The 88,553-nt window shown below is 59.2% G+C and carries 75 protein-coding genes and 2 pseudogenes; 33 read left to right on the top strand and 44 right to left on the bottom strand.

Annotated features, from left to right (window positions below):
• Window positions 1-212, bottom strand: a pseudogene (locus tag H1D44_RS08870) (type VI secretion system tip protein VgrG); the annotation flags it as partial.
• A gap of 204 nt (window positions 213-416) precedes the next feature.
• Here H1D44_RS08870 and H1D44_RS08865 point away from each other — a divergent pair.
• Both H1D44_RS08865 and H1D44_RS08860 read left to right on the top strand, forming a co-directional pair.
• A pseudogene (locus tag H1D44_RS08865) lies at window positions 417-674 on the top strand (PD-(D/E)XK nuclease domain-containing protein); the annotation flags it as partial.
• A 135-nt stretch (window positions 675-809) separates the two neighbouring features.
• The gene (locus H1D44_RS08860) at window positions 810-1,022 is read left to right on the top strand and encodes a hypothetical protein (RefSeq protein WP_181514485.1); all 213 of its coding nucleotides are present in this window, start codon (window positions 810-812) and stop codon (window positions 1,020-1,022) included.
• 386 nt (window positions 1,023-1,408) lie between these two features.
• Here H1D44_RS08860 and H1D44_RS08855 read toward each other — a convergent pair whose 3' ends face one another.
• Window positions 1,409-2,038: a glycosyltransferase family 32 protein gene (locus H1D44_RS08855; RefSeq protein ID WP_238984529.1), complete on the bottom strand. Its 630-nt coding sequence runs from the start codon at window positions 2,036-2,038 to the stop codon at window positions 1,409-1,411.
• 290 nt (window positions 2,039-2,328) lie between these two features.
• Between H1D44_RS08855 and H1D44_RS08850 the strand changes: the two genes are divergently transcribed.
• The 3 genes from H1D44_RS08850 to H1D44_RS08840 all read left to right on the top strand — a co-directional run bounded on the left by H1D44_RS08850 (window position 2,329) and on the right by H1D44_RS08840 (window position 8,215).
• A complete protein-coding gene (locus H1D44_RS08850; RefSeq protein ID WP_181514484.1) occupies window positions 2,329-3,339 on the top strand; it encodes a hypothetical protein in 1,011 nt (336 codons plus the stop codon).
• A 126-nt stretch (window positions 3,340-3,465) separates the two neighbouring features.
• A complete protein-coding gene (locus H1D44_RS08845) occupies window positions 3,466-5,388 on the top strand; it encodes an autotransporter outer membrane beta-barrel domain-containing protein (RefSeq protein ID WP_181514483.1) in 1,923 nt (640 codons plus the stop codon).
• Window positions 5,389-5,587: 199 nt separating this feature from the next.
• A complete protein-coding gene (locus tag H1D44_RS08840) occupies window positions 5,588-8,215 on the top strand; it encodes an autotransporter family protein (RefSeq protein ID WP_181514482.1) in 2,628 nt (875 codons plus the stop codon).
• A gap of 93 nt (window positions 8,216-8,308) precedes the next feature.
• Here H1D44_RS08840 and H1D44_RS08835 read toward each other — a convergent pair whose 3' ends face one another.
• On the bottom strand, window positions 8,309-9,148 hold the full coding sequence (locus H1D44_RS08835) for a dienelactone hydrolase family protein (protein WP_181514481.1): 840 nt from the start codon (window positions 9,146-9,148) through the stop codon (window positions 8,309-8,311).
• A 128-nt stretch (window positions 9,149-9,276) separates the two neighbouring features.
• On the opposite strand from H1D44_RS08835, the gene H1D44_RS08830 reads away from it, so the two are divergent.
• From H1D44_RS08830 to H1D44_RS08820, 3 genes are all read left to right on the top strand, one after another.
• Complete coding sequence (locus tag H1D44_RS08830; RefSeq protein WP_181514480.1) at window positions 9,277-10,608, top strand: RNA polymerase sigma factor; 1,332 nt, start codon at window positions 9,277-9,279, stop codon at window positions 10,606-10,608.
• A gap of 53 nt (window positions 10,609-10,661) precedes the next feature.
• Window positions 10,662-11,729 carry a glycosyltransferase gene (locus H1D44_RS08825; protein WP_181514479.1) on the top strand — a complete coding sequence of 356 codons (1,068 nt, stop codon included), beginning with the start codon at window positions 10,662-10,664 and terminating at the stop codon, window positions 11,727-11,729.
• Between the two features lie 69 nt (window positions 11,730-11,798).
• The gene (locus tag H1D44_RS08820; protein ID WP_275299099.1) at window positions 11,799-12,893 is read left to right on the top strand and encodes a glycosyltransferase; all 1,095 of its coding nucleotides are present in this window, start codon (window positions 11,799-11,801) and stop codon (window positions 12,891-12,893) included.
• Here the strand turns inward: H1D44_RS08820 and H1D44_RS08815 are convergent.
• The 23 genes from H1D44_RS08815 to H1D44_RS08705 all read right to left on the bottom strand — a co-directional run bounded on the left by H1D44_RS08815 (window position 12,872) and on the right by H1D44_RS08705 (window position 42,605).
• Entirely contained in the window at window positions 12,872-14,110 is a 1,239-nt protein-coding gene (locus H1D44_RS08815) for an O-antigen ligase family protein (RefSeq protein ID WP_238984528.1), read from the bottom strand. The two genes, H1D44_RS08820 and H1D44_RS08815, sit on opposite strands and share 22 nt — an antisense overlap.
• Window positions 14,111-14,264: 154 nt before the next feature.
• Entirely contained in the window at window positions 14,265-15,278 is a 1,014-nt protein-coding gene (gene galE, locus H1D44_RS08810; RefSeq protein WP_181514477.1) for a UDP-glucose 4-epimerase GalE, read from the bottom strand.
• 27 nt (window positions 15,279-15,305) lie between these two features.
• A complete protein-coding gene (locus H1D44_RS08805) occupies window positions 15,306-16,631 on the bottom strand; it encodes an undecaprenyl-phosphate glucose phosphotransferase (RefSeq protein ID WP_238984527.1) in 1,326 nt (441 codons plus the stop codon).
• Window positions 16,632-16,732: 101 nt separating this feature from the next.
• The gene (locus tag H1D44_RS08800; RefSeq protein WP_181514476.1) at window positions 16,733-17,926 is read right to left on the bottom strand and encodes a glycosyltransferase; all 1,194 of its coding nucleotides are present in this window, start codon (window positions 17,924-17,926) and stop codon (window positions 16,733-16,735) included.
• Window positions 17,927-17,938: 12 nt separating this feature from the next.
• The gene (locus H1D44_RS08795; RefSeq protein ID WP_181514475.1) at window positions 17,939-19,093 is read right to left on the bottom strand and encodes a glycosyltransferase family 4 protein; all 1,155 of its coding nucleotides are present in this window, start codon (window positions 19,091-19,093) and stop codon (window positions 17,939-17,941) included.
• Window positions 19,094-19,128: 35 nt separating this feature from the next.
• Window positions 19,129-20,028 (bottom strand): GDP-mannose 4,6-dehydratase, encoded by a 900-nt coding sequence (locus tag H1D44_RS08790; RefSeq protein ID WP_181514474.1) that lies wholly within the window; start codon window positions 20,026-20,028, stop codon window positions 19,129-19,131.
• Window positions 20,029-20,053: 25 nt separating this feature from the next.
• A complete protein-coding gene (gene gmd / locus H1D44_RS08785; RefSeq protein WP_181514473.1) occupies window positions 20,054-21,085 on the bottom strand; it encodes a GDP-mannose 4,6-dehydratase in 1,032 nt (343 codons plus the stop codon).
• A 65-nt stretch (window positions 21,086-21,150) separates the two neighbouring features.
• Entirely contained in the window at window positions 21,151-23,352 is a 2,202-nt protein-coding gene (locus tag H1D44_RS08780; protein ID WP_181514472.1) for a hypothetical protein, read from the bottom strand.
• Window positions 23,353-23,360: 8 nt separating this feature from the next.
• Window positions 23,361-24,275 (bottom strand): lysylphosphatidylglycerol synthase domain-containing protein, encoded by a 915-nt coding sequence (locus H1D44_RS08775; protein ID WP_181514471.1) that lies wholly within the window; start codon window positions 24,273-24,275, stop codon window positions 23,361-23,363.
• Window positions 24,272-25,540 carry a polysaccharide pyruvyl transferase family protein gene (locus H1D44_RS08770; protein WP_181514470.1) on the bottom strand — a complete coding sequence of 423 codons (1,269 nt, stop codon included), beginning with the start codon at window positions 25,538-25,540 and terminating at the stop codon, window positions 24,272-24,274. Before H1D44_RS08770 ends, H1D44_RS08775 begins: the two co-directional genes overlap by 4 nt.
• Window positions 25,537-26,646, bottom strand: a complete 1,110-nt coding sequence (locus H1D44_RS08765) for a Coenzyme F420 hydrogenase/dehydrogenase, beta subunit C-terminal domain (RefSeq protein ID WP_181514469.1) — start codon at window positions 26,644-26,646, stop codon at window positions 25,537-25,539. Before H1D44_RS08765 ends, H1D44_RS08770 begins: the two co-directional genes overlap by 4 nt.
• Window positions 26,647-26,670: 24 nt before the next feature.
• Complete coding sequence (locus H1D44_RS08760; RefSeq protein WP_181514468.1) at window positions 26,671-27,600, bottom strand: glycosyltransferase family 2 protein; 930 nt, start codon at window positions 27,598-27,600, stop codon at window positions 26,671-26,673.
• A gap of 52 nt (window positions 27,601-27,652) precedes the next feature.
• Window positions 27,653-31,129, bottom strand: a complete 3,477-nt coding sequence (locus H1D44_RS08755) for an FkbM family methyltransferase (RefSeq protein ID WP_181514467.1) — start codon at window positions 31,127-31,129, stop codon at window positions 27,653-27,655.
• Window positions 31,126-32,346 carry an ABC transporter ATP-binding protein gene (locus H1D44_RS08750; RefSeq protein ID WP_181514466.1) on the bottom strand — a complete coding sequence of 407 codons (1,221 nt, stop codon included), beginning with the start codon at window positions 32,344-32,346 and terminating at the stop codon, window positions 31,126-31,128. The genes H1D44_RS08755 and H1D44_RS08750 overlap by 4 nt, the downstream gene beginning before the upstream one ends.
• Window positions 32,343-33,137: an ABC transporter permease gene (locus H1D44_RS08745; RefSeq protein ID WP_181514465.1), complete on the bottom strand. Its 795-nt coding sequence runs from the start codon at window positions 33,135-33,137 to the stop codon at window positions 32,343-32,345. The genes H1D44_RS08750 and H1D44_RS08745 overlap by 4 nt, the downstream gene beginning before the upstream one ends.
• Window positions 33,122-34,498: a phosphohexomutase domain-containing protein gene (locus H1D44_RS08740; protein WP_181514464.1), complete on the bottom strand. Its 1,377-nt coding sequence runs from the start codon at window positions 34,496-34,498 to the stop codon at window positions 33,122-33,124. The genes H1D44_RS08745 and H1D44_RS08740 overlap by 16 nt, the downstream gene beginning before the upstream one ends.
• Before the next feature lie 16 nt (window positions 34,499-34,514).
• Complete coding sequence (locus H1D44_RS08735; RefSeq protein ID WP_181514463.1) at window positions 34,515-35,960, bottom strand: mannose-1-phosphate guanylyltransferase/mannose-6-phosphate isomerase; 1,446 nt, start codon at window positions 35,958-35,960, stop codon at window positions 34,515-34,517.
• A 55-nt stretch (window positions 35,961-36,015) separates the two neighbouring features.
• Window positions 36,016-37,338: a UDP-glucose dehydrogenase family protein gene (locus H1D44_RS08730; protein WP_181514462.1), complete on the bottom strand. Its 1,323-nt coding sequence runs from the start codon at window positions 37,336-37,338 to the stop codon at window positions 36,016-36,018.
• 187 nt (window positions 37,339-37,525) lie between these two features.
• Window positions 37,526-38,824 carry a hypothetical protein gene (locus H1D44_RS08725; protein WP_181514461.1) on the bottom strand — a complete coding sequence of 433 codons (1,299 nt, stop codon included), beginning with the start codon at window positions 38,822-38,824 and terminating at the stop codon, window positions 37,526-37,528.
• A gap of 27 nt (window positions 38,825-38,851) precedes the next feature.
• On the bottom strand, window positions 38,852-40,321 hold the full coding sequence (locus H1D44_RS08720) for an MBL fold metallo-hydrolase RNA specificity domain-containing protein (RefSeq protein WP_238984526.1): 1,470 nt from the start codon (window positions 40,319-40,321) through the stop codon (window positions 38,852-38,854).
• Between the two features lie 12 nt (window positions 40,322-40,333).
• Window positions 40,334-41,341, bottom strand: a complete 1,008-nt coding sequence (locus tag H1D44_RS08715) for an NAD-dependent epimerase/dehydratase family protein (RefSeq protein WP_181514460.1) — start codon at window positions 41,339-41,341, stop codon at window positions 40,334-40,336.
• A 457-nt stretch (window positions 41,342-41,798) separates the two neighbouring features.
• Entirely contained in the window at window positions 41,799-42,284 is a 486-nt protein-coding gene (locus H1D44_RS08710; RefSeq protein ID WP_181514459.1) for a hypothetical protein, read from the bottom strand.
• Between the two features lie 24 nt (window positions 42,285-42,308).
• A complete protein-coding gene (locus H1D44_RS08705) occupies window positions 42,309-42,605 on the bottom strand; it encodes a hypothetical protein (protein WP_238984525.1) in 297 nt (98 codons plus the stop codon).
• Window positions 42,606-43,046: 441 nt separating this feature from the next.
• Between H1D44_RS08705 and H1D44_RS08700 the strand changes: the two genes are divergently transcribed.
• Window positions 43,047-43,874, top strand: a complete 828-nt coding sequence (locus H1D44_RS08700) for a helix-turn-helix transcriptional regulator (RefSeq protein ID WP_181514458.1) — start codon at window positions 43,047-43,049, stop codon at window positions 43,872-43,874.
• Window positions 43,875-44,157: 283 nt separating this feature from the next.
• Here H1D44_RS08700 and H1D44_RS08695 read toward each other — a convergent pair whose 3' ends face one another.
• Entirely contained in the window at window positions 44,158-44,538 is a 381-nt protein-coding gene (locus tag H1D44_RS08695; RefSeq protein WP_181514457.1) for a histone-like nucleoid-structuring protein, MvaT/MvaU family, read from the bottom strand.
• Between the two features lie 415 nt (window positions 44,539-44,953).
• On the opposite strand from H1D44_RS08695, the gene H1D44_RS08690 reads away from it, so the two are divergent.
• The 4 genes from H1D44_RS08690 (at window position 44,954) to H1D44_RS08675 (ending at window position 49,025) form a co-directional block, all read left to right on the top strand.
• Window positions 44,954-45,649, top strand: coding sequence for a Crp/Fnr family transcriptional regulator (locus H1D44_RS08690; protein ID WP_181514456.1), 696 nt, complete (start codon window positions 44,954-44,956; stop codon window positions 45,647-45,649).
• 346 nt (window positions 45,650-45,995) lie between these two features.
• Window positions 45,996-47,207 carry a quaternary amine ABC transporter ATP-binding protein gene (locus H1D44_RS08685; RefSeq protein WP_181514455.1) on the top strand — a complete coding sequence of 404 codons (1,212 nt, stop codon included), beginning with the start codon at window positions 45,996-45,998 and terminating at the stop codon, window positions 47,205-47,207.
• The gene (locus H1D44_RS08680; protein ID WP_181514454.1) at window positions 47,207-48,052 is read left to right on the top strand and encodes an ABC transporter permease; all 846 of its coding nucleotides are present in this window, start codon (window positions 47,207-47,209) and stop codon (window positions 48,050-48,052) included. The genes H1D44_RS08685 and H1D44_RS08680 overlap by 1 nt, the downstream gene beginning before the upstream one ends.
• 109 nt (window positions 48,053-48,161) lie before the next feature.
• A complete protein-coding gene (locus H1D44_RS08675; protein ID WP_181514453.1) occupies window positions 48,162-49,025 on the top strand; it encodes a glycine betaine ABC transporter substrate-binding protein in 864 nt (287 codons plus the stop codon).
• An 86-nt stretch (window positions 49,026-49,111) separates the two neighbouring features.
• Here H1D44_RS08675 and H1D44_RS08670 read toward each other — a convergent pair whose 3' ends face one another.
• The 3 genes from H1D44_RS08670 to H1D44_RS08660 form a co-directional block, all read right to left on the bottom strand.
• Window positions 49,112-49,393 carry an addiction module antidote protein gene (locus H1D44_RS08670; RefSeq protein ID WP_181514452.1) on the bottom strand — a complete coding sequence of 94 codons (282 nt, stop codon included), beginning with the start codon at window positions 49,391-49,393 and terminating at the stop codon, window positions 49,112-49,114.
• Window positions 49,390-49,692 carry a type II toxin-antitoxin system RelE/ParE family toxin gene (locus H1D44_RS08665; RefSeq protein WP_181514451.1) on the bottom strand — a complete coding sequence of 101 codons (303 nt, stop codon included), beginning with the start codon at window positions 49,690-49,692 and terminating at the stop codon, window positions 49,390-49,392. The genes H1D44_RS08670 and H1D44_RS08665 overlap by 4 nt, the downstream gene beginning before the upstream one ends.
• 95 nt (window positions 49,693-49,787) lie before the next feature.
• A complete protein-coding gene (locus H1D44_RS08660; RefSeq protein WP_181514450.1) occupies window positions 49,788-50,315 on the bottom strand; it encodes an anti-virulence regulator CigR family protein in 528 nt (175 codons plus the stop codon).
• 295 nt (window positions 50,316-50,610) lie between these two features.
• Here H1D44_RS08660 and H1D44_RS08655 point away from each other — a divergent pair, with 295 nt between their 5' ends.
• The 4 genes from H1D44_RS08655 (at window position 50,611) to H1D44_RS08640 (ending at window position 53,156) form a co-directional block, all read left to right on the top strand.
• Window positions 50,611-51,861: a hypothetical protein gene (locus H1D44_RS08655; protein ID WP_181514449.1), complete on the top strand. Its 1,251-nt coding sequence runs from the start codon at window positions 50,611-50,613 to the stop codon at window positions 51,859-51,861.
• A complete protein-coding gene (locus tag H1D44_RS08650) occupies window positions 51,851-52,237 on the top strand; it encodes a hypothetical protein (protein ID WP_181514448.1) in 387 nt (128 codons plus the stop codon). The genes H1D44_RS08655 and H1D44_RS08650 overlap by 11 nt, the downstream gene beginning before the upstream one ends.
• Before the next feature lie 10 nt (window positions 52,238-52,247).
• Window positions 52,248-52,640, top strand: a complete 393-nt coding sequence (locus H1D44_RS08645) for a hypothetical protein (protein WP_181514447.1) — start codon at window positions 52,248-52,250, stop codon at window positions 52,638-52,640.
• Window positions 52,641-52,763: 123 nt separating this feature from the next.
• Window positions 52,764-53,156, top strand: a complete 393-nt coding sequence (locus H1D44_RS08640; RefSeq protein ID WP_181514446.1) for a hypothetical protein — start codon at window positions 52,764-52,766, stop codon at window positions 53,154-53,156.
• Between the two features lie 492 nt (window positions 53,157-53,648).
• Here H1D44_RS08640 and H1D44_RS21175 read toward each other — a convergent pair whose 3' ends face one another.
• Window positions 53,649-54,038, bottom strand: a complete 390-nt coding sequence (locus H1D44_RS21175; RefSeq protein WP_275299098.1) for a pilin — start codon at window positions 54,036-54,038, stop codon at window positions 53,649-53,651.
• A gap of 402 nt (window positions 54,039-54,440) precedes the next feature.
• On the opposite strand from H1D44_RS21175, the gene pilB reads away from it, so the two are divergent.
• The 10 genes from pilB (at window position 54,441) to H1D44_RS08585 (ending at window position 64,248) form a co-directional block, all read left to right on the top strand.
• The gene (pilB, locus tag H1D44_RS08630) at window positions 54,441-56,231 is read left to right on the top strand and encodes a type IV-A pilus assembly ATPase PilB (RefSeq protein ID WP_181514445.1); all 1,791 of its coding nucleotides are present in this window, start codon (window positions 54,441-54,443) and stop codon (window positions 56,229-56,231) included.
• 78 nt (window positions 56,232-56,309) lie between these two features.
• Complete coding sequence (locus H1D44_RS08625) at window positions 56,310-57,542, top strand: type II secretion system F family protein (RefSeq protein ID WP_181514444.1); 1,233 nt, start codon at window positions 56,310-56,312, stop codon at window positions 57,540-57,542.
• Between the two features lie 2 nt (window positions 57,543-57,544).
• Complete coding sequence (locus H1D44_RS08620) at window positions 57,545-57,940, top strand: nucleotidyltransferase domain-containing protein (protein ID WP_181514443.1); 396 nt, start codon at window positions 57,545-57,547, stop codon at window positions 57,938-57,940.
• Window positions 57,933-58,358 (top strand): type VII toxin-antitoxin system HepT family RNase toxin, encoded by a 426-nt coding sequence (hepT, locus tag H1D44_RS08615; protein WP_181514442.1) that lies wholly within the window; start codon window positions 57,933-57,935, stop codon window positions 58,356-58,358. The genes H1D44_RS08620 and hepT overlap by 8 nt, the downstream gene beginning before the upstream one ends.
• An 18-nt stretch (window positions 58,359-58,376) precedes the next feature.
• Window positions 58,377-59,225: a prepilin peptidase gene (locus H1D44_RS08610; RefSeq protein ID WP_275299097.1), complete on the top strand. Its 849-nt coding sequence runs from the start codon at window positions 58,377-58,379 to the stop codon at window positions 59,223-59,225.
• A gap of 17 nt (window positions 59,226-59,242) precedes the next feature.
• Window positions 59,243-59,845: a dephospho-CoA kinase gene (coaE, locus tag H1D44_RS08605; RefSeq protein WP_181514441.1), complete on the top strand. Its 603-nt coding sequence runs from the start codon at window positions 59,243-59,245 to the stop codon at window positions 59,843-59,845.
• Window positions 59,842-60,069 (top strand): DNA gyrase inhibitor YacG, encoded by a 228-nt coding sequence (yacG, locus tag H1D44_RS08600; RefSeq protein WP_181514440.1) that lies wholly within the window; start codon window positions 59,842-59,844, stop codon window positions 60,067-60,069. Before coaE ends, yacG begins: the two co-directional genes overlap by 4 nt.
• Window positions 60,070-60,071: 2 nt before the next feature.
• Complete coding sequence (locus H1D44_RS08595; RefSeq protein WP_181514487.1) at window positions 60,072-60,935, top strand: DNA replication terminus site-binding protein; 864 nt, start codon at window positions 60,072-60,074, stop codon at window positions 60,933-60,935.
• 111 nt (window positions 60,936-61,046) lie between these two features.
• A complete protein-coding gene (locus H1D44_RS08590) occupies window positions 61,047-63,476 on the top strand; it encodes a Lon protease family protein (RefSeq protein WP_238984524.1) in 2,430 nt (809 codons plus the stop codon).
• The gene (locus tag H1D44_RS08585) at window positions 63,466-64,248 is read left to right on the top strand and encodes a universal stress protein (RefSeq protein WP_181514438.1); all 783 of its coding nucleotides are present in this window, start codon (window positions 63,466-63,468) and stop codon (window positions 64,246-64,248) included. The genes H1D44_RS08590 and H1D44_RS08585 overlap by 11 nt, the downstream gene beginning before the upstream one ends.
• 1 nt (window position 64,249) lies before the next feature.
• Here the strand turns inward: H1D44_RS08585 and H1D44_RS08580 are convergent, their stop codons facing one another.
• The 3 genes from H1D44_RS08580 to H1D44_RS08570 form a co-directional block, all read right to left on the bottom strand.
• Complete coding sequence (locus tag H1D44_RS08580) at window positions 64,250-64,924, bottom strand: TVP38/TMEM64 family protein (RefSeq protein ID WP_181514437.1); 675 nt, start codon at window positions 64,922-64,924, stop codon at window positions 64,250-64,252.
• Window positions 64,925-65,009: 85 nt separating this feature from the next.
• Window positions 65,010-65,195: a hypothetical protein gene (locus H1D44_RS08575; protein ID WP_181514436.1), complete on the bottom strand. Its 186-nt coding sequence runs from the start codon at window positions 65,193-65,195 to the stop codon at window positions 65,010-65,012.
• A gap of 137 nt (window positions 65,196-65,332) precedes the next feature.
• Entirely contained in the window at window positions 65,333-65,743 is a 411-nt protein-coding gene (locus H1D44_RS08570; RefSeq protein ID WP_181514435.1) for an SRPBCC family protein, read from the bottom strand.
• Window positions 65,744-66,055: 312 nt separating this feature from the next.
• Here H1D44_RS08570 and rimO point away from each other — a divergent pair, with 312 nt between their 5' ends.
• The gene (gene rimO / locus H1D44_RS08565; protein ID WP_181514434.1) at window positions 66,056-67,417 is read left to right on the top strand and encodes a 30S ribosomal protein S12 methylthiotransferase RimO; all 1,362 of its coding nucleotides are present in this window, start codon (window positions 66,056-66,058) and stop codon (window positions 67,415-67,417) included.
• A gap of 273 nt (window positions 67,418-67,690) precedes the next feature.
• Here rimO and rpsA read toward each other — a convergent pair whose 3' ends face one another.
• From rpsA to H1D44_RS08530, 7 genes are all read right to left on the bottom strand, one after another.
• Window positions 67,691-69,367 (bottom strand): 30S ribosomal protein S1, encoded by a 1,677-nt coding sequence (gene rpsA, locus H1D44_RS08560; protein WP_181514433.1) that lies wholly within the window; start codon window positions 69,365-69,367, stop codon window positions 67,691-67,693.
• A 178-nt stretch (window positions 69,368-69,545) separates the two neighbouring features.
• The gene (gene cmk, locus H1D44_RS08555; protein ID WP_181514432.1) at window positions 69,546-70,235 is read right to left on the bottom strand and encodes a (d)CMP kinase; all 690 of its coding nucleotides are present in this window, start codon (window positions 70,233-70,235) and stop codon (window positions 69,546-69,548) included.
• On the bottom strand, window positions 70,232-72,598 hold the full coding sequence (locus tag H1D44_RS08550) for a bifunctional prephenate dehydrogenase/3-phosphoshikimate 1-carboxyvinyltransferase (RefSeq protein ID WP_238984523.1): 2,367 nt from the start codon (window positions 72,596-72,598) through the stop codon (window positions 70,232-70,234). The genes cmk and H1D44_RS08550 overlap by 4 nt, the downstream gene beginning before the upstream one ends.
• A 2-nt stretch (window positions 72,599-72,600) precedes the next feature.
• Entirely contained in the window at window positions 72,601-73,692 is a 1,092-nt protein-coding gene (gene pheA / locus H1D44_RS08545) for a prephenate dehydratase (RefSeq protein WP_181514431.1), read from the bottom strand.
• 2 nt (window positions 73,693-73,694) lie between these two features.
• Window positions 73,695-74,780 (bottom strand): 3-phosphoserine/phosphohydroxythreonine transaminase, encoded by a 1,086-nt coding sequence (serC, locus tag H1D44_RS08540; RefSeq protein ID WP_181514430.1) that lies wholly within the window; start codon window positions 74,778-74,780, stop codon window positions 73,695-73,697.
• Between the two features lie 175 nt (window positions 74,781-74,955).
• Window positions 74,956-77,679: a DNA gyrase subunit A gene (gene gyrA / locus H1D44_RS08535; RefSeq protein ID WP_181514429.1), complete on the bottom strand. Its 2,724-nt coding sequence runs from the start codon at window positions 77,677-77,679 to the stop codon at window positions 74,956-74,958.
• A gap of 198 nt (window positions 77,680-77,877) precedes the next feature.
• Window positions 77,878-78,306, bottom strand: coding sequence for an acyl-CoA thioesterase (locus H1D44_RS08530; RefSeq protein WP_181514428.1), 429 nt, complete (start codon window positions 78,304-78,306; stop codon window positions 77,878-77,880).
• Window positions 78,307-78,484: 178 nt separating this feature from the next.
• Here H1D44_RS08530 and H1D44_RS08525 point away from each other — a divergent pair, with 178 nt between their 5' ends.
• The 5 genes from H1D44_RS08525 to H1D44_RS08505 all read left to right on the top strand — a co-directional run bounded on the left by H1D44_RS08525 (window position 78,485) and on the right by H1D44_RS08505 (window position 84,698).
• Window positions 78,485-79,414: a recombination-associated protein RdgC gene (locus H1D44_RS08525; protein WP_181514427.1), complete on the top strand. Its 930-nt coding sequence runs from the start codon at window positions 78,485-78,487 to the stop codon at window positions 79,412-79,414.
• Window positions 79,415-79,440: 26 nt separating this feature from the next.
• Window positions 79,441-80,625 (top strand): 1-acyl-sn-glycerol-3-phosphate acyltransferase, encoded by a 1,185-nt coding sequence (locus tag H1D44_RS08520; protein ID WP_181514426.1) that lies wholly within the window; start codon window positions 79,441-79,443, stop codon window positions 80,623-80,625.
• Between the two features lie 2 nt (window positions 80,626-80,627).
• A complete protein-coding gene (locus tag H1D44_RS08515) occupies window positions 80,628-81,803 on the top strand; it encodes a cation diffusion facilitator family transporter (protein WP_181514425.1) in 1,176 nt (391 codons plus the stop codon).
• 198 nt (window positions 81,804-82,001) lie between these two features.
• Window positions 82,002-82,712, top strand: a complete 711-nt coding sequence (locus H1D44_RS08510; RefSeq protein WP_181514424.1) for a transglutaminase-like cysteine peptidase — start codon at window positions 82,002-82,004, stop codon at window positions 82,710-82,712.
• Between the two features lie 72 nt (window positions 82,713-82,784).
• Entirely contained in the window at window positions 82,785-84,698 is a 1,914-nt protein-coding gene (locus H1D44_RS08505) for an EAL domain-containing protein (RefSeq protein WP_181514423.1), read from the top strand.
• A 54-nt stretch (window positions 84,699-84,752) separates the two neighbouring features.
• On the opposite strand, the gene H1D44_RS08500 is transcribed toward H1D44_RS08505, so the two are convergent.
• From H1D44_RS08500 to H1D44_RS21170, 3 genes are all read right to left on the bottom strand, one after another.
• On the bottom strand, window positions 84,753-85,082 hold the full coding sequence (locus H1D44_RS08500; protein WP_181514422.1) for a tryptophan synthase subunit beta like protein: 330 nt from the start codon (window positions 85,080-85,082) through the stop codon (window positions 84,753-84,755).
• Between the two features lie 265 nt (window positions 85,083-85,347).
• Window positions 85,348-85,827, bottom strand: a complete 480-nt coding sequence (locus tag H1D44_RS08495) for a hypothetical protein (protein ID WP_181514421.1) — start codon at window positions 85,825-85,827, stop codon at window positions 85,348-85,350.
• Between the two features lie 59 nt (window positions 85,828-85,886).
• A partial coding sequence (locus tag H1D44_RS21170; RefSeq protein ID WP_181514420.1) for a type I secretion C-terminal target domain-containing protein occupies window positions 85,887-88,553 on the bottom strand: 2,667 nt, incomplete at its 5' end.

Here is an 88,553-nt window from a genome sequence, read left to right as displayed (position 1 = left end):
ACCTGGCGCAGCATCTCGTCGTCCTGCCAGATGGTCAGGGTAGCCTCGCGGTCGAGAATATCGCGGGCAGAGAGGCTACCGTTACGGCTGGCGAAGCGCACCGAGAGCTCGAAGGGGGCGGAGAGCCGTTCACGATGGGTGAACTCGATGACGGCCAAGTCCTCTGCGCCGGACAAGGATAGAGTGAAGTGCAATCCGGTGGCCTTGGCCATGTCGCCTCCCTGCGGCTGGAAGTACTCAATGTTATTGGTCGTCTGCGTACACGCTTTTTCGCGCAGGAAAGCATAACAATCGCAGGGTTACGTATCTGTGGCGCTTCGCGGATAGACACGTAAGAAAAGACTTACAAAAGAGACGCAACGACCGACGCCAGCCTCAGGAAGCAGACCGCCACCTGCAGTTCTGCCTGCTTCGCCGCGCTGGGCGTGAGCGTCACGGTGGAAGACGCCAGCAACACCGGCAAGGTGGACATGACCGTCGATTTCGACGGCCACCTCTACCTGTTCGAATTCAAGGTGGTCGAGCAGGTGCCCGAGGGCAAGGCGCTGCAGCAGCTTCAGGAGAAGGGCTACGCCGACAAGTACCGCGGCCAGGGCAAGCCCATCCACCTGATCGGCGTCGAGTTCTCCCGCGAGCGGCGCCAGATCGTCGCCTTCGATGTCGCGGCGGTTTGAGGCCTGCCCGGCATAGGCTAGAGCGTCACACGTCCCTCACGCAGCCGTGGCATTCACGCTTTGACTCGACCAGTGCTGCCGATTACCCTTTACCCTAGGTAATTGTGCAAGAAAGCCTTGGCGAGCGACTGAATTATGGAAACGGCTCTGATCAATCGATACGAGTACCCAGAGCTCGATCTGATCCTTTGGGACCGGGCTGAGACATTCATTGCGCCCGACGTCGCCTTTCGCCTATATGAAGAGCGCTGGCGCTTCGTTGATCAAGTGCGCCTGACGGATGAGGAGCGGGAGTTGATTCTCGAACTCAAAAAGGTCTATGGCCACGGGCATATTCTGACAGCATGAAATACCGCCGACCGCATCATCGTGCTGTAGGCCAATTGCTTGCGCAATTCGATGGGGACTATCTCTCAGCCAATAATATCCTCTTTGGGGGCGGCACCAGAATCGCTCTAAGCAAGCGCCGGAGTGGCTGGCCAAACTCGGCTTGCGCTAGGCCGCGACCAAGGCACGCCCATCCACCTGATCGGCGTCGAGTTCTCCCGCGAGCGACGCCAGATCGTCGCCTTCGATATCGCAGCGGCTTGAATGGCAGCCGCAGCAACACACCATTGGCCTGCTGAGCGAAGCCTACGAGCAGCTTGGCCAGATTCCTTGCTCACTCCCCGCGCGAATTGGCAGGCCCTGAAACCAAACCGGGCGCCCTTGGGCGCCCTTGGGCGCCCGGTCGGTCATTGTTCGGTTTCGGCAGGCTCTCGCTTTCGCACCACATCGACCTTGTACTGCTCCCTGGTCCACTTGCCCTGGGGCTTGTCGATGTACTGGAAGTACTCGTTGGTGAAGTTGCCCTGGTTGCAGGTGTAGCGGTAGGAAGCCGTGCGAATCTCATCGCGTGGCAACACCTCGTTGTATACGGTGGGGCCGGTGAGGTGGAAGATGCCCTTATCCTCGTCGCTTTCGATGTTGGCGTGGATCGCCTCGATCACCTTCTGCAGGTGCGGGTTGTTCGGCTTGCTGGCAATGAAATAGTTGCTGATTTCACCCCGCCTGGTGGTGACGAACAGCTCCTCCATCTCCGGCTTGACGATCCGCGCCAGCGGCCACACCGCATGACCGTCGATATCCATGTAGACGCCGCCGTGCTTCTGCAGCACCAGCACGCGCCAGAAATCGGCCTGGGCCGCGCCTACCTGCAAGCGCGAGAAAGCCTCGAAGATCTCGCCCGGGTAGTTCTCCTCGATGAACCTGGCCCTGGCCTCGGTGATCATGAAGCGATATTCGAAGCTCGGCGCCATCAGGGGGTTGAACAGATAGTTCAGGTAGACCGGCAGCGTCGCCTTGTCGGTGAGCTGCGCATTCATCGGATGCGCAAGACACCACGACACAAGCGCTCTTCGCCGCCTGGCGGAACGGCAACAGCGCAGAGTACCTGCGCCTGGCCAGCGCCTGCCTTCCCCGCCTGCTCGGCCTGACGGCCCGCTTTCTCGAACGGCCTGGCCACCGGGAAGCGGTATGCCGTGACACCCTGCTGCTCGCCTGGCGCAACCTGCCTGAGGAAGGCAGCCACCCAAGGCCGGACCCATGGCTCTACGGCATCCTGGGCAGCCGGCTCTACAGCCAGCTGTTGGCGCTGCACGGCACGCAGCGTGCCATGCAGCGCCAGGTCGAAGCGCTCGCGGCAGACAATGGAATGGAGACGATATCCCCCACCGGGCCACGGCCAGCGCTGCTGAGTGGCGAAGCGCTGGCAGGCATGGCGGCACAGGTCTCGCCCGAGCCTCCCACGCAACGGCTGCTGGACGAACTCGACGCGCTAATCGAGGCCGAAGTCGCCCAGCGTCAGGCGCCCCTGCCCCCCACCGGAGAACGGGTATATCCCCCGCTCTTCGATCCCTCGCTGCGCCTGCGCATGTTCCGCTCGCGGGCCGGGTTTCGCATCAAGGAAGCCTTCAAGCGCAGCATGGGCCGCCCACTCGAAGACAAGTTGTTCCAGCGCTGGCTCGAAGACAAGCCGGGTAGCGCCTGGCTCGAGGAGCAGGGCCTGCCACGTCGCAGCGTCGAAGCCTATGCCGGAAACAGGCTCGACCTCGAGCTCGACCCCACGCTCCTGACCCGCGGCCTCGATTTTCCCGCCTCGTTCCCCAACCGTACCCAGCGGCGCAAGATCTCCAACTTCTTCCTCTGGCCCGGACCGTGGGACCGGCCGACGCACACCCTGGCCGAAACCCACCGCCACCGGTTCATTCGCGATATCTGGGCGCACCGGCTCGACCTGACCGCCAGCGCAAGCTATGCCCAGCTGGTGGGAGAGCTGGCCGAAGGCAAACCGATCCGCTGGCACCACCATGGCATCCTGCTCGACTCGGAAGCGCGTGTTCATGCCTACCTGGAGCGCTACCGGCTCTTTATGGAAGACATGCTCTGTTTCGGCTTCAAGCCAGGCCTGGGCTACGACCCGCTGGGCATCGCCATCGACAGCCAGGGCGGCATCATCAAGAGCAACAAGGGCCTGCACCGCCTGGCCATGGCGCAAACCATTGGCCTGGAGCGCGTGACCGTTCGAGTGAGAGCCCTTCACCGGCAGTGGTGGGAGCGTCACAAGGGCAGCGCCAGGGGAAAAGAAGCGATGGACAACGTGCTGGCCGCCCTGCCGGCTCACTGAAGGGGCGCACTGCGTCGTTGGGCAACCCCGGAGAAGGTCAAGGCACTCAAGCCCACCCACTTGCTGCCGATACTCCCTCTATACGGCGGCATTGCCTGCCTTCACTGCCCCCCAGACGCAGACCCCATGAAAACGACCAACAAGACTTCCCCGCTTCGCCCGACCCTGCTTGCCGCCGCAACCGCACTGGCCACCGCGACGCTGGCCGCCACGGCTCAGGCCGGCAGCCTGACCGAGTTCACCCTGACAGAAGGGCACCCCAATGTCGGCACCATGTCGATCGACTGGGGAAACATGGGCACCACTAACATGCGCGACCACCCGCTCACGTCAGGTTCCACCTCCTTTCGTTACGTTGGCCAGGAATTCATCGTCAATACCGCTGGCGAATACCTGCTTGGCCAAACCGCAGCGCCCGTAGATACCGTCATGCTGATCTTCGAGGGCGCCTTCGACCCCGCTCGACCAGGCAACGGCTGGCTGACGGGCAACGATGACTGGATAAACCAGTTGGACGACTCCGACCTGTCCAGCGAACTGGCGGCTGCCGGCATCACGCTGATCTCCTGCTCTTCGGATGCGCAGCAACGCCCCCATCGCTGCCCCGCGCTCAAGCTGTCGCTCTCGGGCGATACGCGTTACACCGTGGTGATCAGCACCTTCAGCGCCAACATGGAGATTGGCTTTCCACAATCGTTCTTCGTCTACGGGCCCGACTTCGTCGTGCTGGTTGGCCGCGGCGGACTGTTCGAAGCGCCGGTGGAGGGTCAGCGCAGCCAGCCGGGGGGTGCCTACCTGGATCGCGTCGTCAGCGAACTCGGCCTGCATGACCCCAACAGCCCTCTGCTGCAAGCGCTGACCGTGCTTTCCGCCATGGACGACGCCCAACGCGCCCAGTTCGTGGAAAGCATGAGCTCGAACGTTTCCCGCAGCGGCGTACGCGATGCCACCACGAACGCAGGGCGCACCATGCTCAACACCGTGGGCAAGCGCTTCGCCAGTACCGGGCTGGGCGGCCAGATGAGCGCCGGTCAGCTGGCCCCCGCCACCTTCGCCGGAATGGCTGTCGAGCGACAGCAGCATCGCGCTGTCATGCCGGGCATGGCACCCGACAACGACCCGCGCAGCAGCATCCTGCAGTACGGCGACCATGACTCGGTGGATGGCTTGCTCGGCCTGGCCTCGCAGCTTTCCCATCAAGGCGCCTCTCATATCGGCCAGGGCAGCAGTTGGGCCGAAGGTTTCGTCAGTCGCGGTAGCGGGGACGACTATGACTACCGCACCCACGGCGCCCTGTTCGGCATGGACCGGCGAATCGACGAACACTGGCTGGGTGGGCTGTTCATCGGCGTCGGCCAGGGGCGTGTGCAGGGCGACGATGCCGCCAGTGCCCGCACCGAGATCGACAGCGTGACCACCGGCGTGTACACCGCGCGCCGTCAGGGCAACGTCATCCTGGACGCCACCCTGCTTGCCGGCTTCAGCGACAACGAGCATCGTCGTGAAGTGGCCGGACTGACGCCTGAGATCGTCGAAGGCAGCAACCGCGGTGAAGAGGTGACCCTGGGGCTGGGCGCCAGCTATGTGATCGAACGAGGCCATGGCCTGGAGCTGGTACCCCATGCCCGCCTGATGCACAGCTGGCTGCACCAGAGCGCCTATGAGGAAAGTGGCGATTCGGCGCTCACCATGGCCTACGATTCACAGCGCCAGCAAGTGTGGCGCACCAGCCTGGGCCTGGATGCCGGTCACGAACTTCACCAAACCGACCAAGCCACCATTCTGTGGACTGGCGGCCTGGCCTGGGGCATGCGGGTACAGTCCGGTGGCGGTACCCAAGCCACGCTCAGCGCCGACACCACAGGCGACAGCTTCGTCATCTCTCCCGACAACCGCACCGTACACTCTGCCGATATCAACAGCGGTCTGCGTTGGGAACGGGAGCTGAACGGCCACAGCAGCATAGCTTTCAGCGGCAGCTACGAAGGCTCGCTGTCCAGCCGCGAGACCGAGCACGGCGCACGCCTGACCATGGCTTATCACTGGTAGTTACCTGTGGCCCGCCCATTCAGAGAAGCTGGGCGACAGCGCACAGAAATGGTTCCAGCTCAAGCTCATTAGCACGTTACTTAAGTTCAATGAGAAATCGCTAAAGTTTTCTTTGTCCTTGCCGATCCTATGCCTCGTATCCAACAGGGGTACCTAATGCTTCTCAAGGGAAGCAAGAAAAAAGAGCAAGGAGAAAAGGATGATCATACGCAGGACGCCGTTGGCATTGGCTATCTCATTGGCTGCAGCTGCTGGCACCGTACAGGCCGGAGATAACGGCGGAGGGAGCTCCTACGACCACGTGCCCTACTATCAGTACATCTATTTCACCGAAGAGGAATTTGCAGAATTCGAAGGCGGTCATCATGATTCGCTCGGCGAGTACACCAACGGCAAGTACCTGACGGTCAACAAAAACCTGGAAGGGCTCGACGATCCGCTGTTCCTGATAGTTAGCGCACAGCTGGATGAGGCCTACGACAGGCAGAACCCAACTAGCATCAACGCCGTGAATCGCGAAGCAATTGAAGTGGACGGCGGCACCTGGCAGCAAGCGCTGATTGCCAACACTTCTACCCTCACCACCAGCGGAGTGGTGGACTCGCCGTGGGAGCTCGATGAGCAAGACCTGGAGTCGCCCGTATACGGGCTAGTGAAGTATGTCGAAAATGACCAAGGCGAGCCCATCGGCTGGCGCCCTCATGCCATCTTGATCAAAGGCGCCGAGATAGTCGGCATCACGGCCCAAGATAGCGATGCGGCAAAGCTCGCCGAGCTAGACATGTTCGAAAGCGGCGAATCCCGCATCGTCATTTTCAACAGCGGCGAGCTTGAAAGCGAAGGCCATGCCATTTTTGCCCTCGGCGACGATATTGACCCGAACTGGCGCCCACACCTGGTGGGCAGCATCGTCAACCAAACCGGCCAGGACAGCTCCGGTGGCCTGATCTCCTCTGAGTACGGCCATGTGCTGCTGATGGCCGAAGCCGATATGACCGGCAATATCCTCAACGACCAAGGCGCGAGGATGAGCGGCCAGAACGGTGTCGTAGGTATCTTGGTGAACTCGAATTTCCAGGGCAATATCATCAATCACGGCACCGTGGAAACCAAGGCCGGCAGCGCCATTCACATTGCTGACAGCCGCTTCCAGGGTGCCATCGTCAATACAGGCACCATCGACACCAAGGGCTCAGAAGCCACCATCGACATCCGCAATACCGCAGGCAACATCTACATCGATCAGCGCGGCACGCTCACCGGTCAGCAAGCCATGCATCTCGATGGCCAGAACATTCGCGTGCGCCTGAGCGATGGCTCGGTGCAAGGCGACACCCTCATGCAGGGCGCAACCGTCACCTATGCCGGCGGCACCTATACCGGTAACGTCACCAACCAGGGCGGCCTGTTCGTGGTGGAAGGCCTGCAAACTATCGATGGCACCTATCAGCAGGATGCTGCCGCCACCCTCTCCCTGAGCAGCCGGCAGGTTAGCCGCCTCACTGCCAATAGCATCAATCTGGCCGAAGGCTCCAAGCTGGTGATCGGCAATGGCGATGCCTACCGTGACTTTGTCGATGGCGGCCAGATCGTCGTTCTCGAAGCCGCCCAGCTCGAGCAAGAGCTCGATCTCAGCGCGATTGAACTGCTCTCCGGCTCCGGACTGCTGAGGGTACACGGCCACCGCTTCAGTAACGATGGCACCCAACTGCTGGTGAGCTACTCCGCTCTCAACGGCGAGCAGATCGCCGAGGAAGCGATTCAACGCAGCAATGCCACTGGCGCCAAAGCCAGGCAGCTGCAAGGTCTGGGCCGCGCTCTCGACAATGTGCTGCTGCGCAACGACCAGGCCGCTCGTGTCATTGGAGACAACATCGACCGGCTGGAAGAGCTGCTTCCCGACACCAGCGGCTCGGTATCCAGCGGCACCACCTCTGCCAGCCAGGCCGGTAGCGGCGCCGTGGCCGTACGCAGCCGTGGAGTGGCTGCCGGCGACGCGCTTGCCAATCAGGGCGTATGGCTGCAAGGCCTCTATGGAAAAATCGATCAGCGCGAACGCGACGGTATAGCGGGCTTCGACAGCGACACCCGCGGCTTCGTGCTGGGTGGCGATATCGAGCTGCATAACGGCACAGTGCTGGGCCTGGCCTGGTCGCGCACCAGCACCGACGTGGACGGCAAGAACGGTCTGACCCGCAGCGAGATCGATTTCGACCAGATCACCGCCTACACCGGCCGGGCTTACCAGAACTGGCTGTTCGACGCTCAGCTCTCCTACGGCTGGGGGAGCAACGACACCTCTCGTCGCGTGCTCGGCGATAATGCACGCGCCGACTTCGATAGCGAACAGGTCAGCGTCATGGCAGCGGCCGCTTACGAGCATCAGCTGGATAACGCCACTCGCCTCACACCACGGCTTTCCGCCACCTACGCCAATCTGGAACTGGATGCTTTCGAAGAGCGTGGCGACGGCCTGTTCAATCTGCGCCAGGACGACCAGCGCATCGAGCGCTTCGAGGTCGGGCTGGAGGCGGAACTCTCGCACTTGAGCGCAATCGGCAACGTCATGGCCGAGCCACGCTTGACCCTCGGGGTGCATCACGACTTCCAGGGCAAGGCACGCAGCAACGTGAACGCCTTCGCCTTCGCGCCTGAGGAAACCTTCATCGTCGAGGGGCCGGAGCCCGACAACACCCGTTACACGGCCGGCATCGGCGTCGACCTGTACAGTGAAGGCGGCTTCACCACCTCACTGGACTACGGTTACGGCTGGTCGAGCAGCATGAAGTCGCATGGCGGCAGCCTGCAGCTCCGCTACGACTTCTAATCGACCGAGAAGGATCGAGAAGGACCGAGAAGGACCGAGAACGAAAGCGGGCGCCCATGGGCGCCCGCTTTCTATGGCATACGGATCATTGAGTCAGCGCGACGATTCAGTGGCGGCGTATTGACAACCGGCCAAAAACGCCTCGATTTCCGGCCAGTCGATTCGCCATGGGCCGTCGTGCCCCGCCCCTGCCACCACCTGATGGAACTGACAGGCTCCCCCGCGTGCCTGCAACATCCGCTCCGTCAACCTCGGCGGAACGATTCGATCGCCCTCTCCGCTATAGCTCCATAGCGGTAAATCGTCCCCTTTCGGCGGCACATGGCGAGGCTTGGGCAAAGCATGATGCTTGGCGAACTCTGCATCATCCAGATTTCCCGCCACCGACACCACGCCGACGACATTGTCCAAACCTGGCGCCAGCTGCAGTGCCAGATGCGCGCCGCCGGAAAAGCCCACGATTCGCAAGGGCTCTTCACCTGCCACCGCCTCGAACGCCTGCAGCAGCCATTGCTGGACCTGAACGCCATAACGTTCATCGGTCCACAGCGGTGGTCGGCATGCTCGAGGCAACACGTCATGAAACTGGCAAGGGCGGGCGACATAGGCCACCCGGGGGGAGGCATCAGCCACCGCCAGCTCGAGCGCCACGGGTACCTGCGGGGTGGGGTTGAGCGTTGGCACGCCGCCGCGGCGCCAGGCAGCCCCATCGCCCTCCAGATACAGGTGCCACGGCGCACCGTTGCCGGCGGCCGGCTCTTCTCGTGCCCAAACCCGCACCGGGATGTCCGGCCCCAGTTCAAGCGGCTCGAAGTTTTCTACAAGCAGTTGAGTTTCAGCGCCATGCACGCGTTCGCCCACCGAGGTAGAGCAACCCAGCAAAAGCACTGCCAAAGCAGGCCAAGCGCAACGACGAATGATGCTCCAGCGCACGTTATACCTCCGAAATTCTGGGCAGCATTGGCATTCCCCATCAGCCACACGGCGGGTAACACTATCCGGATAATGCAGCAAAATAATGCTAGAATTCTGCCCCTCAAATGGAAGGGGCAGAGCCTGTCATGGGAACCACAACAACGGCCAGCATGGGCGTGGAAACAGAAGGGCTGTTAGCTGCCTGGCACGAAGGGGACGAAGCCACCATTCAGCGCTGGGTTCAGCCCTGCTTGCCCCTTCTGCTTGGCGTAACGGCACGCCTGTTGAAACAGCAAGATCACCGAGAGCTGGTTTGCCGCGACACCCTTCTGCTTGCCTGGCGCAACCTACCCGAGCTGGAAAACCACCCCAGACCTGGGCAGTGGCTCTACGGCATACTTGGCAGCCGGCTTTATAGTCAGCTGCTGGCGCTGCACGGCTCTCAGACTGGCGTACAACATCACGTTGAAGTACTTACGGAAACCAAAGGGACGGTGGCGAATACACCTACCGGGCCACGGCCCGTCGCTCTCGCTGGCGAAGCACTGGCCGCCATGGCGAACCGAATCCCCCCAGAGCCTCCTTCACAACGGCTGCTGGGCAAACTGCAAGCACTCATCCAGGCCGAAATCGACCAGCGCCAGGCCCCCTTCACGCCTACAGGCGAACGAGTCTACCCGCCGCTGTTCGACTCTTCGCTGCGGCTACGCATGTGGCGCTCCCGGGCAGCATTTCAGCTCAAGGAGAGCTTCAAGCGCCGCCTTGGCCGCCCCATTGAGGATGCCCTCTTCGAACGCTGGCTCGACGACAGGTCCGGCAGCGCTTGGCTGGAGCACCAAGGCCTGCCCCGACGCAGCGTGGAAGCCTATTTCGGTGACAAGCTCAACCTCGAGATCGATCCTGCCAGCCTGACGCGGGGGCTGGACTTCCCGGCCTCATTTCCCGATCGTCGCCTTCGCCGCAAGGTCTCGAATATCTTCCTCTGGACCGGCGACTGGGACCTGGCAACCCCCCACCTGGCCGAGACACAGCGTCAGCGGTTCATTCGCGATATCTGGGCTCACCGGCTCGATCTCACTGCCAGCGAAGGCTATGCCCAACTGACGAAAGCCCTGGCTCAGGGCGCACCGCTACGCTCGCACCATCAAGGCGTGCTGCTGAACTCGGAAGACCGCATTCTTACCTTCCTGGAGCAGTACCGGCTCTACATGGAGGACATGCACTGCTTCGGCTTCAAGCCAGCCCTGGGCAAGGACTCGCTCGGGGTCGTCATCGACCGGCACGGCGACATGATAAAGAGCAACAAGGGTCTTCATAGAATCGCCATGGCCCAAGCGATCGGTCTCCGACGCATCAGCGTCAGGGTAAGGGCCGTTCATCAAACCTGGTGGGAACAGCACAAGGTCAACGCTCGCGGTAGGCAGGCCATCGAGGGCATGCTGACGGCCCTGCCTGCACAGGCAACCCGCATGGACTGAGCCCGGCCGATTATTGTTACCATACGCTCACAGAAACCCGCTGGGAGGCGCCCTTGAACTGCAAACGCTTCGCCTTTGTCATTTCCGATTTCTACGGCGGTGGCGCACAAAAGGTATTCCTCAATACCGCTGAAGAACTAAGGCTGCGCGGCCATACGGTCAAGATCCTTACCCTGCGCGAACGGATCGAGCACGAGATTCCGCCAAAACTCGAGATCGTGAACCTTGCGGTAATCAATCGGGCAACGAAGGCGCTCACCAATGTCCTGGTCGAAAAGGCCCAGGCACACGTCATCGGCAAGGCGCTGCGCTCTTTCCAGCCGGATGTCGTGATCTCCTGCTCCTGCGACAGAATTACCCGGCACCTGCAGGGCTTCAACCTCTATTTCTGGGTGCATGCCAATAGCATCGATGCCGCAACAGATGCCAAGCAGCGGCAGAAACTCATCGCCAAGAACCGAAACATCTACCTCGAGCGGCGGCTGATCGTGGTGTCGGAGGGCATCAAGCAGGCCCTGGTGAATCACGTCGGGCTGAAGGCGGAAAACATTCAGGTCATCTACAACCCCTTCGACCAGGCCCTCATAGCAGAGAAGGCCAAGGAGCCCATTGCAGCGCCTCATGCCGACTATTTCATTCACGTCGGCTCGTTTGAATACCGCAAACGGCATGACCGCTTGCTGAAGGCCTACCACGCAAGCGGCAGCCAATCGCCTTTGGTGCTGATGGGAAAAGGCAAACCGGCGGATGAGGCTCGCCTTCTCGGGCTGATCGATGAGCTTGGCCTGGCCGAGCGGGTCACGATCCTGCCCTTCCAGACCAACCCCTACCCCTTCATTGCCCAAGCCAAGGCACTGCTGCTTACCTCTGACCAGGAGGGCCTGCCCACCGTGCTGATCGAAGCCCTACTGCTGCACACCCCGGTGATCAGCGTCGATTGCCCCAGCGGCCCCAGCGAAATCCTCACGGATGAGCTCGCGCCCTATCTCACCGACATGAATGATGCAGAAGCCCTGGCCTCCGCCATTCGCCAGATGGACGATGCGCCGCTCGGCATCGAGACGAAACACTACAAAAGGTTCCTGTCTACAACCGTCATCCCCCAGTTCGAACGGCTGTGAAGGCGCAACGCGCCATACAACCCCCATCGCAGGCGACACGACGGCAGGATTGGCTATAAACTGTTTACCATGATCAAGGCGTTATTCATCATCGATCATCTGTCTGACGGTGGAGCCCCACGCTCGGTGCTTAAACTGACCCGTGCGCTACTGGCCAAGCAGGTGGAGGTCACGCTCGTTTCTCTCAGCAACAACGTCACGCTACCCATACCGGATGGGGCGCGGCTTATCGTTGCGCCCTTCTCACCCAAGGGAAGGTGGCAAAAACTGCACCGCTACCGCCTGCAGGCCAAGGTCTTGAACGAGGCCATCAGCGAACCAAGCCACCACTTCGATCTCGTGGTGGCCAACCTGCACCATGCGCACCAGGTCGTGACCCGCTCGCGCTTTGCCGATCAGGCCTGGCTCTGTATTCGTACCGACCCCTGGCAGGAGCTCATTGCCAGCCAGCAAGGCTGGCGAAAAGCGATAAAACGGCTGAAGGTCAAGGCGCTGTACAGCGGCAGAAAACTGATCGTGCTGACGGAAGGCAACATCGCCTCGCTCGCACGGGCCGGCGTGCATGCCAAGGAAACCAAGGTGATACCCAATCCCCTGGAGCTCGAGCGTATCCATCAACTGATGGACAAGCCGTTGCCCGAACCCGAGCTGGAAGAGACCCCCTTCTGCGTGTATGTGGGGCGCCTGGACATGCGCCAGAAACGACTCGACAGGCTTCTTGAAGGGTATAAGAAAAGCAAGGTCACGCTGCCGCTGGTGATCATAGGCGATGGCGAGCGGCAAGACCTGCAAGAGCTGAAATACCATGCTGCCGAGCTTGGCTTGCAACCGCGCATCCGACTGCTGGGGCACCGCGCCAACCCCTACCCCTACATGCGCCATGCCAGCGCCCTACTGCTCTCATCCGATTACGAGGGGCTGCCCAACGTGGTGATAGAGGCTCTGGCCTGCGGCACGCCTGTGGTTAGTACCGATTGCCCGACCGGGCCCCGCGACCTGCTGCAAGGCGATTTGGCAAAAGGGCTCGTACCACGGGAGGATACCGAGCGATTCGCCGAGGCGGTGCGAGACATCCTCGGCGACCCGCCCGACATTACGGAAGAAACACTGGCCGAGTTCGCTCCCGAGCACATCGCCAGCCGCTACTTGGCACTGGCGGGATGAGGCTCGCCATTGGCCTGCTTGTTCATGCGAGAGGTAACTCCCCACAGCACCGCCAGCCAGAACGCGTACATCATGACCCCACTGTTGTGGGCCAGGAACACCTGAGACAAGCCGAAATCGATGTACGCCACCGAGAGCAGCATGCCGGCCACGGCCACGGAGCGCTTTGACAGATCCCGGCTGGCGATATTCTTCGAGAAGAGCCGTAGCGGCACCAGGTAAAGGGCAAGCAGAACCGCTAGTCCAAACACACCGCGTTTTGCAAACGCATCGATGAACTCGTTGTGTGCATGCCCGTATCTAGTCACACCGGGATGGATGACACCTTCTTCCCCCAGCTCCTGCATGCGCTGACGATACCCGTTGTCACCCCAACCGGTAAGCGGCCGCTCGGCAATTAAATGGGCCGCCCCTTTCCACATCTCGAAGCGAGCACCCACCGAAGTGGTTTGACTCTCACCGGAGAAGTAACGCATCACATCCGAAACGGCCTCGTGCACTCGGGGTTGCACCCCCGTTTGCGGCAGCGAATAGGCCAAGGTGGCCCCCAACAGAACGAAAGCGGCCATCCCGACCTTCCACACAGCGGGAAGCTGCCGACCATACCCACGATAAAGCACCAAGAGCACCAGGGGAAAACCGATCCACCCCCCGCGGCTTCCGGAAAACAGCGAGCCGAGAATACCGGCGATAGCCCCCAAGACGAGCAGGCCTACCCAGAGGGAGCGACGGGGCTGCACCACCGCCCAGCCCAAGCCCGCCAAGCACAGCACGCCCATCAGCATGTTCAAATTTCCGAACTGAATCACGTACGTATGTCCATCGGCTCGCCAAACGCCCTGTACGAGCTTCTGCCAACCTGCCCAGCTCCCCGAGGCAATGGCGCCTACGGCCAGCCCACCCCACAGGAAGGCAAGGCGCGGGGGAAACGCCATGATCAAGAACAGCGCAGGAATCGCGAGCAGGAAGCGGATTGGTTTATCCATGCCTCGAGATCCTTGGCCATCCCACCAGACCTCCAACAGACCCACCAGGGTGTAGAGCACCAAGGTTGCGATAACCCAGGCATCCTGACGGTTGAGCGCCAATACAGGGCGTGAAACCAGCAGCCAGGCGCTGCCCAACAGTAGCAACACGGCTCCTATCGAATAGCCGCTCGGTACCACGAGAGCAAAGGCGCCGAGAAGGAAAACGGCTAGGCTGGTGTAATGCTGCATCCATACGCCTTCCCTGCAGGGAAGAGAAAAAGTCATAGTCGTCATGTTCTACCTGAAAGCGAGGGACCGCAGGCACAAAAAAAGAATGGCCGGCTCGAGCGCCGACCATTCTATCACGCGCGGGTTGCTAACTTTACCTAGCCAAGGGTAAAGGCTATGAGTGATAGCCTGCCGGGTTGGCGGACTGCCACCGCCAGGTATCGGCCATCATTTCCCCCAGGCCACGCTCGGCGCGCCATCCCAGCTCCCGCTCCGCCATGTCGGCGTCGGCCCAGAAGGCAGCCAGGTCGCCAGTGCGGCGCGGCGCAAAGCGGTACGGCACCTCGACCCCAGTGGCTCGGATAAATGCCCTGACCATCTCAAGCACCGAAACACCTTTACCGGTGCCCAGGTTGTAGCGACTCACCCCCGGCGTACTCAACGCCTGCATTGCCTTGAGGTGGCCAAGGGCGAGATCGACCACATGCAGATAATCTCGCTCGCAGGTGCCATCTGCCGTGGGGTAATCGTTACCGTAAATCGAAAGCTCCGGCAGCCGACCTATAGCGACCTGGCTGATGTAAGGCATGAGATTGTTGGGAATGCCCTGCGGGTCTTCCCCTATCAGCCCCGATGGGTGGGCGCCGATAGGGTTGAAATAGCGAAGCAATACCACAGACCAACGCGGGTCCGCCTGGCATTGGTCCTCAAGCACTTTCTCAACCATGGCCTTAGAAGTGCCATAGGGGCTCGAGGTGGTACCGCGCGGCATCGATTCCACGTACGGCACCGACGCTTCTTCCCCATATACCGTGGCCGAAGAGCTGAACACGAGGCGATACACCCCGGCGGCGGCCATAGCTTGGCAGAGTACCAAGGTACCGTAAACGTTGTTCTCGTAGTACCTCAGTGGCTGGCCTACACTCTCTCCCACCGCCTTCAAGCCGGCAAAATGGATGACCGCCTCGATAGCGTGCGTGGCAAACAGCGTATCCAGCATGGCACGGTCGCGAATATCGCCATGGATGAACACTACCTGCCTGCTGGTAATTTTCTCAACGCGGCGCAAGGCCTCTTCCGAGCCGTTGCAGAGGCTATCAACCACCACCACTTCATGGCCAGCCTGAAGCAGTTCTACCACGGTATGCGAACCGATATAACCCGCGCCACCCGTTACCAGTATTGCCACGAATGCTCCTTTCTCAAACCAGGCTTCTCAATAGGCATTCTTGTTGATGAAGCCCTTGAAGATCGTCAGGAAAATGATGCGTAGATCGAGCCAAAGCGACCAATTGTTGATGTACCATAGGTCATGCTCGACGCGCCTCTCCATCTTCTCCAATGTATCCGTTTCTCCCCGAAAGCCGTTGACTTGAGCCCAGCCCGTCATTCCCGGCTTGACCTTGTGGCGCTTCATATATGATTCTACCAATTCCTTGTATTGCTCGTTGTGCGCCAATGCATGCGGTCTCGGACCGACAATCGACATGCGTCCCTGCAGCACATTGTAAAATTGTGGCAGTTCATCCAATGAAGTGCGTCGAAGAAAGGCACCAAACTTGGTCACACGGGGATCGCCTCGACGTGCCTGGGTAACTTGTCCGCTCCCCTCCTCATGAACTTCCATGGATCGAAACTTATAAACCTTGAACTGCTTTCCATTAATTCCCATTCGATATTGTTTGAATAGTACAGGCCCAGGAGATTGGATCTTGAGAGTGAGTGCAATCAGCAGGCACACTGGTAGCGATAACAAAAAAAATAACAACCCCAGAAATATGTCTTCGGCTCGCTTGATGAAACGCGCTGTCTCTACCATAGGCGTTACGCTCAGATCGATAGCGAAACGACCCGCCACCTCACTTATTTGATGATTGAGCAGCTGAATTTCACCGAACTCGGGTATGAATCGGACCTCCACCGTTTGATGGCGCAAGGCATGCACGATTTGACGCACCGTACTACCCATGTCTAACGGCAAACATAACCAAACTTCACGTGCTCCTGAAGCCTCTACACGACGAGACAAGCAATCAAGAAATGCTTGGCTCGGTTTATCATTCAAGCGCTGCACACCTGAAATCGCAAAGCCTTCACCAGGAGTGTTGCGCATACTATTTCCTACATTAAGTAAATTCTGGCCTGGTCCTACCAGAAACACCCCACGCAAGTTCATTCCCTTGGCACGCGCAGACTTCAAGGCCAGCATCACGGCAACGCGAAAGCCCCCCGCCAGCACTAGCGAAAAGGCCATCGTCATGCCCAGCCACAGGCGTGAATAGCGCACCGAAGCCTCTGCCAAGTAGATAATTGATGTAGCGATCAGCGTGACTATCAACCAAACGCCAACCAAACGAAACAGGATGGTGGAGAGGCGAGTGGTACGCCAGCGCACATAAGCGTCGTCGATAAAATTGGCCATGACCACGAACACCGAGATCAATATCATCCCGGTCATAAAGCGTTCATGGACGTCGAATGTACCAAACCGTATATAGTGCGCAAAATAACCGCCTACGAAGACGGCGAGCGAATCAATCATTGGTACGAAAACCTGAGCGGGGTAGCGCTCGGTAATCGGGCTTCTATTTCCAGCCTGCCTCATATAGGAAACCACTCCATCAGCATCATCAGAGAGATTATTCACCCAACACAGGTTACCTGACTGTTGCTTCCCAATAGTCTCGACACTAGATGCTGAAAATGCTCGGCCACCACAGGCTCGGAAAACTGCTTGAGAAAGCGTTCACGGGCGGCATCGCCCAGTAAACGGCGGTACTCGGGGTCTGAATCGAGCTTTTGAATGGCGGCGACCAGCGCCTCCACATCATGCGGAACCACGGTTATGGCACACTCCTTGTCGGGAGCCACCCAATTAACACCGCTATTCAACCAGCAGTTGATGATCGGCTTGGCACAGGCCATGGCCTCCAGCTGGGCGATGCCGAAGGCTTCGGAAGGATATACCGAGGGGAAAAGAACCGCAGCCGAACGTGCAATCAATTGGTACTTGCAGTGCTCACTGACGAACTCGGGAATCACCGTCACCTGCTCTGGAAACTCTGTGGCCAGCCGGTCGAAGGCCCCCTGTTCCGGACCACGGCCAAACACCACGAAGCGAATCCCTGGGGCTTCCACCGCCAGCCGCCGCATGGCCGCCGCCATGGGGCGCGTTCCCTTGTATTCCACCAAGCGCCCGAAGAAGACGAAGTAGCCGGGTGCCGGCAGCTCCTGTTCCGCCTCGCGGGCAGGCGCCGTCGGGGCCAGTGCCGCCTCGACGCACCCGCCCTCCAGGACATAAGGCAGAATGGCGATATCGCGCTCGATGGCCGAGAGCATCTCGGAGTGTTCACGCAGCTTGGGGCTGCCGGTGATCACCTGATCGGCACGTGTCAGCAGATAGCGATCGAAGGGATAGGTCAAACGCTTCAGACACTTCTGCCGGTGCACATCCATGTGATAGCTCACCAGCCATCGGCACGACCGCGTTCGACCGAACAGCCAGTAGCCCATACTGGCCCAAGGAAACTGCAGATTCACATGCACCAGATCGGCGGTGCGCGTTTCCCGCCAGTAATGCCAGAAGAAGGCCGGCGACAAGGGGACCGACTTCAAGTGGCCCCACGAGCCACAGCGAATGACCCGTACACCATCAATACGCTCATGGCGCGTCGCGCTACCCGAAGTCGCACAACACAGCACAGTCACTTCGTGGCCCATGGCCTGATACCACTGCACGTACTGCTTGACGGCGGTTTCGATACCGCCTGTGTCGGGTGCATAGTGCTTGTAGACCAGCAACACCTTCTTGACCGAGCTTGTCGCGCTAGCCGCCATGACACCCCTTGCTCATGCCCCGTCCACCATGCGATATACCTCCAGCGTCTGTGCGGCGCAGCGTTGCCAGGAAAATTCTCCCGCTCGCTGCAATCCAAGGGCACGGAGTTTATCACGTCGGCTATCGTCACGGAGCAGTAGCGTCAGTCCCTGTTCGATCGCCTCGATCTCGTGTGGCAATACCGTCATGGCCGCCCCGGACGCGATTTCCCCCAGGGAGGTATTGTCGGATGTCAGCACCGGGGTGCCACTGGCCATGGCCTCCAGCACCGGTAAACCGAATCCTTCATAGAGCGATGGATAGGCAAACACGGCAGCGGATGCCATCAATGCCTGCACCTCGGGCCGTTGCAGGTAGCCTGTAACAATCACCCGATGCGGCGGTTTCACCTCGGCGATCAGACGCTTCAACCCCGCTCCCTTCCAGCCACCGCCCCCGGCCAGTACCAAGGGATACTCGCGGGCAAGCTCGGGAGGAAGGGCCTGGTAGGCCCGCAGCAACCCCTCAAAGTTCTTGCGTGGCTCCAGGGTCGCAACCGCCAGCACGAAGCCGCGCCAACGCAACCCCAGCCGCTGCAAATATAGCTGAGTGGATGATTCATCACGGGGATGAAAGCCCGCTTCACAGCCGAGATGCGTCACATGGATGCGCGCTGGGTCCGTCTCCAACCCCAACTCGAGCAACTCGCGCTTGACGAAGTGGCTATCCGTGATGATTGCTGACGCTCGCTGGACTGCCCTTGGAAGGTGCCGATTGAGGTACCCCACCCGCGAAGGCGGATGGGCTTCCGGAAACCGGCTATGCGACAGGTCATGTACGGTTATCACCGTTTTCCCGCGAAACGGATAGCCGACGAAATTGGGCTCGTGATAGATCGTGCGGCTATCCAGACTCCCCAGCAATTGCCCGCACTTGCGGCTTCGCCACCATTTGGCGGCATGGTAGGCCGCCGGCACATCGCGGGCGGCCACCCGCAGGCGGTGCCATCCACTAGACGAAGTGCCTTGACGTGCCTGAGCCGGTACCGGCTGGCTGAGTTGTGTCAGCGATTGTTCGATCTGCTCGCGGGACCAAAGCCCTTGATAGGAAATACCGCTCAGCTCGATATCGGGGTAATCTCGAAACGCTTCCAGCAGGTTCAGGGTGTAGTAGCCGATGCCTGTCAAGGGTGGTGTCAGTGCATCAAGGCCTATCGTCAACTTCAAGCCAACATTCCTTGTTCATGTGCCAGCATATCCTCCAACGTGTCGCGCAGGTCGTAGCACGGCTTCCATCCGGTGAGTGAATGCAAGCGGGTGCTATCGCCACGCAAACGCGGGATTTCGTTGGGGCGGACGAAATCGGGGTTCACCCTGACCTCGATCTCGTAGCCAGCCAGTTCGTTCATGGTCTCGAGCAACGTGCGCAGCGCCGTGGCTTTGTTGGAGGCGATATTCACTCGTAGCCCTCGGGCATCGGTGCCCAGCAATGCCAGATAGGCGCCGACCAGGTCCCGCACATCGGTGAAGTCGCGGCTGACATCGATATTGCCCAACTCGATGACGCGCTCGCCCCGCGCGAAGTGCTTGACTATCTTGGGGATCAGAAAGCGGTCGTCCTGCCCCGGGCCGGTGTAGTTGAACGGGCGGGTGATCACGATCGGTAAACGCTCGAAATAGTTGGCGACCATGTGTTCCATCGCCAGCTTGCTGCAGGCGTAGTGGTTGACCGGTGCCGGGCACACCGCCTCATCGATGACCTCGAGCCCCGGTGTGCCATATACATTGGCGCTGCTGGCCACCAAAATCCGTGTGGGCGGTGTGTCAAGCTCCGCGAGCACCCCCAACAAGTTCAGTGTGCCGAACACATTGGTGCGATAGAACGCTTCCTGATCGGCGTGGCCCACATACGACAGTGCCGCCAGGTGTACCACCCAATCGGGCTTCGCATGCGAAACGGCGGCCTGAACGGCCGCCGCATCGGTGAGATCGCTTGCCAGACTCTCGTCGGCCCCGGTGGGGCCCGTGCCCCACCCGACCACTCGAAAGCCTTTTTCCTGTAGCGCCTTGACCATGTAGCGCCCGGTAAAGCCGGACGCCCCTGTTACCAGGGCAGTTGGCATAAAGCCTCCTGAAGAAACGTGTGGCTTAGAACGAAAACCCTTGTTCGTTGCGGCGCAGGTCGGCCTCGACCATCATCCGGCACAACTCCTCCAGCGAGGTCTTTGGTTCCCAGCCCAGCTCATCCCTGGCCTTCCGCGGATCGCCGATCAGCAGCTCGACCTCGGCGGGACGATAAAACTTCGGGTTGACCTTGACCAGCACCTTGCCGCTCTTGGCATCCAACCCCTGCTCCTGTTCGCCCTGCCCTTCCCAGCGCAGCTCGATGTCCACCGCCTTGAAGGCCAGGGTGACGAAATCGCGTACGGTCTCGGTACGGTTGGTGGCCAACACATAGGTATCCGGCTTGTCGGCCTGCAACATGCGCCACATGCCTTCCACGTATTCCTTGGCGAAGCCCCAGTCCCGCTTGGCGTCCATGTTGCCCAGTTCGAGCACGTCCAGCTTGCCCAGCTTGATCTTGGCCACGCTGTCGGTAATCTTGCGGGTGACGAACTCGCGCCCCCGCAGCGGCGACTCATGGTTGAACAGGATACCGCTGGTGCCGAAGATGCCGTAGGACTCGCGATAGTTAATCGTCATCCAGTGGGCGTACAGCTTGGCGACCCCGTAGGGGCTACGCGGGTAGAACGGCGTGGCTTCGGTCTGGGGAATCTGCTGCACCTTGCCGAACATCTCGGAGGTCGACGCCTGGTAGAAGCGGATATCGGGGTTGACGATGCGAATCGCCTCCAGCAGGTTTACCGGCCCCAGGCCGGTGATCTCCGCCGTGGTCAGCGGTTGATCGAACGACACCCCGACAAAGCTCTGCGCCGCCAGGTTGTACACCTCGGTCGCTTCTGTCTCCTGTAACAAACGAATGCTCGACGACAGGTCGGTCAGGTCATACTCCACCAGGTGCAGGTTGGGATGATCCTGAATCCCCAACTCCTCGATGCGCCAGAAATTGACGGAGCTCGTGCGGCGGAAGGTGCCATAGACCGTGTAGCCCTTTTCCAACATCAGCTCGGCCAGATAAGCGCCGTCTTGTCCGGTAATTCCAGTAATAATCGCCTTCATAAAAACTCCACTATGTCAGAAAAATAACTCCAAAATGGCAACCCGCCTAACTGCAATATTAAGAGCTATTCATCTAAAATAATTTCTGCAACAGGAAAAACCTCATAGCCCTGCAAGATAATGTGATCTTCCTCTGACACGAAAACACGAACTTCAAAATCAATCACGTCTTTTTTTATTTCAAACTCCGCTTGAGAAAGCACACCAGCCCCACTGGAGCCACTCAAGGATGCCTCGAAATGTTTAATGCCCCCCTTTTCAGAAACAACATCTATCCATGCTGACTCAGAAGAGTATGACTCCCCCTTGACAACAAGGCCATACCTTCCAGCAGGAAGATACTTGTAAGGCCCGAAATGAAGAAAGCCTTCTGCCGCGGTGGAAACCAAATTTTCGTCTCGCAATTCACCCACTTGCGAATGATAATTGCTATAAGAAAAGTTCCCTACGGAAAAACCATTCCCATTCATCTGATAATTTTCCGGAAGATCATCACTAGGCTGTATTATAACAAAGTACTCATGCTTAACAACGTCCACCCAACCAGTTTCTTGAAGGTCAGAAACTATAGGCTTGAAATCCTCCTCATACACTGGGGGACTTGGCCACGAATGGATTCCTTTTATACTGTCAATATAAAGCAAAACAACAGCATCTGCCTTATTTTGTGAGAGGATATGGTAAATTCTTTCTTTAATATCACTATCAATCCAGCCATGCCTAGAAGCTTTCATCACTAATGGCCAATTTGGCTTAGCCATAATTAAGTTTTTATCTCCGCCAACATTATAGGTTGTAAAATCCAGCATTGATGAGAGATAGTTAACTAATATATCGTTTCGGTATGGTAGAAACGCCACCACATCTCGCTTTGAGATACTTTCCCCTAGAGGCAACAACAACTCTTCTTCCAACTGAAAAGCAGATAAACGGTTATCCCACTTCTTAGAAAAGTTAGCTACAGGATTAGGAAATATAGTTACCAATAAGACCAATGGAATACCGAAAGCAGCAATGCGGTTATTGTTTACCTCACATCGGGCTGCCAATATAATAACCAAGCCCCACATTGAAAATACAAAAAGCGCATGCCACCGGTAAGTTGCTCGCATGCTCTTAAAACCTGGAACATTTCCATAAATAACTGAATTCCCAGTTGACATCAAGTCCATGGTTTCTGGTATCGATGCTCCATAGTACTCACCGCCATCGGGCAGACTACTCTTGACAGCATTCACCTTGAGAGAAGGACCGAGTGACATATAAAACGCAAATATTGCAATACAGGAAAACAGGGTTGCAAGGTAAATCTTTTTTCTCTCTTTCCACCAAGAAAAAAAACCAACTAAAATAATAGGAATAGAGAACGTAGTAATCCACACTGAAGCATCACCAAAGAAGTCTTTACTAGACCTATTAATGCTTAAGCCAAGAAGATCCCATACCCAATGTACACCCTGTGTGGGTATAAACAGAAATGTCAAATCAAGCCCCCAACCTCGAAAAAAACTCATCGAAGATGGATGAAAGCTTGTCTGGCCTATGTACAATACATATAAAACATAAGAAAGAGAAAACCCAACAAACATAATAGGCGTCGAAAATAAAAGCATATGCGAGCGGCTTTTCTTTTCTTTACAGAATGTGAACAGCCATATAAATGACGCTGCCACAGCAAACATCATATAAGTGTAACCGTCCATAAATACGGAGACCACGCATACAAAAACAAAAAGGCAGGAGATTCTAATCTTATCACACAAACTGAAGAGCGGCGTACATAGAAGAAAAATAACGTAAATATATAACGGAAGAAGCGAAATACCTAATGAAAGCATTGAGTATCCCGAATGATTCCATACAACAGGCTGGGATAACCAGAGTAAAGATAGCACAGATGCAAGTTTATTAGATGCGCCTAAGAATACAGAAAAACGATATGCCCCCCAAAAAGCTAGCACTAAAAAAAGAACTGTCATACTTGTGTAAGCATCAGCTGGGCTAAGGCCCACCCAGAGAAAAAATTCTGTCACCAAAACCCCTGAAAGACCAAAGGAGCGCGGCATAGGGGTTGGGTAGCCAAAGTTTTTCGCATAAAGTGAAAAGCCACCCTCATTAAGGAGAGACTGTGCAAAGCCGACAGTAGTACCTAGCGCTTGACCTAAAGTCGGAAGAGCTAAAAAAGGAATTGCTCCATATATAACAAGAGAAAGCGACAACGCTATGAAAAACCAACCACTATCGGATCTAAATACTTTATCGGCCATGACCCCTATTACCCTATTTTATTAATCTTAAAACCTTTGGCGCGAAAACAAAATACAACGGCAACTATCTCTACAGAAAAGTATAAAATCCGATTTATCGCCGCTAATAAAACCGCGATATCTACATTTATGAATGGCATTAAGAAAAGAGCAAAAACAGTCTCACGCACACCTAGGCCAGCTGGCGCAAAGGGAACTAAAAAGCCTGCCACGTAGGCAAGACAATAAATACCAATAACAAAAGCCAACGGTGGAGAAGGTTCTGCAAAAGGGGCCATCGTAACCCACAGTGAAGCGCCCAGGAATAACCAAGTGAATAAAAGGGCTGGCATAGCCAAGACAGGAGGGCGAAGCTTAAGAAACCAGCGCAACAGGTGACTTCTCAAGAAGAAGACTGCTATTGCTGAAGCAATCACCAAGGCCGACCCAACCAGCACCCACTGTAGTCGAATATTGAAATCAAAGTTATCGAACCAAAGGTGCAACAAGTCAGGCTGGCTGGCAGCAATGAGTACAACACCCATCACCGCAGCAGAAGCCATTACCCACAAGTGCTCTGCTAATAGTGAATCACGGATATTTTGAGCCGCAACTCCACGTTCACGAAGAATGGCAATGCGTCCGACAAACTGCCAGATGGAACCCGGTATATATTTTGCTAACTGAGTGAGATTGTAGATTCGGTAGCAATCGATCCAGCCAAAATTGATGGAGAAATGACTTGCTGCCAACCACATATTGGCAACTAGACAGAGCTTGGCTAAGAATATCAGAAAAAAAACGCCAAGCAATATCTCCCATGACAACAAAGAAAGCGCCTGAAGAATTAGGTCACTTTTATTGACCGCATAATAGATAGAAAAAATCACAATTGCGCAAAGCCAAACCCACTTGGCAACATTTTTCAGAAGGGTCCAGTTCATGCGCTGCACTTCAGTAATTTCGCGATATAATCGATCTGTACATTTGAAAGCTTTTGAACTGCAGGCAATGCATTGGATATTTGCTGAGCACGTTCGGTTCTTTCTGCGACCAAGCGATCGACACAGTCAATGACTGGCTCTACGCTGCCCTTCTTATAATCAAGCACCATGTCTTGCTGGCCAAAACGCTCCATGACTTCCAGGTACTTATGGCTCCAACCAATAACCATAACAGGGATACATGAGGCCAATGAAGCCACCATGGCATGAAAACGTGAAACAGCCTGGACATCACAGCTATTAATGATCTGATGAACCTGAGCCGCATTGAGCGACCCAGAAAAGCTGACAACATGCTTACTAATATTTGAAGATAATTTCTTTTCGATCTCTGCCAAGAGAGGCAAATCATTATTATGGGTCTTGTCCATATCCTCACCCCGAGTAGCATTGGGATATAAAGCAACTGCATAGCCCTTCTCTACCAGGCCGCTAATCAGCTCCTGCATGCGCTGCTGGTAATCCCAACCGGCAGTTTCGGCTCGTTTGGCGATCACGACGCTTGGGCAAACACCCACAATAGTCTTGCCGGATTGACGAAGAATTTTTAGTTCCGATAACTTATCTTCTAAACCCGCGGCTTGCTGGCTTAGGCAATCCTCGCTCTTGAAGAGAAAAGCAGCATCGTCAGCGCGTTGGTAACGGTCTGACGTGCTGAACAGATCGCGCAGATAGGCATGTGTCGTCTCACCGCGCGTAAAGACTTGCCGGCAACGGCCTAGAAAGATTCGTGCTGCCATCCTATTTATATATGACTTGAATGGTCCCATCGCCTGTGAAAATTTTACGACGGGGACTCCCAGCACCATGGCAGGCAAGATTGTGGCGATATTAAATGGTATAAACTTGGTCCGGCCCTCGACGAATGAAACGCCCGCCAAGCATATTAAAACTTCTGATCTTGCCAGAGACAAGATGGATTGTGGAAAGAAGCGGTGAAAAAAACTCAACCGTAAAACACCAAACAACCGGTACAGCATCGCGACTGGAAAGAGTACCATTACCAAATAAGCAGGGGTAGAGGAGTATATTGAAATCCTGGGATCGTTTACCAGATCACAATCGCTCTTGGGGTAATAGGTAAAGACATTGAAGTTCAAATCACCGGGACAAGCTTCACGAAGCCTTCCCATCGAGGTACTAAGCATGGCCTCGGCACCACGATTCCCATAAAAGGTTGCACCGACTATTGATATTTCCTTCATCGCAATGTTTCCAAACCTTTCTTGAAATATAGGTAAAATTTCAACACCGGCCTAGGGATTTTGAATATAAGTTTTCGCCCCCACCCCTTCTCACTTAACCGCATATTTGCCAGTGTAATATAGGCATTTAGATATGAGTGCCAGGAAACCTTTTCCCCCACCGTATCCTTCAGTTTTATTTTGAAGAAACGGCTGGCTTTTGAACGTGCAGTGGTATTGTAGTGAGAGGGACCAATTCGCGACTGCCCATCCATTATATCTCTTACATCCAGCTTATCGCTTGCAATTATGTCATCTCTCAAGGCCTTCTCATAAGCGACTTGGCCTTTATCGTTTCTTGTGATGATGCCTGTATGTTTTATCGGGTTATTTTTAAGTCGGAATAACCAAACATCCCCCACTGTGATGTCAGCATCATAGCCATAGTGGTCATGGCAGGCCATGCATTTTCTTTCACTAAAGAAAAAGAGGTTCTGGTAATCTTTGAAATATTTTGCCGGCTTGGAAACAACTGAGCCGTCCTCGAACTCGGCCTCCAGCCGTCCTCGCCAATGGCCGACACTAAAGCGATAATCAGCTAGCTTCTTACCCGCTTCGCGTTCTAGCCGCTTTGTCGTTTTATCAATGAGCGCGTGCCGGGAATTATGCCCACATACCAGCGCGACGGTTAATGCTACTTTATTCCCAATTTCAGGGTCTTTAGCGGCTCTTCGTTTCAAGCCTGAAAGATCACATGGCAAACCGACAACGGCGACTCGCCCCTGAAACCCTCGAATTAAAGGTAACACTTCACGTAAGAAAGGTGTTTCTACGTACTTGCTTCCACGCGCTGTAAGAATCTCTTCAGAGGTTGTCGCAATAGTAAACTTTGGCCTTACTTTTCCATCAACTATTACCGTTTTGCAGACAACCACACCTTCATAGTCGCCATTTTCGAGACCACTGATCAGCAATGCACTTGTAGTGCCGCCAGAGGCGGCTACTGACCGTGTCTCAGGGTTGTTGGCATACGTAAGATATGAGGATTTATAGTCTCCGACATATTTTTTTACTTCGTCATCCGTCCATTCCTTTTTTACTAGTCGATCTACAATATTACCAAGCATCAACCATCCCCCTGCTTCCGCATTTCAGTCTTCACGAATACGGAAGCGTATATCTTCCAGCATCTTGCGATTTGCTGCCAATAGGTCCGCAAGAAATGCCACTAAAATCGTCTGAAAACCTGCCCCCAGCATTACGCCAGCAAGGATCAAGGATTGAATATGGCCTTCGCCTTCACCATTGAGGTAATACCATAGAAAGCGTAAACCAATCAGAAAGCCAATACTAAACAGGGTTGCACCAATAATGCCGAAAAAACGAAATGGCCGATAAACGACAAATATTCTGATAATGGTAACGACAGAACGTCGAATGTAAGAAGGAATGCTCTTGAACAACCTTGACGGCCGAAGATCTTCATTAACTCGAACCGGCACGGAGGTTATCGCCATATTCTTCTGGCCAGCTTGAATGATGGTTTCCAATGTATAGGTGTACTCGTTGAACACCATCATCCGCTGAGCGGCTTTCCGAGACATGGCACGGAAGCCGCTGGGGGCATCGGGAATATCGGTTCGACTAGCAACACGCACTACCCAACTACCCAGTTTCTGTAACAGCTTTTTGACAGGAGAAAAATGCTCGATCGTTGCGATTGGCCTCGCCCCAACCACCATATCCGCTTCGCCGTCAGTGATCGGTCTGGTCAGGTCAGGAATATCCTCTGCATTATACTGATTGTCGGCATCAGTATTCACTATAACATCGGCTCCCAGGCGAAGACAGGCATCCAAGCCGTTCATGAACCCTTTTGCCAGACCCTCATTGCGAGTATGCCGAACGATATGGTCGACACCATTCTCTTGCGCAACTCTAATGGTCTCATCTTCGCTGCCATCATCGATAATGAGCCATTCAACCGTATCGAAGCCTGGAACCTCTCTTGGCAGCGCACCAAGTGCAATCGCAAGAGTTTCTTCTTCATTATAACAGGGTATTTGAATAATAAGCTTCAAAACAAGTCACCACAATTGAGAATAGGAGCTAGCGAAGAAAAACATTAAATATCTAGCATGTCACCTCAGAAAATTTTGCATCCATTGCAGCTGACCTAAATATTTTTGAATAGGTTTTAGCGACCTTACTCCATTGCCGATCTAGAATCCATTTTTCTCGATTTTCATGCACTTTACTTTTTGTACTTACATCAAACCCATCAATGGCTTCTTCCAATATTTTTTTAATGTCCTTACTTTCAAACCCATCAATGCTGAAAGTTATTCCCCGGACTTCTTCGAATATCGGAGCTGGCGTTGTGGCAACATTTTTACAGCATGCAATGGCAGTACGCACTGCGGCGCTGCTTGACTCTTGAGTAAACTGATAAGGTAGAACCAAAAGATCGCACCCCCCTAGCAATATTTCAACTTCATCAATAGGAAGATAGTCTGTATGCCACTCTATATGTTCCTCACGATTGAGACTTGCTACAAGTCTAGTGCAACGCTCAAACTCTTTAATGGATTGATTATCACCGCGAACTGAAGTCACGAGACGCAATCGATACAGCTCAGCGTTTTTTTGGTTTTTTAAGAAGTCATCAAAGGCTGTGATTAACTGATATACACCTTTATGCTCCAAGAGGAATCCAAAGCACCCAACGATAAACACCTCCTCATTGCTCCTCTCGTTCTTCTTTTCTTGCAGCAAAAATTTAGATTCTTGCACACCCTGTGGCATCAAGGTGACGTTATCAACGACACCAATTCGTTTTAGATTATTCAAATCGTCAACAGTGTGTACAAAAACCCGGTCAAACAGCGATAAGCAATTGGAGGTTATCTCTTGCGCCTCTCTAGTAAATCCCAACATCACTCTTGTGGTATGAAGAGTGATGTAAACCAATTTATCTCTACTACGCAATGCTACTAAATTTCTGTAGAGATTTTCATCCAAACCATAAAATGCGAAATGATGTTGTAGCCAAACAATATCCACCAAATCAATGCGGCTTAAATCTGGCGAATAACCCATGTCCCAAGCCTCATGCCATGGAGTATCATCGGAACCTTGAATATTCTCCAGGTCCACTCTTCCTTTCGGTGCCAAAACTTGGATATTGCAATCGGAATTGCTCAAATTCTCTACTAGCTGCCTAGTGTATTCTGCAACCCCACAAGCTTCGGCCCATGTTGTCACAATCCCAATAGACAATTTATCGGTATTCTTATGATTGACACTGTTAAATCTTTGAAGTCTGGCAAGAGCAGTTAGAAATGAATAATTTGAGGTATCTGAAAAGAACTGTCCATTGATTTTTTCTTTCAATCGCTTTGTCTTCTCATAAACTTCATCATTATCGTTCAAAAGCTTCTGACACAACTCCTTGAGTCTGGCTGCAAGAGAGTGAGCGCTAGGGTCCACCCAAACAGAAAGCGAATTAGAAAAATGCGATTGTGCTTGAGAAAATCTATATGGAATCCACCAGGAATTGTCATCTTGTGCGAAATCTGTATGCGCTCCATAGCCAGTTACTACCACAGGGCGGCAAAATTCAGCCGCTTCGATAGCTGGCATATTCAGCCCTTCACCGCGCGTAGGCAACACCACAATATCTGAGTCTTTATAGAGTCGTGTCATCATCCCAGTATCGTAATCCTCGAAGATGATTTTGAGGCGTGACCTATTTTCCTCGATCACCAACTCGTCGACCCAATCATTAATTCTATTATGAGGGTTAGGAAATGTTTTAATGGTTAGGCTGACCTGGCTTATCTCCGAAGCAAGAATATTGAATGCTTCGAGTAGAACATCGACACCCTTCCTTGGAAAGCACGACGAAACGTGGAGCAACCTCAATTCCTTTTTTCGTTGCGCCCTTTCTAGAAAGTTTCGATCGGATCTAGAAGAGAGAGTGTTATCTATCAGGGGAAGTGAAACCACCTGCACAGGTAGTATACAGCCACTATCCATCAAAACCTTCTTGACAAACCATGCAGTAACAATGACTCCCCTGTAATTAGAATTTAACGTTTCTATAATGTCCTCTGGAACACGAGATTCTTCCCAAAAGAACAGGGCTACAGGCAAACCATTGGCAGGGTCAACATCCTCGACGATAGGGTAGTGATGGTAAAGACATATTTTATTACTATAGCCGTCGCTGCTTATTCCACTATTTACAATGAGTTTAGACAAAAAGTTTGACTCTTCACCACCTCCTGGTGTATCACGAATCCAATTAACTTTTTCGCCTTCTCGTGGAGAAATTGAAATTTCAATGTTAATGCTATTATTGTTTTTTAAGCGCTTTACAATATTCCTATTTACCGATGCCAGACTATAGCTCCCGCTAAAATGACCATCAATAGATAACAAGGATAGACTAGATGCAATCTCCTCCCTAGAAAAATGTTCATCTCTAAGTCTAAGGCTTTTAATTTTTACTTCAGCTGCCTTTGGCTTTAAAAAATCTTGAAAGTCTTCATCCCTAGCATAACCACGAATAGGTAAGTTACTTGCTACTGTAGACTGAGCCATTAACCTTTGGAGTCGTCGCTTGAGAGATGGCGACCTATCAACCAACAACAAAATCAACTTCTTTAAATGTTTTATTCGTGACAGGTAACGCATCCCCCCGCCTGTCATATATATTAACTTATTTCTAATGTTTTTTTTTACGTTTCGTGCTAAATTAAAGAAATGGCGCAACGGCGCGGTAATACGCCACGACTTACTTTCATAAATACTCTTTAATTCAATATTAAGTCTTGTTGTTTCAGATTTTAATTTAGTATGATCAGCCTCCAATAGCGCGTATTTTTGTTCAACTTGCTCAGCTCTATAGACAGCTTGTGCATGATGATGCAATACAAAATCATCAAATACGTTTGGTGGGTAGTCGAAAGAGTCTAGCAAGGCACTATGTTCTTTTGCAATGTAGAATCGATTCAAACCATCTGCATAAGCAAATAAGTAATTTGATTTTAATAATAGAGGTTCCCAATGGCTGTAAGCTTCAACCTGGCTCATTGGTCTGGTAGCTTCAACCAGCAATATCCATGGCCGATTTTTATGCCAATCATTACCGATTAGTACCTTTTCTTCCAATCCCTCTACATCAACCTTGAGAAAGTGAACTGCTCGGTCTCTCACATACTCTTCAAAAATTTTATTTAACGTTACAACTTTCACTTTTTCACTTTTTACATCCCAACCATCTTTTATATGGGACTTCGCTACATTTTCACTTAAAGAAGACAGCCCAGGGTTGGATACAATGAAAAAATCAGCCTCGTCTTCACTGTCGCTTATGGCCAAATTTAGGTTTATATCTCTATCTCTTTTAGAGCAATACTCTAAGTAAAAATCTCGGTTCGGCTCGATATTAATTCCGTGCCAGCCTTTTTCATAAAAAGCGCGAGTGACAGAATCGATATCCGGCGACCACGCCCCGATATCAATATAAAACCCGTTATTTATTTCTTTTAGCGCTCGCCATAGCATTACGTCTTCGAAATTCTGAGCGTACGAAACAAAACTCATGCTTTTTCTACCCTAATACTTGGCTCAATCCAGCAGGAACCATCAAAATATGTTTGATTACTATTAACAACATCAAAAACCAAGGCCAAATCTTGCCATTCGTAATTTGAGGTCAGGTGTGTTTGGCTATCAACTAATGCAGTTTGCACTGAATAAGTTCCTGGACCAAGATTAGCAGGGAAAGAAACTAAAAAGGTATACTCGTCTCCTTTCCTTGGATTTTTTACAATCTGTTTCGTATGCCAAGTATTAGTTCCATACATTATTTGACCGTGCTTATCTTTGATGCTATAGCCAAACACTAATGTTCCTATATTTGCATTTATAACAACATTAGCTTTAATAAAAACAGATTCTCCAACCTCAACAAAATCAGCTTTTTCTCTTTTTTCATTAAATAAATTTATATCTTTAATTTTCGCCTCGCCTGTCCCCGAAATAGTTCTTACCCGACCAGATTCTAATTTTTTTATTTCTATGGTACTTTTTTCTTTCTCAGCAATGAGGGCATTATAAAAATCAAAGATTTCTTCAGGGCTGCCATCCTTGAGAATTCGGCCCTGCTCAAGCAGGATCGCGCGATCGCACAGGCTTTGGATAGCGCTGCGGTCGTGCGATACGATCATAAGTGTCGTACCCTGCTCCTGAAACTCACGGATGCGGTTGAAGCTCTTGTGCTGGAAGTAGCTATCGCCCACCGAGAGGGCTTCATCGACGATCAGGATTTCCGGCCTGTACGCCGTGGCCACGGCGAAGGCTACGCGCATCTGCATACCACTCGAGTAGGTACGTACCGGCTGGTCGAAGTACTCGCCGATTTCGGCGAAGGCTTCGACGTCCGGCATGGCCTTTTGTATCTGCCGGGTCGAGAAGCCCATCAGGCCGGCGGCATGGAAGACGTTTTCCCGACCCGAGAGTTCCGGATTGAAGCCCATGCCCAGCTCGAGGATGGCAGCGATGCGACCATTGACTTGAATCGACCCTTCGGTGGGCTGCAAGGTGCCGGTAATCATCTTGAGCAGGGTGCTCTTGCCTGCCCCGTTTTGGCCCACGATGCCGATGGCCTCTCCGGGTTGAATCTCGAAATTCAGGTGCCGCAGTACCCAATGCTCTTCATTGGGCTGACACGGAATTCCCAGCCAACGTCCGAAACGGTGCCATTCTGTCTTGTAGGTGCGGTAGGCCTTGCCCAGGTTGTCGACGATCATCAGGCTCATAGGGCATCCACCAATTCGGCACTCGCGCGGCGGAACAGGAACAGGCCGAAGGCCAGGATCAGGAAGCCGACGGTCATGATGAGGATCACCTGCCCGAGGTGCGGCGCCTGGCCGAACACCAACACGTCGTGGTAGCCGCGGATGATCGGGTAGATGGGGTTCAACACCAGCAACTGCTGCAAGCGTTCCGGAATGATATTGATCGGGTAAACGATCGGCGTGAACCAGAACGCCACCTGCAACAAGATTGGCACCGCCTGGCCGATGTCGCGAATGAACACATTGAGAATGCCGAGCACCAGGCCTAAACCGAGCGCCAGCGAGACCATCGCGAGGGTCAGCACTGGCAACCACAGTATTTGCAAAGTCGGAAAGTGCCCCAGCACCGCGAACACCCCGAGGATCGCCAGCAGCAGCATCACGTTGTTGAGCAGCGCCGAGCCGACCACGATGGTGGGCAGGGTGATCTTGGGAAACTTCATCTTCTTCATCAGGTTGCCCTGCTCGATGAACAGGTTGAGGCAACGATTGATGATCTCGGAGAACAGCATCCAGCCCAGAAAGCCTGCAGTCAGATAGATCGCATACGCGTACTGGCTGTCGATGCCGGGAAGCTTGGCCGAGAGCACGGCGGAGAGGATCAATGCATAGATCAGCACCTGTGCCAGTGGCTGCAGGATCATCCAGAACCCGCCCAGCTTGCTGCGCGCAAAGCGGGTGACGAACTCGTTCTTGATTGAACTGAGCACGAAACCGCGATACGCCCACAGGCCTTTCAACATGTCAGACATTGCCACTCCTGCAACCGGGCTTCCAGTTCGGCAACCTTGGCGTTGACCAGATCGGCATCGCCCCGGCTTTCAACATTGAGGCGCAGCAGCGGCTCGGTATTGGAGCCACGCAGGTTGAATCGCCAGTCGTCGAATGCCAGGCTGATGCCGTCGGTAGTATCGAACTGCTGCGCCTGGCCCCGATAGTGCTGTTCGAAGCGGGCCAGGGTGTGCTGCACATCGTTGACACGGTAGTTGCGCTCGCCGCTGCACGGATAGGCGGCCATGCGCTGGTCGACCAGTTCGGCAAGCGTTTTCCCGGTACGCGACATCAGCGCAGTGACCAACAGCCACGGGATCATGCCACTGTCGCAGTAGGCAAAATCACGGAAGTAATGGTGGGCGCTCATCTCGCCGCCGTAAATCGCGTTTTCCTCGCGCATGCGCTCCTTGATGAAGGCATGCCCGGTCTTCGACTGCACCGCCACCCCTTTCGCGTATCGTACCTGATCGAGTGTGTTCCATGTCAGGCGCGGGTCATGGATTATTTTCTCGCCGGGGTTGTCGGCGAGCAGCATCTCGGCCAGCAGGCCAACTAGGTAGTAACCCTCGATGAAGCGGCCGTTGGCATCGAAGAAGAAGCAGCGGTCGAAGTCACCGTCCCAGGCGATGCCCAGATCGCAACCATGCTGCAGCAGCGCCTGACGGGTCTGCTCGCGATTCTCCGGCAGCAAGGGGTTGGGCACGCCGTTGGGGAAATGGCCATCGGGGGTTTCGTTGATCAATACCCACTCGAAGGGCAGCCGCTCGGCCAGTGCCCGGATTACCGGGCCGGCCGCGCCGTTGCCGGGGTCCGCGAGGACCTTCAGGGTCTTGAGTTCGGAGGGCGCCACATACTCGAGCAGCTTGGCCAGGTAGGCCGACTTGTCGAGGCGCTTCTCTATGCGGCCATGACTACCGGCCACCTGGCCGAGATCCGCATTTTCGACGCGTACCTTGATCGCCTTCAAGCCGGTGTCGCCGCTGATCGGGCGAGATTCGGCACGCACCAGCTTCATGCCGTTATAGCCCTTGGGGTTGTGGCTGGCGGTGACCATTACGCCGGCGTCGGCTCGGTAGTGGCTGGTGGCGAAGTAGACCTCCTCGGTACCGCACATGCCGATATCGATGACATCAGCCCCGGCAACGGTGATGCCGTCCATCAGTGCCTCGGCCAGCCAGGGGCTTTCGAGGCGCATGTCGCGGCCCACCACCACACTCTCGGCATTCAGCTCGGCGACCAGGGCCCGCCCAATGCGGTAAGCCAGGTCGGCATTAAGCTGTTCGGGCACTTGGCCGCGAATATCATAGGCCTTGAAGCACTGAGTCGTGATCGATTTCATCTTTCCTGGTCCCTGATCACTGCTCATCGACACGGCCGTAGGTATCCTCGAAGCGTACAATATCGTCTTCACCGAGGTAGTCACCACTCTGCACCTCGATGAGCACCAGAGGGATCACGCCGGGATTGGCCAGGCGATGGTTGTGGCCGGCACGGATAAAGGTCGACTCGTTGGTGTCCAGGTAGAACTCCTGCTCCCCATTCGTGACACGAGCCATACCGCTGACGACGATCCAATGCTCGCTACGGTGATGATGCATCTGCAGCGAAAGCGAGGCGCCGGGCTTGACCTCGATACGCTTCATCTTGAAGCGGTGGCCCTGCTCCAGGGTGGTATAGGTTCCCCAAGGCCGATACACGGTACGATGCAGCAGATGGGCATCGTGCTCGTTAGCCTTCAGCTGCTTGACGATCTGCTTGACGTCCTGGGCATGGTCCTTGTGGGCGATAAGCACGGCATCAGGCGTATCGACTACCAGCAGGTCTTCGATGCCGACCAGGGCGGTCAAGCGCTCGGGGCTATAGACATAGTTGTTGCGGGCTTCGTGCACCAGCACCTCACCTTCGCAGCGATTGCCGTTAGCATCGGCCTCGGTCAACTCGCTCATGGCATTCCATGAGCCGATATCGCTCCAGCCGATGTCGCAGGGCACAACGGCAACCTTGGAAGAACGCTCCATCAGGGCATAGTCGATAGAGATATCCGGCACGTCGATAAACTGTTCGGGATCGAGCGTCAAGCACTGATAAGCTTCACCTTGGCTGCTGCGTGACGCAGCCAAGGTGGCGGCAACGGTTTCCATGACGTCAGGAGCATGTTCCCGCAACTCCTCGATCACCAGGCCTACCGGGAAACAGAACATGCCAGAGTTCCAGTAGTAACGCCCAGCCTCAAGATACCCCTTCGCGGTTTCTAGACTCGGTTTCTCGACGAAACGAGCGACCCGATAGCCGCTGGCTAACGTGTTCGCTTTGTCAGCCTCGATGTAACCGAACCCGGTTTCAGGGTATTGGGGTTCGATACCAAAGGTCACGAGCCAACCCTGCGAGGCGATTTCCTTGGCCTTGTTGACGGCTGCCGAGAAGGCCGTTTCATTCTGGATCAGGTGATCGGCCGCCAGTACCAGCATCAGTGTATCGGGGCCGTAAGCTTCGTTCAGTTGAAGCGCTGCCGCGGCCACGGCCGCCGAGGTGTTGCGCCCGAAGGGTTCCAGTACATAACGTAGCGGGGTGTGCTCACTGCCGACCTTGCGGTACTCATCTTCCGTCTTGAAGAAAAGCTCACGATTGGTGACCGTCAATACCTCGCTGACACCATCCAGGCCACTGGCTCGCAGGAAAGTCTTCTGGATCAGGTTCTGCCCATCTGGCAGCGACATGAAAGGCTTGGGGTGTGTTTCACGGGATACCGGCCAGAGGCGGCTTCCCACCCCCCCTGACATAATGACGGGTACGAAATGCATGGTTTATCTCTTTCAGTGTTGAGTTAGACAAAAAGGTCAGCAGCCCAAAGTAATGTCAGCGCCCTACTGAATTGTAAGTAAAGCCCTTGATAGACATCCTCTTCGGCTCGAACATGTTGCGCCCGTCGAAAATCACCGGTGCGGCGAGCTGCTGTTTGATTAGCTCGAAATCCGGGGCGCGGAAGCTCTGCCATTCGGTGAGGATTGCCAGAGCATCGGCGCCGCGCAGAGCAGCCTCCTTGGTGCCGCAAAGGGTGAGGTCGTCGCGGTTGCCGTAAATGCGCTGGGTCTCTTCCATGGCTTCCGGATCAAAGGCCTGTACCTTGGCGCCGGCTTGCCACAGGGCTTCCATCAGCACGCGGCTGGGGGCTTCGCGCATGTCGTCGGTGTTGGGCTTGAAGGCCAGGCCCCAGATGGCGAACGTCTTGCCGGCCAGGTTGCCCTGGTAGTGCTTGTGTATCTTCTGGAACAGGGTGGTTTTCTGTTCCTCGTTCCGGGCTTCCACGGCCTTGAGCACCTTGGCGTCGAAGTCGATATCACTCGCGGTGCGAATCAGGGCCTGCACGTCCTTGGGGAAGCAGGAGCCGCCGTAGCCCACGCCGGGGTAGATGAAGTGGTAGCCGATGCGCGGGTCGGAGCCGATACCCTGGCGTACCATCTCGATATCCGCGCCCAGGCGTTCGGCCAGGTTGGCCATTTCGTTCATGAAGCTGATCTTGGTGGCCAGCATGCAGTTGGCGGCGTACTTGGTCAGCTCGGCGCTGCGCACGTCCATCACGATCATCTTGTCCTGCTGGCGGCTGAACGGCGCATAGAGCTCGCGCAGCATGTCCTGCGCTATGCGGCTTGCGGTGCCGATGATGATACGGTCCGGCCGCTGGCAGTCGCTTACCGCACTGCCCTCTTTCAGAAACTCGGGGTTGGAGACTACGTCGAAACGCAGGTCCTTGCGGCCACGGGCTTCCAGCACGCCATCCACCTTGTCTCGCACCTTGTCGGCAGTGCCGACCGGCACGGTGGATTTGTTGACGATGACCTGATCACCCTCCATGTGCTGGGCGATGGTGTCGGCCACCGCCAGCACGTACTTGAGATCGGCACTGCCGTCTTCGTCCGGCGGGGTGCCCACGGCGATGAACTGTACTTGGCCGTGCTTGACGCCTTCGGCGGCATCGGTGGTGAACTTGAGCCGCCCGGCGACATGGTTCTCCTTTACCAGTGGCTCCAGGCCCGGCTCGTAGATGGGTATTTCGCCCTTCTTGAGGCGCTCCACCTTGGCGGCGTCCACGTCCACGCACACCACGTGGTGGCCCACGTCGGCCAGCACGGCTCCTTGCACCAGGCCCACGTAGCCGGTTCCGAATACGGTAACGTTCATGTCATCTCTACTTTCGAGTCTATAAGTTGATGTGCCCCAGGCACACTACCGCCGAGGATTGAACCGGACGCATTCCCATACTTTGAGGGATCATCGTTTCTGTCGGTGACAGAGTGCCTGCCCTTTCGGTCAGGCCGCTACTCACGCGATGACCGCACTCGGCCTCTAGGCGGCAGATGGTTAACGATTACCCAGGGCTGGTAGCAAACTGTACACGACGCGCTGATAGCTCTTGCTGATACCGTGGCACCTGGGGAAAGCGCGCGCACAGTGTCAATAGCCCCTCGAACTGATCCGCCGATAGCTCAGCCATGTCGTGCCCACGGTAAATGGCTGGCTCCCCCGCCGCCTTGCCCACAAGAAAATTGAGCTTCATCAGCCGAGCCAATTCTTCTTGGTAGAGAAAGAAGGCCTGCAAGTGAGTCGTCTCGGGACCACCCTGGCCCAGCACTTCCCTTATCAGGTGGTTGAGCTGACTGCGGGCGCGAATGGCGTTGTCCATCACCGGCTGCCAGTCATCGACATTGATGAATTGCCCCAGCACGAAAAGTGTCCTGGCCTGATTGTAATGGATGAACCCCAGCCACATATCGTCTTCACCGCACGCGTCCAGCGCTTTGTCGAACTGACCGAGGGCCGCGCCTAGGTACATGATCACTTCTTCTCGGCACTCAGGGGCCAGCTCGGCGTCCCGACGCGTAAGCGTCTCGACCCCCTCAAGAGAGAGAAGATCCATCTGCCCAAGCTGTAACCCCTCACGGATACGGTGCATGCCTTTCTTGTTGTAGTAGAGCCCCAGATAGTTGTGATAGACCGTTCGGGTCACGGGGTTGCGCAGGATGGGCCCACGCACGTCGAGCAATTCGCCATGAACCTTGAAGTTTCCTTCCGCAACCAATCGCTGATAGGTCACCACACCCTTAAATAACTTGACTACCTCATTGATCTGGATCGCTGCACCCTTGTTGACCGAACTCAGCACTGCCTTTCGTTTGTCGGCCAGAGCCAGTAGCGCGTTCATTCTGGCCTGATACCGCTTGCGATCGACCGCCGAGGCACTGAACACAGCCGGAAACAGCACGATCAGGTCTACCATGTACTGAAGGGTATCGGCGAAGTCCACCGCAGTGGCGGATTCACGTTTTAGTTTCATCTCGATGCTGGAGAAGAGTGCATCCTGGAGTGATGGCTCATCCAGGGCCTGGAAGCGCTTGAGTAACTCCGGTACCGAAGTCACATAGTGCTCATTATCGAGGATATTGCCGTCCATCCTCGAGATCTTGTAGACGCTGTCGATAGAGATGTAGGTCTGAAGGGCAATGAACAGCGCCAGCAGTGAGATACCGAAGGAAACCATGGAGACAGTGAACGATACCAGATCGATTCCTTGCCGCGCCTGGTAGATCCATACCGAAGCGATGATCGCCGCTGCCAGAATCAGCAGTATTACCAACATATAGATAAGTTGGGCACGGGTTGGCCGCATTGTTTTCCCCTGGCTACTTCGCAGCGATCAAGCAGTCTCTGGCAATAGGCTGTCAGCAATGTGCTGCGCACCAAGCGTTACTCGAAGCTCATGCCCCTCTCCTGCGCCCCATTCCAGCAGCTTGGCCTTGAGCGCGGCCTGGGCGTGGGCGTCGCCGTGCACCAGGCGCACTTCCCTCGGCGGGTGGCGCATGCGGCGCACGAAGTTGAGCAGGTCGTGCTGGTCGGCGTGGGCCGAGTAGCCGCTCACGGTTTCGATGCGGGCGCGAATCTCGATGCGCTGGCCTTCCAGCGCCACCCAGCCGCCATTCGGGCCGAAGCGCTGGATGTCGCGGCCCGGGGTGCCCTGGGCCTGGTAGCCGGTGAACAGTACGCAGTGGCGTTCGTCGCCGAGCATGCGCTTGAGGTAGTTCACCACCCTACCGCCGCTGGCCATGCCGCTGGCGGCGATCACCACCGCGGGCCGGCCGCTCTCGGCCAGGTATTCCACCGCGCGCTCGTGCTCCTGATGATCCTCCACGGTGTAGAGGTTCTCGAAGCTGAGCGGGTGGCGGCCGCTGCGCAGGCGGCGGTGGGCTTCGGCGTCCCACCAGGGCTTGAGTTCGCGGTACACCTGGGTGAAGCGAGCGGCCAGGGGCGAGTCGACGATGATCTCCAGCTCGCGCCAGCGCTGGCTGCGGGCGTTGTGTATCAGCCCCTCCAGCTCATAGAGCAGCTCCTGGGTGCGGCCTACGCTGAAGGCGGGAACGATCACGGTGCCGCCGTTCGCCAGCGCCCTGTCGATGGCGGCCTTGAGCCTGTCGCGGCGGTGCCGTCGGTCTTCGTGCAGGCGGTCGCCGTAGGTCGATTCCAGCACGACGACGTCGGCCCGGTACGGCGGCTTGGGCGCGGGCAGCAGCGGTGAGTAGGGTGCGCCCAGGTCGCCGGAGAACACGATACGCTGGCGCTCACCGCTGCGCTTGTCCTGGGTGTCCACTTCCACGTAGGCGGAGCCGAGGATATGCCCGGCGCGCTTGAGCTTCACGCGTATGCAGTGGCGTGCGTCGTCGAGTAGTGTATGCCAGGTTTTGTAGTCCAGCGCGACCAGGCGCCCTTCCACTTCGGCCAGGAAGCGCTCGATCAGTGCGCGGTCGCGGGTGAAGCCGACCCGCAGCGCATCTTCTATCACCAGCGGCAGCAGTCGCTTGGATGGCACCGAGCAGAGAATCGGCCCCTGGTAGCCCGCCGCCAACAGGTAGGGCAGCCGGCCGATATGATCGATGTGCACGTGGGTGACCACCAGCGCCAGCACGTCCTCCACCGGGAAGCGCACCTGGTGCTGTTCCAGGCTGTCGATGCGCTCGGCGTCCTGGCCCTGGAACAGGCCGCAGTCGATCAGCAGCGCTCGGTCCGGGTCGATCTGCAGCCGGTGGCAGCTGCCGGTCACGCCGCTGGCGGCGCCGTGGTGGCTGATGCTGGGGAGAGGTTCACTCGGGGTCAGGCTGTCCATGCCGCTCATGCCACACTCATGTCACACTTGATAGAAGTCTCGATACCACTCGACGAAGCGCTTCACCCCCTCCTCTACATGGACCTTGGGGCGGTAGCCGGTGGCCTTGAGCAGCGCTTCGGTGTCGGCCCAGGTGCGCGGCACGTCGCCGGGCTGCATGGGCAGGTAGTCGCAGATGGCTTCGCGTCCGGTGGCGTTTTCCAGCGCACGGATGAAGCTCATCAGCGACACCGGGGCGCCGTAGCCGATGTTGTAGAGCGCGTAGGGCGCCGTGCTCTGGTCGGGCCGGGCGCTGGCGGCGGCGCGGTCGGGGTTGGCCTGGGGAATCACATCGGCAATACGCACGATGCCTTCCACGATGTCGTCGATGTAGGTGAAGTCCCGCGACATGTCGCCGTGGTTGTAGACCTGGATCGGCTTGCCTTCGAACATCGCCTTGACGAACTTGAAGATGGCCATGTCGGGCCGGCCCCAGGGGCCGTACACGGTGAAGAAGCGCAGCCCGGTCATCGGCACGCCGTAGAGGTGCGCGTAGGTGTGGCTCATCAGCTCGTTGGCCTTCTTGGTGGCCGCATAGAGGCTGACGGGATGATCGACGCTGTCGCCGGTGTCGAACGGGGTCTTGGCGTTCATGCCGTAGACCGAGCTCGAGGAGGCGTAGACCAGGTGCCCTACCTTGTGCTGGCGACACCCCTCCAGCACGTTGAGGTGGCCGATGAGGTTGGAGTCGGCGTAAACGTGGGGGTTCTCCAGCGAGTAGCGCACCCCGGCCTGGGCAGCCAGGTGGATCACGCGGTCGAACGCGTTCTCGCGGAACAGCGCGGCCATGGCTTCACGATCGCCCAGATCCATATGGATGAAGCGAATGTCGTGGCAATCGGCCAGATCGTTCAGCCGTGCATGCTTGAGCGAAACATCGTAGTAGGTATTGAGGTTGTCGATACCGATGATCTCGTGGCCCTGGCCGCTGAGGCGCTTGGCCACGGCGTGACCGATGAAGCCGGCAATGCCGGTGATCAGCAGTTTCACTCGTCTCTAACCCTTGTTCGACCGATGGCGGCGGCAGTTTCAGGCACGCTACCGCCCGGGGATTGTTCCGGGCGGTTCCCTGGCCCTGCTGGCTTGGCGATACCGGAGACAGGAACGGAGCGTTGCGCGCGAGCGTACGAACTGCCCTCGAGCGCACGAACAAAGCCACAGGGCGGGATAATGCCCTGGGCGCCACTCTCACGGTCCGTCACCGAGCTGGCACTCGATGATCTCGACACCGCCGTTCATCTCGCAGCCATATCGCGAGGCTGATCGGCAGCCCATCCCCTGCTGGGTATCGTTATTGGAATAGCCGAATTCTACGGGACTCGCGCGGGATGCTCTACCGCCGTTTGTAACAAAATAGTCTTGACAAGTCAGGGGGTTGTTCGGCTTCTGCTGATGTATGACGGCAAGCCGTCTGATTTATATGCTCGAACGCAAGAGCAACGCTGGCTCAACGGCAGCGCCAGGCAGCCAGGCGCTGAAGCAGCGCGAGCAGAATCAGGCCGGCGGAGAGCCAGCCAAGGCCGATCAGCAGGGTGTCGAAGCCACTGGGCAGGGTGTGCGGCGGGCGATAGCTGATGCCGTACTCGGCAAGGCGCGCGACGAGATAGATGAGCGAGGCCACCAGCGCCAGCGCAACGCTGGAACGCCACTCGGCAATGAGTCGGGTGATGCGCCAGGGCTCGCTCGTCGGCTTGGCACTGGCCTTGCTACGGCTCGCACTGACCTTGGCCGTGCCGGTTTTGGCCTTGCCGGCCTTGGCCTTTCCCGCGCTGCGGGTGGCGCCGCTGCGCCGGCCGCCCTTGCGCCCTCCCCTGGCCGCCCCGCCACCTAGCGAGAAGCCGGAGGCGGCCCAGCGCAGCAGACGCGAAAGCGCCCAGCCGAACGTGAACAGGACGGACAACGCCAGGCTGCCCATCACCAGAAAGTAAGTCATTGGCGAACCGTGCCTATCGGCGAATCAGGCAATGTGGCCGAGCGTCTTCATGGTACGCAGCAGGGCCGCCACGCTTTCCCTGGGCTGGGCGTACTCGCTCATCAGCGACTTGAGCCGCTGCTCGAAGGCCTGCTGACGCTGCTGCGCCTCTTCGGCCTCACGCTCTTCCAGGCTGCGCACCGGGGGCCCGGTAGGAATATCCAGGCGCGAATCGGGTTTTTCGAGCTCACGCAGGGCCTCGGCAAAGGCGTCGTCGAGCTCGCGGAACTTGCGGAGTTTCTCGCGCTCGTCCATCGAACGGTCAGTCTTGTGTTTTCTCATCGTATTCCATCATTGCTCAAGTACCTGGAAATGGCTGCGCATGGGCGACACGAACTGGAAGCTCGGCATGCGGGTTCAGCGCGATCTGAGCGGCACTCGAATGGTGAAGGCACGAGTATACCGCCATTGCGTCGGGTAGCGAAGGCCAAGCGCCGGCACGGAAGGCAGCTCGACAATATTGAGCTACGCTGACAGCCAGGGATGCGCCGAACGCCATGGAACAGGAGTCGCCTATCCTTCCCACCCGATATTATGCACAAACGGTCAAATCTTGTAACCGAACTTGCCTTTGCCTCCCGCGACAGCGCATAAAGAGCTGCACAAATACTATAAACAGCATGACCCCAAGGCCACTCGGATGCCTTGAGACAGCAGGGGGCTCCAGCGATGTTGTAGACCCAGTAAATAAGACATTGCTGGTATATCAAGCAAGGGACAGTTATGTATAACGAGATGATGCGGGCGGAGATCTGGCTGCAAGACCACGTGGATAGCCAGCAGGGAATTGAAGACCTCGCCAGCCGACTCGGTTATTCGACCTCACAGGTCCGGCGTAGGTTCAAGCAGTGCTTCGGGCTGTCCCCAAGCGCTTACCGCGACAGACTGAGGCTAGAGAAGGCGGCACGACTGCTGGCCTTCACACCCTTTCCTGTACAAGCTATCGCAAACCAATGCGGCTATCAGAACCACTCGGCGTTCAGCCGCGCTTTCCAACGTTACCACGACCAGACGCCACGCCAGTATCGCCATGCGATACGCTTGCAGTTGCGTCACAACCCCTATTGCCAGGGCGATAACGGCCACCCACCCAGTTTCGAGATCCACAAGGCGCCGCCGCGGCAGGCCCTGGTAACACGACTTTATCGCCAGGCTCGCAGCAACCCGGTAAAGGTACTGCAAGAGTGGCGCCGTCACGTCAAGAACATTGACGGATTGGCCGAGCGCCTGAAACTGGGGCGCACGTTCGCCTTGATGCACAACATGCCACTGCGCAGCGAAACCGAAAGAGTCGATGTCGGGCCACTTATTACGAACGGCGAGGCTTCGAATATCCCCATTCCGGCCTCATTTCGCCTGCTCAAGATCCCTGCCCAGCATCACGCCCGGGCGGAAGTCGAGAGTCTCGATGAGATTCCCGATGTCGTGCAGTACCTGGTAAGCGACGGGCTGCCCTCCAAGCGGTGTCACGCCACGGGCGACCCCCTCGAAGTGGAGTGGGGGGAGGATCAAATCGAGCTGCGCCTGCCCGTGCAACTGGAGCGAGCCTGATACACGGGCAAGTCTTTTCTACCAAGTCTTTTCTACCGATGCCGGGCCTGGCGCCCGGCACATACCCTTCAAACCACCCCGACGAGCTCGCTTCACGCTTGGCGCCTTCCATAAGCCACTAACTCAAGCCTTCGAGAAGACGCTCTACAGGATAAGGCCTTCCGCGAAAGACCTTATCGAACACGCTGCACCGTAATAGCGGCTCGCCGGGTAAAGGGCGTTCCCTGAATACGCTGTTCGTGCCCCAACAGGCGCCAGAACAGCTATCCCGGATGGGGTCGTATCAAGACTCGACGCGAACCAGCCAGCCTTCCACGGTGTCCGAGCCGTGCTCGTCCTTCCACGCTTTCAGCGTTTTCTGGTTGCCGCCGCGAGTTTCAACGACTTCACCGGTTTTCGGGTTCTTGTAGATCTTCAGCTTGCGCTTGCGACGCCCGGTGGGAGTCGCTGATGCTGCCTTTGCCGGCGAGGCCTTGGCACCCTGCGGTTGCAGCAGGTTGATAACATCGGCAGAGCTCTTGCTGAACTCGCGCATCAGGGCTTCGAGCTTTTCCTTGAACTCGAGCTCGGCCTTGAGACGCTCGTCGTTCTGCAGTCGCTCCATTTCAGCCTGAAGCTGCTTGAGCTGCTGCTCTTTCTGCATGAATTCGCTAAGTAGGGACATGGCGATTCCTGTCTAATGCTTTGGGAATTTGCGGGACGCGGCCTATAAATACAACAACCCGCTCCAAATGACAACACTTCTGCTTGTTTTTTTAGCGGATACATATCGAAAACGTCAAATGAAAATAGCCTGGGCCGAGAACCGCTTCGTCCTCTCGACAAGTTGATTCAAAGTTGATCCAGGTTATGTTTTACCTGAGCCCGCCATGCTTGCTTCACTGAGTAAACTAAGTCTTGGCGTATGAACCCCAGTTCAGGGAATGATGTCACGGGGCGACCGCTACATGACCGCCATACCTGCCCCGGCGATTCGTCGGCATAACGTCAATTAAGCGAATTCTAATTAAGCAGCTTGCTGATCACTCGGTCTTTGCTACACTGGTGAACATACGGATGACCAAGTAGTCAAGGATGATATGTACCTGTTTCATAACTTCAGTGCCCGCAAGGACTTATGCGACGAAGACAAGCGAATTTTTCATTACCACACCGGCCCCGTTCGAGAGCTGAGGAAGGGCGGGCACCTGGCTCGCGCGGGCGAAATACTGGAGCACCTTCATCTCATTGAAGGCGGCTGGGCGTGCCGCTACAAGCCGATGCGCGACGGCAGCGAGCCCATCACCTCCCTGCTGCTTCCCGGTGATATCAGCGACAATGGCCAGGGCTTCAGCAACAGGATGGAGTTCTCCATAAAGGCCATCACACCGCTGCGATTCACCACTATCAATGCCGAGAGCGCAGAGCGGCTCTTCGAGCGCCCGAGAATTCTGCGTCTTTTCAAGATATCGGGGCATATGAGCCACAGCGTGGCGCTGAAATGGATCGTCAATGTTTCGACACGCAGCGCAGAGGAGCGCATTGCCAATCTCCTGTGCGAGTGTTATTCACGCTCCCACGCTGCTGGCCTGACATATCAGGGGCGCTACTTCTTTCCGCTGACTCAGACACAGGTATCCAACGTGGTGGGCTTATCCAGCGTTCACGTGAGCCGCTCGCTGAACAAGATCAAGCGCCGGGGGCTGATCGAGAACTGCGCCAACCAACAAATCCGCATTCGAAACTGGCCGGAGTTGGCGGAGCTGGGCGATTTTCAAGAGGCTGCGCTGGAATAACTCTCCCCCCTCCCCGCCTCTTGCCTGAACCACGCCAATGGGAGCAGCGTTCACCGCTGCCCTCGGCCCTGCATGTCACCACTCCTGAGCTCATTCACCCTCACCCGCTGAAGCTCATACACCTCACCCGCTGCAGACGGTGATGTGCCTGTTTTCCTGCGCTGTTAGCCGGCTTGATGTAACTTGTCATTTTAGCCAGATTTGAAAGTTCGTGTTACAGCCGTTAGGGTTGGCCGCTTTGTCGTGCAGGGAAGCCGGCAAGGCTGGCTCAACTCGAAGCGATCTTCGACGGTGCCGCGAGAAGCCAGGAAGCTTGGCGGCTGCGCGTCGGACAATAGGCAACCACATGAACGAGAACCGAAACGTCAAGATACGGGTTCGGCACTTGAGCAAGGTCTTCGGCAATCATCCGAAGAAGGCGCTCGAACTACGCGACAAGGGCATGAAGCGCCCCGAGATTCTCGAGAAGACGGGACAGACGCTGGGGCTCTCCCATATCGACTTCGATGTCTACGAGGGCGAGTTGCTGGTCATCATGGGGCTTTCCGGTTCGGGTAAATCCACCCTGATTCGCTGCCTCAACCGCCTGATCGAGCCCTCCGAGGGCGAAATCGTCATCGATGGCGAGAACATTCCTGAACTGGGCGACAAGGCACTGCTCGAGTGCCGCCGCCGCCACTTCTCGATGGTGTTCCAGAACTTCGCTCTGTTCCCCCACCGCACCGTGCAGCAGAACGCCGAGTTCGGTCTCGAGATCCGCGGGGTAGACAAGGCCGAGCGTACCGAGACCGCACGCAATGCACTCAAGCAGGTGGGTCTCGATGGCTGGGAGGACGCCTATCCCAACCAGCTCTCCGGGGGCATGCAGCAGCGCGTGGGGCTGGCCCGGGCGCTGGCCAACGACGCCAGCGTGCTGCTGATGGACGAGGCCTTCTCGGCGCTCGACCCGCTGATTCGCGGCGACATGCAGCAGGAACTGCTGGAGCTGCAGAACCGCATGCAGAAGACCACCGTGTTCATCACCCACGATCTCGACGAGGCGCTGACCATCGGCGACCGCATCGTGCTGCTCAAGGATGGCGAGATCGTGCAGATCGGCACGCCGGAGGAGATCCTCACCCGCCCTGCCGATGACTACGTGCGCCGCTTCATCGAGGGGGTCGACCGCTCGCGCATCCTCACCGCCGAGAGCGCCATGCGCAAGGTGCGGAGCACGGTGCGCGATACCGACGGCCCGCGCACCGCACTGCGCAAGATGCACGAGCACAGCATCGACTCCATCTACGTGACCCGCCGCGACCGCACCCTGGTCGGCCTGCTGGAGGCCGAGAGCGCCGAGGCACTGATCAAGCAGGGCAAGGAGAGCATCGGCGAAGCGCTGACCCAGGACTTCCGCTCCGTGGGACCGGACGAGCCGATGCAGAACCTGTTCGCCATGTTCAGCGAGAAGAGCTTCCCCATCGCCGTGGTGGATGAACAGAAACGCCTGCTTGGCGTGGTGGTGAAAGGTGCGGTACTCGCCCAACTGGCCCAGGCCGCAGAGGGAGGAAACCACTGATGACATTCGATATCCCCCGCATTCCGCTCGGCCGGTGGATCGAAGGCGGCCTGGACTGGCTCACCACCGAGTACTCCATGGTCACCCGCGGTATCTCCCGCGTGACCCAGACCGGTATCGCCTGGCTCAACGACCTGTTGATGTGGCTGCCCGAGTGGGCGCTGCTGGCTGCCATCGCCGCGCTCTGCTGGAAGCTGGCCAACATACGCCTCGCCATCGGCGCCGTTGCCGGGCTCGCCCTGATCTGGAACATGGGCTTGTGGAACCCGATGATCGAGACCCTCACCCTGGTGGTGATCGCTACCCTGGTGGCGGTGGTCATCGCCCTTCCGGTGGGCATTGCCGCGGCGCTTTCCGAGCGGCTCTATCGCAGCATCATGCCGGTGCTCGATTTCATGCAGACCATGCCGGCCTTCGTCTATCTGATACCGGCCATCCCCTTCTTCGGCATCGGTTCGGTATCGGCAATCTTCGCCACGGTGATCTTCTCGATGCCGCCGGCCATTCGCTTCACCACCCTGGGGATTCGCCAGGTACCGGTGGAGCTGATCGAGGCAGCCGACGCCTATGGCGCCACCCGCAGCCAGAAGCTGTTCAAGGTGCAGCTGCCGCTCTCGCTGCCTACCGTGATGGCCGGTATCAACCAGACCATCATGCTCGCGCTCTCCATGGTGGTGATCGCCGCCATGATCGGCGCCGACGGCCTGGGCAGCGAGGTGTGGCGTGCGATTCAGCGCCTGCGTCCGGGTGACGGCTTCGAGGCGGGTATCGCCGTGGTGATCCTGGCGATGCTGCTGGATCGGCTGACGCAGTCGCTGCGCAAGCCACGCCGGGAAAAAGGCTGATAGCCAAGCCTCCCGAAGGCTGAAAGCGCCCACTCTTGCATCATCTGGATGCAAGGAGCAGGCTTATTGACGTAAGTAGAAGTAAGTTAAAGCGAAAGGAGGGAGACGAATGCTTACCAAACCGCGAAATATCCGTATTGCCGGACTGGCCCTGATGGCCGGCGCCGGCCTGATCGCCGGTGCAGCACAGGCCCAGGACAAGGGCACCGTGCACCTGGCCTACGTTGAGTGGTCATCTGAAGTCGCCTCCACCAATGTGGTGCGTGCCGCGCTCGAGCAGGCCGGCTTCGAGGTCAACATGACCGCCCTTTCCGCCGCCGCCATGTGGCAGGCCGTGGCCACCGGCGATGCCGATGCCATCGTTGCCGCCTGGCTGCCGACCACCCATGCGGAATACATGGAGCGGGTTGGAGATCAGGTCGAGGACCTCGGCGTCAATCTGGACGGCACCAAGCTGGGCCTGGTGGTGCCGGCCTACACCGACGTCGACAGCATCGCCGATCTCAACGACCATGCCGACGCCTTCAACGGCGAGATCATCGGTATCGACCCGGGTGCCGGCCTGATGGGCCTGACCGAGGACGTCATCGACACCTACGGCCTCGACCTGCGCCTGCGCAGCGGCAGCGACGCTACCATGGTCGCCGCCCTGTCCAATGCCATCTCCAACGAGGAGGACATCGTCGTCACCAGCTGGACGCCGCACTGGATGTTCGCCCGCTGGGATCTCAAGTACCTGGAAGACCCGGAAGAGGTCTATGGCGGCGCCGAGCAGATCCACACCGTGGTGCGCCAAGGCCTGGCCGACGACATGCCCGAAGCCTACGCCATCCTGGACGCCTTCGAATGGACGCCCGAGCAGATGGGTGAAGTCATGCTGATGAACCAGGAAGAGGGTGCCGACCCGTACGAAAGCGCCCAGCAGTGGGTCGAAGAGAACCAGGACGTCGTGGAAGGCTGGATCAACGGCTGATTTGGCTACGTCATCCCGCACGTACCCATGACAAACGCCTTGGCACAGCATGTGCCAAGGCGTTTTACTTTATGGGAGCCACTCGGTCAGGATGCTTCGGCGTGAAGCTTGAAGCCCAGCGCGTTCATGACTTTCATAATCGTGGCAAAGCTGGGGTTGCCATCGGCGGAAAGCGCCTTGTACAGGCCCTCACGCGTCAGCCCCGTGTCACGGGCCAGTTGCGCCATACCGCGAGCGCGAGCGATATCACCCAAGGCGGCAGCCACCAGCGCAGGATCGTTCTCCTCAAGGCAGGCTTCAAGGTAGAGCGCCATCTCCTCCTCGGAACCCAAATGATCGATAACATCCCATTTCTGTAGAGAGCTCATGGCACCTCCTTCAACTCGCGTGCAAGCTGCTTCGCGATATCGATATCTTTGGCCTGGCTGCCTTTGTTGCCGCCAGCCAGGAGAATCACCAACTCGAATCCTCGCTGCACAAAATACACCCGATAGCCGGGACCATAGTGTATACGCAACTCTGATACGCCCTCGCCTACCGCCTCGCAGTCGCCAAAGTTGCCGAGCTCAACTCGGCGTATCCTGGCCAGGATTTTGGCCTTCGCTCGCTGGTCCCGCAGCTTGTCGAACCAGACGGCATAGGTTTCTGTCTGGGCGATACTCTTCATGACAGCAATTGTTAACCACAGTTCACAAAAAAAGCAAGCAATTGACCAGCCATCAACGCCAGGGGTGGCTGTGATGTGCCGGCCGAGCGTCTTGCTCAGTAGAAGATATCCCGCAATATCTCGTAGATGATGGCGTTGGCGGCCTCCACCAGAATCACATCCGGACCGACACGGCGCCACTCATAGCCGTCGTAGCGCGGCAGATCCCGTAGAATACGCTCATCGAGCTGCTTGGCGATGCCCGGCGGCAGCGGCTTGCCCCGCTCCAGGTTCATGCGAATACCGGGCGGCAGGTTGTCGCGGCTCTGGTCGATCTCGACCCAGTCGCGGCGCTCCACCAGCAGCCGGCGCACCTCGCGTTCATCGATGCGCGGACCCTGAGTATCACGCAGCTGTCCGCGGCCTTCTCTGGCCTGCTGCTCGCCTTCACGCTGGATGCGCCCGGGCTCACCCCCCGGACCACGCCCCTGCCGCCCTGGCGCTGCCTGCTGGCCCTGGCCTTGCCCCTGGGCCTGCTCTTGCCCCGGCGGATTGGCCGGCTGAGCCTGGGCACTGGCGAAGGCAGCCATGGCGAGTACCACCGCGGCCGCACACTGGATCACACATCGCTGAGCCAACTTCATGAGCCGCCTCCTTCTGCTGGGCTTACCTTCAGCCTATGCGAGGAATGCGCAGGGAGTGTGCAATGTGACGCCATTCAGGATCCTCAAGTAGCTGTCCAAGCGGATGCGGCAAGCCATGCCGATGAATGAGCAGGAATGCCGGCCCACAGGCCAGCGCCAGGCAGTAAAACGGGATTTTTGTAATCCACGACCTACCCCGGCTGTAAGAAGATTCGGAAATGCCAGCTGAGCTCTGTTGCGCTCGATACCCTGCCGTTACAGTGACGGTTCGTTGAACGGCTCATGGATGGCAGGCATGTACGAGGAGAAGGAAGACGGGCTCGACTTCTGGGAACACCACCGGCAATGGAATTCTCAGCGTACCGTCTACCCGGCTTCAAGTCGTACCACGAAAGCCGCTACGGCCTGGCAACCAGTGCCTGAGCCGGTTCGTCGGCCCGAACCTCCCATCCCCGACCGCGCTATCGCCGAGCCGGGCTTTCATATCGTACGCCGCCCCGGCACGCGCGAAGAAATCAAGCGCAGACTCTTCCCCTATAGCCTGACGGCGGCGACAGAGGCGATGTTCGAGCGGCTCAACCCGCACCTGGGCGGCTATATCCTCCCCGGAGAAATGGTCGTGCTCGCCGACCCATACGAAACTCTCTGCACCGCCGAAGAGCAGTTCCTGTTGGAGGAGGCGCAGAAGGTCTACACCACACTCCAGCAGCTCTCACCCGAACAACGCCAATTCATGGTCGACTATTGGCAACCGCTGCAGGACATTGCCGTGACGGGCGAACGCAGTGGCTCGAATGGCATGGCTGCAGATAGCGCGAGCCTCCTTGGCACACTCTCCGCCGCAGGAAGCCGTCTGATGCGTGAAACCACGCAGGCTCTGCAGCGGATCGATGAACTCTATCGCCAGGTACTGGATCCATCGAATCCGATGACCCGGGAGCGCTTTCATGCCGAGCGGGCACGACTATTCCAGCGCCTCTCCCTGGCAATGAACCACTGGGTCAACGAACCCCTGCGCCTGCCCCGCCACCCAGCGCTGAAAGACAGGATCCAGGTCGAAGCCCGCCAGCAGTTGCACGAGTACCGCACGGCAAGAAATGCCGGCCCCTTTGGCATTCCGACAATTTCTGAAACCATTGCCAAGGTAACGGTAGTCGACAGGCTGATGAGCCTCGGTGCGGCTGTCGGCATCGGCCTGGATATCGCAGCCACCCAGACGAGCATTAATCAGGCCTGCCGCGATGGACGCGAGATGGAATGCCGAAGGGCACAGTTCGTGGAGTATGGGGGATTGGCAGGCCGATCGATGGGGAGTGGAGGTGGAGCTGCGCTTGGCACAGTCATGACGACGCCAAGCTCTCGTATATGCTTGTCGGTGGCAGGTCTCCCTCATGGCCGAATTGCATGTAGCATCATCGGCAGTGCTGGAGGTGCCGTTGCCGGCGAATCCGTAATGGGTGGCCTTGGAAAGCAATTTGGAGATGTGCTCCACTCAGGAGTATATGGATGGGCAGCAGAAGAAGAGGATGCCTCAGGTGCCGACTAACATTGAGTTTACGATAGCCGCGATAGGGGCGGCCTGTATGTTGGCAGCTTGCGTCTTGATGATTCCTGCAGCCATCATTTCACTTTTCAAAATCATCGAGGCCGACCGCTATTTTGGCGTCGGCCGACTAGGCGGGGAACGCCTAGCCCTCAAAGGGCTACCTTTTTCTCTAGGCCGCATGGCACAGTATGGCTTAGTACTAATGTTCTCTAATACCAGCTTTATTCAGAAACGATACGCAACTGAACTTGAGAAAATTGCCGCCAGCTCTCCACCTAAAAATCTGACGCGCCTGCTGATATGGCTATACGGAACCTGGTTTCTTCTGGGAGTCGCCACCTTTCTTTTCGGCAGCCTTTTGCTTGCCATGAGCTGAGCCCTTTCTTATGGCAAGGCTCTACCACCTTGAAACCTTCATAATATTCGCTGGCGCCTTTTGCTTGCTCCTTGGAGTAGCCCTGCTTGTACCAGCAGCGATTATCTCACTATTCAAAATCGTGGAAGCCGACCGCCACTTTGGCGTCGGCCGCTTCGGTGGAGAACGCCTGATCTTAAAAGGCCTGCCGTTTTCCCTGGGAAGAATGACCGAATATGGTTTACTGATGCTGTTTTCCAAAACTCAGTTCGTAAAGCGGCGCTATGCGAGTGAGCTAAACCAGATCGCTAAAAATGCCCCACCTCGGCGCTTTGTTCATCTGCTCGTCTGGCTTTACAGCTCATGGATACTGTTTACCCTTGCATTCATGCTGCTGGGCGGCGCTCTGTATCTATTCTACTGAATTGGGGGGGCTTTCCACATCCTGATCACACCGCCTCAGGAGGAAAGGCTAGAGATAAATTAGACATCTTTGGCTAAGCGCTTCTCTCAAGAATATAGGGCTGGACCGATATGGAGAACAATCATGGTGCAGTATCAGATCGAAACCATTCTGGCCATTCTCATTGCCCTCGGCATGGCCCTCAATTTAACTTTACTTATTCCGGCCGCGATTCTGGCACTCTTTAAAATAGATGAAGCAGATCGTTATTTCGGCGTAGGCCGCTTGGGAGGTGAACGCCTGGCTCTCAAGGGTCTGCCTTTCTCCTTGGGACGCATGGCGCACTATGGCTTGGTGCTGATGCTCTCCAACACAAAGCGGATGAGAAAGCGATACGGCCACGAACTTGATCAAATCGAGGCCAGCAAACCGCCCACACGACTGATCCAACTGCTCGTTTGGCTATACGGCTCATGGTTTTTGATAGGCATCGGCATCACCGCGCTGGGAGGGATTTTTTTGATTCTTCGCCAATAGGGCATCGTCCTATAATCATTTCATTCTTCCGATGGCTGCACTATAGCCTGTGCAGCTCTGGGGGGTGTCACTTCATCGCAGCCACCAGAGCAGGATCGCCTTCTTCAAGGCAGGCCTCGAGATAGAGAGCCATTTCCTCTTCGGAGCCAAGTGATCAACAACATCCCATTTTCGGCTCTTGGTGATGTTATAATTCCGCAGTTTGGCGAGCCAGATCGCAGAGCTTCCGTTTCAGCGATACTCTCCATGACCGCGTGTGTGAACCATAGTTCATATAAATACAACCTGAATGCCTTCGAGTGGACGTCCGAGAAGATGGGCGAAGTCATGCAGATGACGGCGCCGATCCATACGAAAGTGCCAAATAGTAGGTCGAGGAAAGCCAGGACGTTGTGGAAGGCTAGATCAAAGAAAGATTTGCCTATTGATAGCGCGGTAATAAAAAAGGCCGACAATGCTGCCGGCCTAAAATACTAAATTTAATTAACTAGATTAACCTTCTTCTACTACTGCATCACCTGAAATCCCAATACGAACAGTACCAGTGCCGTCTTCACCTTCTGCAGTGCCTGCCAGGTTGTAAGTAATTTCATCAGCTCCAATAGACAGACCGCATGTAGCATTACTGTAATCTGGAAGTACATCATCAATGCCATCTACTGGATCATCACCTGCTGCCCTACTGGCCGCGACCCCTACCGCCAAGGCACGAGCATCAGCCAAACAGGCGGCGTTTTGCGACCGATCCAAATAACCTTGATACTGCGGAATCGCAATCGCCGCCAGAATACCAATGATCGCCACCACGATCAGCAGTTCGATCAGGGTGAAGCCGCCCTGCCCACGCTTGGCCGAAGCCTTCTTCTGCATCAGTTCTTTCATGCTCATCGCCATCGTCCCCTGCTCTGCTGCCCTTGCGGCTGCTGTTAGGCAGCCTTGGGCGGTTACACTGCGGCCACAGCGGCCGCGCTTGCCTCATTGGGGCGTGCCTGCATCGGACACCCCCTCCCCCTTACTGCCTGGCTCAAGCCTTGTGCCACAAATGCCTGATCCAGCATGCTTTCCAAGCCCTTACGGGTCTCGTCTTCCTAACATTAATTTACAAATACCTTGGCCCGCAAGCGCTACCTACGTAGGCATTAGGATATTCTCATCATAATCCATCATAGCGTTAATACCAGCGAGCATGAGAATCGCCATCGTGGTGGGATGTCTCAGGTCAACGGGCTAGAATGCGGTATACCTTACGCTCATGCCCCACGTGGGCCTAACGCCTGAGGCGCCATGAACGACTACCGCACCCTGCCAACAGCTTCTTCTGCGCCTGCGGGCCAGGAGTCCCAGCCGCAGCCCGCACCCAACCTGGAGGGGCTACGGGGTTTCACCCGGCGCCTGGTGGAGTACGGGCTACTTTCCCGCGCCGCCGCCGAGCGGGCCGAGCACGAGGCACGTGAGGCCGATGTCAGCCTGCTGCAGCACGTGATCGAGGCCGGCCTGGTCACCGCCCGCCAGGCCACGCTTTGCGCCGCCTGGGAGTATGGCCTGCCGCTGGTCGATCTCGATGCGATGCGACTGGCCAGCCTGCCCCCGGCCACCGAGTACCCCGACAAGCTGCTGCGCAAGCTGTGCGTGGTGCCGCTGGTACGGCGCAACCATCGCCTGACGGTAGCGGTGCCTTACCCTTCCACCCTGGCCCAGCTCGACGAGCTGCAGTTTGCCACCGGCCTGAGCATCGAGGCGGTGCTGTGCCCGGTGGACCAGCTGATGCCGGTGCTGGAGGCCTACCTGGCCCAGAACGACACCAGCATGATGGATGCGCTGGCCGGGGTGGACGATGCGGTCAGTGAGCTCGAGTTCGAGGATGGCGTCGACATCACCGAGGAGGCCGGCCCGGATGCCTCCGCCGGGGCCGACGACGCGCCCATCGTCAAGTTCGTCAACAAGATCCTGCTCGACGCCATTCGCCGCAACGCGTCGGACATCCACTTCGAGCCCTACGAGACCAGCTACCGGGTACGCATGCGCGTGGATGGCATGCTGATGGAGGCGGCACGACCGCCCTTCGCCATGCGCTCGCGCATTGCCGCGCGCCTGAAGGTGATGTCGCGGCTGGACATCTCCGAACGCCGTCTGCCGCAGGATGGTGCGATCAAGCTCAAGGTCTCCCGGACCCGCTCGATCGACTTTCGCGTCAACTCGTTGCCCACGGTGTACGGCGAGAAGATCGTGCTGCGGATTCTCGACCCGACCTCGGCGCAGATCGGCATCGATGCGCTGGGCTTCACCCCGCAGCAGCGCACGCTGTATGAGGGCGTGCTCGATCATCCCCAGGGCATGATCCTGGTCACCGGCCCGACCGGCAGCGGCAAGACGGTCACCCTCTATACCGGCCTGAACATTCTCAACGAGGTGCAGCGCAATATCTGTACCGCCGAGGATCCGGTGGAGATCAAGGTGCCGGGGGTGAACCAGGTCAACGTGCTGCCCAAGATCGGGCTGGATTTCGCCAGCGCCCTGCGCGCCTTCCTGCGCCAGGATCCCGACGTGGTGATGGTGGGCGAGATCCGCGACCTGGAAACTGCCGAAATTGCGGTGAAGGCGGCACAGACCGGCCACCTGGTGCTCTCCACGGTGCACACCAACTCCGCGGCGGAGACCCTGACCCGCCTGGCCAACATGGGGGTGCCGCCGTTCAACATCGCAAGCTCAGTGAGCCTGATCATCGCCCAGCGCCTGGCACGGCGGCTGTGCAAGCAGTGCAAGCAGGAGGCGGAGATCCCCCGCGAGGCACTGCTGCGAGAAGGCTTCACCGAAGAGGAAGTCGATAGCGCTACGGTCTTCGAAGCGGTAGGCTGCAAGCATTGCACCCACGGCTACAAGGGGCGTGTGGGGATCTACGAGGTGGTGCCGATCAGCAACAAGATGAGCCAGCTGATCATGCGCAACGGCAACTCCATGGATTTCGATCAGTTGGCTCGTGAAGAAGGCCACCCGGACCTGCGCCGCAGCGGCCTGTTGAAAGTGATGCAGGGCGTCACCAGCCTGACCGAAGTGAACCGCGTCACCAAAGACTGACAATCCTCAAGCCACGCTCATTCGCGCCGATGATAATAAGAGCAGGGAGCGAGACGCAGAGAGAACAGCAGGGGAACTATGGCAACGAAAACGGCGAGAGCGCCACGTAAGCTGAAGCTTTATCGCTGGCGCTGGTCGGGCAAGGGGCCCGGCGGCAGGCTGGTGAGCGGCGAGGTCGTGGCTGCCGAGAAGTTCGAGGTCGAACGCGAACTGGCCAACCAGAACATCATCGTCAAGCGGGTTCGGCGCAAGAGTGGGCTGGGTGGCGGCATGGGCAAGATCAAGCCCCGCGACGTGATGCTCTTCGCCCGCCAGATGGCTACCATGATTCGCGCCGGGGTGCCGGTGCTGCAGGCCTTCCAGGTGGTGGCCGAGAGCATTCGCAAGCCCGCCATGAGCGCCGTGGTCCAGCAGATGATGAACGAGGTCGCGGCCGGTTCGAGCTTCTCGCAGGCGCTGCGCAACCACCCCGATCACTTCGACAGCCTGTTCTGCAACCTGGTGGAGGCCGGTGAAAGCTCCGGCTCGCTGGACCGCATGCTCGACCGTGTCGCCACCTACAAGGAGAAGGTGGAGTCGCTCAAGGGCCGGGTGAAGAAGGCGCTGTGGTATCCCATTGCGGTGATCCTGGTGGGTGTCGCCGTGACCGCGCTGCTGTTGATCAAGGTGGTGCCCCAGTTCGAGAGCCTGTTCCACGGCTTCGGCGCCGAGCTGCCGGCGATGACCCGCATGACCATCGCCCTTTCCGAGTTCGCCCAGCAGTACTGGCTGTGGGGCCTGGGCGGGCTGATCGCTTTCGTCTACCTGATGCGCCAGGGCATCAAGCGTTCGCCTTCGTTCGCCTACCGGGTGCATGCCTTCATGCTCAAGGTGCCTGTGCTGGGCGATATCTTCGACAAGTCGGCGGTGGCGCGCTATTCCCGCACCCTGGCCACCACCTACGGCGCCGGGGTGCCCATGGTGGAGGCACTGGACATCGCCGCCGGCGCTACCGGCAACCTGGTCTACGAGCGTGCCACCCGGCAGGTGCGTGAAGACGTCGCTACCGGCCAGCAGCTGCACTTCGCCATGCGCCTGACCGAACTGTTCCCGGCGCTTGCCGTGCAGATGGTGGGCATCGGCGAGGAGTCCGGCTCGCTGGACGCCATGCTCAACCGCGTGGCCGACTATTACGAGGAAGAGGTCGACAACAAGGTCGATGCCCTGACCTCGCTGCTGGAGCCGCTGATCATCGTGGTGCTGGGCGTGCTGGTCGGTGGCCTGGTGGTCTCCATGTACCTGCCGATTTTCGAGCTGGGAACGGTGTTGTGAACATGCAGCCTGACATGCTTGAGCGCTTGGTCGCGCTCGCAACGGAGCGAGAGGATATAGCAGCGCTTTGGCTATACGGGTCACGCGCACGTGGTGACCATGGTTTGCTGAGCGACTACGATCTCGCCGTTGCCTTTACTGATTGGCTGGAGTCCCCCTTGGAGCGCAGGCTTCGGCCTGAGCTCCTTGCGCTTGACTGGCAAGAAGCGCTAGGACTGCCTGAGGAGAAACTCAGTGTAGCGGACCTCGGCATCTGCCCCATCCCTCTAGGCTGGAGCATTCTTGAACAAGGGCATCTATTGCTCGATAAGCATCCGCAAGTAAGAATGACTCAGGAGTCCCGCATCATGTCCCGCTGGGAGGACGAGTTTTCACATCTTGCGAGGCGTTATGGGTGATTCAAGACCAGGCATCTCCTATTTAGTCTCTCTTCGCCAGCATATAGAAGAATGCGAGACGGACATTGGCACACTGAACCAGATCGCCAAGGGTCGTCCATGGACGAGGCTAGAGCGGCATGCTGCCGAACGTACACTGCAGATCTTGATCGAAGGCTGCATTGGAGTTGCTAAGCATTGGGCCAAGCGAGAAACCGGCAAGGTCAGCCAGAGTGCGCTTGGCGCTTTCGAAACGCTCATCGAGCGAGGCGTGATCGGTCATGAAGTTCCGTGGCGAAAGGTTATTGGTCTGCGAAACGTTCTGGTACATGACTATCTGGAAGTGGATGAACAAGTGGTTGCGGAAGTGATTCAAACCGGTCATTTCAAACCCCTTGTTAGCTTCGCCAGGCAAGCGATCGCCGCCCTCGAGACTTGAACAGAGTAAGGATTCGTTTTGCCTGATCTCCCCCCTGCGATTCTATGGCCGCTGGTTGCCGTGCTGGGCCTGTGCCTGGGCAGCTTCCTCAATGTGGTGATCATGCGCCTGCCGGCGATGCTGATGCTGGGCTGGCGGGCCGAGGCCCGCGAGGCGCTGGAGCTGCCCGAAGAGGAATCGCCCCATTTCAACCTGCTGGTGCCGCGCTCGATCTGCCCCCAGTGCGAAACGCCCATTGCCTGGCATGACAACCTGCCGGTCATCGGCTGGCTGAAGCGTCGCGGCCGCTGTGCTTCCTGTGAGACTCGCATCAGCCCGCAATATCCGCTAGTGGAAATGGCAGGGGCCGGCCTGGCGCTGGCCGCCCTGGCGATCTTCGGCGCGACCTGGCAGGCGCTGTTCATCTACGCCGCCTGTCTCACGCTCCTGGCGCTGGCGGTCATCGACCTGCGCACCCAGCTGCTGCCCGACGTGGGCACCCTGCCCTTGCTATGGGCCGGGCTGCTCTATCAGCTGCTGTTCCAGCCTTTGATGCTATCCAGTGCGGTGATCGGGGCCATGGCGGGCTACCTGGCACTGTGGAGCGTCTACTGGCTGTTCAAGCTGGTGACCGGCAAGGAAGGCATGGGCTACGGTGACTTCAAGCTTCTTGCGGCACTGGGCGCCTGGCTGGGCTGGCAGTACCTGCCGATGGTGCTGATCCTCTCTGCCGGCGTGGGAGCCATCGTCGGCATCGCCATGCAGCTCGCTTTGCCCCGCCTGCGCGGCATGCCGATGCCCTTTGGCCCCTTCCTCGCCAGCGCGGGCATGATTGCGCTGCTGGTCGGTGAGCCGCTGATGGCCGCCTACATCGGCTGGACGTTCTAATCTGCGGGAGAGTGATTGTGATCGTGGGTGTCACTGGCGGTATCGCCTCCGGCAAGAGCACCGTGGCGCGGGCCTTCGCGGCACACGGCATCCCTTGGGTGGACGCCGACGACGTAGCGCGTGAAGTGGTCGAGCCCGGCGAGCCGGCGCTGGCCGAGATTGCCGAGCGCTTCGGACCGCGCGTGTTACTGGCCGACGGCGGCCTTAACCGCCGCGCCTTGCGCGAGATCGTGTTCGCCGACGAGAGCGAGCGCCGCTGGCTGGAGTCGGTGACCCACCCGCGCATTCGCCAGCGCCTCGTCGCGCACCTGGAGCGGCTGCAGGCCGAGGGCGCCCCCTACGTGCTGCTGGTCTCGCCGCTGCTGTTCGAATCGGGCCAGAGCGAGATGGCCGACCGCTGCCTGGTGATCGACGTACCCGAGAGCCTGCAGATCGAGCGCACCGCCGCCCGCGACGACGTCGACGATGCCCAGGCCCGTGCCATCGTCGCCGCCCAGATGCCGCGTAGCGAGCGCCTGGCCCGCGCCGACGATGTGATCGACAATAGCGGTAGCGAAGAGGACCTTGCCGCCCAGGTGGCCGAACTGGACCGCCGCTATCGGGAGATGAGACTTTCATGAGCCAACACAACCAACGCCCCCTGACCGTCGCCTGCCCGCAGTGCCAGAAGAAAGTGGTGTGGAGCGAGAAGAATCCCTACCGCCCCTTCTGCAGCGAGCGCTGCAAGCTGATCGACCTGGGCGCCTGGGCCGACGAGTCGCATCGCATTGCCGGGGAGCCGGCACTCGACGAAACCAACATCGACGAGTGGCTGGCCCAGGCCGAGCGAGACCCTCGGCCGTGACCCTGGCGCCGGCGCCGACCTACCGCCTGCTCGCCGAGCTGGAGGCGGCCTTCGATGATCTGATCGAACGCACCGAGGCGCTGCTGGCGGCCTATGCGGCCTCGCCCGCCGAGGCCTGGGCCTTCCAGGCCGAGGCCAGCAGCGAATGGCTGCGCCGGGCCCTGCTCGACTTCTGGTATACCGATGGCCAGGACGGCCGCGCCACCCGCAGCCATGTGGGGCTGATTGCCGCCGACGACAGCCTCATGAGCCGGGTCGCCGAGGTGAATGCGGCCAAGGCCGTATTTGCCGAGCGGCTGGCACGGATCAAGACCGAATACCCGCCGCTGCTGGCCGAGGCCAAGGCGGTGCTGCCCTTCCGCCATCCCCAGTTGCACGACCACCTGCGTGGCAGCGGCCTGGCGCGGCTGCACTTGAAGCAGTGCTGGCGCGCCATTCCCCTGGCCGAAGCGCCGGTGGCCCGGGTGCGCCTGGCGTGGTACTCGAGCGGCCGCTCGATCAAGCGCCTGACGGTGAGCGAGGTGGAGAAGAAGCTGCTGACCCTGGACAGCGATGCGCCCCACGTGCGCATTCAGTTACGCAAGCTGGCCGCGCTGCCTTCCGGCGAGCCGCTAGCCCAGGTGCAAAGCCAGGCACCGCTGATGCGTGCCAACCTGTTCTACTGCGAGCCGCTCGAGGATGGCCGCACCCGACGCGCCATGAACGTGGCGTTGCCGCTGTTCGTGCCTGCCCCACGCGGGCGCCTGCCCGACCACAACCTGCCGCCGGCCACCCCGCCGCCGCAGCGCACCCGCGCCCGGCGCAGCGACGAGAAACTGGAAGAGCATCCCTACCTGCCCAGCCTGCGTATCTACCGCTACCGCTGAGCTTTTCGCCCGCCCACCGGCAGCCCCCTGCGCTTGATCTGTATCATGCAGCAGGCACGCGACTCCTCCATACTGTATTAGCACGCTCTTTACTCATGAGGAGAACGGTTGGTGAAGCCCCTGAACGTTGACCAGGTCTATCGCGCCTGCCCCGAGGATGCTTTCGATTTCGAGATCACCAGCGAGCTGGAGTCGCTGGACATGCTCAGTGGCCACGACCGCGCACGCGATGCGCTGGATTTCGGCACAGCCATGCGCAGCGAAGGCTTCAACCTCTATGTGCTGGGGCACCCCGGCCACGGCAAGCACCAGTTAGTGGGTCGCTTTCTCACCGAGCGTTCTCGCGACGAGCCCACGCCACCGGATATCGCCTACCGCTACAACTTCGATGACTCCTCCCAACCATTGCACCTGCTGCTGCCGACCGGCATGGGGCGGGTATTGCGTGCCGATCTCGAACAGCTGGCCGAGGAGCTGCGCGGCGCGATTCCGGCGGTATTCGAGGGCGACGAGTACCAGAACCGCGTGCACGAGCTGAAGCAGGCGATGGGCGAGCGCCAGCGCGATGTGGTGGAAGCGATTCGGCGCGAGGCGCAGGAGCACGACATCCTGTTGCTCTCCACCCCCAATGGCTTCACGTTCGCCCCTGCGACCGCCGACGAAAAGATGATGTCGCCCGAGCAGTTCGAGAAGCTCGACCAGGAGGACCGTGAACGCATCGAAGGAACGGTGGCGGTCCTGCAGAAGAAGCTGACCAAGGCCATTCGCCAGATGCCGCGCCTGGCCAAGCAGCTACGCGAGCAGATCAACACCCTCAACGAGGAGATGCTGCAGACGGCCATCGATGCCCCGCTGGCCGAGCTGGAGGAGCGCTACCAGGATCACGACGGCATCCAGAAGCACCTCAAGGCGATCCGTGAGGCGATGGTGCTGCACGTGGATTCGTTCATCGATGACGACCCCGGCATCCCGCCGGAGGCGATCTTCAGCCGCTTTCACATCAACCTGATCGTCGACAATACCGGCTGCGAGGGGGCCCCGGTGGTCTACCTCGACCTGCCCACCCACCAGCATCTGGTCGGTCGCATCGAGCACCACGTGCACAACGGTACCCTGGTGACCGATTTCTCGCTGATTCGCGCCGGCGGGCTGCACCGGGCCAACGGTGGCTATCTGGTGCTGGACGTGCGCGCCCTGCTCATGCAGCCAGGCGCCTGGGAGACCCTGAAGCGGGTGTTGCGCGCCGGCGAGATCCGCACCGAGTCGCTGGAGCAGGCCTATGGCCTGATCAGCACCACCACGCTGGAGCCCGAGCCGATTCCGCTGGATCTCAAGGTGGTGCTGCTCGGCGAGCGGCTGTTCTATTACCTGCTGTGCGAGCACGATCCCCAGTTCCTCGAGCTGTTCAAGGTGCAGGCCGATCTCGAGGATGACCTGGATCGCAACCATGGCAACCAGCCGCTCTATGCGCGTATGGTGGCGACCCTGGCGCGGGAGTCTTCGCTGCGACCGCTGGATCGCAGCGGCGTGGCGGCGGTGATCGAGCGCGCCAGCCGCCTGGCCGATGACCAGAGCAAGCTCACCGCCCGCCAGCGTGCCTTGAGCGACCTGCTGGAGGAGGCGGATCACTGGGCCGACCAGGCGCGAGCCAAGGTGATCTCGCGCCAGCACGTCGAGAAGGCGGTGGCGCAGCAGCTGTGGCGGGCCAGCCGGATTCATGAGCGCAGCCACGATGCCATCCGCCGCGGCATCGTCGCGATCCAGGTCGAAGGCCAGCAGGTGGGCCAGGTCAACGGCCTCTCGGTCATGAGCCTGGGCGGCTATGCCTTTGGCCAGCCTGCACGGATCACCGCCACCGCCAGGCCCGGCGCCGGCCAGGTGGTGGACATCGAACGCGAGGCTCGCCTGGGCGGTCGCCTCCACTCCAAGGCGGTGATGATCCTGTCGCGCTGCCTGGCTCACCGCTACGCGCCGGATACGCCGCTTTCGCTCTCCGCCAGCCTGGCTTTCGAACAGTCCTACGGCGGGATCGAGGGTGACAGCGCTTCGGTGGCGGAAATATGCGCGCTGATCTCGGCGATTGCCCGGGTGGGTATCGAGCAGCGCCTGGCGGTGACAGGCTCCATCGATCAGCATGGCCGCGTGCAAGCCGTGGGCGGGGTCAACGAAAAGATCGAGGGCTTCTTCGATATCTGTCAGGCGCGGGGCGGCGTCAAGGGGCATGGCGTGCTGCTGCCGGCCACCAACGTGGAGCACCTGATGCTCAAGCGCGAGGTTCGCGAGGCGATCGCTGCCGGCGATTTTCACGTCTATGCCGTCGAGCACCTGGACGAGGCCCTGCAACTGCTGACCGGCATGACGCCCGGGGAGCGGGATGAAGAGGGCCACTATCCTGCCGATAGCATCAATGCCCGGGTCGTGGAACGACTCGAGGCTTTCCATCAGGCGGTCAAGAAAGCCCAGGGCAGCGACAAGGGCAAGGGGAACGACAGCCGAGAAACGGCCAACGATGGCAACGAGGAGTCCGGCAATGACGACTGACGATGTCTTGCACGAGGAGCAGCAGGCGCTCGAGGCAGCGCGTGTGCTGGCGCTGCTCGATGCTTCCCGGCATAGCCTGGCGGCGCTTGCCGCGGCGGTGGACCTGGCCAGCCAGCGACATGCCGAGCTGGTTGCCCTCTACGTGGAGGACCTGGATCTGCTGAAGTGCGCCGCCTTCCCCTTCTCCTGCGAGATTGGCGCCCAGTCGGGCCTGAGCCGGCCACTCACGCACGACTCACTGGAGGCCAGTATCGCCCGGCAGCTGCAGCGGGTGAACCAGGCCCTGACGGGCGCCGTGGCCGGACGCAGCCTGCGCCATCGGCTCGAGGTGAGCCGCGGTCAGGTCGCCGCCACGGCACTGGCCATGGCCGAGCCCGGCGATGTGCTGGTGCTCGGCAAGACCGGCCTGAGCGAGCGCTGGGGCAGCCGGCTTGGCTCCACCAGCCGCCGGCTGATCCTGGAAGCCCCCTGCACGGTGCTGCTGTGGGACGAACGCCATCCCTATCGCCGCGGCCCGCTGCGCTGGCTGGAAACACCCCCTGAAGGTGCCACCCCTCTGGCAACGGGCACGCCGGTGATCGCCGATTGGCTGGCTGCCCTGTTCGACGGTATCGCTCCCCTGCCCGTGCAGCATGCCGGTGAGCTGGAACGCATGCTGGCCCGTGCCGATGCCGGCGGACTGCTGCTGCAACGTGGCGAGCTCGACGTGCTGCTCAAGGAGGACCCGGAGCTGTTGGCCAGGGTACCGCTACCGATCCTGGTGGTGACGTAACTCAGAAGTCGCGGCCCTGCTCGACCCTGCGCCTCATCCAGGCGCCGATGAGCAGCAGCAGGGCCAGGGCGAACAGCGGCAGCAGGAGGTCGGCGGAAATGGGGTCGTCGCCCCGCGACACGGCGTTGAGCCCGCTATGGATGGCACTGGCATAGACTGCCCACTTGATGCCGAGACCGAGCACCGCGGCAACCACGAAGGTATAGAGCGGAAGCCGACACAGCCCCGCGGCGTAGTTGATCACCGAGTGGGGAAAGCCGGGTAGCACGCGCAGGGCACACTGGGTCAGCAGGTCGCTGCGCGCCGCGAGCATTTTCATGATCTTGCGAGTCAGGCCCTGGGGGTTCCAGCGCGCACCGAAGAGAGAGGCCAGCTGGTAGGCCCCCAGCGCGCCCCCGACGCTGCCAACAATCAGCATGGGCGTGGCGATGTGCGGCGGGTAGAAGGGCGCGATGAGCCACAGCCCGATGCTGCCGGGCAGCCCCAGCGCCAGGGTGATGGCCATGGTCAGGATCACGGCGATGACCACCAGCGGGTGGTGGGAGGCCTGCTCGACCCACTGCTTGACGGCCATGAGGTCGGGCGAATGCCACACCCAAAGGTAGGCAGCCATGGCCGCACTGGCGCCCACGGCCACCAGGCGCCAGCGGCGGCGAAGCGAGAAGTCTTTCGGCATCAAAGAGTGTCCATTGGATTTGCGCCAATGGTGCCATGCTCATCGCGCCAGGTCACTTCCCGGCAGCGACGGACCCCATCCGGCATCAGGCGTCGAGCTCGCCCTGCCTCTCGACCGGGGCCACATCGGTGGCAACCGATGCCTCACCAGACTGCAGCGGGCTATCTTGCAGTCGCTGCATGGCGGCAACACGCAGGTCCACATAGCGCAGCAGGACGAGTTGGGCAAACAGCAGCGCCAGGCACCACATGAATCCCTTGATTACGCTCACTTTGATATCCTCGATGTCTCTGCCAAGGCACAGCCAGGGCATGCAGGGGCGACGAGCCCCGTCGAATCGAGTGTAGTCCTCGTCGTGGGGAAAAGATAGATAGTTAGGCTGCTATTTTATATTCCTGCGTCAGTTCGCTACAGCCGCTCTTCCACCCGCTCGAGAATTTGCCGGCTTACCTTGCTGACCAGCGGCTTGGCGGCCTTGTTCACCGCCTTCTCGACCAGGCGATTGCGCAAGGTGTAGGTGAGGGTAAGGGAGACCTGAGTGCCCTCCGCCACCGGGCTCAGCCGGTAGCATCCCTGGTTGTGGACGCCTTCCACCGACTCCCAGGCCAGGACCTCGGGCGCGCGGCTTTCGGTAATTGCCACGTCGAAGGTCCAGTCCATCCCCACGGCGTGGACGAACCAGCGATAGCGCTCGCCGCCGAGCGGCTCGATGCGCTGGATCAGATCGGAGTAGTCGGCAAAGTCCTCCACCCGGTTGAGCAGAGCGAAGACCCGTTCCGGCGTAGCCTTGAGAATTGCACTGTGTTCAATGGTGGCCATGCGGTTCCCTATGCTGCTTTACGACGCTAAAATACCCCTCCTTCACTCTGCAGGGTACCCATCCTGCATCAGGATGGCTAACGGGAATAGCTAGTCTCCGTTGATACAGGCATTCTCGGATGCGCTCAGAAATTCGACAGTTTCTTAGTCGATCAATAGTTACGAACAAATAGCCGAGCGAGATGAAGCGCTAGGCGCGAGGAGCGCAGTACCAGGAGCATATGGGGTATATGTGACTGGTATAAGCACCGCAGTAACACAGCGATTCGCTCGCGCAGGCATTTGATTTTCATTCTTCCACTGAGGTAGTCCATGTCCACACCCAAGGTCGGTTTCGTCTCACTAGGCTGCCCCAAGGCACTGGTGGATTCCGAGCGTATCCTGACCCAGCTGCGCACCGACGGCTACGAGATCGTGCCCAGCTACGACGACGCCGATGTGGTGGTGGTCAATACTTGCGGCTTCATCGACAGCGCCAAGGCGGAGTCGCTGGACGCCATCGGCGAGGCCCTCGCCGAGAATGGCAAGGTGATCGTCACCGGCTGCATGGGCGTGGACGAGAGCGTGATCCGCGACGTCCACCCCAGCGTGCTGGCCGTGACCGGCCCCCAGCAGTACGAGCGGGTGGTGGGCGCCGTGCACGAGGCGGCGCCGCACCTGCACCAGCACGATCCCCACATCGACCTGGTGCCGGCCCAGGGCGTGAAGCTCACTCCGCGCCACTATGCCTACCTCAAGATCTCGGAAGGCTGCAATCACAGCTGCAGCTTCTGCATCATTCCTTCCATGCGCGGCAAGCACGTGAGCCGCCCGGTAGGCGACGTGCTGCGTGAAGCCGAGGGCCTGGCCAAGGCCGGCGTGAAGGAGCTGCTGGTGATCTCCCAGGACACCAGCGCCTACGGCGTGGACCTGCGCTATGCGCCGAGCGAGTGGCGCGGTCGTGAGGTCAAGACTCGCCTCACCGAGCTGTGCGAGGCGCTCTCCGAGCTGGGCATTCGCGTGCGGCTGCACTACGTCTACCCCTACCCCCACGTCGACGAGCTGATCCCGCTGATGGCCGAGGGCAAGATCCTGCCCTACCTGGACATTCCGTTCCAGCACGCCAGCCCCAGGGTGCTCAAGGCGATGAAGCGTCCCGCCTTCGAGGACAAGACTCTGGCCCGCATCAAGCGCTGGCGCGAGATCTGCCCCGAGCTGACCATCCGCTCGACGTTCATCGTCGGCTTCCCCGGCGAGACGGAAGAGGACTTCCAGTACCTGCTCGACTGGCTGAGCGAAGCGCAGCTCGACCGCGTGGGCTGCTTCCAGTACTCACCGGTGGAGGGCGCGCCGGCCAACGAGCTGGGCCTGGAGCCGGTGCCGGACGAAGTGAAGCAGGAGCGCTGGGAGCGCTTCATGGCGCACCAGCAGCTGATCTCCGCTGCCCGTCTGGAGCAGAAGATCGGCCGCGAGATCGAGGTGCTGGTGGATGAAGTCGACGAGGAAGGACCCATCGGCCGCAGCGAGGCCGATGCCCCCGAGATCGACGGCATGGTGTTCCTGGAGGCCAAGCGCACCCTGCGCCCCGGCGACGTGGTACGCGCCCGCGTCACCAACGCCGACGAGTACGATCTCTGGGCCGAGGTGATCGAGGAAGAAACACCGGTGAAGTTCTTAGACTTCTATAGTGCATAGAAAGTCCTGTCTTCGGCCATGCGTCGTTAAAATTCGGCTTAGAATACTCATTTACAGCTTGTAAACTCCGTTTCTGCGCCGAATTTTTGTGACCCACATGGATGTGGGAAATGCGTTGGCCCGTAGGGAACGGGCCTAGCCCTAGCCTGGCCATTGCCAGGCCTTCCCTCTAGGTTGACTGATACAGCTAAACAAGAACGCCGCCCCGAAGGGCGGCGTTCTTGTTTGAGCCTTGGCTCATCGGGCTCCGCTAGCGGAGCCCGAGGGGGACGATCAGTCCTGACCCATCTGCTGCTTGATGAGGTCGCCGATGGTGGTCGGGCCACCGCTCTCGACTTCCTGCTCGCGCAGCTTCTTCAGGTTCTGACGAGTGTCGTCCTGGTCCTTGGCCTTGATCGACAGGTTGATCGCGCGGTTCTTGCGATCGACGTTGACGATGCGGGCTTCGACGGTGTCGCCTTCGCTCAGCACGTTGCGCGCGTCTTCGACGCGGTCGGCGCTGATCTCGGACGCCTTGAGCACGGCGACGACGTCAGTGGCCAGCTCGACGTGGGCTTCCTTGGCATCGACTTCGACCACGCGGCCGGAGACGATGGAGCCCTTGTCGTTGACGGCCAGGTACTCGGCCACCGGGTCGGAGTCGAGCTGCTTGATGCCAAGCGAAATGCGCTCACGCTCCGGGTCGATGGAGAGAATGACGGCTTCCGCTTCGTCGCCCTTCTTGAAGCGACGCACGGCTTCTTCGCCAGTCTCGGACCAGGAGAGGTCGGAGAGGTGAACCAGGCCGTCGATGCCGCCTTCCAGACCGATGAAGATACCGAAGTCGGTGATCGACTTGATGGTACCGGCAACGCGGTCGCCCTTGTTGTACTGGGCGTTGAAGGTTTCCCACGGGTTCGGGGTGCACTGCTTGATACCCAGGGAGATACGACGACGCTCCTCGTCGATGTCGAGGATCATGACATCCACGTCGTCGCCGATGTTGACGACCTTGGACGGGTGGATGTTCTTGTTGGTCCAGTCCATCTCGGAGACGTGAACCAGGCCTTCGACACCCTCTTCCAGCTCGGCGAAGCAGCCGTAGTCGGTGAGGTTGGTGACGCGGGCCGGAACCACGGTACCCTCGGGGTAGCGGTCCTTGATGTTGACCCACGGATCTTCGCCCAGCTGCTTCAGACCCAGGGAGACGCGGTTGCGCTCGCGGTCGAACTTGAGCACCTTGACGTTGATCTCGTCGCCCACGGCAACGATCTCGCTCGGATGCTTGATGCGCTTCCAGGCCATGTCGGTAATGTGCAGCAGGCCATCGACGCCGCCCAGGTCGACGAAGGCGCCGTAGTCGGTGAGGTTCTTGACGATACCGATGATCTGCTGGCCTTCCTGCAGGGTGGCGAGCAGGGCTTCACGCTCGGCGCTGTTCTCGGCTTCGAGTACGGCGCGGCGGGAAACGACCACGTTGTTGCGCTTGGGGTCGAGCTTGATGACCTTGAAGTCGAGTTCCTTGTGCTCGAGATGCGCGGTGTCGCGCACCGGACGCACGTCGACCAGGGAACCCGGGAGGAATGCACGGATGGAGTCGATGTCGACGGTGAAACCGCCCTTGACCTTGCCGTTGATCACGCCCTTGACGATCTCTTCCTTCTCGAAGGCCGCTTCCAGAACCTTCCAGGCTTCGGCGCGCTTGGCCTTCTCGCGAGACAGACGGGTCTCGCCGAAACCGTCCTCGACGGCTTCCAGGGCGACGCTGACTTCGTCGCCGACGGCGATGGTGAGTTCGCCGCTATCGTCGCGGAACTGCGCCGCGGGAATCTGTCCTTCAGACTTCAGGCCGGCATGGACGGTGACCCAGTCACCTTCGATGTCGACGACGGTAGCCGTGACGATGGCGCCCGGCTCCATGTTGATGTCCTGCAGTGACTGTTCAAACAGTTCAGCAAAGCTTTCGCTCATGATTTTCCTACGTGATCAACGGTGTGAGGCGTTGCCGCCTTCTCCGCACCACCAGCGAGTGCGGGCCTAATTTGCCAAACCCCCGGGGATGTTAGCGCTGGTTGGACCTGGCCGGACTTGCAAGAATGTTGGTGCCCGACCATGCCATGACATCCGCTCGAGGGCGCCGCAAGGGAGATCAAGTCTCGGGGGCGAGGCCGCGCTGGGCCAGCCACTCCGTCAACCGTTCCACCACTTCCGGTATACTCAGGCTCGTGGTATCGAGCTCAATGGCATCGTCTGCCGGCTTGAGCGGGGCCACGCTGCGCTGCATGTCACGTGCATCGCGTGCCTGAATTTCCTTCAAAAGACTCGATAGACTAGCATCCACCCCTGCTTCCTGCAACTGAAGGTAGCGCCTGCGCGCACGCTCTTCCGCGCTCGCCGTGAGGAACACCTTCAGCTCGGCATCGGGAAACACCACGGTGCCCATGTCGCGGCCGTCGGCCACCAGCCCAGGCGGTGTTCTGAAGTCGCGCTGGCGCTGCAGCAGCGCCTGGCGCACGCCGTTGAGCGATGCCACCCGGGAGGCGGCATCGCCCGCCTGTTCGGTGCGGATCTCACGGCTGACATCGTCACCTTCGAGCAGGATGCGCGTGGCGTCGGCCTCGGCCAGGAATTCGACGTCCAGGGTGGCGGCAAGCCGCTCCAGCGCCGGCTCGTCGTCAAGCGCCACGCCGTGGCGCCGGGCTGCCAGCGCGGTAAGACGGTAGAGCGCCCCGCTGTCGAGCAGGTGCCAGCCCAGGCGTTCGGCAACCAGGCGGCTGATGGTGCCCTTGCCGGCACCACCGGGCCCGTCGAGGGTCAGCACCTTGGCCGCTTGACTCATGCGCCCGCCTCGCTCTCTTCGCTCTCGGCTTCTTCGCTGACCCGCAGGCCCACGGTGCAGGCAAGCTCGGTGAAACCGGGAAACGAGGTGGCGACATTGGCGCAGTCGTCGATGACGATCTCCTCGCCAGCGCGCAGCGAGGCGACGACGAAGGACATGGCAATGCGGTGATCGCCCAGGCTGTCGATGCGCCCGCCGCCGAAGACGGCTTCACGATCGCCGGCACCGACGATGTCGATGCCGTCCTCGCGTACGGTATGCTCGACGCCCAGGGTGGCCAGGCCGTCGGCCATGGCCTGGATGCGGTCGGACTCCTTGACCCGGAGCTCCTCCGCGCCACGCAGGCGAGTGGTGCCCTCGGCGCAGGCGGCGGCGATGAACAGCGCCGGGAACTCGTCGATGGCCAGCGGCACCTGGTCGACGGGTATGTCGATACCCTTGAGCGGCGCGTAGCGGATGTGCAGGTCGGCGACCGGCTCGCCGCCTACTTCACGCTCGTTGGTCAGGTGCAGGTCGGCGCCCATCAGCTTGAGGATGTTGATCACGCCGATGCGGGTGGGGTTGATGCCCACGTGCTCGAGAATCAGGTTGGAGCCCGGCGTAATCGCCGCCGCCACCAGGAAGAAGGTGGCCGAGGAGATGTCGGAGGGCACGTCGATGGGCGCGGCAGTGAGCTTGCCGCCGCCGCTGAGCCAGCAGGTGTCGCCTTCGCGATGCACCTCATAGCCGAAGCCGGCCAGCATGCGCTCGGTGTGGTCGCGAGTGGGTGCGGGCTCGCGCACGCGGGTCTCGCCGTTGGCGTAGAGCCCGGCGAGAAGCAGGCAGGACTTCACCTGGGCGCTGGCCATGGGCATGTCGTAGTCGATGCCCTCGAGCGGCTGGCCGCCATGGATCTTGAGCGGCGGGCGGCCGCCTTCGGCGGTGTCGATCTTCGCCCCCATCAGCCGCAGCGGGTCGGCGACCCGGCCCATGGGGCGCTTGGTCAACGAGGCATCGCCGATCAGTTCAGTGTCGAAGGCCTGCCCTGCCAGCAGCCCGGCAAACAAGCGCATGGCGGTACCGGCGTTGCCTACGTAGAGCGGACCGGCCGGTGCCTTGAGTCCGTGCATGCCGACCCCGTGAACGGTGACCCGCCCCTGATGCGGCCCCTCGATGGCCACGCCCATCTCGCGGAAGGCCTGCAGGGTGGCCAGGCTGTCCTCACCTTCGAGGAAGCCCTTGACCTCGGTCACGCCCTCGGCCAGTGCACCCAGCATGATCGAGCGATGGGAAATCGACTTGTCGCCCGGCACACGAATGCGTCCGGCCACGCGGCCACCGGGCGCGGCCCGGAAGGTGAGCTTTCCTTGTTCTTGCATCTGGTATTCCGCCTGATAACTGGTCTGGTTCAGGAGAGAGTCGAAATAATGCCGTGCATGGCTGGCACGGTCGAAGATGGAGAGCATAGCATCGCCGTCGCCGGCTTCCACCGCCCGGCGCAGTCGCCCCAGCCCCGCTTCGAAGTCGTCGAGGGAGGCCAGCACGGCGTCACGGTTGGCGGTGAAGATATCGCGCCACATCACCGGGTCGCTGCCGGCGATGCGGGTGAAGTCGCGAAAGCCGCCGGCGGCGTAGCGGAAGATCTCCAGCCGCTCGTCCTGGCGTGCCAGGGTATCCACCAGCGAGAAGGCGAGCAGGTGCGGCAAATGACTGGTGCGCGCCAGGACCTGGTCATGGCGCTCCACGTCCATCTCCAGCACCTCGGCGCCGCAGGCGCGCCACAGGGTGCGAACCCGTGAAAGTGCCGTGCTAGCAGTCTCGATGCCCGGCGTGAGGATCACCTTGTGATTGACGTAGAGCCGGGGGTTCGATGCCGCCACGCCGCTCTTCTCCGAGCCGGCGATGGGATGGCCCAGCACCAGCCCCGCCGGCAGCCGGCCGAAGGCCGCCAGGGCGCAGTCGCGCACTGCGGCCTTGGTGCTGCCCACGTCGGTGATCACGACCCGCGGCGCTGCGCCTTCCAGTGCCTCGATGGGCAGCGCCTGGGCCAGTTCGTCCATCACGCTGCGCATGGCCAGCACCGGCACCGCCAGCACGATCAGCGTGGCGCCGGGTACCAACGGCGCGAGCCGGGTGTCGCCGCCGTCGATCAGGCCCATCTCGATGCCGCGCTCGATCTCGTCGCGGTCGGGGTCGCAGGCGGCTATTTCAACCGGCCCGAAGCCGCCGGCAGGTTCAACCGGCCCGAAGCCGCCGGTGGATGCTCCTCCATAGCCCGCTTCACGCAGGGCCGCGGCCAGCGAGCCGCCGATCAACCCCAACCCAACGATGAGGATGCGCGGTTCGGCCGGCAGAGCACTTCGAGCGGGAGTACGCTCCACCACGCCTACAGCACGCCCACGGGATAGGAGCCGAGCACCTTCACTTCGGATGCGCGCAGGCGCACCTCTTCGAGCACGGCGGCGACCCTGGGCTCGTCCACATGACCCTTGAAGTCGATGAAGAAGACGTAGTTCCACACCCCGGTACGCGAGGGCCGCGTCTCCAGGCGGGTCAGGTCGATGCTGTGCCGGTGGAACGGCTCGAGCAGGTCATGCAGTGCACCCGGCTGGTTGCGCATGGCCACCACGATGGAGGTCTTGTCCTCGCCGGACATGGGCACGTGCTGGGTACCGATGATGAGGAAGCGCGTGGAGTTGTCGGGACGATCCTCGATCTTCTCGGCGATCTTCTCCAGGCCGTAGAGCTTGGCGGCCATGTCGCCGGCAATGGCGGCGCTGTGCCACTCGCCCTTGATCATCTTGGCCGCTTCGGCGTTGGACGACACCGGCACCCTTTCGGCACGGGGATAGTGGGCGTCGAGCCACTTGCGGCACTGGGCCAGCGACTGCGGGTGCGAGTAGATCCGCGAGACCTTGTCGCGCAGGGTGGTATCGGCCACCAGCAGGTGGTGGTGGATGCGCAGCACCACCTCGCCGCAGATGCGGATCGAGGAGTCCATGAACGAATCCAGGGTGTGGCTGACCACGCCTTCGGTGGAGTTCTCCACCGGCACCACGCCGTAGTTGACCGCGCCCGCCTCCACTTCGCGGAAGACTTCGTCGATGGCGGCCATGGGCATGCTCACCGCACTCTCGCCAAAGTGCTTGAGCGCGGCTTGCTGGGTGAAGGTGCCCTCCGGGCCCAGGTAGGCCACCTTGGTGGGCTGCTCCAGCGCCAGGCAGGCGGACATGATCTCGCGGAACAGCCGCGCCATCTCCTCGCTGTTGAGCGGCCCCTGGTTGAGTTCCATGATGCGACGCAGTACCTGGGCCTCGCGCTCGGGGCGATAGAAGACGGCGCTGGGGTCGCTCTGGGTCTTGACGTCAGCGACCTGCTTGGCACAGTCGGCCCGCGCACTGATCAGGCGCAGGATCTCGTTGTCGATGCTGTCGATACGCTCGCGCAGCGAGTCGAGGTTCTTCGGGGTGTCGGTCATGGTTATCCCCTGCGTTGCTCGAAGTCGGCCATGAAGTCGATCAGCGCATCGACGGCCGCCTCGGGTACGGCGTTGTAGAGGCTCGCGCGCATGCCACCAACGCTGCGATGCCCCTTGAGATTGAGCAGGCCGGCTTCCTCGGCCTCGGCCAGGAACGGCTTGTCGAGGCGGTCGTCGGCGAGCACGAAGGGCACGTTCATGCGCGAGCGGTTGTTCACGGCAATGGGATTCGAGTAGAGGCCGCTCGAGTCGATGGCGGCATAGAGCTTGGCCGCCTTGCGCGCATTGATGACGGCCATGGCCTCGAGGCCGCCGATGTCATGCTTGAGCCACTGGAACACCAGCCCTGCCAGATACCAGGCGTAGGTGGGCGGCGTATTGACCATGGATCCCGCTTCGGCCATGGCCCGGTAGTCGAACAGGCTGGGCGTGCGCTCGCAGCGCTGGCCGAGCAGGTCGTCGCGTACCAGGACCAGGGTCAGGCCCGCCGGGCCGATATTCTTCTGCGCCCCGGCGTAGATCACCCCGAAGCGAGACACGTCGAGCGGCTCGGCCAGGATACTGGAGGAGTAGTCGCACACCAGCGGCACGTTGACGTCGGGTACGTAGTCGAACTCCAGCCCGCCGATGGTCTCGTTGGCCGTGTAGTGCAGGTAGGCGGCATCCGCCGAGAGCGAGATATCACCCTGGCTGGGCACTTGGCTATGCCCGCTTGGCTCGCTGGTGCCGGCCGTATGCACGCCGAAGCCCAGTTGCTCGGCTTCGGCGCGGGCCTTCTTGCCCCAGATACCGGTATAGAGGAAGTTGGCGCTGCCTCCCCTGCCCAGCAGGTTCATTGGCACCATGGAGAATTGCAGGCTGGCGCCGCCCTGCAGGAACAGCACCCGGTAGTTGTCGGGGACGGCGAGCAGCTCGCGCAGATCGGCCTCGGCCTGTTCGGCGATGGCGACGAACTCCGGCGAGCGGTGGCTCATCTCCATGACCGAGAGACCGCGCCCCTGGTAGTCGAGCATTTCATCCCGCGCCCGCTCCAGTACCGGCGTGGGCAGCGCCGCGGGACCGGCGCAGAAATTATGGTGGCGTGTCATCAGCGTGGGGTTCCGTTCAACTCATATCGTGGCCAGGCGAGATGAGCGCCGGGGACAAGCCGTAGCGAGGGTTTTTTGCCATGGATGGCAAAAATAGCGCCCAGGGATGGGTTCACAGCGCCCTCGCGAGGCTTGTCGCCGGAACAGCTCATCGCTTTCCGGGCTTGAAACGCGCTTACTCGTCGTTCTGGCTTTCGTCTACGCCGTTCTGGTCCGCATCTGGCCCTTCCTGCAGCTCACTCTCCGGCCCATTGTCGGCGCCATCTTCCGCGTCGATATCCAGACCGTTCTCGGGCTCGTCGATGCGCACGGTCTTGACCAGCTTCTCGTCGTTGCCCAGGCGGATCAGCATCACGCCCTGGGTGTTGCGCGAGGTGATCGAGACCTCGTCGACGCGGGTCCGCACCAGGGTGCCCCGGTCGGTGATCAGCATCATCTCGTCGGCGGAGTAGACCTGCATGGCGGCAACCAGAGAGCCGTTGCGCTCGCTGGTCTGCATGGCGATCACGCCCTGGCCGCCGCGACCGCGCAGCGGGAACTCCTCGAGCCGTGAGCGCTTGCCGTAGCCGTTCTCGGAGGCGGTAAGAATGTAGATCTGCCCGCCGTTGCCATTCTCGATTGCTGCGCCCTCCTCGCCCTCGTTCTCGCTGTCGGCGTCGGCATCGATCTGCTGGCTCTGCGGGATGATCAGACTGATCACCTCGGCGCCGCCCAGCAGCTTCATGCCGCGCACGCCGCGGGCGGTACGACCCATGGCGCGGACGTTGGTCTCCTCGAAGCGGATCGCCTTACCGTTGGACGACAGCAGCATGACGTGGTCGTTGCCGGAGGTGATGGCGGCCCCCACCAGGCGATCGTCCTCTTCTATATCGATGGCGATCAGGCCGACGCTGCGCGGGCGCGAGAACTGGTCGAGACTGGTGCGCTTGACCGTGCCCTTGGCGGTGGCGAAGAAGATGTAGCAGTCGGGGCTGTAGTCCTTCACCGGCATGATGGCGTTGATCGACTCGCCCTCGTCCAGCGGCAGCAGGTTGACCAGCGGCTTGCCCCGCGAGCCGCGGCTGGCCGCCGGCATCTCGTAGACCTTGAGCCAGTAGACCTTGCCCTTGTTGGAGAACAGCAGCACGGTGTCGTGGGTGGAAGCCACCAGCAGGTGCTCGATGACGTCCTCGTCCTTCATGGTGGTGGCCGACTTGCCGCGGCCGCCGCGGCGCTGGGCCTGGTAGTCGGAAAGCGGCTGGGTCTTGGCATAGCCGGTACGCGACACCGTGACCACCATGTCCTCCTCGGCGATCAGATCCTCGATGGAGAGGTCGAGGTGGCTGGCCTGGATCTCGGTGCGGCGGGCATCGCCGAACTGATCGCGCACGGCGATGAGCTCTTCACGAATGACCTCGAGCAGGCGCTCGCTGGAAGCGAGGATGGCCATCAGCTCGGCGATCTTCTCGAGAATGCCAAGGTACTCGTCGAGCAGCTTTTCTGTCTCGAGACCGGTCAGGCGGTGCAAGCGCAGCTCGAGGATGGCCTGGGCCTGGGCCGGCGAGAGGCGGTAATCGGTGCCGGTGGTGTTGAGGCCGAAGCCCTCTTCGAGCTCCTCGGGCTTGCACGAGGTGGCGCCGGCCCGCTCGAGCATGGCGGTGACCTGCCCGGGCTGCCACACCTTGTCGAGCAGCTTCTCCTTGGCCTCGGCGGCGCTTGGCGAGGCCTTGATCAGCTCGATCACCTCGTCGATGTTGGAGATGGCGACCGCCAGGCCTTCGAGGATATGGCCGCGCTCGCGGGCCTTCTTCAGCTCGTACAGGGTACGCCGGGTGACGACTTCGCGGCGGTGGCGAATGAAGGCTTCGAGCACCTCCTTGAGGTTGAGGATCTTCGGCTGGCCATCTTCGATGGCGACCATGTTGATGCCGAAAACGTTCTGCAGCTGGGTCTGGGCGAAGAGGTTGTTGACCACCACCTCGCCGGACTCGCCGCGCTTGACCTCGATCACCACGCGCAGGCCGTCCTTGTCGGACTCGTCGCGCAGCTCGGCGATGCCTTCGATCTTCTTGTCCTTGACCAGCTCGGCGATCTTCTCGATCAGCCGCGCCTTGTTAACCTGGTACGGCAGCTCGGTGACGATGATGTGGTCACGACCGCTCTTCTCATGGTGCTCGATGGTGTGGCGGGCACGCACGTAGATGCGGCCGCGGCCGGTACGGTAGGCCTCGAGGATCCCGGCGCGGCCGTTGATGATGCCGGCGGTGGGAAAATCGGGGCCGGAGATGTACTCCATCAGGTCGTCGACGGTAAGGGTGTAGTCGTCGATCAGCGCCAGGCAGCCGTCGATCACCTCGACCATGTTGTGCGGCGGGATGTTGGTGGCCATGCCCACGGCGATACCCGAAGAGCCGTTGATCAGCAGGTTGGGTACCTTGGTCGGCAGCACCTCGGGGATCCGCTCGGTGCCGTCGTAGTTGTCGACCCAGTCGACGGTGTCCTTCTCGAGGTCGGCCAGCAGCTCATGGGCGAGCCGGGCCATGCGCACCTCGGTGTAACGCATGGCCGCGGCGCTGTCGCCGTCGATGGAGCCGAAGTTGCCCTGGCCGTCGACCAGCACATGACGCATGGAGAAGTCCTGGGCCATGCGCACGATGGTGTCGTAGACGGCGCTATCACCATGGGGGTGGTATTTACCGATGACATCGCCCACCACGCGGGCCGACTTCTTGTAAGGCTTGTTCCAGTCGTTGCTGAGCTCGTGCATGGCGAACAGCACGCGCCGGTGCACCGGCTTGAGGCCGTCGCGCACGTCCGGCAGCGCACGGCCGATGATCACGCTCATCGCGTAGTCGAGGTACGACTGCTTCAGCTCGTCCTCGATGTTGACTGGCAGAATCTCTCTGGCGATGTCACCCATGGGTCGTCGAATCCTTTGCGCTACAGCGGTTTGGCACCAAGAAACACTCCACGAATGCCTGCACGAGCAATTCGCGGCGTTTCCCCAATAAGGAGGCGCCATTACAGCCTGCCATCATACCACTGCGGACGACACAAAGGCAGCTTGCGGCACAGGGCAAAGGGAGCCTGGACACGGCCAGGCAAATCATGTTCGGCCTTATTGCGCTTTCGGCAAGACCAGCGGCTCCAGCGCCTGGCGAATCTCGCCCTCGATGGTCATGGACTGCTTGGCGCGCACGTCGAGCAGAACGAAGGTGAGGTCGGCATCGACGACCGGCTTGTCGTCGCGGATGCGGCGAATCTCCTGGTACATGCGTGCGCTGCGATCACCGAGCTCGGCGATCCGGGTCAGCACCTCCAGGTCATCGCCGGCCACCGCAGCGAGGCGGTAGTTGATGTTGAGATTCACCGCCACGAAGGCCGGGCTGCCGGAAGCGAAGTGACGTGCCAGTTCAGGACGGTCGTCGAAATAGGCCCAGCGCCCCTCCTCGAGGAACTCCAGGTAGCGGGCGTTGTTGACGTGACCGTAGCCATCCAGATGGTAGCCACGGACACGCAGGGTGACCCGGGAAATTCGGTGGTCCATGGTGAGGTTCTCCTTCAATATATGTGCCGCAGTAGGTACCCGCTCGATTCTAGGCCTGCCAGCGCGCCAACTTCAAACGATAGTTTGAATCTACTTGTTGCCTGCACCTCAGTTGCCACTGGAACCGGGGTGTCCCGTTCGCCATAATATGCGTCCTTTTGCTCAGGGAAATTGCGCCATGTGGTTCAAGCACTTGCACCTTTACCGCCTGCACGAGGCAGCGACGATTCCCGCCGCCGATCTCGAGGAGGCCCTGGCCGGCCAGGCGGCTCGTCCGCCCGGCAGCCAGGAGGCCAGGCGCGTGGGGTGGTGTCCGCCCGCCGGGCGTGCCGGCACGGCGCTGCTGCATGAACTGCAAGGGCAGCGGCTGCTGACTATGCTGCGCCATGAGCGACTGCTTCCTGCCGGCGTGGTGCGCGAGGAGGTGGAGGAGCGCGGCGCAGAGATCGAGGCCCGCGAGGGACGCAAGCTGCGGCGCCAGGAGAAGCAGGAGATCAAGGAGCAGGTCTACGAGGAGCTGCTGCCGCGTGCCTTCGTGAGAAGCCAGAAGGTCGACCTGTGGTGGGACACCCGGCGCCACCTGATCGCGGTGAACACCAGTTCGCGCAAGCGTGCCGAAGAGGTGCTCGACCTGCTGCGCGAGACGCTGGGCAGCCTCAAGGTCACGCCGCTGACTTCCCAGACCCTGCCGATGCGTGCCATGACGCAGTGGCTGGCCGATGAGAGTTCGCGCCCCGCTGCCCTGCAGCTGGGCGATCAGGTGGAGCTCAAGGCCAAGGGCGACGATGGCGTTTTGCGTGCGCGGCAGGTGGACCTGGACAGCGATGAGATCCAGCAGCTGCTGGCGGCGGGCAAGCAGGCCAGCCGCCTCGGCATCGAGGTCGAGGGCCGTCTGGGCTACGTGTTGCACGACGACCTGACGCTCAAGTCGCTGCGGTTCAGTGACGCACTGATCGACGAAGCGGGCGAGATCGAGGACGATGGCGATGCCGTGGTGCGACTCGAAGCCGACTTCATGCTGATGACCGGAGCACTGGCCGAGGAGGTTGAGCGCCTGATCGACTGGCTGGGCGGTGAGGCCAATGGCGCTCTGCAGGCAAGTGCATGACCGAAACCGGCAACCAAGTAGAATCAATGACCGAAAACGACGCAGGTGCAACGCCCACCGATCCATGGGCGGATATCCGCCCCTATCGTGATGAAGAAGTGGCGGCGGTGCTGGCGAACCTGGCCGGCAACCGCGAGCTGCTCGATGCCTTGACCCGCTACCGGCTGCCCAGGCTGAGCCATGCGCTGCCCTGGCTGGCTCGTACCCTGGCGGCCTATGCCATTCGCCGCGAGACCCGCGGCGTAGCCAGCGTGCATGACTTCCAGATGCGCGTGGCCTATTACATGGAGCGCATGATTCGCACCTCGACCGACGACTTTCGGGTCGAGGGGCTAGAGAACCTGAGCCCGGACACCGCCTACCTGTTCATCGGCAACCACCGGGACATCTCGCTGGATCCGGCCTTCGTCAATTTCGCCCTGCACCAGGCGGGGCGCGATACCGTGCGCATCGCCATCGGCGACAATCTGCTCAAGAAGCCCTACGTGACCGACCTGATGCGGCTCAACAAGAGCTTCATCGTGCCGCGGGCGCTGCGCGGCAAACGCGCCATGCTGGCGGCCTACCAGAACCTCTCAGGCTATATTCGCCACTCCATCGTCGAGGACAACCATTCGATCTGGATGGCCCAGCGTGAGGGCCGGGCCAAGGACGGTATCGACCGTACCGATCCGGCCATCATCAAGATGCTGACCATGGCTCGGCGCATGGAAGAACGCAACGCGCCGATCGGCGACGCCATTGCCGAGCTGCGCATGGTGCCGGTCTCGATCAGCTACGAGTACGATCCCTGCGACCTGCAGAAAGCGCGTGAACTGCACGCCCTGCACAGCCAGGGTGGCTACGAGAAGAGTGAGTTCGAGGATATCCAGTCCATCGTGGCAGGCATCACCGGCCACAAGGGGCGCGTGGAGCTGCGTTTCGGCAAGCCCCTGGGCCCCGGCTTCGATACACCGGAGGCGGTGGCGGCGGAAATCGACCGCCAGGTGGTCAGCGGCTATCACCTGTTTCCCAGCCATTACCTGGCGCTGGAAGCCCTGGGCGGCGCTCCGGAGCTGCTGGACATGAGCGAGGTCAGCGATGTCGACCGGGCCCATTTCCAGGCACGCATGAAAGACGTGCCCGCCGAGCTGCGCGCCTGGTGGCTGGCACAGTACGCCAATCCCGTGCGCAGCAAGGCGGCCCTGCTCGCCGGCAGCGACATGACCTAGACATGAGCGCCCACGGCCATCCACCGGCAGATCCCGGCAGCCAGACCCGCGAGGCCCACCGTGTCACGCTGATCGGCGCCGTGGTCGACCTGACGGTCGGGCTGCTCAAGCTCATCACCGGTTTGCTGGTAGGTTCTGCCGCCCTGATTGCCGATGGCATTCACTCGTTCTCTGACCTGGTGACCGATGGCTTCGTGCTGGCGGCGACCCACTACGGCCGCCAGGAGCCGGACAGCAACCACCCCTACGGACACGGCCGTATCGAGACGCTGGCGACCCTGGTGCTGGGCAGCGTATTGATCTTCGTGGCCGGCGGCATCGCCTGGGCCAGCCTGATGCGCCTGATCGGCGGCGAGCCGTTCGAGGCGCCCGGCCTGTGGGCCATTGGCGTGGCCGTGGTGGCGCTGGCGGCAAAGGAGTGGATCTTCCGCTATACGCTTCGCGTGGCGCTGCGAGTGAACTCGAAGCTGCTGGAAGCCAATGCCTGGCACTCACGCTCCGATGCGCTGTCCACGGTAGCGGTACTGATCGGCCTGTTGGCGGCTCAGTTCGGCGCCGGCTGGGTCGATGCCGTGGCAGCGATACTGGTCGGCATCATGGTCGGCCAGGTGGGCTGGCGGCTGCTGTGGGAATCCAGCCAGGAGTTGATCGACACCGCCCTGCCGGAAGCCGAGCGTGAGCAGATGCAGGGTATTGCCGAGGACGTGCCCGGTGTTCATGGCGTGCATGATCTGCGCACGCGCTCGCTGGGCAGCCAGGTCGTACTCGACCTGCACATCGTGGTCGCCCCCCGGCTTACCGTCTCCGAGGCGCACGAGATCGGCAATACGGTCAGCCGCCAGCTGCGCAACGCCTTTCCCAACCTGGCCGACGTGACCTTTCATATCGACCCCGAAGACGACGCAGGCGAAACCGAGCACAGCCTGCGCCCCGGCCTCCCCCTGCGCCGCGATGTGGAAGGCATGCTCGATGACGCCTGGCGCGAGTATCGCGTCTGGCGGGAGCGAGTCGCCCTAGACCTGCACTACCTCGACGCACAGGTCGACATCTCGATCTACGTTCGCCAACTGCCGCCCGGCCAGAGCCTGGAAGAGGCTGCCAGTGAACTGCGCGAGGCCTCGCGGGAGCTTGGCTGGGTGGGCAGGCTGAGAGTGTGGCAGGGGCCGGGCAAGGGGTAGCCGGCAAAGAGATGAAGAGGTAACGGCAGCATGCCTGACCCGCCATTACCCGCTTGGCTTAAGCCAGATCAAGCTTGATGCACGTTGAATCTCATCGCTATCGTGCTGATGCGCCTCCTCCTCTATACTGACTCGACTCCTTACATTTCTTGACACTCTTGTGTTGACGCTCTTATCGACACTCTAGCGGCGCACCGAATGACGCATCGCCCTGCCCCACATGGCTTCAAGCCCGAACGCCGCCGATTCATGATCGGCCTGGGCGGGCTATTGCTGGCTGCCGGGCTGGGCCTTTCGCCTATCTCGCTGGAGGCGCGAATCGACCGCGCCCAGCTGCGCGCGAGTATGCAGCGTCTCTATGGCAGTTCGGGCATGGCCATTCTCGAAGAGTGGTTTGCGCTGCTCGACCGGCTGCGAAGCGCCGATCTCGATGCCCAGCTGCGCGAGGTCAACGACTTCTTCAACCGCCGGATACGCTGGGTCGACGATATCGACAACTGGGGCGCCGAAGATTTCTGGGCCACCCCGCTCGAGACCATGGGCCAGCGCCAGGGGGACTGCGAAGACTACTCGATTGCCAAGTACATCACCCTCAAGGAGCTCGGCGTGCCCGGCTCCCGCCTGAGGCTGATCTACGTTCGCGCCCGCATCGGCCGTAGCCAGATCGTGCAGGCACACATGGTATTGGGTTACTACGAGACACCGAGCGCGGTGCCGCTGGTTCTCGACAATTTGGTGCCTTCCATTACGCCCGCCGACCAGCGCACGGACCTGGACCCCGTGTTCAGCTTCAACAGCGACGGCCTGTGGGCAGGCGGTTCGACCCAGTCACGGGCCGATCCGGTGGCACGGCTGTCGCGCTGGCGTAGCGTGATCGAGCGCATGCAGCAGCAAGGATTCATCTCATGAAAATGCAGCACAACAACAGACGAATGACGCAACGGAACGTATCAGGGCGTTAAGCGCCGGGGGAACGCAGACATGTCATTGATCAAGCAGCTCTGGCTGACCATCGCAACCCTGCTGGTGCTGGCTTTTGTGGGCAGCCTGCTCATCGGGGTGTCGAGCAGCCGTCATTACATCGAGCAGGAGATCCGGATCAAGAACAGCGACAACGCCAATGCGCTGGCGCTGTCGATGAGCCAGATGGAGAAGGATCCGGTGATCCTCGAGCTGCTGCTGGCGGCTCAGTTCGACACCGGCCATTACCAGCGCATCGAACTGCGCGATCCCGAGGGCAATGTCATCGAGCAACGTACGGCCTCCGAGCATATCGACGACGTGCCGGGATGGTTCGTCGAGCTGATACGCTTCGATGTCGCTCCGGGCCGTGCAGTGGTACAGGATGGCTGGCAGCAGTACGGCACCCTGGAGCTGGAGAGCCAGCACAGCTATGCCTACCGCTCTCTGTGGCGCAGCACCCTGGGACTGGCCGGCTGGTTCGCCGTTGCCGGGGTGATCAGCCTGGCCTTGGCAAGCTGGATCGTCAGCACGATACGCCGCCCGCTGCGCAATGTGGTCCATCAGGCCCAGGCCATCGGCCAGCGTCGCTTCATGGTGGCCAACGAGCCCCGCACGCGAGAGCTGCGCGAAGTCGTACAGGCCATGAACAAGCTCTCGGAAGCAGTTCGCCAGATGCTGGGCGAAGAGAGCGACAAGCTGGAGCAGCTACGTCGCCGGATGCAGCACGACCCGGTCACCGACACGCTCGCACGGGAGCCTTTCCTGGATCAGCTGCAGGCCCATCTGAAAAGCGAGAAGGACGATGCCAGCGGCACGCTGGCCATGGTTCGCGTCGCACGCCTGGCCGAGCTCAACCAGCAGTTGGGTCACGCAGCGACCGATGCCTTGCTGAGCCACCTGGCGCGCCGCATGGAGGGGCTGGCAAGAAGCTACGGCATGGGCACGGTGGGCCGGCTCAACGGCAGCGACTTCGGTATCATCCTGCCCCGTCATCACGAACTCGAAGCGTTTGGCCAGGCGCTGCGTCAACAGCTGGAAGCCCTGGGGGCCGACCATGATGACAGGGTGGCCCTGCCCTCGGCGCTTCGCTCCTATAGCCAGGGCGAAGGGCGTGGCGAACTGCTCGCCAGCCTGGACGGTGCGCTGGCAGCGGCGGAAACCCGCGGCGGACACAGCCAGGAGCTCGTCGACCTGCCGGCCAGCAGCGTACTCTACACTCGCCATGACGAGTGGCGCGAGGCCCTGATCGAAGCGCTCGACCAGGGCGTCTACCTGGCCCACTATCCGGTGCTCGATGCCAGCGGAACGCTGATACACCGTGAAGTGCCGTCACGCCTGCGCCTCAAGGGAGAGTGGCGCCCGGCCGGCATCTTCCTGCCCTGGATTTCCCGCCTGGCCATGGCGCCCACCCTCGACCTGGCCGTGGTCTCGGCAGCGCTCGAGGAAGTGGAAGCCAGCGGCAAGGCAGTGGCGGTCAACCTGTCGTCCGACTCGCTCAACGACGGCCATTTCGTTGGCGAGCTGCTTTCCCGCATACAGGCGCATCAGGAGATCGCGCCGCTGCTCTGGTTCGAGCTCCCCCAATCGGCCGCGATGCAGCAACCTCAGGCACTGAAGACCCTCTGCCACGCCCTGCTGGGCCTGGGCTGCCGCGTCGGCCTGGAGCACGTGGGTACCGGCTTCGGCAAGATAGCCGACCTTCAGGATCTCGGGCTGAGCTTCATGAAGATCGACGGCGCCCTGAGTCAGGGCATCGAAAGCCGCAGCGATCAGCAGAGCCTGCTGAGGGGCATGGCCACACTGGCCCACTCGCTGGGGATCATGGCCATTGCCGAGGGTGTGGAAAGCCAGACCGCCGCCAATACCCTGTTCGAGCTGGGGCTGGATGGCGTGACGGGCCCGGGGATACGCTACCGCGAAGGCAATGAGTAGGATAGCAAGGAGGCCGGCAAATGCCGGCCTCATCGATCCCGATTGCAGGGTTCGTCAGATGGTGTCGTCTTCCGAATCCGGCATGAGACCGACGCTATTGATGCGCTTACGCAGCGACTGGCGATCCAGCAGCTTCTGTTGAGCCGGCTCGGGCAGGTCGGTGAAGCTGATCACCCCCTTGTCCATCAGGACATTGATCACATCCTCGAGTACCCGCACGAACGCCAGGTCTGACTGCGTCAGCGCCTGGTTATCGTGGTCTTCCCCTTCGGCAACGAAGGCCTGAAGCTCGGGTGAGCAAGGCGGTACGAACTCGCGGCACTCTTCGGTCGCCTCCCGGCTGACCTGCTCGATCTGACCGGATTCGCTGCGCTTGATGAACATGGTGGGGTCCTCGCCTAGTGTCACCGAAGAATAACAAAACGCCCTGCCCAGTGTCTCCATACAGGCGTCAGACTGTCTTCTATCTGTTAGACGGAGAGCTCAAGTCGAAATATGTTCGCACCCCCGGAGAGGGCCTGGGATAATGGTAAGGCGATAACTGCCGATGTAGGTCAGGTCGAGGCCTTAGGTGGATGGCAGCAATGTAAATCGCCCTGAAAAATCAGCGACACAGCTATTGACAACCAAGTTCAAGAGCCAGGAATTTTCATCTTTCTGCTGCTTGCCGCGCCTTCTTTTCTTCATTCAATGCTCTAAGGTAGCCATCGAATTTTTCATGATGCGTCAATTTACGCACTTCTTTTCCAACCTGACTGGCCCAAGCTTGGCCTCCGACCAACAGAGCAGACTGCGTAATAAGGTCAACGTATGATGACCGAAGGATGAACGCAATATTGAGCTGAAGATCCCCTCCCTCACGCTCCAAATCGTTAGATATCAGCCAATTAGACATGGAGTTCATCATTATTGAATTGAGGTGATCAAAGTTTTTCCGATAAAACTCGTTTCTCGGCAGCCGAACCAACGCATCAAAAAAGCAATGATTTATAACATCATCTTCAAGCGACTTATCCTTGTCAATCAAGTCATCCCACACATGTGATATCTTCATCACCATAAGAAGAAAGTCGACGGCAGAAGCATTGCCTTTCACCCATTTTCTAAGCTGCTCTTCTTTAATATACATCGACGACTCCAAAGTAAAATGGGGCGCCTGGCAAGGCGCCCCGATACACCCATCAATTTTTATTGATCAATATTAATATACCCTTCATTCAGCATGTCTTCAAGGAGGCCTTCGTTATAAGCGACACCTTTCAGGACGATATGCTGATCTGCAAGGTCGGCGTCATAGCCATGCTCAAAGGCACCCGACGTGCTGATATGAATGATGGTTCCTCCCTGTCCATCATCCTCCATACGGAGATAAGAACTGATATCACTATCACTGTCACGCTCTTGCAGCAGATCCGACAAGTCAATAACGTCTCCGTCATTAGAGTCGAAGTCTACGACGGTGTCAGTGAAAGCATCACCAGCTTCACCCTGGTCACCCAGTTTCCATACAAAGGTATCCGCTCCGAGGCCTCCAAAGAGAGTATCGTTCCCCTCTCCTCCCCTGAGGATGTCATTTCCAGCACCACCGATCAAAATATCGTCACCAGCCCCGCCATAGAGGTCATTATTTCCTGGTGTTGCCGACTCCTGAGGTTGCGCCAGTTCCTCCCAATTCTCTCTAATGTACGTAATGACCTGTTCTTCAGTGGGCATGTTGCCGTTATTGCCCAGGTCTTCATTCCAGCGCAGGTACTCAATCAAGCCAAGGTAACCCATGCCATCATGATCACCAGCAGCAAAGTGCTCGCCCTCTCCGTTGGTCCAAGAGAGATGATCGGAATTAACGGTATCGCCAAACAGGATGTCGTTACCGTCTCCTCCGCGGAGCACATCGTCGCCAAGGTCAGAAAACTCATCACTCTCAGAGCCACCTTGGAGAGCAGCCTGCAGTTGCTCAGCTGTCTGAACTATATCAGGCGTTCCAACTGGGGCAGTGACCTGGCTGTCGCTGCCATACAGGCCACCATCATTGAAGGTCTCGGTTCCCTCACCGATAACATCGGTGTTATCAAAGAAACGCAGGTAGTTCTCAGAAACGTCATGCCCCATGCCGATACCATAGACCGAACTGATGTCACTCAGCTCAGCGAACGCCTGAATGGATGCATACAGGGTCGCATAGTCCGTAGAACTTCCCGGCCCCTGCAGATTGCCGTTCTGGTCATAGTAGTACGTCGGGTCACCATCCGTCAGGAAGTAGTTGACATTCTTGAAGTCACCTGAATCCGGCTGATCTGCCTGACTATTGAACCATGCAACAGACTGTTGGAAGGCTGCCATATAATTGGTCCCCCCTCCTGCCTGAAGAGCATCAATAGCATCCAGCAGATCCTGGATGTTATCGCTGTTGAGATTGTTTATCTCGACAGAAGAGCTAGCATGACTCGAGAATGGCACAAGCTGAAGATTCACAGTGCCATCGTGCTGCTCAAGCTGGCCAGCCAGATTAACGAGAGCCTGCTTTGTCAACTCCATCAATGTCAGGCCTGGCGTACCGGACGAAACATTCATGCTGCCAGAAACATCAACAATGATTGATACATTGTAATTTTGTCCCGGCTGAATGATCGTCTTGCCTCCACCGACGTCACCGATAAGAACGTCGTCACCGCCTCCCGATTCGAATGTATTATCGCTATTACCTCCAACATAAAGCTGGTCAGGCTCAGGTGCCTCGACACTCATGCTGCCGTCGGCAGTGTCGCCATCACCATCGATACCCTGCAGAGGCAGCTCAAGCTCAATATCGGTAGCCGTTCCCCCTTGAACGAAGCTAAAGTTGCCCAAGTTGAAATTGGATCCTTGTCCAGCCCCTTTTACCTCAAGCGCTTCGAAAGGTGTCTCACTGCTCACCTCGAAGACATAACCCGCTTTCATGCCGACTAAAGTTACGCTACCACCCGCTTCTACGATGCCAATTTCGGCGGTAATGTCAGCGCCATTACTGTCGAATACACGTATGTCACCCGCTGTGAGCGGAATAATCTCCCCGCCCTCCGGAGTCCCAACTATTCCTCCGTTATTCTCAATAGAGGTTGCAGTGACACCCGTGAATGCTGTCAGGGTCATGCTAGTAGAGGGATTACTACCGCCGCCGCCGCCAACTCGCGTGACTTCTTGAGCATACCGAGAAACACCAAGGTTGGCATCCCAAGCAGCAGCATTGTCCGCCCCATCGACATTCAGCCCGCTGACGAAGTCAAAGCGAACAACCTCATCTTTAGCGATAGACTGGCCCTGCCCAATCCCTATCTGTCGGCCAGTGCTATTGTTTACAGAACTCCCTGAAATGGTAGAGACAAGCACATCATTGTTATCTATCCCATCGTCGACATTAAAGCCATATACCGCCGTATTACTGCCACCTACACCATCCTCAGTCGTGGAGACCTGGAACTCGGTACCATTGAGGATAGTTCCAAACACTTCGATGTCGTAGGTATCGCTCTCGGAGTTCAAGGTGATTTTGAAACCGAGTTCTCCATCGGCAGTCTTGGCCAGCAGCACCGACTGATCGCCATCATCATAGCTATAGTAAAGGGGCTCACCATCCAGGAAGAGAGAGTTACCTTCACGATCTGTCGCAGGACTCCCTTCCTCAACGGTGAAAATGACGTTACCAACACCATCAGCCCCGGCAACTGCAGCGAAGTTGATATTACCGGAAAAGCCGTCTTCCAATTGAGCGGTATCGGGAGTGAAGTTGCTCGGCATATCATCGTCGACCTGCACGCCCACCGTGCCCGGGTCGGACGCGGTGCCGTCACTGTCGACGGCGATCACTTCGATGCCGCT

The organism is Billgrantia kenyensis (genome assembly GCF_013697085.1).
Taxonomy (GTDB): Bacteria; Pseudomonadota; Gammaproteobacteria; order Pseudomonadales; family Halomonadaceae; genus Halomonas; species Halomonas kenyensis.
The sequence above is the reverse complement of the archived record's forward strand: the minus strand, read 5'-3'. Positions and strand labels throughout refer to the sequence as shown.

Excerpts from the sequence above, each read along its gene's own strand:
- H1D44_RS08580 (WP_181514437.1), bottom strand. The coding sequence starts at position 64,924 with ATGCCGAAAGACTTCTCGCTTCGCCGCCGCTGGCGCCTGGTGGCCGTG.
- H1D44_RS08790 (WP_181514474.1), bottom strand. The coding sequence starts at position 20,028 with ATGCCAACTGCCCTGGTAACAGGGGCGTCCGGCTTTACCGGGCGCTAC.
- gyrA (WP_181514429.1), bottom strand. The coding sequence starts at position 77,679 with ATGGGTGACATCGCCAGAGAGATTCTGCCAGTCAACATCGAGGACGAG.
- H1D44_RS08765 (WP_181514469.1), bottom strand. The coding sequence starts at position 26,646 with ATGCTTGGTAATATTGTAGATCGACTAGTAAAAAAGGAATGGACGGAT.
- H1D44_RS08700 (WP_181514458.1), top strand. The coding sequence starts at position 43,047 with ATGTATAACGAGATGATGCGGGCGGAGATCTGGCTGCAAGACCACGTG.
- H1D44_RS08655 (WP_181514449.1), top strand. The coding sequence starts at position 50,611 with ATGTACGAGGAGAAGGAAGACGGGCTCGACTTCTGGGAACACCACCGG.
- H1D44_RS08670 (WP_181514452.1), bottom strand. The coding sequence starts at position 49,393 with ATGAGCTCTCTACAGAAATGGGATGTTATCGATCATTTGGGTTCCGAG.
- H1D44_RS08775 (WP_181514471.1), bottom strand. The coding sequence starts at position 24,275 with ATGAACTGGACCCTTCTGAAAAATGTTGCCAAGTGGGTTTGGCTTTGC.
- H1D44_RS08525 (WP_181514427.1), top strand. The coding sequence starts at position 78,485 with ATGTGGTTCAAGCACTTGCACCTTTACCGCCTGCACGAGGCAGCGACG.
- H1D44_RS08750 (WP_181514466.1), bottom strand. The coding sequence starts at position 32,346 with ATGAGCCTGATGATCGTCGACAACCTGGGCAAGGCCTACCGCACCTAC.
- H1D44_RS08735 (WP_181514463.1), bottom strand. The coding sequence starts at position 35,960 with ATGCATTTCGTACCCGTCATTATGTCAGGGGGGGTGGGAAGCCGCCTC.
- H1D44_RS08530 (WP_181514428.1), bottom strand. The coding sequence starts at position 78,306 with ATGGACCACCGAATTTCCCGGGTCACCCTGCGTGTCCGTGGCTACCAT.
- H1D44_RS08755 (WP_181514467.1), bottom strand. The coding sequence starts at position 31,129 with ATGAGTTTTGTTTCGTACGCTCAGAATTTCGAAGACGTAATGCTATGG.
- H1D44_RS08815 (WP_238984528.1), bottom strand. The coding sequence starts at position 14,110 with ATGCAGCATTACACCAGCCTAGCCGTTTTCCTTCTCGGCGCCTTTGCT.
- H1D44_RS08805 (WP_238984527.1), bottom strand. The coding sequence starts at position 16,631 with ATGATTGATTCGCTCGCCGTCTTCGTAGGCGGTTATTTTGCGCACTAT.
- H1D44_RS08840 (WP_181514482.1), top strand. The coding sequence starts at position 5,588 with ATGATCATACGCAGGACGCCGTTGGCATTGGCTATCTCATTGGCTGCA.
- H1D44_RS08860 (WP_181514485.1), top strand. The coding sequence starts at position 810 with ATGGAAACGGCTCTGATCAATCGATACGAGTACCCAGAGCTCGATCTG.
- H1D44_RS08625 (WP_181514444.1), top strand. The coding sequence starts at position 56,310 with ATGGCAACGAAAACGGCGAGAGCGCCACGTAAGCTGAAGCTTTATCGC.
- H1D44_RS08510 (WP_181514424.1), top strand. The coding sequence starts at position 82,002 with ATGACGCATCGCCCTGCCCCACATGGCTTCAAGCCCGAACGCCGCCGA.
- H1D44_RS08730 (WP_181514462.1), bottom strand. The coding sequence starts at position 37,338 with ATGAACGTTACCGTATTCGGAACCGGCTACGTGGGCCTGGTGCAAGGA.
- H1D44_RS08665 (WP_181514451.1), bottom strand. The coding sequence starts at position 49,692 with ATGAAGAGTATCGCCCAGACAGAAACCTATGCCGTCTGGTTCGACAAG.
- H1D44_RS08855 (WP_238984529.1), bottom strand. The coding sequence starts at position 2,038 with ATGAATGCGCAGCTCACCGACAAGGCGACGCTGCCGGTCTACCTGAAC.
- H1D44_RS08585 (WP_181514438.1), top strand. The coding sequence starts at position 63,466 with ATGACGACTGACGATGTCTTGCACGAGGAGCAGCAGGCGCTCGAGGCA.
- H1D44_RS08660 (WP_181514450.1), bottom strand. The coding sequence starts at position 50,315 with ATGAAGTTGGCTCAGCGATGTGTGATCCAGTGTGCGGCCGCGGTGGTA.
- rpsA (WP_181514433.1), bottom strand. The coding sequence starts at position 69,367 with ATGAGCGAAAGCTTTGCTGAACTGTTTGAACAGTCACTGCAGGACATC.
- H1D44_RS08830 (WP_181514480.1), top strand. The coding sequence starts at position 9,277 with ATGGGAACCACAACAACGGCCAGCATGGGCGTGGAAACAGAAGGGCTG.
- pilB (WP_181514445.1), top strand. The coding sequence starts at position 54,441 with ATGAACGACTACCGCACCCTGCCAACAGCTTCTTCTGCGCCTGCGGGC.
- cmk (WP_181514432.1), bottom strand. The coding sequence starts at position 70,235 with ATGAGTCAAGCGGCCAAGGTGCTGACCCTCGACGGGCCCGGTGGTGCC.
- H1D44_RS08695 (WP_181514457.1), bottom strand. The coding sequence starts at position 44,538 with ATGTCCCTACTTAGCGAATTCATGCAGAAAGAGCAGCAGCTCAAGCAG.
- H1D44_RS08690 (WP_181514456.1), top strand. The coding sequence starts at position 44,954 with ATGTACCTGTTTCATAACTTCAGTGCCCGCAAGGACTTATGCGACGAA.
- H1D44_RS08770 (WP_181514470.1), bottom strand. The coding sequence starts at position 25,540 with ATGAAGGAAATATCAATAGTCGGTGCAACCTTTTATGGGAATCGTGGT.
- rimO (WP_181514434.1), top strand. The coding sequence starts at position 66,056 with ATGTCCACACCCAAGGTCGGTTTCGTCTCACTAGGCTGCCCCAAGGCA.
- H1D44_RS08740 (WP_181514464.1), bottom strand. The coding sequence starts at position 34,498 with ATGAAATCGATCACGACTCAGTGCTTCAAGGCCTATGATATTCGCGGC.
- hepT (WP_181514442.1), top strand. The coding sequence starts at position 57,933 with ATGGGTGATTCAAGACCAGGCATCTCCTATTTAGTCTCTCTTCGCCAG.
- H1D44_RS08515 (WP_181514425.1), top strand. The coding sequence starts at position 80,628 with ATGAGCGCCCACGGCCATCCACCGGCAGATCCCGGCAGCCAGACCCGC.
- H1D44_RS08745 (WP_181514465.1), bottom strand. The coding sequence starts at position 33,137 with ATGTCTGACATGTTGAAAGGCCTGTGGGCGTATCGCGGTTTCGTGCTC.
- H1D44_RS08505 (WP_181514423.1), top strand. The coding sequence starts at position 82,785 with ATGTCATTGATCAAGCAGCTCTGGCTGACCATCGCAACCCTGCTGGTG.
- H1D44_RS08620 (WP_181514443.1), top strand. The coding sequence starts at position 57,545 with ATGCAGCCTGACATGCTTGAGCGCTTGGTCGCGCTCGCAACGGAGCGA.
- H1D44_RS08720 (WP_238984526.1), bottom strand. The coding sequence starts at position 40,321 with ATGAGCGGCATGGACAGCCTGACCCCGAGTGAACCTCTCCCCAGCATC.
- H1D44_RS08495 (WP_181514421.1), bottom strand. The coding sequence starts at position 85,827 with ATGTATATTAAAGAAGAGCAGCTTAGAAAATGGGTGAAAGGCAATGCT.
- H1D44_RS08705 (WP_238984525.1), bottom strand. The coding sequence starts at position 42,605 with ATGAGAAAACACAAGACTGACCGTTCGATGGACGAGCGCGAGAAACTC.
- H1D44_RS08820 (WP_275299099.1), top strand. The coding sequence starts at position 11,799 with ATGATCAAGGCGTTATTCATCATCGATCATCTGTCTGACGGTGGAGCC.
- H1D44_RS08645 (WP_181514447.1), top strand. The coding sequence starts at position 52,248 with ATGGCAAGGCTCTACCACCTTGAAACCTTCATAATATTCGCTGGCGCC.
- H1D44_RS08710 (WP_181514459.1), bottom strand. The coding sequence starts at position 42,284 with ATGACTTACTTTCTGGTGATGGGCAGCCTGGCGTTGTCCGTCCTGTTC.
- H1D44_RS08800 (WP_181514476.1), bottom strand. The coding sequence starts at position 17,926 with ATGGCGGCTAGCGCGACAAGCTCGGTCAAGAAGGTGTTGCTGGTCTAC.
- H1D44_RS08685 (WP_181514455.1), top strand. The coding sequence starts at position 45,996 with ATGAACGAGAACCGAAACGTCAAGATACGGGTTCGGCACTTGAGCAAG.
- H1D44_RS08500 (WP_181514422.1), bottom strand. The coding sequence starts at position 85,082 with ATGTTCATCAAGCGCAGCGAATCCGGTCAGATCGAGCAGGTCAGCCGG.
- yacG (WP_181514440.1), top strand. The coding sequence starts at position 59,842 with ATGAGCCAACACAACCAACGCCCCCTGACCGTCGCCTGCCCGCAGTGC.
- pheA (WP_181514431.1), bottom strand. The coding sequence starts at position 73,692 with ATGACCGACACCCCGAAGAACCTCGACTCGCTGCGCGAGCGTATCGAC.
- H1D44_RS08780 (WP_181514472.1), bottom strand. The coding sequence starts at position 23,352 with ATGGCCGATAAAGTATTTAGATCCGATAGTGGTTGGTTTTTCATAGCG.
- gmd (WP_181514473.1), bottom strand. The coding sequence starts at position 21,085 with ATGAAGGCGATTATTACTGGAATTACCGGACAAGACGGCGCTTATCTG.
- H1D44_RS21175 (WP_275299098.1), bottom strand. The coding sequence starts at position 54,038 with ATGAAAGAACTGATGCAGAAGAAGGCTTCGGCCAAGCGTGGGCAGGGC.
- H1D44_RS08675 (WP_181514453.1), top strand. The coding sequence starts at position 48,162 with ATGCTTACCAAACCGCGAAATATCCGTATTGCCGGACTGGCCCTGATG.
- H1D44_RS08570 (WP_181514435.1), bottom strand. The coding sequence starts at position 65,743 with ATGGCCACCATTGAACACAGTGCAATTCTCAAGGCTACGCCGGAACGG.
- H1D44_RS08680 (WP_181514454.1), top strand. The coding sequence starts at position 47,207 with ATGACATTCGATATCCCCCGCATTCCGCTCGGCCGGTGGATCGAAGGC.
- H1D44_RS08845 (WP_181514483.1), top strand. The coding sequence starts at position 3,466 with ATGAAAACGACCAACAAGACTTCCCCGCTTCGCCCGACCCTGCTTGCC.
- H1D44_RS08640 (WP_181514446.1), top strand. The coding sequence starts at position 52,764 with ATGGTGCAGTATCAGATCGAAACCATTCTGGCCATTCTCATTGCCCTC.
- serC (WP_181514430.1), bottom strand. The coding sequence starts at position 74,780 with ATGACACGCCACCATAATTTCTGCGCCGGTCCCGCGGCGCTGCCCACG.
- H1D44_RS08725 (WP_181514461.1), bottom strand. The coding sequence starts at position 38,824 with ATGCGGCCAACCCGTGCCCAACTTATCTATATGTTGGTAATACTGCTG.
- H1D44_RS08850 (WP_181514484.1), top strand. The coding sequence starts at position 2,329 with ATGCAGCGCCAGGTCGAAGCGCTCGCGGCAGACAATGGAATGGAGACG.
- H1D44_RS08520 (WP_181514426.1), top strand. The coding sequence starts at position 79,441 with ATGACCGAAAACGACGCAGGTGCAACGCCCACCGATCCATGGGCGGAT.